Raw genomic sequence first — 113,130 nt, 5'->3', positions numbered from 1 at the left:
GTGCGGCCGTGGCCGAAGGCGGGACGGGCTGGATCGACATGGCGGCATTGGCGGGGTCGCCCTGGCCGCTTGTGTGGCGATTGCTTTTCCGGTTGCGTCCAATCCGCAGAGTTCTGGTATCCTGGCTTTTCCAGCTACGGCACTGGAAACGACTGGAAACACTTCCGGGCACGACCTCGCCGCAAGCCGACGCTAGAGCCGGGCGATGAACCGAACGCCGCATATTCTGATCGTCGAGGACGACCGCGACATCGCAACCCTGGTATCGCGCTTCCTGCGCAACCATGATTTTCGCGTCAAAGCGGTCGCCAATGGCCGGGAGATGGACGTCGCCCTTCGCGACGGCCGCTTCGACCTGCTCGTGCTCGACCTGATGCTGCCGGGCGAGGACGGGCTGAGCCTGTGCCGGCGCGTACGCGCCGACGGCGCCATGCCGATCATCATGCTCACCGCCAAAGCCGAGGAGATCGACCGCATCCTCGGACTGGAGATGGGCGCCGACGACTATCTGGTGAAGCCGTTCAATCCGCGTGAATTGCTCGCGCGGATCCGGGCCGTGCTGCGCCGGAGCTCGGCGCGGGCGGGTCCCGAGATCGGCGAGAGCGCGGTTCTCAGATTCGCGGGCTGGACCCTCGACAAGGCGGTGCGGCGACTGTTCAACCCGGCCGGAGAGCGCGTCGCGCTGACCGGAGCCGAACTCGATCTGTTGCTGGCCTTCTGCGAGCGTTCGCGACGCGTGCTGTCGCGGGACCAGCTGCTCGACCTGACCCAGGGGCGGGCGGCGGCGCCGTTCGAGCGATCGATCGACGTTCTCGTCAGCCGCCTGCGCCAGAAGATGGAGCCCAATCCGCGCGAGCCGGAACTCATCCAGACCATCCGCTCGGGCGGCTACATGTTCTCGCCGGAGATCGAGGCGGAATGAAACGCCTGCTTCTGCGCCTGCTGCCGGCCCGAGCCGCGGCGCAGATCGCCGTCGTCGTCGCCGGCTCGCTGCTGCTGGCCAATCTCGTCACCATCGCCGTGCTGCTGGCGGTGCTGCCGCCCGAGCTCAGGCGGGTGCCGGTGTTTCCGTATGTCGCCGAGCTGATCGCATTGGCGCGGCAAGTCAACGTCGCTCCGACACCAGAGGTGCGCAGGGTACTCATCGAGACCGCCCTGGCGGCCAATCCGCGGCTGTCGCGCCTTACTGCCGGGATAGACACCCCGGATCGGGCACTGCAGTCTCGGGATCGCGAGATGATGACCATGCTGGCAGGCGAACTCGGGGAGATCGCGAAGGCGTTTCTGCTGCCGCCTGTCGAAGGCCGGCCCGGCCCGGCTTCCATCGGCGTCCGTTTCCCGGACGGAACCAGCCTCGCGATGGAACCGCCGCCGATGACGCCGCCGCCACGCGGCATGGCCTTCGTCATCTACCTTGTCGTGATGCTCGCTTCGCTGGCCACTCTGGTCGGGCTGCTTTCGCTCTGGGCAGCGCGCGCCGTCGTCTCGCCCCTGTCGCAACTCGCCGCCGCCGCCGATCGCTTCGATCCCGATCGCGACGACGAGGTCGCGGTCGATCAGGGGCCGCTCGAAGTCAAGCGGCTGGCGGCGGCCTTCAGCGCCATGGCCGCGCGCATCCGGCGCCTCGTCGAGGAACGGACCCGGATGCTGGCGGCGGTCAGCCATGATCTGCGTACCCCGATCACGCGGTTGCGCCTGCGCGCCGAAGATATCGACGACGCGGACAGACGCCGCGCCATTATCGGCGACCTCGCCCTGATGGAACGCATGGTCGGGGGGGCGCTCTCCTATCTGCGGGAGGGCCGTGCCTCGGGCAGCATGATGGCGACCGACCTCCCGGCGCTTTTGCAGACGATCTGCGATGATTTTGCGGATCTCGGCCATATCGTCGTCTATGAGGGGCCGATCCGGGCCTCGGCCGTCTGCGATGCCGACCAGATCACGCGAGCGGTGACGAACCTCGTCGACAATGCCATCAAGTTCGGCGGAAAGCCGATGGTCAGGCTGGACGACAGTGCCTCCGGACGCATCGCGATCGTCGTGGAGGATGACGGTCCCGGCATCGCCGATAGCGAGCGCGAGAAGGTGCTTGAGCCGTTCTATCGCAGCGATCCCGCCCGCACGCTGCGCGACGGCAGCGGGTTTGGCCTTGGGCTTGCGATCGTCAGGGCGATCGCCGAAGCCCATCGCGGCGAACTGGTTCTTGGAGAACGCGCGGGCGGCGGGCTGCAGGCCCGCATCGTGTGGCCGCGTGCCCTGGCGGCAGGGCCGGCCTCATGACGAATTGCGCTGGCCGCGCCCCGCCCCCGCCATTGCGGGCATGGTGGCGGCGGGCTCGGTAGGCCATCCTTCGCCGGATTGCTTCATGGCGCAGCAGGCGGCATGAGTGAGCCGAGTGAATGACATCATCCGGGCGAGGCGCCGAAAGAGTGCTGTCCCCGGACAAGGAGGACGCCGCATTGGTCTACGAAGAACGCGACTACCGCATCCATGCCGGCAAGCTTGGCCAGTTCGTCCAGATCTATGGCGAGCACGGCCTGCCGCTGCAAAAGGAGCATCTGGGCACGTTCATCGCCTATTTCACCACCGAGATCGGCGAGCTCAACCACGTCGTGGCGCTGTGGGCCTATGAGTCGCTGGAGGACCGGACGGTGCGCCGCAAGGCCATGCTCGCCGATCCACGTTGGCAGGACTACCTGAAGCGCGTCGACGGGCTGATCGACATCCAGACGACGCGGATCCTGAATCCCGTCGCCTACTCCCCGCTGCAATGACGCGCGCCGCGAGCCAGGGCGCCATGGGGCGTTTCGATGTCGCGCTGCCGGACGGCGCCGTGTTGCGGGCGACCGTCGAGGGGCAAGGTCCGGCGCTGCTGCTGGTCAGCGGACTGGGCGGTGGTGCAGCCTTCTGGGACGGCAATGCGACGACGCTGTCGCGCTCCTTCCGCGTCATCCGCTTCGACCAGCGCGGGATCGGCGCCAGCACGCGCGGGCAGGCGCCGTGCACGATCGACCAGCTGGCGCAGGACTGCCTCGCGGTTCTCGATGCCGCGGGCGCCGAGCGGGCCGTATTGCTGGGACATTCGACCGGCGGCTGCATCGGCCAGTCGCTGGCGCGACAGGCGGCGGGGCGTCTCGACGGACTGATCCTGAGCGCGACATGGCTGAAGCCCAGCCGCTACATGACCGGCCTGTTCGGCACGCGCCGCGCTATCCTGGCCGAGAACCCCCAGGCCTATGCGGCCACGGCGGCGCTGATGGCCTATCCGCCGGCCTGGATCGAGGCGAACTGGGAAGCGTACGAGCGGGCGCTGGCACAGGCGCCGGTAACACCGGAAGCGCAGCAGGTGGTGCGCGAGCGCATCGACGCTCTGCTTGCCTTCGACGGTTCGGCAGATGTTGCAGCGCTGGCCATGCCGGTGCTGATCCTGGGCGCGCGCGACGACATGATCGTGCCCGCCTTCCTGCAGGAGGAGCTTGCCGCCGCCCTGCCGGGCTCGCGCAAGACGATGCTGGATTCCGGCGGGCATTTCTTCCCCGTGTCGAGGCCCGATGCGTTCACCGCGACAGTGGCCGAATGGATCGGCGAACTGGCATGAGGGCTCGGCGCGTCGCGCTGATCGGGTTCGGGGCGATCGCGGGGGATCTCGCGGCGGCGTTGCTGGCAGCCGAGTCTCCGGTGTATGGGCTCGGTGTCCTGCTCAGGCCCGGCTCGGCGGCGCGCGAGCGTGTGCCGGAGCCGGTAGCGCTGCTGTCGGATGCGGCGGAGCTTGCCGCCTTCAGGCCGGACCTCGTCGTCGAGGCCGCGGGCCATGAGGCGGTGCGCAGCGTCGTGCCGGCCTGTCTCGAACAGGGGCTGCCGGTGCTGGTCTCGTCGATCGGCGCGCTTCACGACGCGGCTCTGCTGGCGAGGCTGACGGATGCGGCGCGGGCCTCGGGCGGACGGCTGATCCTGCCATCTGGAGCGCTGGGCGCTCTCGACTATGTGCGGGCGCTGCGGGCTGCCAAGGCCCTGTCGCTGAGCTACGAATCACGCAAGCCGCCCTCGGCCTGGCGGGAGGAACTGCTGCGGCTGGGGCATGATCCGGACCGGCTCGACGGCCCGGTGACGCTGTTCTCGGGGACGGCGCGCGACGCAGCGGCGGCCTATCCGCAGAACCTCAATGTCGCGGCGGCGCTGGCGCTGGCGGGCCCCGGCTTCGAGGCCGTGGAGGTGGCGGTGATCTGCGATCCGCAGGCGACCGGCAACGGCCATGCGGTGGCGGCCGAGAGCGAGTTCGGGAGGATGCGGATCGAGATCGTCAACACGCCCTCGCCGACCAATCCGAAGACGTCCTGGATCGTCGGGCAGTCCCTGCTGGCGGCGATCGTGCAGCATTTCTCGCCGGTCATCATGCTCTGACCTCCGCCGCCGTTCTGGTCGCGAGCGGGGAACGACGGCATGACACGAGCGTTCCCTCTGCGAAGGACCGGCTTGCCCGGCTACCGCGGAGGAGAACGACCATGCAGGCAAAGACAAACCCGGCTCGCGAAAGCCTTCGTCAGGAGCAGCAATCCCAGAAGGAGGCGGAGCGCGGCAAGGGCAAGGATGCCGAACTCGACAAGGCGTTGGAAGATACGTTTCCCGCCAGCGACCCCGTCGCAACGCAAAGCGCGACAAAGGCCGGCACCAAGAAGCGTGCGTAATTCGGGATTGCTGGATCGTACGGCCGAATTGCAGGGCGGCGGGACGGTGGATTGACCCGCCGAGGACTGCGGGGATAGTCCACTGCCATCGCGCACCGGGCGCGATGCAGGGGCTTTTCGCATGGATGACGATATCCTCTACGAGGTCGGCGGCGGGATCGGCACGATCACGCTCAACCGGCCGCAGGCCCGCAATGCCCTGACATTTGCGATGTATGAGCGGGTGGCCGCGATCTGCGGCGACCTGCCGGCCCATGGCGATCCGAAGGTGCTGATCCTGACCGGTGCGGGCGAGAAGGCCTTTGCCGCCGGCACAGACATCTCGCAATTCCGCGCGCTCTCCACACCTGAAGACGCGCTGGCGTACGAGGATCGTATCGAGCGCATCATCACGGCGATCGAGACCTGCCCGATCCCGACCGTCGCGGCGATTTTCGGGTGCCGTCACGGGCGGCGGCGCCAGCATCGCCTGCGCCTGCGACATCCGGATCGCGTCGGCCTCGGCGCGCTTCGGATTTCCCATCGCGCGCCCTCGGCAACTGCCTGTCGGTGAGCAATTATGCGCGGCTGGCAACCCTGCTCGGCCCCGCCCGCGTCAAGGACATCATCTTTACCGCCCGGCTGCTCGATGCCGAGGAGGGGCTGCGTGCCGGACTCTACAGCGAGATTCTGGCGGACCATGAGACGCTGATGCTGCGGGCTCGCGAACTGGCCACGACGATTTCCGGCCATGCACCGCTGACCATGCGCGCGACCAAGGAGGCGCTGCACAGGCTGGCGAAGTCGGGCGCGCAGGCGACGGGCGATGACCTCGTGGTCATGTGCTACACCAGCGCCGATTTCCGGGAGGGCATGGAAGCCTTCCTGGGCAAGCGCGCGCCGAACTGGCAGGGGCGGTAGCAGCTCGTCCGGACCGCCTAGCCGGCGTCGTAGATCGAGGCCAGGATCGCGCGTCCCTCCCTTATCGTGAGCGAGCAGCCTTCTTCGGTCTCGATGCGAAGCGCATGTCCGGGTTCCACCGTCAGCGTCGTGCCATCATGCGCAGCGGCAACGGCCGCGTCGGGCGCATAGAGCAGATGCGTGCCGGTGGTCAGCGCGATTGCGTCTCCCATGGCCGCGAGGCGGAGGTCGATCCTGCACAGAGCCCTGTCCGCGATCAGGTTGACGACCTCGACCGGGCCGCTTTCGAGTCGGCTCACAATCGGTGTGCCGCCATCGTAGCGGACAGTCGTGAAGGGCTGCCTCAGGTCGATCTCGCCATCCGGCGTTTCGAGGGCGAGGCCCCGGCCGACGACGACCATCTGGAGGCGCTCGAAGCCGGTCAGGTCGGAAAACGGGCCCGGCGTCGTGATCGCCGTGCGGCCGAGCCGCCAGATCATGCCATTCCAGCTTCCCTGTACGGCTCCCGCCTTGTAGGCATCGGCGATGTCGATGGTGACGCCGCCGCCGTTCTTCCAGGGCGTGTGCCGGAAACCGTCGGCCGACAGGGGGATGATGCGCGTGGCGGCCATATGATTGCCCTATCGTTCTCGAAACGCCGCCCGGCGGCTGTGATGGTCATCGTCGGATGTCGCCGGTGGCCTTGTCGAGCCCGATCTGCCGGGTGGGCCTGCGTCGACGAGAGAGCCGTTCAGGTTTCACCAGGTTCCAGCTATTGCTGCCTGAAGGGGAAGCGCACATGAGGAAGCGGGTAGCCGTTCTGTCGGCCGTTGCGGCGCTGGCGCTGATGGCGGGCGCGGCGCGGGCCGAGGTGATCAAGATCGGCGTCATCGGCACGATGTCGGGGCCGTTCGCGCTCTACGGCAAGAATTTCAAGACCGGCATCGAGGCCTTCGTCGCGCAGAACGGCAAAAAGATCGGCAATGACGAGGTCGAGTTCATCTATCGCGACCTCGACGCGCCCAATCCCGCCAAGGCCAAGGCCGTGGCGCAGGAGCTCATCATCAAGGACAAGGTGCAGTATCTGGCCGGGGTCTACTTCACGCCCAACGCCATGGCGATCGCGCCGCTGCTGGAGGACTCGAAGACGCCGCTCGTGGTGATGAACGCGGCGACCTCGGCGATCGTCGAGAAGAGCCCCTTCATCGTGCGCACCTCCTTCACGATGTGGCAGAACACGGTACCGATCGCCAAGGTCGCGATCAGGAACGGCTCGAAGACGGTGGCCATCGCGGTGAGCGACTACGGCCCCGGCCTCGATGCGGAGGCTGCGTTCAGGAAGACCTTCGAGGCCGAGGGCGGCGCCATCACAGAGGCGGTCCGGATGCCGCTGAGCACCACCGATTTCAGTCCGATCATGCAGCGACTGAAGGATTCGGGCGCGGATACGATCTTCACCTTCCTGCCCTCGGGGCCGCCGACGCTGGGCTTCCTCAAGGCCTATATCGACAACGGGCTGAAAGGTGCCGGCATCAAGCTGATGTCGACCGGCGACGTGGTGCCCGAGCCGGACCTGCCCGCGCTCGGCGATGCGGGCATCGGCATCCTGTCGGGCTATCATTACGCCGTCTCGCACGACTCGCCGGAGAACCGGGCGTTCCTGGCTCAGATCGTCAAGAATGGCGGCAAGCTCGACGAGGTCGTGATGACGGCGGTCGCGGCCTATGACGGCGCGCGCCTGATCTACAAGATGATCGAGGCGACGGGCGGCAAGCGCGACCCCGTCAAGGCGATGGAGGCGGTGAAGGGCCTGTCCTGGGTCAGCCCGCGCGGCCCGGTCAGCATCGATCCCGATACGCGGAACATCCGCCAGAACGTCTATCTGCGCGAGGTCGCCAAGGTCGACGGCAAGTTGATCAACAGGGAGATCGAGAACTTCGAATCGCAGCCGGACTGGGCGCTGAGCAAGCAGTAAGCGGGCGCCCGCGCCTGATGAGGAGACGTCATCCCGGACGAAGCGAAGCGAGATCCGGGATCCATCGAAATGCGCAGTCATGCCCTATGATGGATCCCGGATCGGCGCGGCTGACGCCGCTTGTCCGGGATGATGGCGGTGTCTTCTGGATAGAACGTAGATTGTCCACACACCGACCCCACGGAGCCCCATGCGCACGGTCTTGAGCATCGCCATGGACGCGCTGGCCTATGGCATGGTGCTGTTCATCATCTCGATCGGGCTCTCGATCATGATGGGCCTGATGCGGGTGGTGAACCTGGCGCATGGCGCCTTCGCCATGATCGGGGGCTATTTCGCCTCCTATGCGATCGCCGATCTCGGTGCCAGCTATGGCGTCGCGATCCTGCTTTCGGTCGCAGCGACGATCCTCGTGGCAATCCCGTTCGAGCGGCTGCTGTATCGGCGCATCTACCGCAACACCGATCCGCTGATCCAGGTGCTGATGACGATCGGCGTCACCTTCGTCATCGTCGGGCTGGCGAATTTCGTTTTCGGCCCGACGATGAAGCCGATCGCGCTGCCGCAGGTGCTGAGCGGGCCGATCGATATCGGCTTCCGGTCGATGCCGACGCACCGGCTCTTCGTCATCGCCTGCGGAGCGGCGACGGCGCTGGTGCTCTGGCTGCTGGTCGAGAAGACCGAGTTCGGCATCAAGCTGCGCGCCTCGGTCGACAATAGCGGCATGGCCGAGGCGCTGGGCATCCGCACGGAGATCATCTACGCCGTCACCTTCGCGCTGGCTGTCGGCCTGGGCGCATTCGGGGGCGTGATCGGGGCCGAGATCCTGCCGATCGAACCCTATTACGCGCTGCGCTACATGGTGACCTTTCTCGTCGTCGTGTCAGTCGGAGGCGCGGGCTCGATCCCGGGCGCGCTGGCGGCCTCGCTGCTGCTGGGGCTTGCCGACACGACCGGCAAGTATCTCGCGCCTGAGTATGGCGAGTTCTTCTTCTATCTGGCCGTGATCGTCATCGTCAGCGCCTTTCCGTGCGGCCTGTTCGGGCGGGCGCATTGAGATGAGCGCGCCCATCGCCCATCCAGCCGTCCGCAACCGAATCGTGCCGCTCGGCATCGAACTCGCCCATGGCCTGGCGATCCTCGTCGCCGGGGCGCTCGGCTACTGGCTGTTCCCGGACGATCTCGCCTTCCTGACCCGGATCGTCAGTCTCGCCTTCCTCGTCGTCTCGCTGGATCTCGTCATCGGCTATTGCGGCGTCGCGACGCTCGGCCATGCCGCGCTGTTCGGGGTGGCGGCCTATGCGGCGGGCATCGCCTGCGTCAGGGGCGTGACGGAGCCTGTCCTGCTGATCGGCGTCGGCATCGTCGCCGGCGCGGTCACCGGGCTGCTGGCGGGGGCGCTGATCACGCGGTTTCGCGGCCTGCCGCAGCTCGTCATCTCGATCGCCTTCGGGCAGCTCGTGGTGGCGCTCGCCAACAAGCTGTCCTGGCTGACCGGCGGCAGCGACGGGCTGTCGGGCATCGCGCCCGGCCCGGTGTTCGGCCTGTTCGCCTTCGATTTCCACAGCCGCACCGGTTTCATCCTGTCGATCTGCGTGCTGGCATTCGTGATCATGCTGCTCGCGCGTTTCGTGCGCTCGCCCTTCGGGCTGATGTGCCGGGGCATCAAGGACGACGATCTGCGCGCTAGGATGATCGGCGCGTCGGTCTATCCCCGGCTCGTCATCATGTATGGCGTATCGGGCGCGGTGGCGGGGATCGGCGGGGCGCTGAACGCGATCACGGCCGGCGTCGTCGGGCTGGACAGCGTCGGCTTCGAGCGCTCGGCCGAGGCTCTGGTCATGCTGGTTCTGGGCGGAGCCGGCCATCTCTGGGGCGCGGTGCTCGGGACCATGCTGTTCCAGGGCTTCGAGCACATCGTCTCGGCGGCCAATCCGTTCCACTGGATGACGCTGGTCGGCCTGCTTTTGATCGGCATCGTCCTGTTCGCGCCGCAAGGCCTGGTACAGCTTGTGCGTGCAGCATGGTCGCGTGCGAGTGCAAGGCGAGTTGGCTGATGAGTGATCTTCTCGAACTGAGGGGGCTGTCCAAGGCGTATGGCGGCCTCAGGACCAACCAGGATATTTCCTTTCGCCTCGGCGCCGGGGACCGCGTCGCGCTGATCGGCCCCAACGGGGCGGGCAAGACGACGCTGGTCAACCTGATCACCGGCAATGCCGAGCCGACGTCGGGGCAGGTCTTCCTGGCCGGCGAGGACATCACCGATCTCGATATCGCCGCGCGCGTCCGGCGCGGCCTGGTCCGGACCTTCCAGACGACGCGGCTGTTCAGCCGGCTGACGGTCGCCGAAAACCTCGGGCTGGCGGTGATGCAGCGGCTGGGGATCAGCGGCCGGTTCTTTTCGCGCGCAACGGAACTGCCCGACGTGAAGGCGATTTGGATGGAGCAGCTCGAAATCCTGCACATCGCGCATCTGGCGCGGAAAACCGTGATGGAGCTGGCCTATGGCCAGCAACGGCTCGTCGAAATGGCGATCGGCATGGCGCTCGCGCCCAAAGTCCTGCTGCTCGACGAGCCGGCAGCCGGCGTGCCGCATGACGAGGCGCTCAAGATTCTGGAGGCGATCGACCGCCTGCCCGCCGACATCGCCATCCTGATGATCGAACACGACATGGACCTGGTCTTCCGCTTCGCCAAGCGCGTGCTGGTCCTCGACGGCGGGCGCCTGATCTTCGAGGGCACGCCGGCCGAGGTTTCTGCCGATCAGGAGGTGCGCCGCGCCTATCTCGGGAGCTATGCCGATGCCCGCCACCCGGCTTGAGGTCGAGGGGCTGAGCGCCGGCTACGGCCGGGTCCGAGTCATTGAGGACATCGGCTTCAGCGTGCGTGCGGGCGAGCGCTTGGCCGTGCTCGGGCGCAACGGCATGGGCAAGACGACGCTGCTGGCGACGCTGATGGGGCTGTCGCGCCTGCATGGCGGCGCGATCCGGCTCGGCGACGACGACATCACCGCGCGGCGCAGTTCGATGCGGGCCATGCTCGGTCTCGGCTATGTGCCGCAGACGCGCGACGTCTTCGCCTCGCTGACCGTGGAGGAAAACCTCCGGACCGGACTCAAGGGGCGTCCGCGCGAGGCGATCGAGGAGGCCTATGGGCAGTTCCCGCGCCTGAAGGAGCGCCGCCGCAATCTCGGGCAGCAATTGTCGGGCGGCGAGCAGCAGATGCTGTCGATCGCCCGCACGCTGCTGGGCCAGCCGAGCGTGCTGCTGCTGGACGAACCGCTGGAGGGTCTGGCCCCGATGATCTGCGACGAGATCATGGAGCGGCTGGTCGGGCTCGCCGCCTCGGGCGGGCTCACCATCATCATGGTCGAGCAGCAGGTCGAGCGCGCGCTCGATTTCGCCGATCGCGTCATCGTGCTGGAGCGCGGGAGGATAAGCTGGGCGGGCGCGCCCGCTGCGCTGAAGTCCGATCGCGGGCTGGTCGACCGGCTGATCGGCGTCGGGCTGACAGCGCCCGTGCCCGCATAAGCTCCACGTCCGGCCGCCCCGCAGGTCCAGATCCCGACCTGCGGCGTATGGATCGGCAGGAGGCTGGCATCATGCCCATGATACTCGAACGGAAGACGTCCGCCTGATGGCTGCGCACGAAGCGGAGGACTGGCCGGCCGGCGGGATCGCAGTCGTCTTCGGGGCCGGAGGCGGCATCGGCAGCGCGGTCCTGCGGCGGCTTGAGGCCAATGCAGACTTTGCCGGGATCGTCGCCTTCAGCCGCAGCACGGAGCCCGCGATCGACCTTCTGTCCGAGGACAGTCTCGCGGCGGCAGCCCGGTTCACCGCGACGAAGGGCGAGATCAGGCTCGTCTTCGATGCCACAGGGTTCCTGCATGACGAGGGCCAGCGACCGGAGAAATCCTGGCGCGAGCTCGATCCTGCCGCGATGGCGCGCGCCTTCGCGCTGAATGCGATCGGGCCGGCCCTGATCATGAAGCACATGCTGCCGCTGCTGCCGCGCACGGGGAAGGCGGTGTTCGCCACGCTCTCGGCCAGGGTCGGCAGCATCGGGGACAATCAACTCGGCGGCTGGTACGGCTACCGGGCCTCGAAGGCGGCGCTGAACCAGCTCCTGCGGACCGCTGCGATCGAGTGCCGCCGGACCCGGCCCGAGGCGATCTGCGTCGCGCTGCATCCCGGCACGGTCGAGACGGGACTGTCGGCGCCCTTCGCGCGGAGCGGGCTCGCCGTGCAGAGTCCCGACGACTGCGCGGCGCGGCTGGTCTCGCTTTTTGGACAGCTGGGACCGCAGGATAACGGCGCTTTTCTCGACTATGCGGGCGCGGCCATCCCTTGGTGAGGCGGCAGCGCCAGTCTGGATCGCACAGAACGATGGCGTTCCACGGTGGTCGCTGCGTCGGCGCTTTGCTAGCGTGGATAGGTCCGTGACCTGCCAGCCCATTGCGAAAGAATGCCGTGCCCAACCATGACCTGATCGTCGCGCTCGGCGAGACGCGCTACCGTGTCGAACGGCCTTTCGGCTCCTGGCCGCCAAACAGCGGCTTTGTCACCGATGTGACGGTCGATCCGCGCGGCCATGTCTTCGTGATGCTGCGGCACGATCCGCTGGTCCAGCCCGATGATCCGCGGGTGATCGAGCTTTCGCCGGATGGCGATTATCTCGGTGGCTGGGGCGGGGGGCTGATCGCCGATTCGCACATGCTCACGGCCGATGCTCAGGGCCGCATCCTCTGCGTCGATCGCGACATGCATGAGATCGTGATCTGCTCGGCCGCCGGTGAACGCCTGGGCGGCCTCGGCGCGCGGGCCGAGCCGCTCGCGCCGTTCAACCATCCGACCGATGTGCATGTCTCGGCCTGGGGCGACATCTACGTTGCAGACGGCTATGCGGCGAGCCGCATCCACCGCTTCTCGGCCTATGGCGTCCATGTCCAGAGCTGGGGCGAGCATGGCCGCGGCGACGGGCAATTCGGTTGGCCGCACGCGATCTGGACGCATGCGGACGGCCGCGTCGTCGTCGTCGATCGCACCAACGATCGCGTCCAGGTCTTCGACCATCAGGGCGGCCATCTCGCGAGCTGGACGCATTTTTATCAGCCGGTGGCGATCTGGGGCGATGCGGACGGCAACAGCTACGTCACCGACATGGTGCCGAGCCTGCAGAAAATCGGACCGAAAGGCGAAAGGCTCGGCCGCTGCCGGCCGATGCTCAACGGCGCCCATGGCATCTTCGGAACGCCCGACGGCGACATCCTGCTGGCCGAGAGCAGTCCGAGCCGGATCACGCGGCTGGTACGGCTCGACTAGAGCACCCGTCCGTCGCGCCGCGAGCGCCCGCACCGAAAACCCCGTCCGGCCGTTTGGCCTCGGGGTTTTCGGGCGTAATCCCGGAGGGGATGCGCGGGACGAGGTGGCGTCGCAGTCGATGGCTGCGTGCCGATGTCGATGTCGATTGTCGTGTCGAAGCAGCGCCAAAAGCCGCCACCCCGTCCCGCACGCGGTTGTCTGGGGGTCCGTCATCGCCAATTGAGGTCGGGCAGGACCGGGATTGCTGAAGGCCCAGGCGACGAACGGCACCTCCATGGTCATCGACCCGTGACGGCCGCGACCATGAACACCGCAACTCCGCCCGGCCGCACGACACCTCGCGACAGCCCCCTTGGTCGGGCGGAGGGAGGGCAGGATAGGGGTGGGTTTGGGGTGCGGGGATAAGTTTTCGATGGGAAGCGCCGCCGTTCGCTTCCCTTCTCCCGGATGGGAGAAGGTGGCCCGGAGGGCCGGATGAGGGCCTGCCGGCCTCGAAAATGACGCAACGGTGCCGTCGCGCTTAAGCAATCAGCGGCGGTCCCTCACCCCTGCCCCTCTCCCATCCGGGAGAGGGGTTCTTCCAGCGTCTCTCGCGGAGAAAAAAGGATCTTGACCTCCCCGCGGATTGTGTCTTAGCGTATCAAATAATAAAACGATGTTTCATTATTTGAAATGAGACACAGGGAAACGCTCTTGTCGACGGAACCGGATACAGTTTCGGCCAAAGCCTTGCCGGCGGGCACCAGCACGCTCGATCTCGCCTTGCGCGCGGTCGAATATCTGGTGTCGCAGAGCCGTCCGGCAGCGCTCGCGCAGATCGCGGCCGAACTCGGTGCGTCCAAGGCGACGATCTACCGGCATCTGGTGACGCTGCAGCGCCATGGCTTCGTGCGGCAGGATTCGGAGACCGGCCGCTACGATGCCGGGATCAAGCTGGTGATGCTGGGCGAGGCCCTGCGCCAACGTTTCGACATCGTCGCCGCGGCGCGCGAGGAGCTGATGACCCTGCGCGACCGGACCGGGCAGGCGGTGACGCTGTGCGCGGCGATCGACGAGGAGGTCATCGTCCTCGAACTGATCCAGGGCCGGACGCTGGTCGAGTTCGCGACGCGGCGCGGTACGCCGATGGCGTTCCACGCCAGCGCCCATGGCAAGATCTGGCTGGCCTTCGGAGCGCCGGAGCGCCTGCATCGGATCGCCGCTGGCCCGCTCAAGGCCTGGACGCCCGCCAGCATCGTGTCGGGCGAGGCGCTGCGGGCGGAGATCGCGACCGTGCAGGAGCGCGGCTGGGCGACCGCGCCCGACGAAATCATCACCGGCGTCAACGCCCTCGCCGCGCCCGTCTTCGACCATCGCAAGGTCCTTGTCGGCTCGATCGCGCTCGTCGGCTCGACACAGTTCATCACCGCCATTCCCGATGCCGAGCAAATCCGGGAGGTCGTCGGCAGCGCCGCACGGATTTCGCGCGGATTGACCTGGCAAGACTAGAAGACCTGACAAAACTAGAAGACCTGGCAAGACTGAAAGACTGAAAGCCATGACCTATTCGCTGGCCGTCGATATCGGCGGCACCTTCACCGACATCGTCCTGCGCGATTCCCGCGGCGGCTTGAGCGTCGACAAGACGCTGACGACGCATCACGACCTGCTGGAAGGTTTTTTCCGAGGGGTCGATTCCGTTCTCGCCAAGGCCGGAATCGCGGCCGACGCGGTGGACGGCGTTGTGGTCCACGCGACCACGGTCGTGACCAATGCGCTGATCGAGCGGAAGGGCCTGCCGACTGCGCTCGTGGTCACGGACGGCTTCTGCGACGTGCTGACGATCCGCAACGAACACCGCTACGACATGTACGATCCGCAGATCGAGTTTCCCGAGCCGCTGGTCACACGGGAACTCACCTTTGGGCTGAAGGAGCGCGTGCTGGCCGACGGCACGATCGCGCTGGCGCCCGATCCCGCCGATATTACGACGCTCGCCGCAGACATTCGGGCCAGCGGGGCGCGGGCTCTGGCGATCTGCTTCCTCAACAGCTTCGCCAATCCTGCCAATGAGGCGCAGGTTGCCGCCGCTTTGGCGCGGGAACTTAACGACGTCTTCATCTGCACCTCCTCGGAGGTCGCGCCGCAGATCCGCGAATACCAGCGCGCCTCGACCGCGACGGTGAACGCCTATGCGATGCCGATCTCGCAGCCCTATCTGAAGCGGCTGAGCGAGCGCCTGCGCGTCGAGGGTTTTTCCAACACGCCGCTGATCATGCTGTCCTCGGGGGGCGTCGTCGGGGCCGAGACGGCCGGGCGCAATCCCGTCCGGATGATCGAGAGCGGCCCGGCCGCCGGGGCGCTGGCGGCCTGCCACTATGCCGAACTGCTCGGCATCGACCGGCTGATGTCCTTCGACATGGGCGGCACGACTGCGAAAGCCTGCCTGATCGAGGATCGCACCCCGCTGATCACCGGGCTGTTCGAGGTCGACCGGCGCTACCGCTTCCGCGAAGGCAGCGGGCTGCCGGTCACGGTGCCCTCGATCGACCTGATCGAAATCGGCGCCGGCGGCGGCAGCATCGCCCATGTCGACGATCTCGGCCTGCTCAAGGTCGGTCCCGAAAGCGCCGGCTCGAATCCCGGTCCGGCCTGCTACGGCAAGGGCAGCCAGAACGCGACCGTGACCGACGCCGACCTCGTGCTCGGGCTGATCGATGCCGAGAACTTTTTGGGCGGCGACATGTCGCTCGACAAGGCGGCCTGCGACGCCGCGCTGACGCGGCTGGGCGATGCGCTCGGTCTCAACCCGGTGCAGGCGGCGCGCGGCATCTACCGGATCGTGACCGAGGCGATGGCGTCGGCGGCGCGCACGCACGCCACCGATCGCGGCGTCGATTATCGCGGCTTGCCGCTGTTTGCCTTCGGCGGGGCGGGACCGTTGCATGCCTGCGGCGTCGCCGAGCTGCTGCAGAGCACGAGCGTGATCGTGCCGCCGCAGTCGAGCGTGCTGTCGGCCTTCGGCACACTGGTGACACCGGTGCGGCTCGATCTGGTGCGCAGCGACCTGACGCGGATCGACCATCTCGACTGGGCGCGCGTCGATCGCGTGCTCGGCGACCTCGAAAGCGAGGGGCTGGCGGCGCTGGGCGAATCCGGCTGCGCGCCCGCCGACGTCACCATCCTGGTCGGCGCCGACATGCGCTATGTCGGCCAGCAGCATGAGGTCACGATCATCTTCGAGACCGATCCGCGCAAGAGCCGCGACATCGCGGCGTTGACGGCGCAGTTCGAGGGCGTCTACCGCACGCTCTACGGCGTCAATCCCTCGCATGTCCCGATCGAACTCGTGACCTGGCGCGTCGTCGCGCGCGGCCCGCTGCCGCATTTCGACGGGCAGGCACGGCCGCAAATCGAAGCCGGGGCGCCCAAGCACCATCGCCCTGTCCATGCCTGGGAAGACGGCCAGTCCGTGCCCGTCTACGAGCGCGCCGCGCTCGCCACCGGCCAGACCATCGCCGGGCCCGCCATCATCGAGGAGCGCGAGACAACGACCGCGCTGCCCCCCGGCTGGAGCGCGACGATCGACGCGCTCGGCTGCATCGTCGCCACGAAAGGCTGAACCCGATGGCAAAGTCACAGCCCATGGACGGCGTCGAACTCGAAATCCTCTGGTCGAACCTGATCGGCATCGTCAACGAGCGGGCCAAGGCGCTGCAGCGCATCGCCTTCAGCCCGATCGTGCGCGAGGCCGGCGACCTCGCCTGCGCGCTGTTCGACAAGCGTGGGCGCATGGTGGCGCAGGCCAATACCGGCACGCCCGGCCACATCAACTCGCTCGCCATCGCCGGGGCACATCTGGTGCGGCTGTTCGAGGGGCGCTGCGAGCCGGGCGACGTGCTGATCACCAACGACCCCTGGCTCTCGGCCGGGCACTTCTTCGACATCACCATCCTGACGCCGATCTTCGACGGCCAGAAGCTGCTCGCCTATATCGGCTCCACCATCCACCACACCGATATCGGCGGCTACGGCATCGGGGCCGGGGCTCGCGACGTGCATGAGGAAGGCCTCTGGATCCCGCCGCTCAAGCTCTACGAGCGCGGCAAGCCGAGCGAGATGCTGCACGACATCATCCGCAGCAATGTGCGCACGCCCGACGCCGTGTTCGGCGACCTCTCGGCTCAGGTGTCCTCGGGCGAGGCTGCCGCCGAGCATCTGATCACGCTATGCGAGCGCTACGGCATCGACGATATCGAGGCGCTGTCCGACGAGATCATCGACCGCTCGGAGGAGGCGACGCGCAACGCCATCCGCAAGCTCAAGCCCGGCACCTATCATGGCGAGAGCAGCTTCGACGTGCCCGGCGGCGAGGTCATCACGCTGAAGACCGCCGTCACCGTCGATGTCGAGGCCGGCGCGATCATCATCGATTTCGCGGGCTCCTCGCCGCAGACCACGACGGGCATCAACGTCGTGCTGAACTACACCCACGCCTATTCGACCTTCGCCGTGCGCTCCTGCCTCAACCCGGACCTGCCCAACAACACCGGCTCGCTGGCGCCGATCGAGGTGCGTGCGCCGAAGGGCTCGATCATCAACTGCGCCTATCCCGCCCCGGTGAATGCCCGCCATGTCGTGGGGATGTATGTGCCGATGCCGATCCTGAAGGCGCTGCATCAGGTCATGCCCGAGCGGGTGCTGGCGGAGGGCTCGGGCGCCGTCTGGACCATCCAGATCCAGGGCAGGAAACCCGATGGCGAGCCCTTCACCTCGTCGATGTTCAACTATTCCGGCGGGATGGGCGCGCGCGCCGGCAAGCCCGGCCCGAGCGCGACCTGCTATCCGACAGGGGTCGCGGCCGTGCCGATCGAGATCCTGGAAGCGGCGATGCCGATCGTGTTCGACCGCAAGGAGCTGCGGCGCGGCTCGGGTGGCAAGGGCCGGATGCAGGGCGGCGACGGCCAGAGCATCCAGTTCCACATGCGCACCGAGCATGCCTGGCTGTTGAACGCGGTGCCGAGCCGGCTCAATCATGGTCCAGACGGGATCGATGGCGGGCTGCCCGGCGCGGCGGGGCACTTCCGCGTCAACGGCAAGGATGTCAGCGAAGCCAGGAAACTGACCATGCGGGCCGGCGACGTCGTGCTGCTGGAGACACCGGGCGGCGGAGGCTACGGCAAGCCGACGGCCTGATACGGGGGGCGAGAGCCCCCGGCGAACACCAAAAAGGGCGCGCCGCATGTCGCGGCGAACGACCCGAAACCAGAGGAAACGGGAGGACATCATGACGACATCCAGAATCGGGGCGGCCGCGCTTGCCGCCTGCCTCACTGCTGCGCTGCCGCAGGGGGCCGGCGCGCAGGAGGTCTACAAGGTCGGCGTCTCGGCCGGGCTGACCGGCTATGCCGCGACCGTCGATCGTGCCTGGCGCGATGGCGTCGAACTGGCGGCGGCCGCCGTCAACGCCAAGGGCGGCGTGATGGGCCGCAAGATCCAGGTCATCGTCGAGGACAACCGCTCCGAGCCGCAGGAGGCCGTGACCGTCTATCGCAAGATGATGAGCTCCGACCAGGTCAACGTCTTCATCAGCGGCTGCGTCTCGGCCGGCAACTTCGCCGCGGCAGGGCTCGTCGTGCGTGCCAAGCTGCCGATGATGCTGTGCTCGATCCTGCCGCAGCAGGCCGAGCATGTGCAGTGGGCCTTCTCGACGCTGCCGCCGGCCGGCTTCGAGGTCGAGAAGCGCATGCAGTACCTCAAGGAGAAGACGCAAATCCGCAAGATCGCGGTGCTGCACGATCCGACGCCCTACGCCAACCTGCAGAAGTCCGTCGCCGAGAAGGTCGCCTCGACCTATGGGCTCGAGGTGGTCGCGGTCGAGCAGTACAAGCAGGACGACGCGGATCTCAGCGTCCAGATCAGCAAGGCCCGCTCGGCCGGCGCCGGAGCGATCCTGAAGATCGGGCTCGGCGGCACGACATTGACGGCGGCCAAGAACATCAAGCAGCTCGGCGCCGACATGCTGCTGCTGACGAGCCTCGAGGATCTGGCCGTGTTCGGTCCGGTCTCCGAGGTTCTGGGCGACAAGTTCTTCTTCGTCGCCTCGCCCTCGCAGGTCTACGAAGCCCTGCCCGAGGGCGCGCTCAAGGCCGGCATCAAGGCATTCCTCGACCCCTGGCGCGAGAAGTTCAAGGACCGCGATCCGAACTGGGCCTCGCGCGGCTGGGATGGCGTGATGCTGACGGTGGCGGCGATCGAGAAGGCGAAGTCCTTCGAGGGCGACAAGGTCCGCGACGCCTACGAGACGCTGAGCGGCTTCCAGGGCACGACGGGCGTCTATAATTTCCGCCCCGATCTGCACCAGGGCATCACCGTAAACCCGTTCGTGCTCGCGACGATCGAGAACGGCAAGGTCAAGGTGGTGCAATGAGCGTCGACATGGCCGCGGCGCCTGTCGCCGCGGCTCCTCCGCCCATTCTCGCGGCGAAGGGGCTTTCGGCGCGCTACAGCCATGTCCAGGCGCTGCATCCGGTCGATATCCGGATCGGCGAGGGCGAGCTCGTGGCGGTGCTCGGCCCCAACGGCGCGGGCAAGTCGACCCTGCTGCGGGCGCTGCTGGGGCTGGTCTCGAATGCCGGCGAGGTCCGTTTCCGGGGTGCGGTGCTGCCGCGTCAGGACGTGGTGGCGGTGGCCTCGCAGGGCATCGTGCTGGTGCCGGAGGGGCGCGGCATCTTCGGGCCGATGAGCGTGGCCGACAATCTCGAACTCGGGGCTTATCGCCTGCGCGACGGCGCCGAGTTCGCCAGGCGGCGCGAGCGGGTGCTGACCCTGTTTCCGCGTCTCAAGGAGCGCCTGGGCCAGGTCGCGGGCTCGATGTCGGGTGGCGAGCAGCAGATGCTTGCTATCGGCCGGGCGCTGATGGCCGGCCCCAGGGTGCTGCTGCTGGACGAGCCCTCGCTTGGGCTGGCGCCGCGCGTCACGGGCGAAATCCTGGAGACGCTCGGACTTCTCAATCGCGAAGGGCTGGCGATCGTGCTGGTGGAGCAGAAGGCGCCGCTGGCGCTGAAGCTCGCGGCGCGCGTCTACCTGCTCTCCCTCGGGCGCATCGTCGCCGAACTCGATCCGCGTGACATCACATCCCATGACGATCTCGCCCAGCACTACTTCGCCTGACCGACGCCGGATCCGGCTGGTCGGCCTGCTGCCCTGGCTCTTCGCCGGCGGCGTGGTTGGCTACGCCATGCTGGTCGGCGGCTATGCCGCGACCGTGGTGTCGTTCGCACTGATCTACGCCGTCTTCGTCACGGGGCTGAACCTGTTCATGGGATTTGCCGCGCAGGTCTCCTTCGGCCAGAACGCGTTTGCGGCGATCGGCGGCTATGTCTCGGCCGTGCTGACCGCGACCCATGGCTGGAGCCCGCTGCCGGCGATGGCGCTGGGCATGGCGGCAGCCGTACTGGCGGCCGGGCTTATCGGCTTCCCGGCATTGCGGCTGAAGGGCCATTACCTGGCCATGGGGACGCTCGCCATCGGGCTGATCGCCTATGAGATCACGGTCGAGTGGCAGTCGGTCACGCAAGGCTATATGGGCCTTTCCGGCATCCCGCCGATGGGGTTTGCTGGCTACGAGATTACCTCCGACCGGGGACAGCTGGTGATGCTGGCGCTGGTCGTCGCGGCATCAGCCTTCGCGGCCTCGCGCATCCGCCGCTCGCGCTTCGGCCGGGCCCTGTCGGCGGTCGCCGGCAGCGAGGAGGCGGCGCAGGCGCTCGGCATCGACGTGGCGCGCTACAAGCTGATGGCCTTCCTGCTCTCGGCCGGCTTTGCGGCGCTGGCGGGTTCGCTGTTCGTGCATGTCGTGGGTTTCGTCAGCCCGGAGGTGTTCGGCCTGCACATGGTCATCGTCACCTTCACCATGCTCTATGTCGGCGGCATCGGCACGGTGGCGGGCCCGCTGATCGGCGCGCTGATCGTCAGCCTGCTGCCCGAGACCTTCCGCGCCTTCAAGGACTACCAGGACCTCGCTTATGGCGCGGCGCTGATCCTGCTGCTGATCTACGCCCCGCGCGGGCTCGCCAGCCTGTTCTCGCCGAGGGGGCGCTCATGACCCGGCTAAGGTTAGAGGGCGTCACGCGCCGGTTCGGCGGGCTGGTGGCCGTCGACGATGTCAGCTTCGACGTGCCGGCCGACGGCGTGACGGCGGTGATCGGCCCCAACGGTGCCGGCAAGACCACCCTGTTCAACCTGATCTCGGGGTTCATGCCCCCGAGCTCGGGCAGGATCGTCTTCGAGGGGCAGGACATCACCGGCCTGCCATCGGTGGCGATCGCGGCGCGCGGGCTGGTGCGGACCTTCCAGCTCGTGCGGCTGTTCGAGGATCTGAGCGTGCTCGACAACGTCAAGGTCGGCTGCCACCTGCATGGCAAGGCGGGGCTGTTCCAGGCCCTGCTGCGCCCGGCCTCGGCGCGCCGCGAAGAGGAACAGGTCGAGGCCCGCGCCCGCGAGCTCCTCGATTTCACCGGGCTTGCGGCGCTCGCCGACGAACCGGCCTCCAGCCTGCCCTATGGCCGCCAGCGCATGCTGGAACTCGCGCGGGCCATGGCGGCGGGTCCGCGGCTGATCCTGCTCGACGAGCCGGCGGCGGGATTGAACGCCGAGGAATCGGCGGCGCTTTCGGCGATCATCCGGCGCATCGCCGATACAGGCACGACGGTGCTGCTGGTCGAGCACGACATGACGTTGGTGATGAACACGGCGGACCGCATCGTCGTCGTCGATTTCGGCCGCAAGATCGCGCAGGGCACGCCGGCGGAGGTTCGCGCCGACCCGGCCGTGATCGCGGCCTATCTCGGTGCGGCGGAGCCTGCCGACACGATTGTGCCGTCCAGCAAGGAGGCGGCCGATGGCTGACTGGTCCTATATCCCCCAGGTTCTGGTCAGCGGACTCGGCATCGGCTGCGTCTACGGGCTGATCGGCATCGGCTTCTGCGTGATCTACAATGCAAGCGGCATCGTGAACTTCGCGCAAGGGGCGTTCGTGATGCTCGGCGGCATGATCACCCACACATTGTTCAGCCGGCATGGCGTGCCGCTGCCCGTGGCGGCGGTCGTCGCGATCGCCGCGGTCGCTGTGCTCGGCGTGGCGATCGAGCGGATCGTGGTCAGGCCGTTGTGGAACCGCAAGGCGACGATGTTCGTGATGATCCTGGCGACGCTCGCCGCGCAGATCGTGATCGAGCGGCTGACGCTGCTCGCCGTCGGCGACCAGCCGCGGACGCTGCCGGTGTTCACCGACCTGCCGCCGCTGATGTTCGGCAGCGTGGCTGTCGGCACGCAGTTCCTCTGGATCGTGGGCGGCTCGCTGACGATCGTGGCGCTGCTGGCCGCCTTCTTCGGCCTGACGCGGACCGGAAAGGCGATGCGCGCCTGTTCGATCAACCGCGAGGCGGCCGCGCTGCAGGGCATTCCGGTGTCCCGGATGCTGGCGCTGGCCTTTGCGCTGAGCGCGGCTTTGGGCGCCATCGCCGGCATCCTGATCACGCCGACGCAATACACCGCTTTCAATGTCGGCGTGCCCTTCGCGATCAGCGGCTTCATCGCCGCGATCGTCGGCGGCTTCGGGCGGCCCTTCGGCGCCTTTCTCGGCGGGCTGCTGCTGGGCCTGATGCAGGCGCTGGCGATCGTCACCTTCGGAGCGGGGCTGAAGAACGTCGCGGCGCTGTCGGTGCTGCTGCTGTTCCTGTTCATCCGCCCGTCGGGCATCCTCGGCGCGGCCAAATAGGCCGGCCGCCTTTCAAGGACAGGAGAGACACGTCATGGACATCCACAAGATCGACTGGAGCGGCATTCCGTGGACGCCGGTGCGCCCGGGGGTCGACCGCAAGGCGTTTTCCGGGAGCGCGGCGACGCTGGCGCTGCACAGGCTGATGCCGGGCCACGAGCCCAAGCCGCACAGCCATCCACACGAGCAGATCGCCTATATCGTCAGCGGCACGATCCGTTTCGTGGTCGGCGGCGAAGAGCATCTGCTCGGCCCGGGCAGCCTGCTGGTGGTGCCGGCCAATGTCGAGCACTGGGGCGAGGTCGTGGGCGACGAGCCGGTGATCAATCTCGACGTCTTCACGCCCCGCCGGCCGGAATACGCTTGATTCCGAGGGATCCGGTCGCTTTCGTCATTGCGAGCGCAGCGAATCAATCCAGAGGTTTTGCGCACACCTCTGGATTGCTTCGCAGCGCTCGCAATGACGGTGAGTGCATTTCGCGTGATCGACTCAGAGGCCGTTTGGCAAGAGACATCACGTGCCGGCAGGGTCTATAAGTCGTTGCGTCACTTGCCCCGCCGTCTCTACGCGGGTCGCCGGGACGACATGGCGAACCCGCGATTAAGCATGCCGTGCGATTGCGCAGAGCTTTTTGCACTGCGACAAAGCTTGCGTAGACACGCCTTTTCCTTGTAGTTGCCGCATTTCCGCTCCGATTGCGGATGGGAAGACCGTCGGCCGCGCTTGCCCGTGCAGGGGCGATATGGAATAAATTCGGCGACGGCGAGTAATTCTTCGCCGATCTTGCGGAAACGGCGCAAACATCCGCAAGGCCGTGAAAGCTCGTCGAACAACAGATCACAAGCGGATTCTCGAGGCAAAGGGGTTGGACGTTATGCAGTCTACGAAAATGAAGCTCGGTGTCGTGGCCGTGGCGGGTGCTCTGCTGGTCGGCGGTTGCACGGGTTCGCAGGAGCGGGTCGCTTCGGGTGGCCTGCTGGGCGCTGGCGCGGGTGCGCTGATCGGTGGCGCCGTCGGCGGCGGTCGTGGTGCGCTGATCGGCGCGGCGCTCGGCGGCATCACCGGCCTTGTCATCGCCGATGCGATCGAGCGCGAGCGGGCTCGCGAATCGGCGTTCATCGCCGCACGGCTCGGCTCGAACTCCCAGAGCTTCCGCAACTCGAGCGGGCAGCGGGTGCGGGTCAGCAGCCGGACGGTGCGGACCTACAACAACAGCTCGGGCGCCCGCGTGAAGGTGGTCGAGCGCTCGATGACCCGCGACGGCCAGTCTGCCGGCAAGGAGACGGTCGAACTGACCGAGGTCAAGCTCGCTTCGGGCAAGACCGAATACACCGGCATCTGAGCCAAACTGCAACAGGCCGTCGGCATTGCGCCCCGCCATCCCGGCGGGGCGCGGAAGGTGACGGGGACAAACCATGAAACCCAGTGACTCGACCAGGTTCCTGATCTCCACCTTCGCAGCCGCGGCCATGCTCGCAGCCGTGCCGGCGGCTGCCCAGACGACCGTCGTCTTCCCGGGCTTCGTGCCGCAGGATCCGATCAACTCGGCTTCCCGTGAATTGTGGCGGCTGGTGCGGGAGAAATGCGTGCCTGGCGACCGCAAGGTCGTCGTCGGCACGGCCTCTCTGCCGACGACCGTCCAAGCCTTCACGCAGGACCAGGGCAACCATCTGATGGGTGCGGTGCATGCCGCGTTCTCGCGGCTGCCCGATCTCGAAATGGCGCCGTTCAGCGATATCGGCGCGGTGCTCGAGGTCCAGAGCGTCGGGCTTCTGTCCTCGCCCAATGCGGGTGCGGCCGAGGCGATGCTGAACCGGGTCGAGATCCTGATCCAGGGCTCCGGGCAGAAGGTCGGAGCCAATACCAACTTCTCCCTGAAGGCGATCGGCCGTCTGGGAACCGAATGCTACCTGAATGTCGGCCCCTTCGTGGTGCCCTCGCATCTGGCCGGCGAAATCTACATTCCCGCCGAAAACATCTTCGGCAAGGTCGCCAGCGACGTCTGGACGAAATCGCGCGGTCCCAACGAACTCGTGGTGAAGGCGCGGACTCCGACGGGCATCGAGCTCGACCGGCACCTGCCCGACCATTTCACCCGGATGATGAGCAAGGCGGTCAGCCGCGCCTCGGCGACGGCGAGCGAGATATCGATCGGCAACCCGACGAAGCTCTCCGTGGTCAGCCCGGATCGGGCCTCGTTCGAGAGCGACAAGCGCTGGGACGCCGATGTCGTGGTCGAGCAGCGCCGCAACGGCTACCACATCTCGATCGAGGTCAGCCGCAAGGACGACACGCCGATCTTCAGCGACGGACTGGTGCTCGCCGACGAGATGCCGGCCCTGCAATGGGCGGCGCTCGGCCCCTCGACGGCAGGGCGTACCGGGGCGATCGCGTCCATTCCGCGACTCGGGGCGGTGCCGCTGCGGATCGAGGACCAGATCGACGGCCGGCGCCTCAACCATCAATATGCCTTCTCGGTCGCGCGCGAATCCTATGTCGAGGTCGATCTTCCGATGGACAAGATCCGGGGGCCGGGTCGCGTCCTGCCGATCGACGTTTTGGGGCCGGGCAACAGGCCGCTGCAGACGATCCATATCGCCAATCCGGCCCGGCCCAATCTGCGCCGCTACAAGCTCGCGCCCGGCCAGTACACGATCAAGGTCGCAAGCCCCGGTCCGGCGCGCCACGACTACCTGCTGCGCGCGCGCGCCGTCGACACCTCGACGCTGCTCGAGCCGGAGGCGCCGGGCCGCCTGCTCAGCCGGTTCCAGGACTGGTATGCCGGCTATATCCAGGACGCTTCGGGCCAGCGCACCTGCTACGCCTATACGCCGGCTGTGGAGATCACGCCGCGCGGCTGGCGCGAGCAGCTGCCGGTGATCTGGCTGTCGGCGCGTGAAGACCATCGCGGCGAGATCAACCATCTGCTCGACGACAAGCGCAACTACGCCGAGGACAGCCCGATCTATGCGACGGTGGATGACGCCGGCCAGATGCGGCAGATCAACGTCAGTTCGCCTGAAGACGGCAACTTCATCCAGCCGATGGTGCTCAACGCCAAGGGCGAGCCAGTTCTGAACCGGGAGGCGATCCGCGGCTACAACAACGGCTCGACGCTGGAGTTGCGGGGCACGACGCAGGACGGCCGCCCCTCGCGCGTGGTCTACTCGCTGCAGGGCTATCGCAGCGCCGTGAACGCGCTGTCGCTGGCCTGCGGCCGCCGCGATCTCGCCAACGATCTGGTCTGGCGTTAGTCAGGCCAAGGCCAGAGCGATCCTGTCGGGGGCTCCGGCCTCGCCCATCTCCACCCTGATCAATCCCTTGCGGACGGCCGGAGCGCCGTCGATCGAAGGCAGATCGCGCATGATCGTGGCGAGCGAGCGGGCCGACCGCTCGAATACCGTCAGAAGCCCCGGCACGATGCGCGGATCGCTCCAGACCTCGGAGGCGCGCCGGCCGAATGGCGCCAGGAACGGCTCGATGCCGGCCCAAGCCAGGATCGTCTCGCGCCGCATGGCGCCGGCGCCCGCCAGCAGCCTTTCGATGATCGGGGCCCAGACGCCGTCGTCGAAGCGACCCATCGGCAGGAGAATGATCAGGCTTTCCGCTCCGGCATATGCGGTCTGGGCCGATGAAGCCGGACCGGATTGGCGCGCGAGCCGCGGCAGCACGCGCGGCGCCAGGAAGGCAGCGTCCAACTCTGCGCTCTCGGGTTGTGCATCTAGGCCCCGCAGCCGGATTTTCCGCGTCACGCTATCGTCGGACGGAGCCGAAACGGCGTCCTGGCGGGAGGTCGCCGGCCAGATCGAAGGTAGGGCACCCGGCAGGGCGGCAAAACAGATCTTCTCGCCCGCCATGTCCGATCTTCATCCCGTTGCCGCGCATCAGCATCGACGCTCTGCCGGCGTCTTGCAAGACGCCGGCCCATCGCGCAAGGTCAACCGTCATCCGGTCTCGCCGCGCGCCTATTCGGAGCCAGTTCCCGTGCATCCTTCCGAGGCGCCGGTCGCCATCATCTGGGACGGCTTTCGTCATCTCGTTGCGCTCTGGCCCGAAGGCGGGAATGCACCGATGCGTTTCCTCGCCGCAGAGACGCCGGGCGGCGAGGTCGCGCTGATCGCGGCGGCCGATGCCGGCGATGATGGCCGCAATACCCTGATCGGCGTGCTGCCGGCAGGTTGCCGCGCCGTGCATCTGGTAACAGTCACCGCGGCCGGCGGGCTCGATACGACCCCGGTTCAACTCGACGAGCGGCTGACGCTCGACCGGGCCGAGGCCGCCCAGGACGGGCTGGCGCTGCTGCACCTCCATGCTTTGCCGGGCGAGGGCGCCGGGTTGCCGGGCTTCAAGGCGGAGCGCGTTTCGGCTGGATTCGCCCCGTCGGACACCGTCGTGGCGCTCGGGCTGAACCGGGTGAATCCCGGGAGCGATGGCTCCTATCGAATCCTGGCCGGACCGTTCCTGCATCCCGACGACGACCGCTCGGGGCGAATCCGCGTAACGGGAGCGATCGGACCGGGCGGCGACGGGCTCGTGCTCGATTTCGGGGGCGAGGATGCGTCGGTGTCCGATCTCGCGAGCGGCGTCCTCGTGGCGCATCTCGCGGTCGCGATGCGGCAGGCGCGGGCAGATCTGGCTGCGCTCGATCCCGAGCTGCGGCTGGCGGTTGAGGCTGAGATCGACGGGCTGACGGTCGCGCCCGAGTTGGACGCTCTCGATGCATCCGGCGTTTCGCAAGTGGCCGCGTTCCGGCGCGGCTTCCGCCTTTTGCGCGCGAAGTCGGGCGAGACGCGGATTGCGATCCCGGATTGGCGCGAGGGCGACGAGGTGCTGCTGCTGGCGCAACCGCGCCTGAATCTTCTCTGGAGCGACGACGGTGAGTCGATTTCGGGGGCGCCCATCATGGTGCGTGCCGAAGCCGGGCGGCTCCATGCGATGTCGCTGCGCGAGGCCTATGCGCCTTCGGCCTCGACCGGGCTGACGACGGGCGCGCGCAGTTCCGGCGCTTTGGTGGCGGGCGGCGCGAGCCGCTTGGCCGCGCCGCTGGACGACGCTGCGCTGGCCGCGAGCCGGCTCGCGACCCGCTTGCTGGAGACGGCGGTCCCGGCGAGCGAGGCGACGAGGCTGACCGAGATGGTCGCGGGTTGGTCCGGTGCCATCGCCGCTGAGCCGCGTGGCGGGAAGCTGGCCGGTCTCGATGCCTCGCTGCGACGGCAGGCGCGCGCGGGCGGCCTGCTCGCCGGGCTTGTCGAGACGTCCGGCATCGATCCCTCGCGGATCGAGGAACTGGTCGAGCGAAACCTCGCCGAGCAGATCGCAACGCTGCTTTGGGCGCTATCCGCGCCGCGCCTTGCGGCGCGGGCGTGCAAGGCGCGCCTGCTGCTGCCTTTGCCGGCGGAAGGCCGGGCGGCCGAACTGGAATCCCTGCTCGCCTGGTACGACGACCCAGCGCTGCCGCAGCTTCTCAGCCGGGGGGCGATGGCGCTGGCCGGGCAGGATCGCAAGGCTGCGCGGCTGCTGCACGAGATGGCGGCCTGCGTGCATCAAGGCTGGGTCGATGCCGGCGAGGCGGCCGAGACAGGGCTGGCCCTGGAGGCGGTGCGCGGCCGGATGGTGGCGCGGCCGGTCTCGAAGCTCGAGGCGCTTCTGGCCGATCTGCGTCGGGAGGCGCGCCAGACGCCGCAGGCTCCGGCGCTGGATGTGCTGGGCCGGATGCGCAGCGAATTGCAAAGCGAGGCAAGAGAGGCCGGCGCTCCCGAGAAACTCGTCGAGGAGTTGGGCGCGCGGCTGGCGGATCTGAGCCCTGTCGAAATTCTGCTGCTGCACGCGCATTTTGCCGGTTTGCGGCGGGACGCCGCCCGCGCGGCTGCCGCGATCGTACTTCTGGAGCGCTGGGAGGCGCAGGCCGGCTGCGTCGGGCTGGCAATGCGTGCCAGCCGCAGCGGAGACGCCCTTGCGGGTGCGGCGCGGTTCGCGGCCAGCACTGCGGGCCTTGCCGCCACGCTGCTCCGGATCGAGACGCTTGCGCCCGCGTTGGCCCGGCTCGATGCGGAGATCGAGGCTCTGTCGGGCGCCGAAGACAGGGCTTCACCGCAGGCCGTCTTGCTGCGGGCCGCTCTCGCGGGTTACGGCCGGCTCGTCCTGCTGCATCGTGCGATGGGCGAGGCCGACGATGTTTTCGCTTCCGTCCCGTTCGCCCAGGCGGCATTGGCCGACCATGCCGATGCGGGGTTCGGCGCGGCCTATCGGCGGCTTCGCGCCGGTACCGGCGAGACGCTGGGGCGCTACCTCGCCGCCGCCGGGCTTGTCTCCGGCCGCGATCACGACTGGGGAACGGCAGACGCCGTGGCCCGGCCGGCCTCGTCCGCTTGAGCGAAAGACGGACGATGAGCCCGGTCGCCTGCTATAATCTCGATACGCGCCTGCCGCGCTTCGTCGCGACGGTCGCGCTCGACAGGGCCGACGCCCTGATCGATATCCTGGCCTTCGATGTGCCCGACGACATGGCGCGCTCGGCCACGGTCTCCTTCGTCGCCCATGCGGCGGGCCTCGCTGCCGGAACCGATATCGGGTGGCGGCAGGACAAGGCGCTCGTCGAGGCCCTGCCGGCCAAGGCCGGCGACCGGCTGGTGCTGGCCATCGCGCAGGACGCGGTGATGCGGGCCGTGGCGGCGTTCCGGGCGCAGGGCCCGAGCGATGGCGACGCCGCCGTCGAGATCGCCTTCACGACGATCGTGCAGACGCCGCAGGGCGCGCGGGCGTCGCCCAAACGCATCATCCGGGTCACGGTTATCGCCGCCGCCTCGGCCCCGGAATGGCGGATCGAGGCGGGCGAGATCGATCTCGATTCGGTTTCGAGCGGAAAGCTCATGAGCCTCGGCCAGCTCGCCGTGACCATCCCGTCCGATATCGTGCTGGAGGCGCGGCGCGGGCTGACGATCGAACTCGGCTGCGCCCGTCTCGATGCCAGGGCGCTGTCGCTCGGCATCGCGGCGCCGGCCGATCCGTCGGTGTCGCTGCGGCGCTATCCGGATACGGGGTCGGGCGGCTGCCGGCATCTGCTCTGGCTCGCGGATGCGGCGGCGCTGGCGGGCGAGACGGTTCGGCTCGACGTGATGGTCAATCGCGACGCCGTGCTGGATTTCGTCGACGAGACGGCGCAGGCCGACCGCAACGCCGCGCTCCAGCTGCGGCTGAGCGCAAGGCTGAGCGGATGGTTCGCGCAGGACGGCGCCGAGCCCAATCCGGCTGGTGCAGCTAAGCCCTGGCGCAGCCCACTGGAGGCGCGCTCGGTCCCGATCCGCAGCCATAACGAGGGCGATGTCGCGCTCGGGATCGCCGGGCAGGATCTGACCTGTCCGCTCGGCGGCGAGACGGCACGGTTCGATCTGGCCTCGGGGCTTTCGGCGGAGGTCGATCCTGACGACGAAAGCGGCATCGTGCGCTGCGGCGCCATCGCGATTTCGGTGCGGCGCTGGCCTTTGACGCGGACGGCGCCGCTGACCGTCGAGATCGTCAGCCGGGCGGGGGACCTGACGATCGCCGAGCCGCCCGTGCCGCTGGCGCTGGAGATCGTCAGGGCGGGCGATTTCGGCCGGCATGGCAGTGCTACCGTGCCGATGACGGCGCTGAGCCGGGCCCTGTCGGATCTTGTCCGGGGCGGTGGCGTCGACCGGCTCGGCCTGCCTGTCCGGGTCGAGGTGTCATTCAAGGCAGGCGACGATGCCGGGCGCGCCTTCGCCGTGGCGGAGCTGGCGTTGTCCTATGCGCGGCGCGTGCATCGCCTGCCAATCTGCATCGATCTCGGATCGTCGGCGACCTCGATCTGGTCAGGGCCGCCGCGCCCGGCGAGCCGCCCGATCGAGATCAGGCAGCTTGCGCTGGGCGCCTGGCTGGCGAGCCATGTCGATCCCGAGCATGACGAGGCGGGTACGCTCGAATCGGGCGCCTCGGCGCTGATCCCCAGTCCGGTCGGACTCGATTCGGCCAATCATCTGCGGGCCGATCATGCCCCCGATACGCTGCCCGATCTCGGGCTGATCGGTTCCGATCGCGCCGCCGCCGCTCGCCGGATGCAGGCCTTCGGCCGGCGCTACGACGTGTCGGTTCCGGCGCCGCCGTCGCAGGCCTTCGCCAGCGGCTCGCGCCGGGTGGACGGCTTGAAGCGCGCGCTGGTCTCGGGCGAGACCTCGCTGGCGCTCACGGATGCCGTGCATCGGTTAGACGCCGGGAGCGGGCGCGTCGTCGCCACGAATACGGTCGAGGTCGCGCCGCTCTTCGCCGACGTGCTGGACGAACTGGTCGATCTCTATGTCCTGCGTCTTGGTGAGGATCGCCTGCGCCTCGACGATCCTGCGCCCGCGCCGGTGGTGCCGCGCATCCTGATCGGCCGGCCGAGCGGCATCGGCGAGGAGGTCGCGGTGAGATATGGCGCGGCGCTGGCGCTGTTCTCGCAGAAGCTGGAACGGCTGTTTCCCGGCGCGAGCGGTTTCGACGATGTCGTCGTCACGGTGCCGGAGGCGGTGGCTGCGACGCGCTATGTCGCCAGCCTGCCGGAGACGCGGCAGGCCGTGCCCGACCATGGCGAGGCCCTCTTGGTGACGCTCGACATCGGCGGCGGCAGCGACGTGGCGCTGGCCCGGTTGCGGCGCGAGGGCGAGCGCGTCACGGCGACGACGCTGGCGACCTTCGGCCTGCCAGCCGGCGGCGACCAGATCGATGCGGCGCTGAGCGAGGTCGCGGCGACCCTGATCGACAAGGCGATGACCGGGCAGGAGGCGCATTGGCAGCCGAGCTTTCTGGAGACCTCGCTGATTCGCGCCCGCAGCCTGCAGGACGGCGCGGCGGTGGGCGCGCAGATCTTCCTGCGCCGCTCGGTGCAGGCGGCCAAGGCCTCGCTCTCCGCCCGCATGCTCGCGAAGGCCGAGGCGGCGGGCGAGCCCTATCGCTGGGGCGATGGCGAGAGCTTCGATCTGGTGCTCGCGGAACTGCGCGAGGATGGCGAGGCGAGGGGTTTGTTCGTCGCGCAGGGACAGCCGATTCTCGCAATCTCGCCCTACGCGGCCGAGCTCGAGAGTGCGGGCGTGAGGCTGGCGCTGGACGGCCCGGATGCGGCGGGCACGCGCCGGCTGGTGCTGCGGCTGACGCGGCAGGCGATCGAGACCGGGGCCGGCGAGGCCTCGACAAGGCTCTGCGAGATCGCGGCCGTTCTGGGTGGGCTGCTGCCGCGCATGGCGCGTGCCGCGGCGCCCAATCCGGTGAAGCGTCCGCAACTCATCGTCGTGCCGAGCGGGCGCGCGGCGCTGTGGCCGCCTCTGTTCGAGGCGATCGCGAGCGAGGCGACGGCGAGCCACAGCGCCTTCCCGTTCGCGCGGCCCTTCGGCCCGGCGGCGATGAAGAAGGCGGTGATCGCCGGCGCGGCGATGATCGGCATGGAGGGCGAAAGACCCGGCGCCGTGACATATCGCAATCCGCTCGGCATCGCCGCGATGGCGGTCAGGATGCGCGATCTCGGCGCGGCCGGGCTGCGCACTGAATTCGCCGCCGAGCGTATTCACTATCTCGGCTACGACATCGGCTCGGGCGACAGGGTTCATGCAGAGCATGACGAGACGGCGCCCAGCCTCGGCGCACGCACCGATCTCGGCCGGCGCTTCCAGTTCGTCCGGACGGTGCCGGGGCTCGATCCGCAGGGCAGGGCGCTGGCGCGGCTACGCCCGCTGCTCGGCGGCGAGGACCCGCTGATCGTGCTGGAGGGGGAGGCGGTGGTGGACGCGACGCGCGAAGGGCTCGGCAGCTTCGGCATCTGCGCGATCGCCAGCGAAAGCCTCGGACCTTCGCAATGGAAGATCACCGTCACGGCGGCGGATGAAGACTGGGAAGGTAGCTGGAGGATCGAGCATGACCGCGTCTCGCGCCTGTACTGACCCCTTGAACTCGGCGCGCCGCTCCGGTTCGAATCCGGTTCCGGCGCGTGCAAACGCGGCCGGTCGCCCGGTTTCGAGCGAACGCGCCTCCTCCCGTCGCCTTTCAACAGCGGACTGACTGCGCCATGGCCTTGCCCGATCTCATGGACCTCGTCATGCACGATCCGCGTCGCCTTGTGGCGCTGCGGGCGGTGGCGGGCGAAGCCGGCGGCGAGATGCCCAATGTCGAGCAGCTCTGGCGCAAGCCGAGCTTTTCCGTCGTCCAGGCGGGGCAGGCCGGCAAATCGGGGCTCGTCTCGCTGGAGGATCTGATCGACCGCAATCGCGGGCTCGCCCTGGTCGATGGCGGCAGCGGCCCGCAGCCGATCGACGTGCCGATCACCTCTCTGGTCGTGCTCACGGCCGAGGCGCTGCCGGGCGCCCAAGAGCTCGGGCGCTTCCTCGCCGACCGGATCGAGCAGCGCTTTCGCGACGTGATCGATCCCGATCTCGGCGTCAGCGTTCATGTCGAGCAGAGCCTGAACGCAGAGGCGCCGGTCACGGTCTATCTCGGCCATGGCGTGCATGCGCCGTCGGGCGACCGGCTCGCCCATGGCGAGGTCGTGATCCGCGACCCCTCGGGCGAGGCAGTCGGCCAGCCGACCATCGGCACTGGGACGCCGGGCGGGATCTATCCCGGACAGACCGGGTTCGCGTTCTCGCGCAGCGAGCTTCTGACGCCTTGCGTCCATCCCGACCTTCCGGCGGGCACGATCTTCTTCCTCGGGCGCTTCCCGACCGATGCCGGGACGCGGGACGGCGGTAGCGCGATCTCGCTCACGGCCCTGCCGCAGACGGCCGAGGCGCGGGCGCTGGCGATCCAGATCGAGCCGCTGCCGATCCCCGAACAGGGCGTCGATGCGCGCTTCGAGATCACCGGCATCCGGGCGCAGGCCGGGCGGGTCTCGCTGGGGCTGATCGACGTCGTCCTCGACCGACGCGCCTCGCGCCTGCACCATCAGATTCCCAAGGGGCCGCATCTGGCCGTCGTCGGCCTCGCCATCCCCGAGAGTTTCGGCGGCCGGCGCATGGCGCGCTACTGGGTCGACCGGAGCCAGCATGGCCGGCTGCGCTCCTCGGCGATCCTGCAGGCGCGCGACAGCATCGTGGTGCAGGGCCGCGACGCGCGGCGCTACGACCGGCGCGAATTGCGCTACACCCGCCTGCCGTCCGGCGAGATACGGGCGGGGACGCTGAGCTTCGACAACCGGCGGCGATCGCTGCTGATGCTGGAGGAGAGCGAGTTCGGCTACATCGCCCTGCCGAAGGACCTGACCGCGATCGGCTTCGGCCCGGATCGCTCGTCGCGCGGTTTCGGCGGGCTGGACTGGATCGGCGAATCCGTGCGCGTGCAGTTCGGCTCAGGCGAGGTGGAGCGGCTCGACGCGCTCTACGACCAGATGCCGATCGGCTTCATCGCCGGCGCGCCAGACGGTGTTTCGGTGCAGTCGGCCGGAGACATCTGGCTGCTCGGCAACAAGACGGCGCAGAATGCGGCGACGAGCACGATCCCCGCGGGCGCGCCCTTCGTGCTCGGACCCCTGGTGGTCGAGATGCGGGGGGGCGGGCGATGAATCATCCCTTGTTGCGCGGCCTTCGCAGCAGCCTGCTGGCGCTCGTAGTCGGCGGCGCCACCATCATCGGCTTCTTCTGGCTGTCGGCCGCGCTGATCGGCGAGCTGGCGGCGAGCCGGCTCTGGATCAAGCAGCCGGATTTCACCGAGACCAGCCGCTCGAACGAGGATCTGTTCGCGCAGGCGCTCGAGTCCGGCGTGATCTGGCTCGATCCGGCCGGGCCCGTCATCCGCTCGCAGCCCTGCGAGGCGCTCTATGATGCGAGCCTCGTGGTCAAGACCGCGCAGGATACCAAGCCGTTCTCGCGCACTTTGCTCGACCGGATGTGCAACCTGCCGGCGGGGCAGCAGATCCGTTCCGAGATGCTGGCCTGGAACAACTCGTTCCTGATCGCGGCGGCGCGCGACGACCGCGCGCTCGACCGGCGCTGCGCCGACGGCACGCCGCTCGACCTGCCGGTCGTTCCCGCCGGCTGCCGGCCGTCGAGCTGGACGGCGCGGGTCGCGCAGACGACCGATCTCGCCGCGCCGCTGAACACCATGCCCGGCGCGGTGCCGCCGCCGCGCGACTTCGCGGATTTCGCGACGCGGCGCGGCAACCAGCTCTCGGACTGGGCCGTGTTCGGACCCTTGCGGCAGCGCGACGACAGGCTGGCGCTGACGACGCGGCTTCCGGTCGGGACACGCAAGATCACGGTCGACGTGGTTCTGGACGCGGCGCGCATCGTCGCAGGCTCCGAGCGGGTGGCGCTCGATCCCAGGCGCGACGAGCAGACGATCCGGATCGCGGGGCTGAGCATCGCCGCCGAGCGCATTTGCTCCGACAGCGACGAGATCGCCTCCTGCGCCGAGGCCGCCTCGCAGGGCCTGCCGCATGGCTGGCGCTTCGCGATTTCGGGCCAGCGCCGCCGCGAGGTCGAGCTCGTCGTCGAGGGTTCGCCGGTGCAGGCGGTGCCGCCGAGCGCGCGCGACATTCTCGGCGGCAGCGGCGTCGAGACCTCCGACGGCAAGGTCCGGCTGTGGCGGAGTTCGCATATCGAGGCCAATTGCGAGCGCGCCAAGGCCAAGCTCGACTGCGAACTGAGCTGGCGCGGGGCGGTGACGCAAAGGCGCGGCGGCGGCGGGCGGCCGCTCAGCTTCGCCGACGGTTCGCCGGCGCTCGACCCTTCCGGCGTGCCGACACCGCTCGTGGACGAACTCGGGCTGACGGCGATGATCGGCTATGGCAGCGGCGATGTCGGGTCGCTGGCCTCTGCCGTCGGCCGGGCGCGGACGCGCGAGGACTTGGTCCTGACCATCGAGCCGCGTTTGCAGCGGCTTGTGCAGGAGGCGGTCTATGCGCAGATGGGCGAGCGCGTCGCGCGCGGCAAGCGGCCGCGCCGGCCCGGCCCGCTGCCGGTCAATCTCGCGCCCGAACAGGAGCCGCCCGACCAGGGCGACGGCCGCGCCGTCGTGCTGCTGATGGATGCGGCCGACGAGCCGGGCTCGATCCTTGGGCTGGCGAGCTGGCCCGATTTCGTGCCGGGCATGCATAGCTGGGACATCCAGGCGCTCTCGACCGGGCGCGACAGCGACAGCCCGCTCGCCGGCCATGGCTGGCGCGCCGGCGACGTCCACACCATGCCGGGCTCGACCTTCAAGCTCGTCACGGGGCTGGCCGGCGTGATGGCGACCAAGGAGCAGCCGCGCCTCGTCGATATCATCACGGGGCGGCTGCCGCCGGCGAACCAGGCGCAGATTTTCGGCATGGGCGGTGGTGGGCTCTCGGTCGATGGCGTCGCAATCGCGAACTATGGCGGAGCGGGCTTCAATGTCGGCATTCTCGCGCCCTCCGCCACGGGTTGCCCCGATATGGGGCGCGGCGCGCAGATCGGCTTTTGCGAGGCGCTGATCAAGTCGTCGAACCTGTGGTTCGCAGGCCTCGCCCTGACCATGGACGGCAGCAAGGTCGGCGGGCGGCCGACGACGCAGGCTGCGCGCACCGGCACGCTGCTGGCGAGCCTGACCGAGCATCTCTACCCGATCAGCCAGCCCGGCCAGCTGGCGCAGCCCGGCGTCGACATGACGCGCGGGATCGTGCCCGGCGCCCAGCGGCTGATGGCCGAGCCGATCGATCTCGCGGTCGAGGACAAGCGCAATGCGCGGCGCATCGACCTCGCGACCAACTCCTACGGCCAGGGCGTGCGGGCGACGCCCGTCGCGATGGCGGCGATCTACGGGTCGCTGGGCGCGCGCAAGGTGATCCGGCCGCGCCTGCTGAAACCGGTTTCCGACGTCAAGGAGACGCCCGAGCCGCATGAGGGCCAGCCGGTCATTCCGGGCATGGACCCCAAGCTCGCCGAGCCCTTCCTCGACGGGGCGCAGCGCGGATTGTTCGGCGTGGTGAACTCGCCGAGCGGCACGGCGGCCGGGGTGATGGCGAGCCTGCCGCCCGAGATCAGGCGGCGCATCTTCGGCAAGACCGGCACCGCCGACACGGTCGAAGGCATGAACTCGGCCTGGTTCGCCGGCTGGATGAACGACGTCGCGGGCCGCAGGCGGGTCGCCTTCGCCTGCCTTGTCTCGCATACGCGCGAGACCGGCGGGCGCGCCTGCGGCCGGCTGATGGCGGGCGTGCTCGCCAAGGTCGCGGCGCTCGGAGACAAGAAGTGACCGACGCCGTCGCACTGCGCCACTGGCTCGGCCGCTCGATGCGCCTGCGGCTGCCACGCCTGCCGTCGCTGCGCATGGGCTCCGCCGGCGGCACCGTGACCGGGCTCGTCCTGCTGGCTCTCGTGGCCGTGCTGCTCGCCTTCTGGTGGCACAACACTGGCAATCTCATTGCCACGGCGCGGCCGGTGGTCAGCCTGGAGCGGCTCGATCTCGCTCTGGCGCGCGGCGAAACGGTCGCGATCGGTCGGCGCGAGCTGTTGCAGCCGCAGCGCTTCGACGCGGCCGAGGTCCGCCACGTTGCCTTCACCCGGCTGGCCGACGGCTCGGTGACGATCCGCAATGTCGCGGCGACGCGCCGGCTCTGGCTCGACTATGCCAATGGCTCGGGCAGCTTTTCGGCGCGCTGGCGCTTCCAGACCGGAGACCGGATCGCGGCCGGCGCCTTCGCCATCGCCGTCGACGAGGCGAGGCCCGGCCGCCTGCAACTGACGCTGTCGGAGGCCGGGCGGCCCGGCCCGGCGCGGGTGATGACGATCGAGGCCGGCGGAACGGGGGCCGACCTCCGGCTCAATGGCGAGCCGCTCCCGGTCTGCCAGCCGCGCAGCGCGGCCGACCGGATCCGCCAGGTCGTGACGGGGATGATCGCGACGGGCGAGCGCGGCGAGGATCGCATCGTCCAGATCGGCGGGCGGCTGACCTGCTCGGTCAAGGAAGAGGCACATGTCGCCGCCTCAACGCTGCCGTTCAAGGCTTTGACCATCGTCACGCGCGGCGGCGGCTTCTTCCTCGCGCCGGGCGATGCGGTGGATGCGCCGCGCCCACCCGTCGTGTTCGCGCGCGGCAACAGCCGCGTCACCGATTTCGGCGATATCGGCTGGGAATTCGATCCCGACGGCCCCGCCGTGCTGAGCCATCTCATCATCGGGCGCACCCGCTATGCGATCGCGCGCGGCAACGAGGTGGGCGGGCGCCTGCCGATCACGTTGACGCCGATCTCGAAGACGCATCGCTTCGATCCCGCAGAGGCCGACGCCTTGCGCCAGGCCTCGACGACCGAGGCGGTGAAGCCGGTCGCGACGCCGCAGCGCCAGCCGGTGTCACGCGAGGAGATCGGCAATCCGCTCGGCTCGCTCAACGGGGTCGAGCGGGTGGTGCGGCTGGCGCTGACGCTGGGGCTCGCCTGTTTCGCGCTGCTCTCGCTCCTGCATCAGGCGACGGCCTATCGTTCCAGCGGGCTGCTGGTCCGGCTCGTCGGGACGCTGTCCTCGGCCGGGCTGATCGCCACCACGACGATCCTGGTGCTGGCGCCGGAGCTCAGCCGGCTCGGCGGGCTTTCGCTATCCTATCAGGAGGCCCTGCGCGCGACGATCCTGGCCTATGCCGTCGCTTCGCTGCCGATCATGCTGGGCGCCCGCTTCACCACGCCGACGCGGCTGGTCTGGCTCGGGCTGGTCGGGCTTTTATGCCTGGGCAGCCTGACGCTGCTGGCGCTCGGCATCGATGCCGAGAAGACCGATTTCTCGATCCATGCCGAGAAGAACAAGCTGCTCTTCTTCGACCTCGTGCCGGTGATCGCGGTGGTGGTCGCGCTGCAATCGGACCGGGCGGTCGTGGCGCTGCCGCGCTCCTTCTTCATGGGGGCGCGCTTCCGCGACCAGATGCTGCGGGCGGTGCCGGCGCTGCTGATCCTGCTCTCCTTCGTCGCCTGGGGCGTGCTCGGCACGGAGACCGGCGTCGCCGGTTTCCAGCCCGTCGAGCTCGGCAAGATCGCGCTCGTGCTGGTGCTGGCGCATATCTTTCTTGGCTTCTCGCGGATCGAATTCTTCTACAACCAGCGCCACTACATCTCCTGGCTCAGCGTCAGCCTTGCGACCGTGCTGGTCTTCATCGTCTTCCTGACGGCGATCCCGTTCCTGAAGAGCGACTACTCGCCGGCGCTGATCATCATCGTGACCTCGGTGGTGCTCGCCTTCGCCTTCCTGCTGCCGAGCACGCTGCGCCGGCTGATGGCGATGATGCGGATCTATCTGCGCCGCTCCGACGCGCCGCAGCGCCTGACGCGCAAGCTCGGCTGGCCGCGCGGCGGCGTGCTGGCGCTGGTTCTGGTCATCCTGCTCGGGATCAATGCCGCGCTGATCTACGCCTTCCCCGGCCTCGTCACCTATTCGATCTCGGGCCAATGGAGCCTGCCCAAGGAGCGCGTCGCGGCGATCGACCTGCTGGAGAAGGCGCGCGGCGGCCCGTTCCGGGTGCCGGCCGAGCGGCTGCTGACCTGGTACGATCTCGACCACAAGAGCCTGCGCCCCGTGGATCTGGAGGCCAAACGCGATCCCGACGTGATCCATCGCGATCTCGGCTTCCAGCTGCTGCAGTCGAAGGTGGCTCTGGCCGAGATGCCCTGCACGCTGGCGAGGCTCGATCTCGGCCTCGACCGGGCGCCGGGCGAGTTGCGCGAGACGATCGACCGGCTCGGGCCGTCGCCGCTCTCGCTCTGCGCCATGCTGCCGGGCTCACGCGAAGGGCCGATCGCCGAGCGCAAGGGCGAGGACGCCGATCCCGAGGCGCGGGCGCGCTTCACGGTCAGCGACCTCGTGCGGGTGCCGGTCGTGCAGAACGACTTCATCGCCACCTTCCTGCTGGTGCGCTTCGGCCTGCCGGCGGGCCTTGCCCTGCTGCTGGCTCAGGTGGTGACGACGCTCGGGCTGCTGGCGCTCGCCGCCTCGCTGATGCGCGAGCGGGCGCAAGGCTCGGCGCAGGAGGGCGCCCGCCGGGGCATGGCGATCGTGCTCGTCGGCATCGCGACGATCTTCGCGCTGCACTGGGGCATTTCCTGGGGCAATGCGCTCGGCCTGCTGCCGGTGATGGGCCAGCCGATGACCTTCATCGCGGCGGCCACCTCGCATCACATGCTGATGGCGCTGCCGAGCATCGCGATCGCGCTGATCGCGGGGCGGCTGGCGGCGGTCAGGCAGGTCTCGCCGACGAGCGACCCGCCCCCCTGGGGGCTATGGCGCGGCTTGACGCGGCAGGGGCTTTGAAGCGGCGCCTCAGCGTCGCTTGATCTCGATTCGAAGTGCCTTGGGCTCGTCGATCTGGATCGTTGGCAGGGCCGCCCGCGAACCGCGTGTGCCGGCTGGGTTGAAGATGATCCGTGTGGGGCTCGACTGCGAGGGCACGCCGGCGCTGCCGGTGCCGGTCTGGAAGCGCACCTTGCTTGCGCCCAGCGGCGTGATCGCCACGCCGCAGATCTCCTGCGCGTCGATCGTGACGGCGTCGGGCGCGTCGGGCACGTCGATCGCCGTCTCGACGAAGCGCGGCCGCATTTCATAGACTTGCGCATCGCAGCTGCTGCCGGTCGGCGGCGACAGCGTCACGAGCCGCGCCAATGCCGGTCCGGCGGCAGCCGGTGGCGGAGATGTCGGGACGGGCTGGGCCGTCGTCGTCGTTACGGGCTGTTGTGAGGCCGTCGGAGGTTGTGTAACGGCGGCTGCGACCGGAGCCGGAGCCGCTGGCGGCGTCGGATCGCGCATCAGTGTCACGGCGGCGGTGGCAGCGCCCATCAGCACGACCGCCACCGTCAGCACGAGCGGGACGGACAGGCTGGATTTGCTCTGCTCGCCAAGAACCGATCGGCGCGCGCTGGTCTGGGCCGAGGAATCTGCTGCGGCTGCTGCCGGCACCGGCTCGGGCGCGGCTTTCGAAGCGTCCGTTCCTGGAGCCTCCGCCTTGGGCGGGGGCACGAAGGGTTCGAGCGCCCTGGACGGCTCGGGCGGGGTCACGACGACCGGCACGAAGACGCCGCTGCGCAGATAGAGCTCGATCGGTGCGGTAATGTCGGCAAGGGAGGAGACGATCGCGACATGGTGCGGCTGGCTGCCGAGCACTTTTGCCATGATGCCGGCGGCGCGCTCCGCCTCCTCGCCCTGCGGGATCAGGGCCAGCACCGGCGTACCGGCATGGGCGGCCTCGGCGAAGAAATGGCGCGAGCGGTCGATCTTGGTGGTGAGGTGGTATTCCTGCGCGACGATGCGGGCTTCCGAGGCGGTGTCCGCGACGGAGATGTCGATCGCGCCCGTGCCCCAGATCAGCAGCCGTGCCTCGGCCGCCTTGTGGGTGATCGCCTCGCCCTGCGCCAGTGCGCAATGGGCGGCCGTGATCGGGACCATCCAGCTCTTGCCCTGGTCGATAGCGGCCGAAGCCGCGAGGCGGTAGCTGCCCCCGTCGGGCAGTCCCAAGATCGTGCGCAGCGGCTCGCCGGGACGCAGCATGTTGCCGTATTGCGTGCTCCAGGGTTCGCAGACCTCGGAGCTTTCAGTCACGAGCACGACGCGCGAGATCGGCACGCGCGCCGACCAGGCCAGTTTCTTGAGGACGATGGGCTGGTCGGTCGTCGGCACGACGACGAAGATACCGGCACGCCGGACGCTCTGATCGGTTGACGCCATCTTCTCTCTCGACCGGCTCCGCCGTTTCATCCGCCGTCGGCGACGGGCTGACGCAGTACCGCCCCCTACAGCGCTACAGCAGATAAACGCCCGCGAGCGGGTTGGCGAGCATCAATCGCAGCAGGTCACGCTCGGCGTCCTGACGGGGCAGGTCCATGACGATATGTCCATCGACAGGGGCCGGCAGCGGCAGCCGAACGACGCCCTCGATCGAGACCACCTCGATCAGCGTCGGGGCTGCGGCGGCACCGGGAAGCATCTGGATGATCAGGGCCGGAGGCGCGTCGTCCTCCTCGACGACGTCGAGCTCGAAGCTGCCGATGCGGCGATGGGTGGCGCTGCTGTCATAGGCGGCCGCCGCCATCTCGCTCAGCGCCACCGCCTGCAGCGACAGCAGGCGGCGATAGAGCCTGCCGGCGTCCGGGTTCGTGCGGATGACGCGCTCGGCGGCGAAATTCACCGGAGCGCCGGGCTCGCGCCGCGCATGGGCCCAGAGGTCGGCCCGCGATACGGCCGGAGCCGCCGCCTCGGGTTCGAGCGTCGCCATCTCGGCCAGAACGAGCCTTGCGATGGCGCGGCCGATGCGCGGATCGTCCTCGGCCGGACCTTTCTGAGCGAAATCTGTCATTGGCGTTTCATCCGTCCGAGATAGCGCACTGCGAAGACAGCCCCGAAACGCGACGCATCGCGTTCGGCCTGTGCGGCGAGGTCCGTCGTTTCACGCAAACGCCTCTGCTGACGGACGATCCGGTGCAATGCACCCGCGACCGTCCTCAACCCGCTCTCATGCCTTGCGAAGATCAGGGCGAGTTTCGCATCCTCCATCCGAAAGCTGGCGCGGTCGTGGCGCCAGCGCTTGAGCAGTTTGGGTCCCTCGGCCGCGACCGCGTCGTTGGCCGTGCCCTTGATCGCGCCGAGCGCCCAGCCGATCAGCAGCAATTCGTCGAAGCGCCGGCACAGGGCCGCGAGACCCTCGCCGATGCCGGGATAGTCGAACGGCTCCATGCTCTGGTCGACATCGCCGCGCAGCGAGCCGACGGCGCGCCTTGTCGCCTCGACGAGACGGTTCTCCCAGGGCGCGACCGCACGCGACCGCACCAATGTCAGCGGCTGCTCATGGGCGATCGGCAGCAGCGCCAGCGCCCGCCCGACCGCCTCGCGTTCCTCCTTGTTGAGGAATTTCGGCTCGGCCGGCAAGCGCGACAATGCCAGCGAGACGCGCTCGCGCAGGCCGTCCTCATCCTGCTCATCTTCGTCTTCCGGCGGCTCGTCGTCCTCGCCGATGTCGATCTCGTCGTCATCGCCGAGCGCGGCCTGATGATCGAGCCAGGCGATCAGCGCCTCCTCGGGATTCTCCGAGGGCTGGTTACCCATCAGGGTCTCGATCGCGACCGGCGCGAGCATGTCGCGGCGGCCGACGCCGGCGCGCTCCTCGCGCAGCAAGGCACAGAAGCGCTCGGCAAAGCGCGCGAAACTCCAGGTCTCGCCGTTCTGCAAAGCGAAGCTCCAGAACGACATCAGATCGTCGGGATCGAATTCGCGGCCGCGATCGCGCCGGCCCTGCTCGTGAAGATAGGCCTCGCGCTGCCGGATCATGTCGGCGAAGGCGAGCAGCGGCAGATGCTGCCGGCGCCAGGCGCGCATGAAGCGGGCCGGCTCCTGCACCGCGCGCTTCAGGCAGTCGTCGCCGAAATCCGAATCGGAAAAGACGATGTCGAGCGCGCCGCGCAAGGCGACGAGGCCGCTTTCCGTTTTGCCCGGCGCCTCGGCGGCGAACAGGAAATCGGCAAGGCCGAGGCCGCGCCGGATTCGATTCCAGGAGAAGGTGCGAGTCTTGCCCGGTCCCATCGCCAGGGTGAGTTCGGTCGCGGAGGACTCGACCGCGACGCCGGCGAGCGTTACCGCGACGGGGCGCTCCTGCCGCAGCGGCCGAAGCAGCATCCCGGTCTCGTCGAGCATACAGGCGATCGCGGCATCGCGCGGACCCATGCCGCGGCCCGCCGTCAACGCTCCGAGCGCGAACAGCACCTGCAACATGTCCCAGAGCGGCATGTCCGCATTCTCGGAGCCGCCGCCCGTGATCGCCAGAATGAATTTCTCGGTGTCCCGCGCGGAAAATCGGCGCGACGATGCGACCTGGCTGATCTCCGCGACCCGTGCCGGGTCAATACCCCAATCCATATTCGCGTGCCCGCAACCGCCCCCCCGAGACCGCAGCGATCCCCGTGCGCCGTCTGGCGCCCGTGTCGTCGCGGCGATCTCCCTGTCAAAACAGCGTAACAACCCGGTCCGCCTCTGTCGACGGGTGGGATTGCGCGACCTCTCCCGTCAGCGCGGCCGGAAACCGCCGCGACAGTTGATGATCGGGCCGCCGCGCCAGTAGTCGTCGATGACGATGCTGGGACGCCGGCAGGCACCGTCGTCTCCGCGGTTCCATGAGCCAACCGGACCGGCAGGCGCATAGGCCAGGTTTGCCGTGCGGCGGGCGGGCTGCGCTTCAGCAGCCAGGCGGTTCGAGCGCTTGGCGCGCGGGGCCGGCACCTCGTCGTCTTCCGCCTCCGTCCGGGCGGGACGGGGGGGCGGCAAGGGCGCGCTGACGATGTCCGAGATGGAGGAAGGCGCGCCCGCTTTCGCGGTGGCGATCTCGTCGGTCGTGGCACGCACCAGCCTGGCCGCGCCGCTGTCGAGCGCGATGGCGCGCAATGTGGTCTCGCCGCAATCGCCGCAGCGGGCGGGATCGAGCGTCACGATCTCGACACGGACGCGTCCGTCATCGCCGGCAGTCCCATTCGAAACGAGGGCGGCTGCGACCAACCGCTCCGACGTGAACACGCCGCGCGCGATCCAGTCGGCGCGCAGGGCCTTTGCCCGGCGGTGGGCCAAGGCTTCGTTGCTTCCCGAAACCAGAATGGCGAAGGCTTTCGCGTTTGGAACGTCGCGCCGTAGCAGTACGCGCAGGGCGTCGAGGCCGCTGCGCGTCTCGGCCGTCAATTCGGACGAGCCGGCGGCGAAGCCGACCGTCGCCGCGATGGTCGGCGTGAGAGCCGCGTCCGGGATGTTCAGCGAAACGGTGCGCGCCGGAAATTCGAGACGCAGCCGGCGCTGGCTTTCGACAGCCCTGGCCTCGGGCTTGGCCGGCTGGGTGTCGAGGAAATCGGACGGCGGCGGGAACGAGGGCGCGGTCTGCGCCTGCGCGAAGGCAGCCGACAGGGCCAGGCCGAAGACGACGGCGGCGGCGGCCAAAGCCGGGATGGTCGCCCGCCGATTGGCAGCGACGCGATCCGAGACGGTGTGGAGAAGTTCGACGCGAACGCTCATGGGCTCATGCCTTTGCACGAAGAAGGTACGCATGATTTGGGCTGGTCTGACGGGTTTTCGCAGGCATCACGGAGCTCTCTTTATATCCGCACTACTCTGCCCCGGCGGCGGTGAATCCAGCCCGAATCATCGTCCGTGCGAAAACGTCGCTGAGCACGACAAGGCCGACCCGGAAGCAATGCTTCGACAAGGGTTTTTTGACTCATCCCGTTATTGTCGAAGTAATCATCTCATGAGATACGGGCATAAGCGGGGGAGCTGACATGATCATCGACGTGAAAGACAAGAAGATCGACTTATCCGAACGCGGAATGACTCGGCGGACGCTGGGCGGCCTTTTCGTCACGCTGCCTCTGATGGCGGCAACGCAGTCGCAGGCGCAGACCGATCAGGCGGCGACAAGCATCCTGCGCTCACTCGCGCCCCATGATCGCCGGCAGGGCGGCGGGCGCTCGGTCGCCGTCACCCGCAGGGTCAGAACTCGCGGTCGCGAGATCGAGATCGATCTCAGCCGCCGCGTCGAGATCACGGTGTTCTTCGCCAACGATTCGACCGCCCTGCGCGCCGGCGCCCAGCAGTCGCTGATGCGGCTGGCCGACGCTCTGCGCGATCCGATCCTTGCAAACGAGACCTTTCTGATCGCGGGCCATACCAACTCGGTCGGCGGTTACGACTACAATGTCGAATTGTCGGCAGCACGCGCCGATGCCGTCCGGAATTGGCTTGTCTCAGAAGGCGACATCGCCTCCAGCCGCCTCCAGGCCCACGGCTTCGGCCCCGACATGCTGCGCAACCCGCGCGATCCGGCTTCTCCGGTCAATCGTCGCGTCGAAGTCATCGCGGTCACGGGCTGATGTCCGCCCATTCGTCTGTCCTCACATTTCAACCATCGGCTCCAGGGGGCCTCGTCATGTCCATCGTCAAACATCTCTTTCTGGCTCTCGCGCTGCTGCTGTCGGCCGCGCAGGGAGCCTTCGCCCAGTCGGCCAATTCGCGCATCAACCTGCTCGTCATGTCCGACGATGCCGATCCCGACACCGTCCCGCGCAACAACCGAATCTTCAACCGGGTCCAGCTGCAGCTCTCGGAATATCTCAATACGCGCGGCTTCCAGGTCTATGACGAGACGAGCCTGGCTCTCGGCATCACCAGGACCGACCGCGTCCGCCGCCGCGACGCCGAACTGATCGAGATCGCGCGTGCCGTCTCGACGCCGGTCGACGCGATGGTCGTCTATCAGATCTATGCCTCGGCGCGCCGGGCCAATACGGTCGACATCCGTTTCCCCGAGATACGCATCGCCGGCCGCGTGCTCAATGTCCGCACCGGCCAGTTCATCGCGGCCTTCGAAGTCGGCGGGTTCCAGCTGCCGGCTCTGCCCAACCCCTGCGGCGCCGAATGCCTGCTCGAGACAGTCGGTGCGCATTCCCGCGTCATGGCGACCGATCTGGGTGCGGCGATCGCCCAGAAGCTCGAGGGCTTCTCGCGCCAGTCATCGGTGGCGGGTGCGGGCGGCGGCAAGGATGATGGCGGCAGCGCGCCGCTTGCAGTGGCCAATGCCGATGGCTGCGCCAACCTGCCGACCGATTTCGAGATCCGGCTGCGCGACTTCACGCCCTCCGAGATCAGCCGCATCGAGAGCGAGTTCGTGCGCTGGGGCTGCTACCGCACTCACCGGACGGTGACGATGAGCGACAGTTCGGCCGACTTCTTCTACAGCACCTCGTCCGATTCGGCCCGCCTGACCCGCAATTTCCGCCTGATGATGGAGCTGGTCGGCCTGAACGGCCAGGTGACCTTCACCGGCAACCGGGTCATCGTCAACAAGGTTTCGACGCGCTGAGACGGCTTTCGGAAGGCGCCGCCCTCGCAGGAGGGCGGCGCCTTTTGTGCGTTTCCGGACCGGTTGAGGGCCGTTTGAACGTTGCCGGCTTCGTTTGCCGCCGGATTTCCTAGTGACCGCGAGCGGTATCGTGCCGGGGTGTGCGCGAGGAGGCGGGATCAGCGAGTCGGGATCATCAGGGCAACCATGATCACCGTCAGGAAAGTACTTGCGATATAGGGGCTGACAAGGTTAGTCATGTCATCATGAATGCGAGGTACAGGTTGCGTTTTTGCACTGATACCCCCGATGAATGTCCAAACACTAGGAACGCAAATGTCCGGCAATAACGAAGAACTGCTCGATCTCTCGGCGATGATTGTTTCTGCCTATGTCGCGAATAATAATGTCGCGCGCGGAGACCTCGCCGGGTTGATCGCAAGCACATATGCTACCTTGGGTGGGCTCGGCGAGGCGCCTGCGCCAGCGCCTGCCGCACCGCTCGTTCCCGCCGTGTCGATCCGGAAGTCGGTGACCGCCGACGCCATCATCTGCCTCGAAGACGGTAAGTCGTTCAAATCGCTGAAGCGTCATTTGAGCAGCAAGTTCAACATGACGCCGGAGCAGTACCGCACCAAATGGGGCCTGCCGGCCGATTACCCGATGGTTGCGCCCGCCTACGCCGAAGCACGTTCGGCCCTGGCCAAGTCGATGGGCCTCGGCCGCAAGGCTGCCGCAGTTCCGGTTCCGGCCAAGCCCAAGCGTGGCGCGAAGGCGAAAGAGACGGCCTGAGCCTTTGCGCCCGACAGGTCCGGGTCATAGCTGCGACTCGATCGGCAGGAGGCGGATGGCGAAGGCCGCCAGCCGCCGTCCCGGACTCGCGTCCGGTTCGGCATGGTTCGGCTGGCTCGCTTCCGGGTCGCCGCTCCAGACGATGCGATCGTCCGCCACGCTAAGCTGCCAGGCGTTCGCGGCAGCCGTCTGTCGCAGGATGACGGCCCGGACCTGATCGACGAGGCCCGGGTCCGAAAAGAACACGCCCATTTCCGTGTTGAGCGAGGCCGATCTCGGGTCGAAGTTGAACGACCCGATGAAGCCTGTGCGGCGATCGATCGTGAAGGCCTTCGCGTGCAGGCTTGCGCCGCGCGAGCCGAACAGGGACGCGCCCTCGCGCAGGGCGATCGGGCGTAGCTCGAACAAACTTATGCCGCTTCGCAGCAGGCTCTTGCGGTACGAGGCATAGGCGCCGTGCACGGCGATGACATCGGTGGCGGCCAGGGAATTCGTCAGGACCTGGACCTTTGCGCCGCGGGCCGTAAGCCGCCGCAGCGCCGCCACGCCTCTCTCGCCGGGAATGAAGTAGGGCGAGACGATGCTGAGTTCGCTGCGGGCGGCCGCGATCGTCCGGTAGATCGTGGTGGCGAGACGACTGGCTCCGGCTATCGCCATCGCCTTCTCAGGGTGATCCGAGACGACCTCGACGTCGGAGACCCAATCGAGGCGTCCGACCAGGGCGGCGAGTTCAGCAGGGGCCTTCATCGCGACAAGGCGCTGCCGATAGAGATCGGCAACCTCGGGCCGTGGAGGCACCGACGGCCCGACAGGCTTGTGCCGCAGCCGGCGCGCGATCGGCCGGCTCAGCGCGTTGATCGGGATCGCAGCGGCGCTGTTCCAGAAATCGTCGAAGATGGTCTGCGTCGCCGGCAGGGCGGCGCCGACGAAGAGCAGGTCCATGTCGTGGAAATTCATCGCGTGGGATGCATCGAAATAGGCATCGCCGATGTTCCGGCCGCCGACGATGGCAAGCCGCCCGTCGGCGATCCAGGCCTTGTTGTGCATCCGCCGCGTCGTGCGGAAGGCGCGCAGCGCGAGCTCGAGTCCGCGCCGCAGGCCGCTGGAGCGGTTGCGACTGGGGTTGAACAGCCGGACCTCGATGTTGCGATGGCTGTCCAGCCTGAGATAGGCCGAATCATTGCCGCGCGTGTTGATGTCGTCGATCAGCAGCCGAACCCGCACGCCGCGATCGGCAGCTGCGACGACCTCCCTTGCGAGGAGATCCCCGGTCAGGTCCTCGAGCCAGTAATAATATTGCAGGTCGAGACTGCGGCCCGCCGTGCGGGCGGCCAGCACGCGCATCTCGAAGGCCTGCAGGTTTTCGGCGAGCAGCAATAGGCCCGACCGACCGTCCTTCTCATGCAGAAGAGGGGCGATGGCGCGATCCAGCGGCGTCGCATCGTCACAGACCGGCAAGGCATGGGACGGCCTTGCCTCTGCGCGCCGGGCGAAGCGTCCGTAGGAGGAAAACGCCGCCAGCGCAGCGAGGGCCGTGACAACCAGGCCGACGACCAGAATTTCGATGACAGGCATTCCAATAACCGCCGCAACCTATCCCCGGCACAACTCATGCAGGGCACATTCGTTCGACCTTACACGAACCGTTACATCGTTCGGGCATTGATCAAGGCGGACCCCGCCTGCCGCCGCCTGAAGCCTCTGGGACTGTGTTGATGCACGATGCCGACCCTCGCGACCTGCGCCGCTCCCGGCGGCTGCGTCCACCGCAGATTTCGAGCTGGAGCAGGGACCATTCGGTCGATACGCGGTCGGGGCGGCCGCCGGCTGCCGGTGATCTGCTGATCGCCTCCTACAACATCCACAAGGCGGTCGGGCGCGACCGGCGCTTCGATCCGGAACGTATCGTCGGGGTGATCGAGCAGATCGGGGCCGACGTCATCGCCCTGCAGGAGGCCGACCAGCGCTTCGGCGACAAAGCGGGACTGCTGGATCTGGCGCTGCTGCAGCGCCGGACGGGCTTGCAGCCCGTGCCGGTGCAGAGCCCATGGCAGGGCCATGGCTGGCACGGCAATGTCGTGCTGTTCCGCAACGGCATCGTCACGGCCAGCCGGCAGCTCGTCCTGCCCGGCGTCGAGCCGCGCGGCGCGCTGATCGTCGACCTGACGATCGGCAATACCAGTATCCGCATCGTCGCCGCGCATCTGGGGTTGCTGCGGCGCTCGCGCTCGCGGCAGGTGGAGGTGCTGATCAATGCATCGAAGCCGACCGATGGCCGGCCGATCTTCCTGATGGGAGATCTCAACGAATGGCGCCTGGGCAAGAAATCGTCGCTGCATGGGCTCGCGCCGAAGTTCGGGCCGCTGCAGGCTGCGATTCCCAGCTTCCCGGCCCGTTTCCCGCTCTGGGCGCTCGACCGGATCGTGGCCTATCCGGCCGACAGCATTGCGCGGGTGGAACTGCACGACACGCCATTGTCGCGCATCGCCTCCGACCATCTCCCTATCAAGGCGGTGATCAACCTGCCGGGCGGAGCGCGCCACGCGCATTGAGAGTGGGAGTTTTGTCAAAAGAAAACGGCGGCCCCGTCGGGCCGCCGTCGATGTTTCGCCGATCAAGCCGCCTTCGGCTGCGGGTGGGCAACCGGTTCCTCGGCCGCGATCGTCCGGAGCGGCCGGTTGCCGGTCAGCGCCCGCATCAGGACGTAGAAGACCGGCGTCAGGAAGATGCCGAAGGCGGTGACGCCGATCATGCCGGCAAAGACCGCGACGCCCATGGCGTGGCGCATTTCCGCACCTGCGCCTGTGGACACGACCAGCGGGACCACGCCCATGATGAAGGCGAGCGAGGTCATCAGGATCGGACGCAGACGCAGGCGGCTGGCCTCGATCGCGGCCTGGACCGGCGTCTTGCCCTCGAATTCGAGTTCGCGGGCGAATTCGACGATCAAGATCGCGTTCTTGGCCGACAATCCCACCAGCACCACCAGACCGATCTGGGTGAAGACGTTGTTGTCGCCGGCCGTCAGCCAGACGCCCGTCATGGCGGCGAGCAGGCCCATCGGGATGATCATGATGATTGCGATCGGCAGGGTCAGGCTTTCATACTGCGCCGCGAGCACGAGGAAGACGAGCAGGATGGCGATCGGGAAGACCAGCATGGCTGAGTTGCCGGCGAGGATCTCCTGATAGGTCAGCTCGGTCCACTCGAAGGCGAAGCCCTTGGGCAGGGTTTCGGCCGCGATACGCTCGACCGCCGCCTGGGCTTGTCCCGACGAGTAGCCCGGGGCGGGGCCGGCGTTGATGTCGGACGCCAGGAAGCCGTTATAACGCATCGCCCGTTCCGGGCCGGCATCGGCACGCACGTTCAGCACGGCGCTGAGCGGCACCATCTCGCCCGAGGACGAGCGTACGCGCAGCTTGCCGATCTGCTCCGGATAGGCGCGGAAGGCAGCGTCGGCCTGGGCGCGGACGGTGTAGGTCCGGCCGAACTTGTTGAAGTCGTTGACATAGGACGAGCCCAGATAGATCTGCAGCGTGTCGAAGACGTCCGTCACTGCGACGCCGAGCTGGCGCGCCTTGGTGCGGTCGATATCGGCATAGAGCTGCGGAACATTGACCTGGAAGCTCGAGAACATGCCGGCGATCTCGGGCGCGGTCGCGGCCTTGGCCATGAAGGCCTTGGTCGCTTCGTCGAGCGCCTTGTAGCCGAGGCCGGCGCGGTCCTCGATCTGCAGCTTGAAGCCGCCGATGGTGCCGAGACCCTGGACGGGCGGCGGCGGGAACATCGCGATGAAGGCCTCCTTGATCGAGGCGAACTGGCCGTTGAGCTGCATCGCGATCGCGGCTCCGCCCAAGGACGGGTCCTTGCGCTCCTCGAATGGCTTCAGCGTCACGAAGACGATGCCGGCATTCGAGGAGTTGGTGAAGCCGTTGATCGAGAGGCCGGGGAAGGCGACCGCGCTCTGGACGCCGGGATGCTTCAGGGCGATCTCGCCCATCTTGCGGATGACGTCCTCTGTGCGGTCGAGCGTGGCGGCGTCGGGCAGCTGCGCGAAGCCGACGAGGTACTGCTTGTCCTGTCCGGGCACGAAGCCGCCCGGCACCGTGCGGAAGAGCACGGCGGTGAGGCCGACCAGCACCAGATAGACCGCCATCATCACCGCCTTGCGCGAGAGGATGCGGCGCACGCCGTTGCCATAAGCCTGCGACGAGCGGTTGAAGAAGCGGTTGAAGCCGCGGAAGAACCAGCCGAGCGTTGCGTCCATGAACCGCGTCAGCGCGTCCTTGGGCGCGTGGTGCGAGCGCAGCAGCAGGGCTGCCAGCGCCGGCGAGAGCGTCAGCGAGTTCACCGCCGAGATCACGGTTGAGATCGCGATGGTGAGCGCGAACTGGCGGTAGAACTGGCCGGTCAGGCCGCTGATGAAGGCGAGCGGCACGAACACCGCCACCAGCACGAGTGCGATCGCGATGATCGGGCCGGAGACCTCGCGCATCGCCTTGTAGGTCGCCTCGCGCGGCTCCAGACCCTGCTCGATGTTGCGCTCGACGTTCTCGACCACGACGATGGCGTCGTCGACGACGATGCCGATGGCGAGCACGAGGCCGAAGAGGCTGAGCGCATTGATCGAGAAGCCGAAGAGATGCATCACCGCGAAGGTGCCGACGACCGAGACCGGGACGGCAACGAGCGGGATGATCGAGGCGCGCCAGGTCTGCAGGAAGACGATGACGACGAGCACGACGAGCGCGATCGCCTCCAGCAGTGTGGTGATGACGGCCTTGATCGAGGCGCGCACGAACTGCGTGGTGTCGTAGACGATCGAGTAGTCCACGCCCTCGGGCATGTTCTGCTTGATCTCCTCCATCGTGGTGCGGACCTGGTCGGCGATGGTGATGGCGTTCGAGCCCGGCGCCTGGAAGACGGGCACGGCGACGGCGGGCTTATTGTCCAGCAGCGAACGCAAGGCATAATCGGCCGCGCCGAGTTCGATGCGGGCGATGTCGCGCAGCCGCGTCACGGCGCCAGACGGGCTTGTCTTGACGATGATCTCGCCGAACTCCTCCTCGTTCTGGAGGCGTCCTTGCGCGTTGACGGAGAGCTGCAGGTCAAGGCCCGCCGCGCTGGGCGAAGCGCCGACGACGCCGGCCGCAGCCTGGACGTTCTGGGCGCGGATCTCGCGCACGACATCCGCAGGCGACAGGCCGTGCTCGGCGACCTTCTGCGGGTCGAGCCAGACGCGCAGCGAATAATCGCCCGAGCCGAAGAGCTGGACCTGGCCGACGCCGTCGATGCGCGCCAGCCGGTCCTTGACGTTCAGGACGGCGTAATTGCGCAGATAGGTCATGTCGTAGCGGTTGCTGGGCGAGGTGATGTGCACGACGAGCATCAGATCGGGCGATGACTTGATCGTGGTCACGCCGAGACGGCGGACCTCCTCGGGCAGGCGCGGCTCGGCCTGGCTGACGCGGTTCTGGACGAGCTGCTGCGCCTTGTCGGCGTCGGTGCCGAGCTTGAAGGTGACGGTCAGCGTCATGACGCCGTCGGTCGTCGCCTGGCTCGACATGTAGAGCATGTTCTCGACGCCGTTGATCTGCTCCTCGATCGGCGTCGCCACAGTCTCGGCGATGACCCGGGGATTGGCGCCGGGATATTGCGCCCGCACGACGACGGAGGGCGGCACGACCTCGGGATATTCCGAGATCGGCAGGATGCGCAGCGAGATCAGGCCCGCGAGCAGGATCAGGACGGAGAGGACGCCGGCGAAGATCGGCCGGTCGATGAAGAATTTGGACAGGTTCATGGCACGCCCCCCTTTGGAGCGGATGTTTTTGTGACGAAACGTGCCGTCATCCCGGGCGACCGAAGGGAGACCCGGGATCCATGCCGGAACGGTTCAGACATGGATCCCGGCTCTGCGCTGCTGCGCAGCTTCGGCCGGGATGACGGCGTTTCCTGTGGTGATCGTCCTAGCGCTGGGCGATCTCGGTCTTGGCGTTGCGCCCGCGCAGCTCGGACTTCTCCGCCATCGGCACGGATTCGGGCGCGACGGTCGCGCCGGGACGGATGCGCTGCAGGCCGTTGACGACGATGCGCTCGCCCTGGGTCAGACCGCCGGTGACGATCCGGAGGCCGTCATTCGAGGCGCCGAGCGTGACCTGGCGATAGGTCGCCTTGTTGTCGGCGCCAACGACGAAGACGAATTTCTTGTCCTGGTCGGTGCCGACGGCGCGTTCGTTGATCACGAGTGCCGGCTCGGCGCGAGCCTGGCCCATCTGGACCCTGACGAACTGGCCGGGCATCAGCCTGCCGCCGGGATTGTCCACGATGGCGCGGACCCGCACCGTGCCGCTGGCGGCATCGATGCCGTTGTCGACGAAGCGCAGCCTGCCGGTGAAGGTCGCACCCTCGCTGGTCGCTGTCGCGATCTTGACCGGAATCTGTTCGAGCGAGCGGTCGTTCTGCGGCAGGGAGGCCAGCGCGTCGAGTACGGTGCGCTCGTCGGCATTGAAGGCGGCGTAGATCGGATCGACCGAAAGCAGCGTCGTCATCACCGGTGCGCCGGCGCCGGCCGCGACGAGATTGCCGATGGTGACGTCGAGCCGGCCGATTCGGCCGCCGATCGGCGCGCGGATCTGGGTGTAGTCGAGGTTGAGCCTCGCCGTCCGCTGCGCAGCCTCGGCGGCGCGCAGATTGGCCTGCGCCTCGCGCAGCGCGTTGTAGCGCGTGTCGAGGTCGCGCTGCGAGACGTTGCGGCTCGCCATCAGCTGCTGGCCGCGCTCGTTTTCGCCCGCTGCCAAGGCGACGCGTGCTTCGGCGGCGACGACCTGCGCCTGCGTCCGCTCAAATTCGGCGAGATAGGGTGCCTGGTCGATGCTGATCAGCAGGTCGCCCTGCTTGACCAGGCTGCCCTCGCGAAAGTGCACGGCCTCGACCACGCCGGAGACGCGCGAGCGCAGTTCGACGCGCTCGATCGCCTCCAGGCGGCCGGAGAATTCGGCCCAGGCGACGAGATCGCGCTGCTCGACAGTGGCGACCGAGACAGGCGTCGCTGGCGGTGCGGCAGGGGTCGCTTCGCCCTGGGCGCGGTTGCCGGCGACAGTGAAGGTGATGATGGCCGCGAGCGAGACGCTGGCGGCAAGCCCGCCCAAAAGGCCACGACGGTTCGTTCCCTGAATCATGGGTTCATTCCTTGCTGGAGATAGAGGTTCGGTGTGGGTCGGCGCCGGTCAGGGCGGTGCGGTCAGGGCATAGAACTCGATGACATGGTTGCAGGCCTTGCAGAGGCAGGAGCCCTCGACAGGCGCTCCCGCATAGGCATCGGGCCATTGCGTCGGGCCAGTCTGCACATGGTGGCGGACGGTCACACCCGCTTCCTGCAGGCGCCGAGCATAATCGGCCGCCTCGTCGCGCAGAGGATCGTCCTGCGACGAGATCAGAAGGGCCGGCGCGAGGCCGGCCAGCCGGGACGCATTCAGTGGGGCGGCGTAAGGATGGGCGGCCTTGTCGGGCGTGCCGAGATAGTCGGCCCAGCCATCGGCCCAGCGGCAGCCCACAGGGCCGGCCTCTGCCGCCCGCAGCGAATAGGTGCCGAGGCAGGCATCGAGCATGGGTGAGAACAGGATCTGGCCGGCGAGCGCGGGACCGCGCCGGTCGCGCGCCATCATGGCGAGCGCGGCGGCGAGGTTGCCGCCGGCCTCCTCGCCCGCCACATAAAGCGGCGCGTGCTTCGACACGAAGCGGGCGCGGCTCTTGTCGAGGGTGCGCAGTGCGGCATAGGCGGCTTCCAGCGCTTCGGGAAAGCGGTGATCAGGCGCCAGCGGATAATCGAGCGAGACGACGACGGCGCCGGCCTCGGCCAGCGCGGTCGCCACCGCCTCGCCCTCACCGAGCGAGCCGCTGCTGAAGGCGCCGCCATGGAGATGCAGGACGAGCCCGGCATCGGGATGAATCTCGGCCGGGGCATAGAGTCTGGTGGCGAGTTGGTCCGATCCTGCGGCAATCGTCTCCTGACGCCAGAAGACGGCGCGCCGGATACGAGGTTGCGGATGGACGGCGGGAGACATTTGGAGCGACCATTTGTGTTGCGTTGCAGCGTGATTTAAGTGATCATGTCTCGGCAATAAATGACTTGTTTGCTCATTCATTATTTCTGCAGGGAAACAATGACGGGTCTGTGAGGAGGCGGAGATGGATCAGCTCAGCGCGATGCGGGCCTTCGTCAGGGTGGTCGAGGCGGGAACATTCACCCGCGCCGCGGACCTGCTCGACGTGCCCAAGCCGACGGTGACGAAGCAGATCCAGCAGCTCGAGGCGCATCTGCGCGCCAAGCTTTTGAACCGCACGACGCGGCGCGTGACGGTGACGATGGACGGCGCGGCCTATTACGAGCGGGCGCTGCGCGTCCTGAATGATGTCGACGAGCTCGATTCAAGCATGGCGCTGTCGCAGGCGCGGCCGGGCGGCAGGCTTCGCGTCGATTGCAGCACATCGCTGGCCATGGCGGTCATCATTCCGGCCCTGCCGGCGTTCCATGCGCGCTATCCCGAAATCCAGATCGATCTCGGCCTGAGCGACCGGCCGGCCGATCTGTTGGCCGAGAATCTCGACTGCGCCATCCGGGCCGGCGAGATTCAGGACCAGAGCCTGATCGCGCGGCGCATCGGGGAAATGTACCTGCTCACCTGCGCGACGCCCGACTATCTCGCGCATCATGGTATCCCGCAGCACCCCAAAGACCTCGAGACCGGCCATACCGTCGTCGGGTATCGGCTCGCCGGCACCAGCCGCGCGATGCCCTATACCTATGTCAACGACAAGGAGACGGTCGAGGTCCAGGGCGAGTATATCGTCTCGCTGAACGAGGGGATGGGCTATGTCGCCGCCGCGCTGGCGGGCCTCGGCGTCATCCAGGTGCCGACCTTCATGGCGCAGGAGCATATCGCAGCCGGCAGGCTCGTGCCGCTGCTGACGGGCTGGTGCTCGGCGCCCAAGCCCCTGCACATCGTCTATCCGCCCAATCGCCATCTCAGCAACAAGGTCCGCGTCTTCGTCGACTGGCTTGCCGAACTCTTCGCCAGGGACGACCTGATCCAGCGTCGCTCCAGCCTGCCCCATGCCGAGGCCTGCGCGGCCGGCTGATCCCCGGTTCGGTCCTGTCAGGCCGTCTTGAGACGGGGCATCGCTGTGCCGCGCAAGGTCACGACCGCGGCCGAGGCGAACAGACAGAGCGCGCCGGCGATGAAGAAGGCCGGCAGGTAGCTTTCATAGACGGTCCGGCTGAAGCCGGCGCCATAGGCGGCGAAGGCGGCGCCGAGCTGGTGCCCGGCGAAGATCCAGCCGAAGACGAGGTTGGCCTTGTCGCCGAAACGATCGGCCGCGATCTTGATCGTCGGCGGCACGGTCGCGACCCAGTCCAGCCCGTAGAAGACGGCAAAGAGCGACAGGCCATAGAAGGTGAAATCGGTGAAAGGCAGATAAAGCAGCGAAAGGCCGCGCAGCCCGTAATACCAGAACAGCAGCCAGCGGCTGTCGTAGCGGTCGGAAAGCCAACCGGAGCCGACCGTTCCGGCGAAGTCGAAGATGCCGATGATCGCCAAAACGCCTGCCGCGGTCGTCGCCGCCATGCCGTAATCGCCGCAGAGCGAGATGAAATGCGTTTGGACGAGGCCATTGGTGCTGGCGCCGCAGACGAAGAAGGTCCCGAACAGAACCCAGAAGGTGTGGGTGCGCGAGGCTTCCCTGAGCGCGACCAGCGGCGACATCAGCATCGCGCCGAAGCCGGCGACCTGGGCCGGAGCCGGCACGATCGTGTCGGTGCCGTAGGGGGCGAGCCCGATATCGGACGGACGGTCGCGCATCAGCGCCAGAACGGCGACGAAGGCGACGACCAGCATGACGAGGACGAGGATCAAGGCCTGCCGCCAGCCGACGCTCTCGGTCAGGCTCGCCAGCAGAGGCAGGAAGACGAGCTGCCCCGTCGCGGTGCTCGCGGTCAGCAGCCCCAGCACGAGGCCACGGCGCTGCGCAAACCAGCGCGTCGCGACGGTGGCGCCGAGCACCATCGCGGTCAGGCCCGTGCCCAGGCCGACGACGATGCCCCATAGCAGGACGAGGTGCCAGAGCTTGGTCATGAAAAAGGAGCCGAGGATGCCGGCGGCGATCAGGGCAAGCGCAACGCTCGCGACCCTGCGGACGCCGAAACGGTTCATGAAGGCGGCCGCGAACGGCCCCATCAATCCAAACAGCATCAGCCGGACGGCCAGGGCCGAGGAGATGTCGGCTGTCGCCCAGCCGAATTCGCGCTGCAGCGGCGCGATCAGCACGCCGGGTGCCCCGACCGCGCCGGCCGTCACCAGCATGGTCAGGAAGGTGACGGCGGCGATGACCCAGCCGTAATGGACGCCGCGACGCGCCAGCAGCCTGACCGCGGATGACGAGGGGGAGGGGGTATCGGTCGATGCTGTCATGACGGCGTCCTGTTGCGGGTAGATGCCCGCATCACGTTAAAGAGATTAGATCCGGCTTAGGGTTTCGCGCAGGGCTTGGGCGGTGTCCGTTCCAAGGCGGGTCTCGAAGGCAGCCTGTTCGGTCTGCCAGAGCGGCACCGCCTCGGCGAGTACCGTATGGCCGGCCTCGGTCAGTGTAACGTTGGCCTCGCGCTGGTCTTCGCCCCGGCCGAGCTTCACCAGCCCGAGCCGTTCGACCACGCGGACATTGCGCCCGACGGTCGAGCGATCGAGTTCCAGGCGCCGGCCGATCTCGGTCAGCGTCACCGGCTCATTCCGCGAGATCGTTCGCAGCAGGCTGTATTGCGCGGTGTTGATCCCGAGCGGCGCCAGCATTTCGTCATAGCCCGCCGTCAGCCGCCGGGCGGCAGAACGGAGCATGGCGGAGTAGCAGGCGATTTTCATAATTGCGGGTATATGCCCTCATCTGCCGTTTGCCAAGGGGTCTATGCGCCGGCCTTGCCGTCGCCAGGGATTGCGCGAGTGGACGGCGTCCGAACCGCATGGCAATGCCAGACGGCAGGTAAGGCCAGCACGTCCATGACCGGGGATGCGTCAGCGTCCGGTGATGGGCAGGACGTGGCCGCCGATCGAAGGAGGATGCGCCATGGCCCTGATGACCTATCTGACCACCGTGAAGTTCGGCTTCGGCGAGATCGCCGGCATCGAGGCCGATCTCGCCGGACTCGGCATCAAAAGGCCGCTGATCATCGCCGACAAGGGCGTCGTCGCGGTCGGGCTGATCGCGGGGGTGCAGGCGCAGTCCGCGACCCTGCAGGCGGCGCCCGTCTTCGACGCGACGCCGACCAATCCGACCGAGGAGGCTGTCGAGGCCGCGCTCATTCTGTATCGCCAACACGCTTGCGACGGCCTCGTCGCGATCGGCGGGGGCTCGCCGATCGATCTCGCCAAGGGCGTCGCTTTGCTCGCGACCCATGCCGGGCCGCTCGAAACCTATGCCGCGATCCTGGGCGGCATCCCCAGGGTGACGGCGGCCGTCGCGCCGGTCATCGCCGTGCCCACGACCTCGGGCACCGGCAGCGAGGTCGGCCGCGCCGCGCTGATCACACTCAGGGACGGCCGCAAGCTCGGCTTCATCTCGCCGCATCTGATCCCGCGCCTGGCGATCTGCGACCCCGAGCTGACGCTGGGCCTGCCAGCCTGGCTCACCGCCGCGACGGGGATGGATGCGGTCACCCACTGCATCGAGACCTATCTCAGCCCGCGCGAGAACCCGCCCGCCGAGGCGATCGCGCTCGACGGGCTCAAGCGCGCCGCAGCCTTCATCGAACGTGCGGTGAAGGACGGCGGCGATCGCGAAGCCCGCAAGGAGATGATGATGGCGGCCCTGCAGGGAGGGCTGACCTTCCAGAAGGGGCTCGGCGCCGTGCATGCGCTGTCGCACCCACTCGGCGGGCTGAAGCAGGTCTCGCTGCATCACGGCACCTTGAACGCGGTGCTGCTGCCGGCCGTGCTGCGCTTCAATGCGCCCGGAGCCGAAGTCAAATACGCCGAGATTCGCCGCACGCTCGGATTGGCGGCCGATACCGACCTCGCCGACTGGATCGCCGGCCTGGTCGCACGCCTGGACATGCCCAACAGCCTCTCCGCGATGGGAGTGCCGCGCGACGTCATCCCCGCCATCGCCGAAGCCGCCGTGCAGGATCATTCCAGCGCGACCAACCCGCGCGCGGCCAGCGCCGCCGATTATGCCGCGATGCTGGAAGCTTCGTTCGGCTGAGCCCGCTCGCTACGACGATCCTGGTCGGGGATGCCGTTTGCATCCGGCCGGCCGGCACGGAACAATGGCCTTTCGATCATCGCGGATAAAGCAGCAGTTTGGATATGAGCCTCATCGACAGCCGTCGCCACCAGATATTTCCCGTGCTCGATGCGGGTCAGGTCGCCACGGCCCGGCGCTTCGCCAGCGGTCCCGAGCGTCGCTTCGCAAGCGGGGAGCTCGTCTACGATGTCGGCGAGCGCAATGCGTCGGCCTGGCTCGTGCTGGACGGCTCGATCGCGGTCGTGCGGCGGGACGGGCTCGGCCATGAGGAGCCGATCACCGTCCATTCCGCGGGCCAGTTCAGCGGCGAGGTCAGCCAGCTTGCCGGACGGGGTTCGCTCGCGGCCGGCCGTGCCGGCCCCGAGGGTTGTCTCGCTGTTCCGCTCGACGCGGCGCATCTGCGCGCGCTGATCATCGGCTCCGCCGATCTCGGCGAGATCATCATGCGGGCGCTGATCCTGCGCCGTGTCGGGCTGATCGAGGGCGGTGCCGCCGGCTCCGTTCTGGTCGGGCGTCCAGGCGAAAGCGGGCTCGTGCGGCTGCAGGGCTTTTTGGGGCGCAACGGCTATCCCTATACGACGCTGGATGCGAGCAAGGACGAGGAAGGTCGCGCCCTCGTCGAGCGGCTCGGCATCCAGCCCGACGACCTGCCGCTCATGGTCTGCCCGACGGGAACGGTGTTGAAGCACCCGACCAATGCGGAGGCCGGTCTCTGTCTGGGCCTCATGCCGGACCTCGACCCGGGCAAGGTCTATGACGTCGCGGTGGTCGGAGCCGGCCCGGCTGGTCTTGCCACGGCAGTCTATGCCGCGTCCGAGGGCCTGAGCGTTCTGGTGCTGGACCAGCGGGCGACCGGAGGGCAGGCGGGGGCGTCGGCACGGATCGAGAACTATCTCGGCTTCCCGACCGGTATCTCGGGCCAGGCGCTGGCCGGCCGTGCCTCGACGCAGGCCCTGAAGTTCGGTGCGGAGCTGGCTATACCGCTGGAGGTGACGCGGCTCGACTGCGAAGCCGACGCTGCGTCCGGTGGCGATCCCCTGCGGCTTGCCCTGTCCGACGGACAGACCATGCAGGCGACCACCGTCGTGATCGCTTCGGGCGCCCGCTATCGCCGTCCCGACATCGCCAATCTCGCGACCTTCGAAGGCTCGGGCGTGTCCTACTGGGCCTCGCCCGTCGAGGCCAGGCTTTGCCAGGGCGAGGAGGTCGCACTGGTGGGCGGCGGCAATTCGGCCGGGCAGGCGGTCGTGTTCCTGGCCCCCAAGGTGAAGCGGCTGCACCTGATCATCCGTGGCAAGGGGCTGGAGGCCTCGATGTCGCGTTATCTGATCGATCGCATCGCCGCGCTGCCCAATGTCGAGATTCACACCGGGACGGAAATCACGGCTCTGGAGGGCGACAAGACAACGGGGCTCAGCGGAGCGGTCTTGCTGAACCGCGCGACGGGCGAGACCTGCCGGCGCGCGCTGCATCACGTCTTTCTGTTCGTCGGCGCGGACCCGAATGCTGAATGGCTTGCCGGCTGCGTCGCCGTGGACAAGGGTGGCTTCGTCGTCACCGGGGCTGCTCCGGCAGGATCAGGGTCGCGGGTTGTCCAGCCCCTCGAAACCGACCGCGCAGGCGTCTTCGCGATCGGGGACGTCAGGGCCGGCTCGACCAAGCGCGTCGCTGCCGCCGTCGGAGAGGGAGCGGCCGTCGTCGCGCAGATCCATGCCTATCTCGCCGCCCGGCATCACGGCGTTCCGCGTTCGTGAGGGTGCTCGACACCCCGGCGGCATGGGGACGGACCTGCGTTGCCGGATGCTCGAAAACGCGCTGGCCGATCTCTACCTCTCACCTTGGAAAGAAGGACATGCCGCCATGCCGAAGGGCTCTGATCTCCTTGTAGCGGCGCTCGAGAACGAGGGCGTCGATCGCATTTTCGGCGTGCCGGGCGAGGAGAACCTCGACGTTCTCGAGTCCCTGCGGACGTCCAAGATCAAGCTGATCCTGACGCGGCACGAGCAGGCCGCCGCCTTCATGGCGGCGACCCATGGCCGGCTGACCGGCAAGCCCGGCGTCTGCATCGCGACGCTGGGTCCGGGTGCGCTCAACTTCTCGACCGGGGCGGCCTACGCACATCTGGGCGCCATGCCGATGATCATGATCACCGGGCAGAAGGCGATCATGACCGCCAAGCAGGCGCGCTTCCAGATCGTGGATGTCGTCGCCTCGATGAAGCCGCTGACCAAAATGACGCGCCAGATCGTCAGCGCCGCCAGTATCGCCTCGGTGGTGCGCGACGCCTTTCGGGTGGCGATGGAGGAGCGCCCGGGACCGGTCCATCTGGAACTGCCCGAGGATGTGGCGGCCGAGGAATTCGACGATGCGTCGTTGATCCCGATTCACCCGCTGGAGCGGCCGATCGCGCAGGGCTCGGCACTGGACAGAGCGGCGGAGATGATCCTGGCGGCGAAGCGCCCGCTCGTCATGATCGGTGCCGCCGGGAACCGGCCGCGCCTCGTGGAAGAGCTCTCGTCCTTCGTGCGGCGAACCCGGCTGCCGTTCTTCAACACGCAGATGGGCAAGGGCGCCGTTACCGGCGGCTCGAACCTCTATATGGGCACGGCTGCGCTCTCGGAGCGCGATTACGTCCACCAGGCCGTCGACCATGCCGACCTGATCGTCGCGATCGGTCATGACACGATCGAGAAGCCGCCCTTCCTGATGAAGAGCGCCGGCGGCTCGAAGGTGATCCATATCGGCTATCAATCGGCCAATGTCGAACAGGTCTACCACCCCGATGCCGAGGTGATCGGCGATATCGGCGCGACCGTGACGGGTTTGGCCGACCGGCTCGAGGGCAAGCTCGAAGCCGATCCGTCGATGCTGGAGATGCGCCAGACAATCCTGGCCAAGATCAACGACCGTGCGGAGGAAGAACGCTTCCCGATCACGCCGCAGCGCATCGTCCATGATGTCCGCCAGGTCATGCCGGAGGACGGCATCGTCTGCCTCGACAACGGCATGTACAAGATCTGGTTCGCCCGGAACTACCGCACCCATGTCGCCAACACGCTGCTGCTCGACAATGCGCTGGCGACGATGGGCGCAGGGCTGCCCTCGGCGATGATGGCGGCGATGCTCTACCCCGAGCGCCGCGTCATGGCGGTCTGTGGCGATGGCGGCTTCATGATGAACTCGCAGGAGATGGAAACCGCCGTCCGGCTGAGATTGAACCTCGTCGTCGTCATCCTCAACGACAACGCCTATGGCATGATCCGCTGGAAGCAGTCGGTCGACAACTTCCCCGATTTCGGGATGACCTTCGGCAACCCGGATTTCGTCCGCTATGCCCAGGCCTATGGCGCCAAGGGATCGCGGGTCACCGCCGTCGAGGAGCTGGTGCCGACGCTGGACGCCGCCTTCGCGGGCGGCGGGGTGCATCTCGTCGAGATTCCGATCGATTATTCCGAGAATACGCGCGTGCTGGTCGAGGAACTGCGCAACCGCAGCCCCGATATCCAGCTCGCCTGATCAGGAGACGCGTCATGCTACAGGTCGTCCAGGCCTTCGACCGCGTCGCGATCACCGAGATCGCGACCGATGATGCAGCCGCGCTGGAGGCCAAGTTTCAGGCGGCGCAGCGCGTCTTCCGCGACCGCGACGGCTGGCTCAAGCCGCACCAGCGCATGGCGATCCTGCGACGTCTGGCCGCTTTGGTCGAGGGCAAGCGCGACCATCTTGCGCTGCAGATCGCGCGTGAAGGCGGCAAGCCTTTGCCTGATGCGATCGTCGAGGTGACGCGCGCGATCGACGGCGTCCACAACGCCGCCGACGAGCTACGCAACTTTGCCGGGCGGGAGATTCCGATGGGATTGTCGCCCGCCGCCATCGACCGCTGGGCCTTCACGACGAAAGAGCCGATCGGCATCGTTGCGGCGATCTCCGCCTTCAACCACCCGCTGAACCTGATCGTGCATCAGGTCGTGCCGGCGATCGCGGTCGGCTGCCCGGTCATCATCAAGCCGGCTGGGACGACGCCGCTCTCCTGTCTCGACTTCGTCGCGCTTGTCCATGAGGCCGGGCTGCCGGAAGCGTGGTGCCAGAGCTTCATCCCCGAGACGACAGAACTCGCCGAAAAGCTCGCCACCGATCCGCGCGTCGCCTTCCTTAGCTTCATCGGCTCTGCCAAGGTGGGCTGGTATCTGCATTCCAAGCTGGCGCATGGCGCGCGCTCGGCCTTGGAGCATGGCGGCGCAGCGCCCGCTATCGTCGACCGCAGCGCCGATCTCGGCAAGATCATCGAGCCGATCGTCAAGGGCGGCTACTATCATGCCGGTCAGGTCTGCGTGTCCACCCAGCGCATCTTCGTGCATCAGGACATTGCAGGCAACTTCACCGAGCGGCTCGTTGCGCGTGTGAAGGCGCTGAAGACCGGCGACCCCGCCCTGAAGGACACCGAGGTCGGCCCGCTGATCCTGCCCAAGGAGGCCGACAGGATCGCATCCTGGATCGACGAAGCCGTCACGGGTGGCGCGCGGCTCGCCCTCGGCGGCGGGCGGCTCTCGGAGACGACGCTGGAACCGACGGTGCTGGTTGCGCCGCCGACAGATGCCAAGGTTTCTCAGCTCGAAATCTTCGGGCCGGTGGTGTGCATCTACCCTTATGTGAAGCTCGATGACGCCATCGCGCAGGCGAACGCCCTGCCGGTCGCCTTCCAGGCCAGCATCTTCGCTCAGGACATCGATATCGCCATGCGCGCGGCCAACCAGCTCGATGCCTCGGCCGTGATGATCAACGATCCGACCACCTTCCGCACCGACTGGATGCCCTTCGCCGGGCGCCGCGAATCCGGCTACGGCACCGGCGGCATCCCCTTCACCATGCGCGACATGACGCAGGAAAAGATGATCATGATGCGCCGGAGCTGAGCAGCGCACATTGCGCAAAGGCGCAGCGACGGTCGATTTCAAAGGCGTCGAGTTCAGAACTGTTCGGAGTTGCGTTTTTCCAGGCGCTTTATCGCATCGGATCCGGGCACGAACCTCGCCTTGTCCCCGTCCCACGCGTAGATGGCGCTGATGGCGCGAACGAACGGCGGTCGCGGCTTTTCGCCGGCGCACTGCTTTGCCGCGACGGCCCTCTTATGCGTCACGCGGACCGCGACATCCTTGTACCGCTTCCTGTCGGAAGCCAGTCCCTTGAACGACAGGGTCTGGGTCTCTTCGACGCCGCAGAACCTTACCCCATAGGTCGAGAAGGTATCGACGAGCACAATTCGGGCGCCGCGCATGAAAACCAATGCGGTTCTCGCGTAACTTTCGTTCGAGTTGAAGTGCTGGCTTCTCGTCACGATGGCCTGATCGCCCTTGCCGATCTGCACGAGCGCTGGAATGACGAAGCCCGTCAGTCTGTCCATGCCGACATCGACGGCATCCAGAAGCTTCGGGAGGTCGCCATCGTCGAAGACCGCCAGCAATGCAGGGCGCTCCGCGTCGTCGGTCCCGGTATCCAGCGGCGCGAGAAGCGCGATGCGCTTCTTGCCACCTTCGACGAAATTCACTGTCTGAAACGATCGGATGTGAACCGGGGTTGCGATCGTGCCGCCAGCGTCGGCTCCGGCGATATGCCGGATCGCGATGACGCTCTTTGCCGTCGCACCGTTTTCGCCGAGGGAAATATCCGGCATGATCTGTTTGAACAGATCAAGATAAGTCACGCTGCGGCGGCCCTGTACCGCCTTTGCGAGCTTCACCGACCAGGATGGATGATAGCTCGCCTCGCCCGCCAGCGATGTCGTGCAGGTTGAAAAGAAGCATAGCAGCACGATAATTCTGGAAATAGACTTCATTCTTGCCTGCAAACGCATGCACCCGTGTGCTGTATCAAGGCTTTCACGGGCGCTGCAGCGAATGCCGTTCGTCGGGATCTCACGCCAAGGGCGCGTCGATCCGGCCGTCACTGCCTGCATTCGGACAATGTGAACACGTCGAAGGCGGCCGTGCCCGGGTTGGCGCTCGCAAGAACCCTTGTCGTGGCCAGCGAGCGTCCGAAATCGACGAGCAGGATGGCCTTCGGCGCGCTCATATCCGCGTCGTCCAGCAGGCCTGCTCCTGCGTCTCCCAGACCATAGGCGCTGCCGGCCCAGAGGCGGCAGGCGCTCGCGTCCGCGCTTTCGTCACGAAGACATGCGTGGCCCATTTCCCCTGCGGGCCGCGCATGGCTGCCTGCATTCCAGGCGATATCGCCCTCGAAGGTCTCGGAGATGTTCGGCAGCCGCATCTGAAACGGCCCCACCGACATCCCGGCATCCCTGGCCGAGTCCTTGGGCTGAAAGGCCAGTACGGCACCGGATACGCTCTCCCGATACGTGGCGTGGTCCAGGCGGCAGTCCAGTGCCACCGCCTGGTGGACCGGCAGGATCAGAATGGAGAGAAGTGCGGCGCGACGGAGCATGATGAAAGACCTCATTTGGAAGGGACATGTCGCAGCAGGCGGGTTGCCTTGCGGCAACGGAGCGAGCTGAGCAGGTGAACGATGATCTTCTTGCCGGCGGCTGCCCCGTCAGGGCAGGGAGAGCCGGCCGATCTGATCAGGAGGCGATCGAAAGCGGCTCGGCGTCCTGCTGCTCATGGACGGCATCGATCATGATCGTGCTGACGATGCCATAGGCCTCGCTCCAGACGCGCCGCAACTCAGGCGTGAAGCGCTCGCCGAAGAACAGCGACAAGGTCTCGATGAGAGCGGTGCCGACGGTGGCGTAGTGCTCGTCGCGCACGCCGTAGCCTGCGTGCTTGACGGCGAGAAACCGCAGAGCGGGTTTCACGGTGTCGATCTTTCGGATGGTGACCACGACGAGCTGCAAGGCCGACATCAGCTTCTTGCCCTGCTCGCGCATGTCGGTCTGAGCGAACATGCGCTTCAGCGATGGGTCGTTGGCGAAGAGCCGCTCGTAGAACAGGGCGGCAGCGTCGTCGCGGACGCTGAACACGGCTGAAAAGCTTTCTTCCAGCATGACGATTTCTGTTTCGTGCATCACCGATCTCCCCCGGATGACTTTGATCATTCGCAAGGGATGACAGGCCGATGTTTCAGTCAGAGTTCTCGCAGTCGGCGAGAATGTTTCAGTTGTTTCAGTGAGCGTTTTTTTCGAACCCGCTCCGCTTCAGGTGAGCCCCGCCGTCAGGGACGTGAGTATCCGCGCGATGTCGTCGGGCGTGAACGGCTTCTCGATCATCGGGCAGCCGGAGCGCGCCAGAAAGCGACCGGCCGCCGGTCCCAGCGTATCGCCGGTGACGAAGCCTATCCGGGTCGCCAGCTCAGGACGGGTCTCCCTGAGCCAGTCATAGAAGGCAGGTCCATCGCCGTTCGGCATCCGGATATCGCACAGGATCGCACTCAGGGGGAGGTCGCCTTGCTCCAGCAGCGCTTTAGCCGCCTGCCCGCTGCCGGCGACAGAGACATCGAAGCCCAGCGATCCGGCCATGTCCGAGAGAAGTTCGGCGATGTCCGTCTCATCGTCGATGACCAGCACATGCCGCCTCGCAGCCGCTGGCACGGCTTCGACCCTTGATGACACACCGTCGCCGGTGCCAGGCGTACTTTCTCCGACCGGCAACCGGATCACGAATCGCGCGCCGCCGGTCGATGCCTCGTCGATATCCAGCGTGCCGCCATGGGCTTCGATCAGGCCGCGAGAGACGGCGAGGCCGATGCCCGTACCGGTGCCTTGCGGTTTCGTCGTGAAATAGGGGTCGAAGATGCGTGACCGGATGCTGGCCGGAATACCGGGACCATTGTCGGAGATACCGAGCAGAACCATTCCGGCGCCGATAAGAGGCTCCGCGGCGATTCGAATGCGGCGGTCTCCGTCGCCCTTCTCCTCGAGCGCCTGACAGGCGTTGATCACCAGATTGACGACGACCTGATGGATCTGGTCGCCGTCGACCCAGATCGGCGGCAGGCCGCCGGGAAAGTCGGTTTCGACGATCACGCCGGAGCTCTGCAGATTGTAGCTCAGCAGATCCAGGGCTTTCCCGACGAGGTCCGGCAGCAGGATAGCCTGCCGTTCGGTCTTCCGCTGCCTGGCCATATCGAGAAAGCTGCGTACGATGCGGGCGCAGCGGTTGGCCGCCTCCTCGATCTTGACGCTCCGCTTGGCCAAGTCCTCGCTCTGCGTCAGGCTCGACGGCCCGTTTGCAAGTTTTTCGCGCAGCATCATGGCGTGGCCCATGACGATGGACAGCGGGTTGTTGAGCTCGTGGGCAACGCCGGCCAGAAGCGACCCCAGCGCTGCGAGCTTCTCCTTCTGATGCAGCGCGTCGCGTTGGCTCGCGATCTCCGCCTGCGCCTTCCGCGCGGCGGTGAGATCGCGAAGATGCGCAGCGAACAGGCGTTTGGGCCCGCGCGTGACATCGGTGATGGTCAGTTCAATCGGGATCAGTCCGCCATCTGCTCGGAGGGCTTCCAGTTCCAGACGCTGGCCGAGAACCCGGCTGACACCGCTCTCCAGGTAGGATTTCATGCCGCAATCATGGGCGGAGCGCAGGGCCGGAGGAATGATCAGGTCGGCGATCTGGGAGCCCATGGCCTGGTCCCGGCTATAGCCGAAAACCGAGACGGCAGCGGGGTTGAAATCGACGACGATGCCGGCTTCGTCGATCACGACGATGGCGTCGAGTGCCGTGTTGACCACCACCGCATGATAGGCCTCTACGGCGTTCTGCGCCTCGACACGCTCGAGCAGGTCCTGCTCGCGGTTTTTGAGTTCGGTGAGATCGCGCGAGAACACGATGACCCCTGACGGGGGATCGCCGTCCGGCGGATAGGCCGTGATCAGTTCCTCGACGTAACGCCTGCCGAAAGAGCCGTAATCCGTCCAACCCTCGCGCCTGACGCTTTCGCCCGGAGGCAGGCGCTCCAGCATCTGCGCGTAAGTCGCGTGGAGCGCATCGCCGAGGACGGCCGACACCTCGCGGCCGATGACGTCCCCATCGGATTTGCCGATGAAATCGAGAAATTCACGGTTGGCAAAACGATAACGGCAGGATCTGTCGAGGAACACTGCATGGCCGAGGCTGCCGCCGAGACATGTCTGCATGATCCGGAGATCATTTGCCGGCATAGGGTTTCCTGTCGGAGCGCTTGAACGGCTATCGCGAACAGGTGGAGACACCGGTGTCATAGCGGCCGTTTCCCGGGCGTGTAGATGTAGCCGGCGCCGCGCACCGTCTTGATCGTCTGCGGCTTGGCGGGGTCGATTTCGATCTTCTTGCGAATGCGCGTCACGCGAACGTCGATGCTGCGATCGAACGGGCTGTTGTCGCGATTATGCGCGAGATCGAGGAGGCGGTCGCGCGTCAGGACGCGGTCGGGATTCTGGACGAAGACCTGGATCAGGTCGAACTCCATCGCGGTCAACGTCTCGCTTGCGCCGTCGTCGCGCAGAAGACAGCGGGCTTCGACGTCGAGAAACACCTTTCCGAATGGAAGCTTCTTCAAGCGCTGGGATTCGGCGACGTCGTCTTTCGAGACTGCCGGAACCGCCAGGTGTCGGCGACGCAAAAGCGCACGGACGCGGGCCCTGAGCTCACGGAGATCGAAGGGCTTCGTCATGTAGTCGTCCGCACCGATCTCCAGGCCGACGATCTTGTCGACGATGTCGCTGGCCGCGGTCAGCAGAATGATCGGCACGGTGCTGCCCGCGCGGATACGCCGTGCGATCGACAGCCCGTCCTCGCCGGGCATGTGAACGTCAAGAAGAAGCAGATCCGCGTCGTCCTGCCCCAAGAGCAGATCGAGCGGGCCGCCTCCGGAGGCGGTGCGCACCGAATATCCGCTCTGTTCGAGATACTCGGCGACCATGTCGCGCAGATGCTCTTCGTCATCGACGACAATGAGGCGCGGCGGTCGAGCGTTCGGACTTCCACTCATCCCTGCCCCCAAGGAAATACGAGACAATATCCGGCAAACCGCAGTCTCCGGTGGCCGCTCTCAAGGGTTGCAAATGCAAAAACCACGCCCACCGTAAGGGAAGGGTGATGGACGTTGCCGGTTCTGATTTCAAGGGTGCGCGGGCCGGCGGAGATCATTTGTCGTCGTCCGTGCGCATCACAAACCGCGATTGCCGGCGACGATGGTCACCCGGTGCGTCCGGTCGAAAGGCGTCATGAAACACGACTGAAACATGGACGAAATCCGGCCGCAACGTCGGCGGAATAGTCATGTCGCCATGATGATCCCCCTCGATCTCCCGCCAAGGGCACTCGTTCCGCTCCCTGCAACAGATGGTGCCTCAGGGCGTCCCTTGCCGTTCATCGCGGCGGGGATGCGGAAAGTCATCGCGGCAGTCTGCAATCTGGCCCGTGCTTACTATTCGTCGCGCTTTCGCGCCTCGTCGATGCCCCCTCGAATACGGTTGACGATCGTCCACAGGAGAAGCAATGCCGCCAATGCCCACAGCCAGTACGTCCACGCGCCAAACGTGCCGCCGCCGCCGATCCACGCACCTAGCGCGCCGAAAAGCAGCGCCCGGTCGCTCTTTCCGAGCGGTCCGTCGTAACGTCTGCTCGCGCCGACCGTCTGGCCCAGAACGCCGGTGAATTCCGTCAGCGCCGCCAGCAGGACGACAATGACGACCCACCAGATACCTGCGGGATCGATAAAGGCGAACGGCAAATAGAGAGCAATATCGGACACCACATCGCCGATCTCGTTGAGATAGGCGCCAAGCACGCTTTTCTGCCCATGCTCGCGGGCCAGCATTCCATCGATCGCATTGAGGCCCATGCGCAGGAGGAACCAGACCGGGACCAGCAGGAACCACCGCGGATGCTGGGCAGAGATCAGAACAAGGCCGAGGGCCACCGAGATGGTGGCGGAGGCGAGCGTAACCTGATTGGCTGTGATCCCGCCGGCGGCAAGGCGGCCCACGAGCGGACGAAGCAGATTTTGGAAGCGAGATTTCAGTTGGTAGATCGACATGATGTCTCTATAGGTGACGCATGGAAAGTAAAATTTATATCAGTATAAAATATATGTACATCGTATAGATTCAGCAGCATTTAAATAGATATGCAAATTGTATAAACCTTACTCTCCGCAACTGACGAGGAATCGCGCTTCCTGTCAATGGTTGAAACCCCCTCGTCCGTAGGAGAAAACATGCAACAGACTGCAGATGACGAGCGCGTGCCGCCAGCCATGAGAACAGCGAATGAATCCGAATTCGTCTCCCATGACGGGGCGCGTCTGTTCTATCGCACATGGCCCTGCCTGAGCGGCGCTCCGAAAGGCGCCATCGTCCTTCTCCATCGCGGTCATGAGCATGGCGGGCGGGTCGCACATCTCGTCGCCGAACTGGGGCTCGACGACTATGCCTTCTATGCCTGGGACGCTCGCGGGCATGGCCGGTCGCCTGGCCAGCGTGGGTATTCGCCCTCCTTCGCGGCGTCCGTCCGTGACCTCGACTGCTTCGTCAGGCATATCGGCGAGACGGACGGTCACCCTGTCGAGGGTATCGCGGTCATCGCCCAGAGCGTCGGTGCCGTGCTGGCTGCGACCTGGGTCCACGATTATGCGCCGCCGATCCGGGCGCTGGTGCTCGCCTCGCCGGCTTTCAGCGTCAAGCTCTATGTCCCCTTCGCGGTGCAGGGCATCGCGCTCTGGCAGAAGCTGAAGGGAACGTTCTTCGTCAATTCCTATGTGAAGGCGAAATTCCTGACGCATGACCCCGAGCGCATCGCCTCCTTCGAGGCCGACCCGCTCATCACCAGGCCGATCGCCTCGAACATTCTGCTGCAGCTCTACGAGGCCGGCGACCGCGTCGTCGCCGACGCCAGGGCGATCACCGTGCCGACGCAACTGCTGATCTCCGGCAGCGACTGGGTCGTGCGTCATGGGCCACAGCATCGTTTCCATGAAAATCTGGGCAGCAGGACCAAGGAGCGGCATGTTCTCGACGGCTTCTACCACGACACGCTCGGCGAGAAGGACCGGGCGATCGCGCTGAAGAAAGTTCGGACGTTCATCGAGGATCGCTTTGCCGAACCGGTCGACACGGCCGATCTGCGTCATGCGGATCGGCAAGGCTATACGCGGGACGAGGCGGACCGCCTGGCGAGCCCGCTCGGCGCCGCATCGCCGCGCGGCCTCTACTGGGCGATCAACCGGGCGTCGATCCGCCTGGGGGCGCTGCTCTCGAAAGGCATCGAGACGGGGACGAAGACGGGGTTCGATTCCGGCTCGACGCTGGACTATGTCTACGAGAACGATCCGCGTGGCGCGGGCCCGGTCGGGCGGATGATCGACGGGATCTTCCTGGAGGCAATCGGCTGGCGCGGCATCCGGCAGCGTAAGGTTCATCTCGAAGAGCTGTTCGGCCTTGCCATCCAGCGCCTCAAGGCAGCCGGCCATGGCAGCCATGTCCTCGATATCGCGGCCGGGCATGGTCGTTATGTGCTCGACGCCATCGCGAAGGCCGGCGTCCGCCCCGACAGCGTGCGGCTGCAGGACTATTCGCCCGTCAACGTCGAGGCCGGGCGAGAGAGCATCGCCAAACGCGGACTGGCGGACTATGCGAGCTTTCACCAGCAGGATGCCTTCGACGGCGACGGGCTGGCGCGGATATCGCCGGCGCCCGATCTCACCATCGTTTCGGGCCTCTACGAGCTGTTTTCCGACAACGCCATGATCGGGGCCTCGCTCGGCGGGCTGGCGCGCGCGATGCGGCCCGGGAGCCTGCTGATCTACACCAACCAGCCCTGGCATCCGCAGCTGGAAATGATCGCCCGCGCGCTGACATCGCATCGCGGTGGTCAGGCCTGGGTGATGCGGCGGCGGACGCAAGGCGAAATGGACCAACTCGTCGCCGCCGCGGGCTTCCGCAAGATCGAGCAGCGCATCGATCAATGGGGTATTTTCACCGTTTCCCTCGCCGAGCGGGTCTGAGGCGCAGGATGGCGGACGTATCCGTGGACGAAGCAGGCGGGGCCAGAAACGCCGTCTTGAGACGCGCGGCGCTCTGGCTCGCCTGTCTGGCTCCGTTTTTCTACCTCAGCTATGGCGGCGCCAACTGGCTGGCCTCGCTGCGGGCCGGCGTTCCCAATCTCGCCTTCGCATGGGAACACTTAATCCCGTTCATCGCCTGGACGATCGTGCCCTACTGGTCGATCAACCTGTTCTACGCGCTGTGCCTCTTCATCAACACGACGCCGGACGATGTGGACACGCTCGGGAGGCGGTATCTGACGATCCAGCTCGTGGCGGTGTCCTGCTTCGTCGCTTTCCCGCTGCAGGCGATCTTCGTCAGGCCGGAAACAAGCGGGTTGCCCGGCTTCATGTTCGAGGTGCTGGGTGGGTTCGACAAGCCGTTTAACCAGGCGCCATCCCTGCACATCGCATTGCTCGTAGTGATCTGGGACCACCTTAGCGGCAAGCTTTCCGGCACAGCCCGGCTCGCCTGGCATGTCTGGTGCGCCCTGATCGGTTTGTCCGTCCTGACCACCTGGCAGCACCATGTCATCGACATTCCGACGGGTGTCCTGCTGGGGCTTTTCGCGGCCTGGCTGTTTCCTCGGGGGGCGCCTTCGCCGCTTGCCGGCTTCGCCATGACGGCCGATCCGAAATCCCGACGGCTCGGCCTGTATTATGCCGGCGGCGCGTTACTGCTGGTGATCATCAGTGCGGTTAGCGTCCGCGTGTCTCCGGCGGCGCTGTTCCTGCTCTGGCCGGCCTTGGCGCTGGCGATCGTCGCAATGGGCTATTTCGGCGCCGGACCGCAGGTCTTCCAGAAGCAGGCCGATGGGTCCGCCACGCTCGCCAGTCGCTGGCTGCTGGCGCCCTATCGGTTCGGGGCTGCCGTCAATATCCGGTTCTGGACACGGGCCATGCCCGCCTCGATCGAAATTGCCGATGGGGTTCATCTCGGCCGCTTCCCGAAGCCGCGCGAGCTCGACGCCTTCGCCACGGTGATCGACATGACCGGGGAACTGCTGGCCCCCCGGAAAGTCCGTCCGAACTGGAGCAGTTTTCCCGCGCTCGATCTTTTGCCGCTCAAGGCGTCCGACATGCAGGCCGCGGCCAGCGCCGTGGAGACGGCCCGACCGCAAGGCCCGCTTCTGGTCTGCTGCGCGCTGGGCTTCCAGCGCAGTGCGGCGGTCATCGCCAGGTGGCTCATCGTCAGCGGGCGGGCGCAGAATGCGGAGGAGGCGATCAGCATGATCGAACGGGCCGGCCGGTTCGTGCGGCTGCGCCCGGACATGATCGCGATCGAGGAGCCGGTCGAGCGATGATGGTTTGGCCCACTACCGCCGAGATCGCCGCACGCAATCTGCGTCAGAACGCTGTCCTGTGCGGCATCGCAGCGCTGTTGCTGATCACCTGCGGACCGCTGGCGATCGGGAATGGGGGCCTTGCCATCCGCCTGAGCTGGCTTGTCCTGTCCGTACTCTGCCTGAGTGCCATCGGGCTTTCCGTCCACCTGCTTTTGGATGCGGCGCTTTTCCGGCTCGCGGGATCGTATCCGGACGAGGCGGAAGGGCTGACCGCCATCGACGACGTCCTGACCCGCATGGGGTTCGGCAAACCCGCGCGCGGCCGCTCCCTCGGAAGCCGGATCGCGGGGTCGCGGCGCATCGTCCTGAAGCAGCGCATCGTCCTGGCCGGCGGCCTGGTCGCCGCTGTCTGCCTCGTTCTCGGTAACGCCAACGGGCTGATTCAACGATGAGATTCGATTATCGCCCCGTGCTGAAATCCCTCGCGGGTTCGCTTTTCGCCGGAGTGGCGCGGGCGATAACCGGGGTCGTTCCGATCTGGCAGGGGACGACACCGTCGCGCAATCAGCGCATCTACTTCGCCAATCACGCCAGCCATGGCGACTTCATCCTGCTCTCGTCCTGTCTGGAACGGGAGGAACGCGGCCGAACCAGCGCGGTGGCCGGGGCCGACTACTGGAAGGCGAACAGCATCCGGCGCTTCATCGCCCGGGACCTGCTTCATACGGTGCTGGTCGAACGCAGCGGGGTCGCGCGCAGCGAGGATCCGATGGCCGTGATGCTGGACGTGCTGGCCGATGGGCGATCGCTGATCTTCTTTCCCGAGGGCACGCGCAACATGGGCGACGAGCCGCTCCTGCCTTTCCGTTCGGGCCTGTACAATCTCGCGGCGGCCCGACCGGATGTCGAACTGGTGCCATGCTGGATCGAGAACATGTCGCGGGTGCTGCCCAAGGGCATGTTTTTGCCTGTGCCGATCCTTTGCCGCGTCATTTTCGGCGAGCCGATCGGCGTCCTGGCCGATGAAGACCGCAAGGTCTTCCTTCAGCGTGCCCGGCAGGCGCTTCTCGATCTGAAGACGCAGTCGAGCGGAGAGCGGCCATGATGCCGGAAATCCACAGGCTCTTCATCTGGCTGCTTGCTGTTCTCGGCACGGCGAGCCTCGTGGCCGGAATCCTGACCTGGCGCAGCGCCGGGCCGCTCTCATCGACCCTGAGCAACCTCAATGCCCGCATCCGTGCCTGGTGGATCATGGCGGCAGCCATGTCGGTCGCCTTCGTCTTCGGGAGCGGCGGCGTTATCGTCCTGTTCGGATTCGTCTCGTTTGCCGCGCTTCGCGAATATGTGACGCTGACCCAGACCCGGCGCAGCGATCACTGGGTGCTGATCGGCATGTTCCTGATCGTACTGCCGCTGCAGTACTACCTCGTCTGGACGAGCTGGTACGGGCTCTTCGCCATCTTCATTCCGGTCTACTGTTTTCTGGCGATGCCGGCGCTGACGGCGCTCTGGGGCGACACGTCGCGGTTTCTCGAGCGCATCTCCGAACAGCAATGGGGCCTGATGCTGTCGGTCTATTGCATCAGTCACGTTCCGGCTCTCGTGACGCTCGAGATTCCCGGCAATGAGGGGCGCGGATTGCTGCTGATCGCCTTCCTGATCGCCACGGTCCAGGGCAGCGACGTGCTGCAATACATCTTCGGCAAGCTGTTCGGCCGGCATCGCATCTCGCCCAATGTCTCGCCCTCCAAGACCTGGGAGGGGTTGATCGGCGGGATCGCCAGCGCCTCGCTGCTGGGAGCCTCGCTGTTCTGGCTGACGCCTTTCTCGCCGACCGAAGCCGGCGTGCTGGCCGGGATCGCCTGTATCATGGGGTTTCTCGGGGGGCTCGTCGCCTCGGCGATCAAGCGTGATCGCGGGGTCAAGGATTGGGGCCACATGATCGCCGGGCATGGCGGGATGCTGGATCGTACCGACAGCCTGGTCTTCGCGGCGCCGATCTTCTTCCATATCGTCCGCTACGCCTGGACCTGACCCGGGAATTCGGCCGCTGCGAGGCGATTGAAACCTGAGTGAAACCCGGCTGACATCGCCGGAAAACACGGCCGCGCTATCGGATCGCCATCGCCACGGACCCACAGAACAAGGATGCCACGCCATGACCCAATCCCGTTTCTCATCGGCTGCCCCGCTGCTTTGCGCCGGCATCATCGGATTGGCGATGGCCTTCGCCAGCGCGACACCCGCCAAGGAGCCGGTTTCCCTGTTCAAGATCGTCACGGTCAAGGACGAGATCGTCGTCGGCCTGGCGCCTTCGGATGTCGGTGAGTTAAAGGGCAACGACGCCAGCGCGATCGGCAAGGCGCTGGTCACCCGAGGCGAGCTGTCATTGTGGCAATTCGCCGTCCGCAAGGGCAAGGACGGCGAACTCGAACAGGCGCCGTTGCGGCGCGTCAGCATCCTGCGCCACGATTCGATCCGCGTGGAACCCTATACGACGCCGCTGAAGGTGGTCCCGGCGGAATAGCGGACGCGCCGCTCAGTCTCAGCTCTCGGCAAATTGCAGCCGGTGCAGCCGCGCATAGGTTCCGTCGCGCGTCAGCAGGGCGTCGTGGCTGCCGGTCTCGATGACCTTGCCTTCCTCCAGAACGACGATCAGGTCGGCCTCGCGCACCGTGGAGAGGCGGTGGGCGATCACCAAAGTGGTGCGGTTCTTCATCAGCCGCGCCAGCGCCTGCTGGACGAGGCGCTCGGACTGGGTGTCGAGCGCGCTCGTCGCCTCGTCGAGCAGCAGGATCGGGGCGTCCTTCAGGATGGCGCGGGCGATGGCGATGCGCTGGCGCTCGCCGCCCGACAGTTTCGAGCCGCGCTCGCCGACCTGGGCATCGTAGCCGCCGGGCATAGCCATGATGAAGTCGTGGGCGGCGGCGTCCTTTGCGGCTGCGACGATCTCGTCTCGCGTCGCACTCGGGCGGCCGAAGCTGATATTGGCGCGCACGGTGTCGTCGAACAGTACGACATCCTGGCTGACGACGCCGACCTGGGCGCGCAAGCTGTCCAGCGTGACGTCGCGGATGTCCTGCCCGTCGATCTCGACGCGGCCCTCATTGGGATCGTAGAGGCGCGGCACCAGCGCCAGCAGGGTCGACTTGCCCGAACCTGAGCGACCGACGAGCGCGGTCATCGCGCCGCCCTGCGCGACGAGGTCGATGCCTTCGAGCGCTCGCGAATCGTCGCGATAGCGGAAGCGCAAGGACCGGAAAGCGATCTCGCCCGCGCCGACGGCAAGTGGCCTGGCGTCGGGCCGTTCCGCGATCAGCGGTTTTTCGTCGACGAGGGCATAGTAGCGCTTCAGCGAGGCGCCGGCCTCCTGGACGATGGCGTTGAGATTGCCGAGCGAGCGCAGCGGCTGCGCCGCCAGCAGCAGGGCCGAGACGTAGCCGGTGAAATCGCCAACGGTCGAGCCGCCCGAGGTGATGCGCACGCCGATCGCCGCCAGCACGCCGGCGACCGCCATGCCGCCGCCGACCTCCAATAGCGGGTCGAGCCGGCCGCGCGCATTGGCTGCCTTCATCTTGAGCGCCCGGATCGATTCGAAGGCGGCTGCCGCGCGCGCCTTGAGATAGGGCTCGAGCGAATCGGTCTTGGCGGCGCGGGCGCCCTGCAGGCTCTCGGTGACGAGGCTCGCCATCACGCCGGTTTGCTCCTGCTGCGAACTGGCCATGCGGCGCAGCTTCTTGCCGATCCGGCCGATCGGCTGGGCGACGACAGGCGCGATCAGGAGCACGACCAGCGTCATCTGCCAGTCGATCCAGAGCATGGCGCCGATCAGAGCGAGCGCGGTCAGCACGTCGCGCACGGCGATGTTGACCAGCCGGGTCAGCGCCTCCTTGACGAAGGTGAAATCGGTGGTGAAGCGCTGGGTCAGCGAGGCCGGGTTCTCGCGCTGGAGCTGGGCGAGGTCGGCATCGATCAGGTGGCCGTAGAGCGTCGTCTGCATGTTCGCCTCGACGCGGCTGACGACGCTGTTGGTCAGCACCGTCTGGGCGAGCAGCGAGAAACCCTTGATCGCGGTGACGATGACCACGACGATCGCGACCGCGTTGACGACGCCGATCTCGATGCCGATCGATTTCGAAACGAGCCGCTCGGCGCGGCGCACGAATCCGGTGGATTCCGCCGTGAGCGGGTCGGCGAAGGCGTCGAAGGCCGCCTTGATCAGCAGCGGATAGAAGCTCGTCGTCGCGGCGATCACCACGACGAGGGCCATGATCATCGCCATTTGCGTGAGATAGGTCTTGCCCTGCTCGCGCCAGACGCGGGCGAAAAGTGCGAAGGTGTCGTCAGTGACGCGGCCGATCTTCATGGGGCGCGGGGTATCATGGCGGATGCGACAACGCTACTAGGACTGCCCATTGCCGACCGCCGCATCTCGGGTCTTGCTCGCGACACGAAGCTGGCGTCCCATGGCCGCTATTGATTTGAGGAGCGCGCGACAGTCCATGCCATTGCCACCGTCGGCCCAAGCCGGCCAGAGTTTCGCCGAGATCGATACGCCGGCCCTCGTGCTCGATCTCGACGCCTTCGAACGCAATCTCGTGACGATGGCGGCCTATACGCAGGCCCATGGCGTGCGCCTGCGGCCCCACGCCAAGACGCATAAGAGCCCCGAGATCGCGCTGCGCCAGATCGCCCATGGAGCGGTCGGGCAATGCTGCCAGAAGGTCTCCGAGGCGGAAATCCTGGTGGCCGGCGGCGTCCAGGACGTGCTGGTCTCCAACGAGGTCGCGGGCGCAGCCAAGCTCGACCGGCTCGCGGTGCTTGCGCGCAACGCCCGGATCAGCCTGTGCGTCGATCATCTCGACGGTGTACGCGAGGCGGCGGAAGCAGCGGCGCGCCATGACGTGGTGTTCGACATCCTGGTCGAGATCGATATCGGCGGGCGGCGCTGCGGCGTCGCGCCGGGCGAGGCGGCGGTCAGGATCGCCGAGGCCGTGGCGCGGACCAACACGCTGCGATTCGGAGGCCTGCAGGCCTATCATGGCTCGGCGCAGCACATGCGCTCGATCGACGAGCGGCGCGAGGCGATCGAGCGGGCGGGGCTGCTGACGCGCAACACGATCGAACGGCTCGGAAATGTCGGCCTGGCCTGCGCCACGGTCGGCGGGGCCGGGACGGGCACCTACGAGATCGAGAGCCAGTCGGGCATCTGGAACGAGATCCAGGCCGGCTCCTACATCTTCATGGATGCCGATTATGCCCGCAACCGGCAGGCCGACGGCACGCCGTTCCGCAGCTTCGAACACGCGCTCTTTATCCTGGCGGGGGTGATGAGCAAGCCGGTGCCCGACCGCGCCATCGTCGATGCCGGGCACAAGGCGGCCGCGATCGATTCCGGCCTGCCCGTGCCGTTCCAGCGCGAGGGCGTGGTCTATACGAAACCCTCCGACGAGCATGGCGTGCTGACGGGCGATCCTGCGATCCTGCCGCATCGCGGCGACCGGCTACTGCTGGTGCCGGGCCATTGCGACCCGACGGTCAATCTGCACGACTGGTATGTCTGCGTGCGGGGGATGCACACGCCGGATGCCCATGTCGAGGCACTCTGGCCCGTCGCCGGCCGCGGCGCGCTGACCTGATCAGGCGGTGCTGGCCGAATTCGCGCTCAGGCTGCTGATGCCGGCGGGAAGGATGACGCGCCGGCTTGGGCTGGTGCAGGAGGCCGTCGCGCTGTGGTCGCGTGGGCGACGGCAGCGCAATCCATCATGCTACAAGGGGTTGCCTCAGCAGACCTCTTCCGGCATCGGCGCGATGATCGGGTCGATGCAGAGCAGGCGTGACGGCACTTCGGAATGGATCGAGCGGCTGATGAAGGATTTGTAGCCCAGCCAGGTGCCGATGACGCCTTGGCAGCCGGAACACAGCACCGGGGCATCGTCGGTCAAGGTCGCGGGAATGATGATCGAGGGCGAATCGCAGCTGCTGCAGGCGAACCGGGCCGTCCCATCCATTCCCGTCATCGGCGATGTCCTGACATGCGTTGGCCAATGCTACACGCAAGATCGGGGCCAGTCAGAATTTGTCGAAATGACTTCATACGCATTCACAATCCCATCGGCGCAATCGTCGAAAACAGGCGCCATACTGCGCGGGATGTAGCGGTCTAAACCATGAATGGGACCAGAACGATTTTAAGCGAAACCGTTTTTGCCCTGCACCGAAACGACCGGTTTCCCGAGACGGGACAGTTACGCGAGTTTCCGGGACACCATGGAAGGCCTCACATGCGTTGCGGATCGTTTTCCAGCAGGATCGGCTTGCCATGCGGGGTCGCTTCGGCCGCGCGCGCCCAGGAGGCTGCCAGAGCATCGATGCCCTGATGAGAGGCGTGGCCCTTGGCGATCAGGAGATGCTCCAGCGCCTCGCACCAGCGCTCGTAATAATCCGAACCGTCGCGGCAGCCGCCGGCCTCAACGGCCTCCCGGATTTCTGCGCCGAGCGCATCCGCCCACTCATCGGCCGTGAACACGCCCTTGTTCTGCAGGGCGACGACGAGCGCGAAAGCCTGCGCCTGCCAGGGCTGCGCGAAGACCGGGCCGTCGGCATCGCGCGGGATCGGTGTGCCGGCGGCGAGCGTTTCCGCCAGATCGGTGTCAAGCCGGCTCAAGATAGCTCTCCCAGGCTTCGATGCTGACCCGGCTGGTCGGGTCGGCGTCGCCGCCCCAGAGTTCTCGCCCGGTGAAGACGACGGTGTAGAGCCACTGCGCCGTCTCGGCGTACCCTTGCGAGCCGGTGTCCGGGAAGACGTGGCAGCCGGTGACGCGCTCGATGATGCCGTGCTTGCCGCGGGCATAGCGTGGCAGGCGCGTGTGGTGGGCCGGGTGCATCACGATGGTGCGGACGGCGTCGCCGACGGCGAATTGCGCCGGGGCGGAGGCTTTGCGCTCGAAGGGAAAGCCGCGGCGCAAGACGGCCGGCACCTCGTTACCCTTCAACACGCGCTTTGGCGTCCTGGCGGGAGCGAGCGGCCGGCCCTGCTCCAGTTCCTCCTGTGTCAGGAAGCCATGCTCGGCCAGGACCTTATGCAGACCTGCGAGCCATATTTCGTAATAAGAGAACGACAGATAGTCGGCCGGGGGCAGGCTCTCGCGGGCTGCGCGGATGCCATCGATCGTCCAGGCGCCCATGGCGCCGGCGGCGACATTGATCGCGAGCACGCGCTTTTCCCAGTCCGCGTGGAAGATCGGCTCGTTCGGTTCGGGCATGACAGGGCCGAAGCCCATCTGGCCGCCGAGGTCCTGTCCGCCGTTCATGACGCTTGCTCCGCTGGCGCATCCTCCACCCGGGGCAAGCCGGTGCCGATCATCGCATCGCGGTTGACGATCGAAGCCAGTTTCTCCTCCGACCAGCCTTCGGTGCCGGCCGGACGCATCGGAATGACGATGAAGCGGGTTTCCGCGGTCGAATCCCAGACGCGGATGCGCTGGCCCTCGGGCAGCGTCACGCCGAAATCGGCGAGTGTGCCGCGTGGGTCGATCACGGCCTTGGAGCGATAGGGCGGCGATTTGTACCAGACCGGCGGCAGGCCCAGCACCGGCCACGGATAGCAGGAGCAGAGCGTGCAAACGATCAGGTTGTGCTCGTCTGGCGTATTGAAGCAGGCGACGATGTGCTCGCCGCCGCGCCCGCCGTAATCGAGTTCGGCGATGGCGGCGGTGCCGTCCGCCTTGAGCCTTTCGGCAAAGGCGGGGTCGGTCCAGGCCCGCGCGACGATGCGGGCGCCGTTGCGCGGGCCGATCTTGGTCTCGTAAGTCTCGACGATGGCGTCGAGGGCGGCGGGATCGACATAGCCCTTGGCCACCATCAGCGATTCGAGCGCCTTCACACGGGCTTCGATCGGGGTGAAGTGGTTGTCGTGGCCGTGGTGGTGATGACCGCTCATGTCAGCTCCTCATAACGCGTCACGCGATCCGTACTCTCGCCGCCCGCTCGAACCTGACCGCGAAGGCGACCAGCGACTTGTCCGAGCCTTTCGGGCCGATCAGCGACAGGCCGAGCGGCGCGCCTTCCCGCTGCGCCACCGGGATCGTGACCTGAGGGAAGCCCGAAAGACCGGAGAGGCAGAGCAGGCGCAGTGCCCGGTTGCGGAAATCGTCGAGCTCGGTCTCGTCGGCGCTAACCAGCGGCGCGATGTCGGGCACGGTCGGCAGGAGGAGCACGCCGTCGCTGCCGAGCAGGCGGGCGAGCTTGGCGCGAAAGCCCTTGCGGACGGTCTCGCCCTTGGCGACCTCGGCGTCGCTGACCGATTTCGAGAAGGCGAAGCGCTCCGCCACGCCCGGTCCCAGCGGCGGCGCGAAGCGCTCGATCATGGCGCCGTCCGAAATCCACGCTTCGCGGCCCTGCAGCCAGCGGAAGGCCCAGTAAAGCGCGTCGAGGTCGCGCGCGACCTTGACCATCTCCGGCGGGCCGAGCGCCATGACGGCGCGTTGCACGACATTGCGCAGGATGGTCTCGGCGTCGGGCACCGCCTGACCGAACATGTCGTCGGCCAGCAGCAGGCGTGGCGTCTCGGGCAGGGCGATCCTGTCCTTGCCGAAAACGACGTCGGCGACCTTGGCGAAGGTCTCGCCGTCGCGGGCAAACCAGCCGGGCGTGTCCAGGCTCTCGGCCAGCGGCCAGGTGCGCTTGAGCGAGAGGCGGCCATGGCTCGGCCTGATGCCGAAGAGCCCGCCATAGCTCGCCGGCGCGCGCACTGAGCCCCCAGTGTCGGAGCCGAGCGCGATGTCGGCGAGACGGCCCGCGACCGCCGCCATCGAGCCCGAGGAGGAGCCGCCGGTGATGCGGTCGGGCGCGGATGGATTGATCGGCGAGCCGAAATGCGCGTTCTTGCCGTTGAGCGAGAAGGCGAGTTCGTCGGTGTGGGTCTTGCCGACGAAGCGGGCGCCGGCATCGAGCAGCGTCTTCACGATCGGGGCGGTCTTGGTCTTGATGCCCGATTGCGCCAGCACGAAGGGCGAGCCGGCGCCGGTCGGGTACCCCTTGATGTCGAAGAGGTCCTTCACCGCGAGGGTGAGCCCGGCAAGCGGGCCCGACGGCGCGTTCTTCACAGCCACCTCGGGATAGGGCACGAAACAGCGGAAGGGATCGTCGATCGGCGTGGGCATAGGCTTCAATGTCCCTTGGCGTCGCCGTCGGAGCGCGGATCATGCGTTGCCTCGACGTGACCCTTGGCGTGTTTCACCAGCATCCCGGCATGGCCGAACTGGTCCGAATAGGCTTCCGAGTACTCCTCGACCGGGTGGCCGGCGGCGGTGAGTCTGGCCAGCAGCATCGGATCGAAACGGTTCTCCAGCTTCAGCGAGATCGAGCCCTCGCCCCAGGTCTTGCCGAGAAGCCAGCGCGGCGCGTCGACGGCAGCGGCGGGACCCTGGCCGAAGCGGTAGCGCGTCAGGATCTGGGCCTGGAACTGCGGCTGGCCGTCTCCACCCATCGCACCATAAGACATCACGCGGCCATCGGCGAAGCGGGCCAGCGCCGGGTTCAGCGTGTGGAAGGGTTTTCGGCCCGGCATCAGCGGGTTCAGTGCGCGCTTGTCGAGCGAGAAGGAGACGCCGCGATTTTGCCAGTTCACACCGGCGCGCGGGAGGATGCAGCCCGAGCCGTATTCCCAGTAGAGCGACTGGATGTAGGAGACGGCCATGCCGCTGCCGTCGATCGCGCCCATCCAGACCGTGTCACCGTCGCCGGGCTTGGGCGGCCAGGGGGCGGCGCGCTTGCGGTCGATCGCGGCGGCCTCGCGGGCGAAGACCGCGTCGGTCAGGAAGCTCGCCGGGTCGAGCTTGAGAAAAGCCGGGTCGGTGATGTGGCGGTCGCGGATGAGGAAGGCGCGTTTCACCGCCTCGACCAGCCCGTGATGGTGGTCGAATCCCTCGGCACGGGCGACGCCGAGCTTCTCGAAGATGCCGAGGATCAGCAGCGAGGCCAGCCCCTGCGTCGGCGGCGGGAAATTGTAGGCGGTGAGGCCGGGCAGCTGGACCGCCAGCGGCTGGACGAGGCTTGCCCTGAAGGCGGCCATGTCCTGCCGCGTCACCGGCGCGCCGATCGCATCCATATCGGCGCCGATCTCGCGGCCGATGTCGCCGCGATAGAAATCGTCGAGCCCGGCATCGGCCAGATGCTTCAGGGTAGCGCCGAGCGCTTCGGGCTTTCGGCGCGCGCCGGCTTTCGGCTGCTCGCCGCCCGGCCAGAAGAATTCGCTGAAGCCGGGCGCCAGCTTAGCCGCCTCGATCTGCTGCGGCCAGGTCCGCAACTCAGAATCGGAAATCGCATAGCCTGTATCGCAATGTGCGATGGCGTCGCCGAGCAGGTCCTTCAGCGGCATCCGGCCGCCAAGGTTTTTCGACAGTTCGAGCGCGACCTGCCAGCCGCCGACCGCGCCGGCGACCGTGACGGCGGCATCGGGACCGCGTGCCGGAATCGTGTCGTGGCCCCTGTCGCGGTAGCGCTCGATCGTGGCGAGCGCGCCGGCCGGGCCGCAGCCCTCGATTGCGTGGACGCGGCCCTTTCCGCCGGCCTCGTGCACCAGCCAGAAGCCGTCGCCGCCAATCGCGTTCATATGCGGGTAGACCACCGCGATCGTGGCTGCCATGGCGACCATCGCCTCGATCGCATTGCCGCCCTCGGCCAGCACGGCGCGCCCGGCTTCCGACGCGAGGTGGTGTGGCGCGGCGACTGCGCCGGAGCCGAAGACAGGCGTTTCGATCATCAGGGTCTTTCAATCTCGCCTGAATCAACCATTTGTTGAAGGGGCGCGATTTTGTTACACGCCTCGGCAGCGTCCGCTAGGCGGTCGTGTGCATAAGGCTTTGAGGAAGACGAGATGGCCGCAAGGCGCAACAACGGGCGGCCCCTGATCATGGTGGTTTCGCTGGGCATCCTGATCGCGGTCGAGCTTTTCGGCGTGGCGCTGGCTTCGGGCTGGGCGCTGGCCGGGCTGTTCGAACTCGGACACATCGTCGGCTATGTGCTGATGGCGCTTTTCTCCGGTCTTGCGGCCTACGCCATGTTCAACCTGATGCGCCGGGTGCTCAAGGTCGAGCATATGACCGATCATTGAGCTCAAGTCGGCTTCGGGCGGTGCAGTTCGCCCGATCCTTTCGACATCGCCCGGCCAGGAGCCACGCCAGACATGAATGCCCGCAACACGCCGCCTCTGCTCGACCGCCGCACGCTGCTTGCCAGTGCCGGCGCGACCGCGACGCTGGCGGCGCTGGGCTTTTCGCCCGAGGCGCTGGCCCAACAAGGGCTGAAGCTCGGCGAGGCCGAGGCATTCGGTTTCGAGGCGCTGAAGACCCGGGCGCGCGCCCTCGCCGCCCAGCCCTATCAGGCGCCGCCTTCGCCGCGCGCCGACGTGCTGGAGCGCATCGACTACGACGCCCATGGCAAGATCAAATTCAAGCCGGAGATGGCGCTGTGGGCGAACGGGCCCTCGCCCTGGCCGGTGACCTTCTTCCATCTCGGCCGCTATTTCCAGAAGCCGGTCAGGATGCACGTCGTCGATGGGGGGCAGGCCCGCGAGATCGTCTATGACGAGAGCTATTTCGAGATGCCGGCGGATTCGCCGGCCAAGGAGCTGCCGGCCGGCGCTGGTTTCGCCGGCTTCCGCTTTCAGGAAAGCCGCACCGGCCATCCCGGCCGCAAGGGCGAGAAGCTCGACTGGAAGAAGAACGACTGGGTCGCCTTTCTCGGCGCCTCCTATTTCCGCGCCATCGGCGAACTCTACCAGTACGGCCTGTCGGCGCGCGGCCTCGCGATCGATCCGGCTGTCGCCGGCAAGCCGGAGGAGTTTCCCGACTTCACCCATATCTGGCTGGAGACGCCGCAGGCGGCGTCCGAATATGTCGTGGTCTACGCGCTGCTCTCAGGGCCGAGCGTGGCCGGCGCCTATCGCTTCCGGATGCATCGCGCCAAGGGCGTGACCATGGAGATCGAGAAGGCGCTGTTCCTGCGAAACGACGTCGCCCGGCTCGGGATCGCGCCGTTGACCTCGATGTACTGGTATTCGGAGACGGCCAAGTCCACCGCCGTCGACTGGCGGCCCGAGGTGCATGATTCCGACGGTCTGGCGCTGTGGACCGGCGCGGGCGAGCGCGCCTTCCGGCCGCTCAACAATCCGGTGCGTACCACGGCGTCAGCCTTCATGGACGAGAACCCGCGCGGCTTCGGGCTGCTGCAGCGCGACCGCGAGGTCGGGCATTATCTCGACGGCGTGTTCTACGAGCGCCGGCCGAGCTTGTGGGTCGAGACGCAAGGATCCTGGGGGAAGGGTGCGGTCCAGCTGATCGAGATCCCGACCGACGACGAGATCCACGATAACATCGTCGCGATGTGGGTGCCCGATGGACCGGCGCGGGCCGGCGCATCCTACGCCTATCGCTACACGTTGCACTGGCTCGCCGACGAGCCCTTCGTGCCGGCTCTGGGGCGCGTGGTGGCGACGCGACTCGGCAATGGCGGCCAGCCCGGCACGGTGCGCCCGAGGGGCGTGCGGAAATTCATGGTCGAATTTCTTGGTCCGGCACTGGAAAAGATTCCCTTCGGCGTGAAGCCCGAGGTGGTGCTCTCGGCCTCGCGTGGGAGCTTCTCCTATGTCTTCGCCGAGGCCGTGCCCGACGACGTGCCCGGCCATTGGCGGGCCCAGTTCGACCTGACGGTCGAGGGCAACGACCCCGTCGAGATGCGCTGCTTCATGCGCGGCGGCGACGCGGTGCTGACCGAGACCTGGCTGTATCAGTATCTGCCGTTCTGAAGGCTTTAGACCGCCTTGCGCAGAGCGTCGTTCATTCTTGCCTGCCAGCCCGGCCCCGTCGCGCGGAAGCGATCGATGACATCGGCGTCGAGCCGCAGGGTGATTTGTCGCTTCGGCGTTTCGACCTTCGGCCGGCCGCGACCACGCCGTACGAGTACGCCGTCCTTGTGAACGTCGGCAGTATCGAACCATGCATCCGTCAGTTCGGGCGCATCGTCCGGGTCAACCCAATCGGCTTTGGTAGCGGGCTTGTTCTCGGTCATTGGCTTTTCTCATGCTGATGATGCGACGTTTATCGCCGCGCGGAGTCCAGACGATCACGACCATGCGACCTTGGAGCAGGCCGGCCGTGATGAACCGGGCCTCGCCGTAATCCGTCCGCACATCCTCCGGCGTGAAGTCAGGCCGCCGAACACCTCGCCAGCACGCGCAAAATCGAGACCCCGATGGGCAAGGCATTCGGCGCGCTTGATCTCGTCGTAGTTGAGTTTAACGATTTAATGTAACTCCAAATAATCGCAAAGCCAAGAGTGGACGATAGACGATTGCGCTTGCGGATCACGCTTGCCTCCGCTTCTGCGTAACATTATATCATTCCATATGAGCCATCCGCACGCCCCCGCCCATCGCGCCGCTTCGGAGGATCCCGGCTGGTCGCTGTTGCGGCTGTCGGCGGGCCAGCGGCTCGGGCTGGCGCTCGTCGTCATCGCCGCGGTCTGGGCCGCGACGCTCGCTGTCATCGTTTGAAGAGAGTTCGCGTTCGTGCCCGCTATCCGCCTCGACGATCTGACGCTCGGCTACGACCGCCACCCTGCGGTGCATCATCTGTCGGGAGAGATCGCCTCGGGCAGCCTGACCGCGATCGTCGGCCCCAATGGTGCGGGCAAGTCGACCTTGCTCAAGGGTATCGCCGGAGCGCTGTCGCCGCTTGACGGCGGGCTGACGCTGGCCCGGGGCAAGCGCCTCGCCTACCTGCCGCAATCGGCCGATCTCGACCGCTCCTTCCCGATCCATGTCTATGATCTCGTCGCCATGGGTCTGTGGGGCTCGGCCGGCATCTTCGGGCGCATCGGGCTGGGCGCGAAGGCAAAGGTCGAGCAGGCGATCGCGGCTGTCGGCCTGACCGGTTTCGAGCGCCGTCCGATCGGCAATCTCTCGGGTGGGCAGATGCAGCGGGCGCTGTTCGCGCGGCTCCTGCTGCAGGATGCGGACATCATCCTGCTCGACGAGCCCTTCACCGCGATCGACGCTCGCACCACGGCCGATCTGCTGGCGCTGGTGCAGCGCTGGCATGGCGAGGCGCGCACGGTCGTCGCCGTGCTGCACGACATCGAGACGGTGCGCCGCGCCTTCCCGCAGACGCTGCTGCTGGCGCGCGAGACCGTTGCCTGGGGTGCGACCGCCGATGTGCTGACGCCGGACAATCTGCTGAAGGCGCGCCGCATGGTTGAGGCCTTCGACAGCCACGCCGCGCCGTGCGAGCGCGACGCGGCGTAGCTCTTTCTCTGCGTCCACCCTGTCTTCAAGACAAGGACGCCGTCATTCCGGGCGGAGCGCAGCGGAGACCCGGAATCCATTCTAGAGCACCGATGGTGCCTTATGATGGATTCCGGATCGGCGCCGCTTCGCGGCTTGTCCGGAATGACGGCGTCAGGAAACCACACCGTTGATCGCGCTGCTCTACGACCTCTTCATCGGTCCCTTCGTCGAATTCGACTTCATGCGCCGGGCGCTGGTTGGGATCATTGCGCTTTCGGTGTCGGGGGCGCCGATCGGCGTGTTCCTGATGCTGCGGCGGATGAGCCTGACCGGTGACGCCATGGCGCATGCCATCCTGCCGGGTGCCGCGATCGGCTATCTCGTCGCCGGCTTCTCGCTGCCGGCGATGACGATCGGCGGGCTTGCGGCGGGCTTTGCTGTCGCACTGGCGGCAGGCGCCGTGGCGCGGCTGACGGTGATGAAGGAGGATGCGTCGCTCGCCGCCTTCTACCTGATCTCGCTGGCGCTCGGCGTCACCATCATCTCGCTGCGCGGCTCGGCGGTCGATCTCTTCCATGTGCTGTTCGGCAATGTGCTGGCGCTCGACGACGACGTGCTGGTGCTGCTGGCAGGCGTTGCGACAGTGAGCCTGCTGACGCTGGCTGCGCTCTATCGCCCGCTGGTGATGGAATGCGTCGATCCCGGCTTCCTGCGCTCGGTCAGCCGCTCGGGCGGCATCGTGCATCTGACCTTTCTCGGCCTCGTCGTGCTCAATCTCGTGGCGGGCTTCCATGCGCTGGGCACCCTGCTCGCGGTCGGGCTGATGATGCTGCCGGCGGCTGCGGCGCGCTTCTGGACGGCAGACATCACGCGGCTGATCCTTCTTGCCTCGGGCTTTGGCATGGTCTCCGGCTATGCCGGGCTCGTCGTCTCCTATTCGGCTGGGAGCAATCTCCCGGCCGGGCCGGCGATCATCCTGGCGGCCGGTGCGCTCTATCTCGGCTCGCTTCTGATCGGCTCGCAGGGCGGATTGCTGAGACGCCTCTTGCCTGCCCGCCATCTCCAGCGCTAGTAATGTTATAGTGTTTCATTATTCGCTGGAGAATCGCTATGTTCAATCGCCTTGACCTGATCGCGAGCCTTGCCGCCGGGCTGCTGCTGGCCGGTGCGCCGGCGAGGGCGCAGGAGAAGCTGCCGGTGGTGGCGAGCTTCTCGGTGCTGGGCGATTTCGTGAAGGAGGTTGGCGGCGACCGCGTCTCGGTTTCGACGCTGGTCGGGCCCAATGGCGACGCGCATGTCTATTCGCCGACGCCGGCCGACGCCAAGAGCATGGCGGCGGCGAAGCTCATCGTCGTCAACGGACTGAAGTTCGAAGGTTGGATGACCCGCCTGATCAAATCCTCGGGCGCCAAGGCGACCATCGCCACCGCGACCACCGGCATCACGCCGCTGAAGGCCGATGACGATCACGACAACGCGGGGCATGGCCATGATCACGACGTCGATCCCCATGCCTGGCAGAGCGTCGCCAATGCCAAGATCTACGTCGCCAATATCCGCGGTGCGCTGAGCGCCGCCGATCCGGCCGGCAAGCCGGTGTTCGAGGCGAATGCGGGCGCCTATCTGGCGAAGCTCGATGCGGTCGAAGGTGAGATCAAAGCCGCGGTCGCACGCATTCCGGCCGACCGGCGCAAGGCGATCACCTCGCACGATGCCTTCGGCTATTTCATCAAGGCCTATGGCATCGCGTTCATCGCGCCGCAGGGCGTCTCGACCGAGGCCGAGGCCTCGGCCAAGGATGTCGCGCGCATCATTCGGCAGATGAAGGCGGAGAGGATCCCGGCCGTCTTCCTCGAAAACGTCACCAATCCGCGCCTGATCGAGCAGATCGCCCGCGAGACCGGGGCCAGGGTCGGCGGTCGACTCTTCTCCGATGCGCTGTCGGACGCATCGGGGCCGGCGGGGACTTACATCGCGATGATGAAACACAATATAAGCCAGATCGAAAAGGCGCTCGGCGCCGGCCCGGTTTAAAGGATAGCCCGGAACCACACCGTCATCCCGGACAAGCCGCGAAGCGGCGCCGATCCGGGATCCATTCCTGACCCGTTCCGGAATGGATCCCGGCTCTCCGCTTCGCTTCGGCCGGGATGACGGGCGGAGGGTGTATGCAGGTTGCGGGACCCACGGGCCGCTTAGGTAAAGCAGGATCGACCATGTCCGAGAAAATCCCCGTTACGGTGCTCACAGGCTATCTGGGCGCCGGCAAGACCACTCTGCTCAACCGCATCCTCACCGAGGATCATGGCAAGAAATTTGCCGTTATCGTCAACGAGTTCGGCGAGGCCGGCATCGACGGCGACCTCGTCGTCGGCGCCGACGAAGAGATCTTCGAGATGAACAATGGCTGCATCTGCTGCACCGTGCGCGGCGACCTGATCCGCATCCTCGACGGGCTGATGAAGCGCAAGGGCAAGTTCGACGCGATCATCGTCGAAACCACGGGGCTCGCCGATCCGGCGCCGGTCGCGCAGACCTTCTTCGTCGACCAGGACGTCGGCGACGCGACGCGGCTGGACGCCGTCGTCACCGTGACCGACGCCAAATGGCTGAAGGACCGGCTGAAGGATGCGCCCGAGGCGAAGAACCAGATCGCCTTCGCCGACGTCATCGTCCTCAACAAGGTCGATCTTGTCAGTGCCGAGGAACTGGCCTCGGTCGAGGCCGCGATCCGCGCCATCAACCCCTATGCCAAGCTGCACAAGACGACGCGCTGCGAATTGCCGATCGACCAGCTGCTCGACCGCAACGCCTTCGACCTCGACCGGATTCTCGACATCGAGCCGGATTTCCTCGAATCCGGGCACCATCACCATCATTCCGACGAGGTGCGCTCGATGTCGTTCACGCTGCAGGGCGATGTCGATCCGGAAAAGTTCATGCCGTGGATCAACGACATCAGCCAGGTGCAGGGCCCCAACATCCTGCGCTCCAAGGGCATCCTGGCCTTCAAGGACGAGCCGCGCCGCTTCGTCTTCCAGGGCGTGCACATGATCCTGGACGGCGACCTGCAGCGCGACTGGAAGGCGAACGAGGCGCGCTCCTCGCGGCTGGTCTTCATCGGTCGCGACCTCGACGAAAGCGAACTGCGCAAGGGGTTTCTGGCCTGCGCGGCGTGAGGTCCTGCCTCTTCAGTTTATCCACGCGCCGTCATCCCGGACAAGCGGCTGAAGGCCGCGCCGATCCGGGATCCATGCCTGAACGGTTCCGGCATGGATTCCGGGTCGGCGCTTCGCTCCGCCCGGAATGACGACGTGGTTTCCTCGCCGAACAAGCTGCGCTAGACCCGCCACATGGACACCACCCCCAAACCCGTCTCGCTGCGCGAGCATGTCGTTGCCGTCGAGGCCGGGGCGCATGTCGTCGCGGCGCTCTGGATCAAGAATACGCTGATGCTGGCGCTTGCCGATGGCGCCGTGATGCGCTGGCGCGATGGCGAAGCTGAGACCGTCGAGGCCCATTCCGGCGGCATCCTCTCGGCCTGCGGCGATGGCGAACGGCTGATCACGGGCGGCGATGACGGGCGCGTCGTGTCGCTCGGCGTCGAGGGCGTTCCCAGCGAGATCGCGAAAGACCCCAAGCGGCGCTGGATCGACGCGGTGACGCTGTCGGCTTCGGGGAGTCTCGCCTGGAACACGGGTCGCACCGTCCATGCCCGCGACGACAAGGGCCGGGTTCGCTCGCTCGACGTCGCCTCGACGCCGCAGGGGCTGGTCTTTGCGCCCAAGGGCTACCGGCTGGGCATCGCGCAGATGAACGGGGTCGCGCTGTGGTATCCCAACACCGAGGCCAAGCCCGAATTCCTCGAATGGAAGGGCTCGCATCTCGACCTGACCTGGTCGTCTGACGGCCGCTTCGTCGTGTCCTCGATGCAGGAGAATGCGCTGCATGGCTGGAAGCTCGGCGACAAGCCGACGCATATGCGCATGACCGGCTACCCGTCCAAGCCGCGCTCGCTGTCCTGGTCGCATGACAGGCTGTGGCTGGCTTCAAGCGGCGCGGACGCCGCGATCGTCTGGCCGTTCCAGGGCGAGGGGCCGACCGGCAAGGCGCCGCGCGAATGCGGGGCGCGCCACGCCAAGGTCTCCCAGGTCGCGTTCCATCCGAAGGCGCTGGTGCTGGCGGTCGGATATGACGATGGCTGCATCCTGATGATCCGCCTGACCGACGCCTCGGAACTGCTGGTACGGCCGGCGCTGAAGGCCAGCGGCATCACCGCCTTCGCCTGGGACAAGCTCGGCAAGCGCCTCGCCTTCGGGGCGGAGGACGGCCTGGCCGGGGTGTTCACTCTGCCAGCGGCCTGAGCGGCGATGCGCTTTGGTCTGTTCGGCAAGAGCGCGGCGGAGAAGGCGAAAGCCTCGGCGGAGGCGGCGCGGATCAAGGCCGATGTGCGCGACATTCTCGGCCTGCCGGAAGCCGCCGCCATTGCCGTCAACGAAATCCTCTGCGCCGATCCTGCCTGTCCGGGCAACGAGACCGTCATCCTGGTGATGAACCCCGGCGAGAAGACGAAGGCCTTCAAGCTGCAGATGGGGCTGGCGGAGGTAACGCGAGAGGCGCTGATGGCGGCTCTGGACGGCGCCGCCAGGTGACGGCGGAGCCGACTGCACCCCCAAAGCCCTTCACCACCGCCATGGCCTGTCAGGAGGTCGCGCGATAGCTTGCCTCATGTCGCCCCGCTCCAGATCCCCGCTCACCCTCTCGACCCCGCAGGCGCGCCGCATCTGGCTCCAGGCGCAGCGGCTCGACAGCCGCGAGCCGTTCGGCTCCGGCCCGCAGGCGACAGCGGCGGCGGTCGCGCATCTGGGCTATGTTCAGATCGACACGATCAACGTGATCGAGCGCTGCCACCACCACATCCTCTACAGCCGTATCCCGGACTACCGGCGTATTGACCTGCAGCAGGCGCAGTCCATCGACAAGACGGTGCTGGAATACTGGACGCACGCGCTGTCCTATGTGCCAGCCGCAGATATCCGTTATTTCCTGCCGGCGATGAAGGCGCATCGCGAGGAGCCCACACGCTGGTCGGCCGTCGGCGGGCGCGAGGACGCGCGCAAGCTGCTGCGCCGCATCCGCCGCGACGGGGCGCTCACGATCCGCGACATCGACACCGACGTGCTGATCGAAAAGGCCCATCTCTGGGCCAGTAAGAAGCCCTCGAAGGGCTTGCTGGAACGGGCCTTCTACGATGGCGAACTGGCGATCTCGGCGCGCGCCGGGATGCTCAAGACCTATGAGCTGATGGACCGGCATTTCGGCTGGGAGAAGCGCCCGGCGCCGGCGTCCGAGCGGCAGGTCATCGCCTACAAGCTCGACCGGGCTTTACGCGCGCAAGGGATCGTAAGCCTCGATTCGATCTGCCATCTGGATGCGCCGAGCAAGAAGGCCGTCGCCGAGGCGATCGCGTCGCGCGTCAGGCGCAAGGAGCTTGTGCCGGTCCATGTCGAGGGGGCGGAGAGGGTGCCGCACTGGGCGCGGCCGGAGGTTCTGGAGCCGGCCGAACCCGTAGCGGGCGATCTCGTCCATGTCCTGTCGCCCTTCGACCCGCTGATCATCCAGCGCAAGCGGCTGAAGGCGATCTTCGGCTACCAGCATCTGTTCGAGGCCTATCTGCCGAAGGAGAGGCGGGCTTACGGCTATTTCGCGCTGCCGGCGCTGGTCGGCGACGCGATCGTGGCGGTGCTCGACCTCAAGACCGACCGTGCCGCAGGCAAGTTGCTGATCCAGCAATGGACATGGCTCGATGGCGGCGAGACGCCGGACCGGAAGGCGCGGATCGAGGAGGAATTGGCACGGTTCGAGCGGTTTCAGCTGGCGCGTGACGAGTTTACAACCCCCGGTATATTGGGCATGACGCAGGGAGAAAACCTAGCGACCCAAGGCGATTTAACATGCCAGAACCTCTGATCCGCGACATCAATGAAGGCGATCACGACGAGGTCATAGCCCTGTGGCGCGCGGCGGGCGTCGCCCGCTCATGGAACGACCCAGCAACCGATATTGCCTTTGCGTGTCGTGATCCGCATTCGACTATTCTTGTCGCTTTGCAGGATGGACGTGTTGCCGCGACGGTGATGGTGGGCGAAGATGGCCATCGTGGCTGGGTCTACTACGTCGCAGCCGCACCTGAGCATCAGGGGGCTGGCCTTGGACGGAGTGTTATGGCTGCGGCCGAGGCATGGCTCGTAAAGCGGGGCGTATGGAAATTAAATCTGCTCGTCCGCGGGGACAATGAGCGCGTCAAGCGGTTTTACGAGCATCTCGGTTACACCGACACGTGCTCAAGCTGTTTTCAGAAGGTGATTGGACCGCAGGCAGCCTGAGCTGAGCGGCGGATCACACCCCCAGCAGATCGACCAGATGCGCGATCAGCGGCTCGTCTGCGGGCGGCATCGCTAGGTCCCTGAGCTTGCCCGGGCGGACCCATTTCAGCGCCTGGCCTTCGCGCGAGGCGACCAGGCCCTGCCAGCGCCGGCAGATGTAGAGCGGCATCAGCAAATGGAAGTTGGGATAGGCATGGCTGGCGAAGGTCAGCGGCGCCAGGCAGTCCTCTTTGACGGAGATTCCGAGCTCTTCCGACAGTTCGCGGATCAGCGCCGGCTCCGGGCGCTCGCCGGGCTCCAGCTTGCCGCCGGGGAATTCCCACAGGCCCGCCAGCGACTTGCCTTCCGGCCGCTGCGCCACGAGCACGCGGTTGTCGGCATCGATCAGGGCGCAGGCGACGACGAGGAGGAGGAGCTTCACGAGGATTTCAGTTTCCGGAGAGGACGACGCTGACGGGCTCCTTCTCCTTACCGGTCAGGGTGACGGTGTCATAGACCATGCCGCCGAGGCGGAACAACTCCTCCTCGTCGCCCCAGATCACCTGCGTCGAGACGATGTAGTCGCCGGGCGGGACGTTCTCGAAGGCGAAGCGTCCGTTGGCCTCGGCCTTGGTGTTGCGTGCGTATTCGGCATAGCCCGGGTCGGGATTGTCGTCTCGCGGATAGCCCGCATGGGGCAGGAACTTGCTCTTGCCGAAGAGCAGCGTGAAGCGCTCGCGCGAAAAGGCGGTGCTCGGGATCAGGCGCACGATTTCGCCGGCTGCATTGACCACGACGCCGCTGGGTTTGGTGCGGAAGGCATGGCCGACGATCACGCCCGTGCCGGGCTTCTTGATGAAGGCGGCTTCCTCGGCCGAGAAGCTCTCCTTGCCCGGTTTGCGATCGACGCAGGCTGCGAGAACGAGCAGCACGCCAAGCCCCAGCAACAGCCTCATGTCGCGCCCCCACGCCATGCGCCCGATGCCAAAAGGACGCCGGTCGTCATGATGCAACCTCCGATACGCGGCCGCAACTGGGGCTTTGCGCTCAGGCGACGCCGAGCGTCAGCAGATCGTGGACATGGACGAGGCCGACGGGGCGGTCCTCTTCGTCGGCGACGATCAGGGCAGTGATGCGCAGGCGGTTGACCATCTCCAGTGCTTCGACGGCCAGCGCGTCGGGTGCGATCCGGCGTGGGTTGGGCGTCATCACATCGCGGGCGCGCTGGGCCGTGACGACGGCCGACGTCAACTTGCGGCGCAGGTCGCCATCGGTGACGACGCCGGCCAGGCGTCCGTCGAGATCCACCACGATGGCGCAACCGAAGCCCTTGGCCGAGATCATCGCGACGACATCGGCGACAAGGGCATCGAGCCCGATGCGGGGCAGGGCCTCGTCGCGGTGCATGATGCTCGCGACGGTCTTGAGCTGGGCGCCGAGCTTTCCGCCGGGGTGGTAGACGAAGAAATCCTGCGGGGAGAAGCCGCGCGCCTCCAGCAGCGCCACGGCCAGCGCGTCGCCCAGCGCCATCTGCATCGTCGTCGAGGTGGTCGGCGCGAGCCCGTTCGGGCAGGCTTCCGGCGCTTTGGGCAGCACCAGTGCAACATCGGCCTCGCGGCCGAGCGCGCTGTCGGCATTGGCGGTCATGCCGATCAGCCCGACGCGGAAGCGGCGGGTATGGGCGACGAGGGCTGCGAGTTCTGCCGTCTCGCCCGACCAGGACAGCGCGACCACGACATCGTCGGGCTGGACCATGCCCAGATCGCCATGGCTGGCCTCGGCCGGGTGAACGAAATGGGCGGGCGTGCCGGTCGAGGCCAAGGTCGCTGCGATCTTGCGGCCGACATGGCCGGATTTGCCCATGCCGCTGACGATGACGCGGCCGGTGGCAGCCCGGATCATCTCGACGGCGGCCGCGAAGGGCTCGCCCAGACCGTCGGCGAGGGCGGCGTGGAGGATGTCCAGGCCGGTCCGTTCGGTCGCGATGGTGTGCAGCGCCGAGGCGCGGATATCGGCTGTCATGGGCAGGCGCTCTAGCATGTCCGGGGGCGCGGACGCCACCACCGGCGCACGACCAGGCGGGCCGCATTGACGGGCCATTAACCCTCTTCGTTCTAACTCCGTTAACCATGCGCGCCGTGACGGCGCGCGGGCCCTGTCGCCTGGAGCATCGAGTCCCCGCGTGTCCTGCCGCGTCACAAACCTGCTGCTGTCGGGCGTCGCCATGGCGAGCCTCGGACTCGCCGTGGCCGACGCGCAGGCGCAGCAGTCGCGGTCGAGCGGTTTGCGCGCGGGCACGCCGGCCTATGTCGCGCAGCCACCGGTCGCGACGCCGGCACCTGTCACGGGGCTGGCGATCACACCGACCGGCACGCAGGAGCCGGCCGCCCTGATCCAGGGGCAGAATTCGGTCGTCTCGCGCAAGGCGCCGTCGCGGGCAAGCCGGCCGGTCCAGGCCCGCAATACGCGCGGCGTGACGCAGCGCCAGTTCCGGGCGCCGCAGGCTGTCGTCACGGGCCTGCCGCCCGTGCCCGAGCCATTGCCGCAGCGCAAGCGCAGTCCCGTCGCGGACGACCCTTACGCGCCGCTCGGCCTTCGGTTGGGCAATGTGATCCTGCGTCCCGCGATCACCAACTCGACCGGCTACGACAGCAATCCGCAGCGTCTTTCAGGGCCGGCTGCGAAGGGTTCGGCCTTCGGCCGCTATGAGGGCGAACTCGACGTCCAGTCCGACTGGAACGTGCATGAGCTCAAGGGCAAGCTGCGCGGCGGCTACAGCGACTATTTCCGGGACCGCGACGCCTCGCGGCCCGATGCCGAGGGCGGGCTCGATCTCAGGCTCGATGCCTCGCGCGACACGCGCATTCTGCTGGAATCCCGGGTGAAACTTGACACGCAGCGCCCTGGCTCACCGGATCTGACCGCCTCGGTGACCGGGCGGCCGCTGATCTACCAGTACGGCGCGTCGGCGGGCGTGACGCATGACATCAACCGGCTGCAGCTCACCCTGCGCGGCTCGGTCGACCGCAGCGATTACGAGGATGCGCAGCTCACCAGTGGCGCCATCCTCAGTCAGCGCGACCGCAACCAGACGCAATACGGCCTGCGGCTGCGGGCCGGCTACGAGGTGACGCCGGGCTTCAAGCCGTTCGTGCAAGGTGAGATCGACACGCGCGAATTCGACGAAACCTTCGATTCGAACGGGTTCCAACGCTCGTCGCAGGGCTATGGCGCCCGGGTCGGTTCGACCTTCGAGATCAGCCGGATGCTCACCGGCGAGGTCTCGATCGGCTATCAGGACCGGGCCTATGACGATGCGCGGCTGAAGAACCTGCGCGGGCTCATTGGCGATGCGGCCGTGCTGTGGACGCCGACGCCGCTGACTACGGTGACGTTGCGCGGCAGCGCCGAACTCGGCGACACGACCATTCCCGGCAGCAGCGGCACGACGGCGCGGCGCGTCAGCCTTGAGGTCGCCCATGCGCTGCGCCGCAATCTGACCGTGACCGGCTTCACCACCTTCGGCCGCACCGAATATGACGGCCAGGGCCTGCGCGAGGATTTTTCGACCGTCGGCGCACGGCTCGAATACAAGCTAACCCGCACGGTTGCGGTCAGGGCGAGCTTCACCCATGAGCGGCTGAACTCGACCGCGCAGGGCTCGGACTATACGGCGAATGTTTCGATGGTGGGGCTAAAGCTGCAATTCTAGAGCCGTCATTCTCGGGTCGAGCCCGACCATGACGTGGAGGCCGCGCCCCTAATCCATCCCCTCCAGCTCCACGATCATCCCCTCGATCATCCTGAGCCCGATCTGCCAGAAGGCGGGGTCGCGGGCGTCGAGGCCGAAGGGGGCCAGCAGCTCGGAATGGTGCTTCGTGCCGCCAGCCGAGAGCAGGGCGAAATAGCGCTCCTGGAAGCCGTCCGGCGCGTTCTGGTAGACGCCGTAGAGCGAGTTCACCAGGCAATCACCGAAGGCATAGGCGTAGACGTAGAAGGGCGAATGGATGAAGTGCGGGATGTAGCACCAGAACGGCTCGTAGCCTGCGCCCAGCCGGATCGCCGGCCCCAGGCTTTCCGCCTGCACGCTCATCCAGAGTTCGCAGAGCGCCTCGGCCGTCAGTTCACCGCCTTTGCGCGCCTCGTGAACCTTGCGCTCGAAGGAGTAGAAGGCGATCTGGCGCACGACCGTGTTGATCATGTCCTCGACCTTGGCGGCGAGCATGGCCTTGCGCTGCTTCTGATTTTTCGTGCCGTCGAGCAGGCGGCGGAAGGTCAGCATCTCGCCGAAGACGCTCGCGGTTTCGGCCAGCGTCAGCGGCGTCGGGGCCATCAGCGCGCCGTTGGGGGCGGCCAGGACCTGATGCACGCCATGGCCGAGCTCATGGGCGAGCGTCATCACGTCGCGCGGCTTGCCCTGATAATTGATCAGCACATAGGGATGCACTGACGGCACCGTCGGGTGGGCGAAGGCGCCCGGCGCCTTGCCGGGGCGCACCGGTGCGTCGATCCAGCCCTCGTCGAAGAAGCGCCGGGCTATGCCGGCCATTTCAGGCGAAAACGCGCCATAGGCGTCGAGCACGGTGTCGCGTGCCTCGGTCCAGGGGATCGTGCGCTGCTCGACCTGCGGCAGCGGGGCGTTGCGGTCCCAGAAATCGAGCTGCTCGCGGCCGAACCACTTGGCCTTCAGCTTGTAGTAGCGATGCGACAGCCGCGGATAGGCGTCGCGCACGGCTAAGACCAGCGCATCGACGACCTCGCGCTCGACGCGGTTGGCGAGGTGGCGGGAATCCGCGACATCCTCGAATTTGCGCCAGCGATCGGAGATCTCCTTGTCCTTGGCCAGCGTGTTGGTGATCAGTGCGAAGGTGCGCAGATGTGCGCGAAACACCTCGCTCAGCGCCTCGGCCGCGGCCTTGCGGACAGTGCCGTCGGAATCCTGCAGCTTGTTCAGCGTCAGTTCGAGCGTCAGTTCCTCGTCGCCGAGCTTGAAGCGCAGCGAGGCGATGGTCTCGTCGAAAAGCCGGTTCCACGCGGCGTGGCCGGTCATCGACTTCTCGTGGAAGAGCGCCTCGACACGATCCTCGAGCTGGTGCGGCTTGTCCCTGGCAAGATCATCGAGCCAGGGCTTCCAGTGCGAGAGCGGCGCCTGAGCCGAGACCTGTGCCATCACCTCGGGCGCGATGCGGTTGAGCTCGAGTTCGAAGAACAGCAGTTCGGTCACGGCCGCATTCACGCGATCCTGCGTGTCGCCGTAGAACTTGGCGCGGTCCGGGTCCGTCGTGTCGCCGGAATAGACCAGGCCGGCATAGGCGCCGATCCGGCCGATCAGGTCGCTGAGCGACTCATAGGCCGCGACCGCTTCCGCCAGCACGGTGGCCGCATCCTCGCTCTGTGCCAGCGCTGCAAGCTTGCCGCGATAGAGTTCGGCGAAGCGCTGGGCCTCTGCAAGCGCCCGGTCGAGATCGGCGTGGAAGAGGGGGGATTCCATCCCCGGATAGAGATGGCTCAGATCCCATTCCGGCAGAGCCCCCAATGCGTTCGCCATTCGGGCGGTGCTTGTCCCGGCGTGCGCCGCCGCGCTTTGGACGAGCGGTCGGTCGAAAGCAGTCGTCATGGTTCAAGCACCTTGCTGGCGAAACGGGCCGTCCGCCTCATATGCGCGGTCGAGGCCGTGCGATCAACGTCGGGCGTTTCGGGCAAATAGGTCGAAGCGCCGCAGGCCTGCCAAGAAATGGCCCAACCCGGCGAACCGAACGAGCGCGCTTAAGAGCCGCTTAACCGATTCTGGCCGAGTATGCCCCAGAACGGAACAGCCGATTCCGTTCTGTACTGCATCGCCTTCGGCTTGCCTGGCCTTCGAGGTTCCATGACCGCCACCGTTCTCGTTGTCGATGACGATCCCGTCCAGCGGCGGCTGCTCGACGCCATGCTCAAGCGTTTCGGCTATGATGTCGTGACCGCCGCGAGCGGCGACGAGGCGGTCCAGATCCTCGCGCATGGCGAAGGCGTGCGGTTCGATGCCGTCGTGCTGGACCTCGTCATGCCCGATCTCGACGGCATGGGCGTGCTGGCGATGCTGCGTGAAAAGGCGATCGAGACGCCGGTGATCGTGCAGACCGCGCATGGCTCGATCGAGACCGTGGTCTCTGCGATGCGCGCCGGAGCGGTCGATTTCGTGGTGAAGCCGGTCGGGGCCGAGCGGCTGCAGATCTCGATCAAGAACGCGATGAAGCTGGGGGCGCTCGAGCACGAGCTACGCCACATCAAGCGCAGGGCCTCCGGGACGCTGGGCTTCCGCGACCTCGCGACCAAGAGCGCCGACATGGCGCGCGTGGTGCGGCTGGCCGAACGGGCGGCGAAATCCAACATCCCGATCCTGGTCGAGGGTGAATCCGGCGTCGGCAAGGAGGTCCTGGCGCGCGCGATCCAGGGCTCCAGCGACCGCAAGGGCAAGCCCTTCGTCACGGTGAATTGCGGCGCAATCCCGCACAACCTGGTCGAATCTATCCTCTTCGGGCATGAAAAGGGCGCCTTCACCGGTGCGACCGAGCGCCATATCGGCAAGTTCGTCGTGGCCAATGGCGGCACGCTGTTCCTCGACGAGGTCGGCGAACTGCCGCTCGACGCGCAGGTCAAGCTGCTGCGGGCGATCCAGGAAAGCGAGGTCGATCCCGTCGGCGGCAAGAAATCGATCCGCGTCGATATTCGGATCATATCAGCCACCAACAAGAGCCTGCTCGACCAAGTCAAGCAGGGCGAGTTCCGCGAGGATCTGTATTACCGGCTCAACGTCTTTCCGATCACGCTGCCGCCGCTGCGCCAGCGCCGCGAGGACATCGCCGACCTGGCGCGCGGCTTCCTGGCCCGTTTCGCGGCGGAAGAAGGCAAGAAGCTGCGCGGCATCGCGGCCGAGGCGCTGGCGCTGATCAGCGGCTACGACTGGCCGGGCAATGTGCGTCAGCTCGAGAACGCGATGTTCCGTGCCGTGGTGCTGGCCGATGGCGACGAATTGACCGTCGCCGAGTTTCCGCAGATCGCCGCGCAGGTGGAGGGGTTCGACGTGCGCATCCCACCTGCGCCGGCCGCGATCGCGCGCAGCGAGGGTCAGGGCGACACACCGCGCATCATCCAGGTGCCGGTGCGCGACCCCAATGCGATCGATCTCGTCTCCGGCTCCGACATGCGCAAGCTCGACGACCTCGAGCGCGAAATCATCACCTTCGCGCTGGCGCATTATCGCGGACACATGTCCGAGATCTCGCGCAAGCTCGGCATCGGCCGTTCGACGCTCTACCGCAAGCTCAAGGATTATGGGCTGATCGACGGCGAAGACGCCTCAGAAGACTCCAATGCCGCCTGAGAGTTCGTCTGGCGATCTCTTGGGCCTGACCATTCGACATACCGCTTTCATGGTGGTCGAGGTCCCGGCGGGAATCTCCAGGCAAGCTCCAGGCACGTTCCATGGGTTTTGAATGATGTCGGCTGTTGCTTTGCCGCATCTTGTCGGGGTCGCGCGAGTCACGCAGAGATGGCGTGGATTCGGCATCATATCGGGGATTTCGGGCATGCGTCGTCTGCTCTGGACGCGTTCGGTCTCGGCTTTGGCCGTCGGGCTCGCGCTGGGTACCACTCTGGCCTTCGCGCAATCCGCCGCCGAGGCCGATCCGACGCTTGGCATACCGCTGCCGCAGCCCCAGGAATTGATCATCCTGAAGACGGACAGGCCGGTCGACCTGCATCTGCCGCCGCTGCCCGAAGTCGTCGTCGATGTTTCTCCGACGCCGGAGCAGCGTGCCTCCGAGCGCGGCATGGTGACCGGCACCGTAGCGCCCTCCGCGCAGCCGCAGCAGGGCAGCCTTGCCGCTCCAGAGGTGCCCGCGACGCCGGTGTCGGTGCCCGCGATCGAGGAGCACCCGACGGCCCTCGACATCCCCACGATCGAACTGCCGCCGACCGACCCGGGGCTGGTGCCCGTGGTGACGCCGCCGGCGGCTGCCCCGTCCGCGCCGGAGCCCCTGCGTTCGGCGGAACCGATCATCCCGCCGCCGGACCTGCCCAAGGTCGTGGTCGAACTGCCGGCAAGCCCCGATTTCGCCGCCGACATCGCCGGGCGTCTCGGCGAGGGACTGGCGCTGCCGCGCCTGGCCGAACGCGAGCGCAGCGAGATCGTCGCGGCCTACCAGGCGAATCAGAACCGGCCGCTCTGGATCGACGGCAAGGGCTGGAGCGCCGCCGGCCAGAAGCTGGTCGCGCAGCTCGGTCGCGCCGGCGAGGACGGTCTGCGGCCGACGGATTATGCGCTGCCTGTGTTCGAGGCGAGCGACAAGGGCGGTCTGGCCGAGGCCGATATCCGGCTTTCGGCGCTGGCCGTGCTCTATGCCCGTGACGCGCGTGGCGGACGCATCGATCCGCGCCGACTGTCGAAGCTGATCACGCCAACGCTCTATCTGCCCTCTGCGACCGAGGTCCTGTCCGAGCTGACGGCGGCGTCCGATGCCGGCGCGGCGCTGGCGGCCTTCAACCCGCCCCATGAGGGCTATCGCCGGCTCAAGGCCAAGCTGGTCGAATTGCGCGGTCATCTCGACGATACGCCGCTGGTTCGCATTCCCGCCGGCCCGGCGCTCAAACTCGGTATGCGCGACGAGCGCGTTCCGCTGGTCAGGGCGCGTCTGGGCCTTGGTTCGTCGAGCGAGCCGGTGTTCGATCGTTCGACCTCGCTTGCGCTCGCCGATTTCCAGAAGAAGGCAGGGCTGCCGGCCAATGGCGTCCTCAGTTCGCAGACGCTGGCCGCGCTCGGCACGCCCGCCACGGCGCGCGGCGAGCAGGACATCATCGCGCAGATGGAGCGCTGGCGCTGGCTGCCGCCCGATCTCGGGGCAAACCACATCATCGTCAACGTGCCGGAATTCCAGGTGCGCGTGTTCCGCGACGGCAAGCTGGTTCACCAGGCCCGCACGATCGTGGGCAAGCCCGAGAGCGCGACGCCGATCTTCTCGCACAGGATGGACCACGTCATCGTCAATCCGTCCTGGTTCGTGCCGCCCTCGATCATGAAGAAGGAGTTCCTGCCGGGCCTCGCGGCCGATCCCGAATACGCTGCCAAGCGCGGCTATGTGGTGACACGACGGGGCTCCAGCATCTCGGTGCGCCAGCCGCCCGGCGAGCGCAATGCGCTGGGCTGGATCAAGTTCATGTTCCCCAACGACCATGCCGTCTATCTGCACGACACGCCCAACCGCAGGCTTTTCGTCAACGAGCGGCGCGCCTTCAGCCATGGCTGCGTCCGGGTCGACAACCCGTTCCTGCTAGCCGATCAGGTGTTGGGACCGGAATGGACGCATGAGCGGCTGAAGAAGCTGATCGGCTCGGGCGAGCGTCGGATCAACCTGCCTGCGCCTCTGGCGATCCATCTGGTCTACAACACCCATGAGGTGGCAGCCGATGGCAGCCTGATCATCCGCGAGGATATCTACGGCTTCCACCGGCTGGTGCGGCAGGCGCTGGAACAGCGCGGCTGAAGTGGCGCCGAACGGCCGCGGCACGGTTTTGCCATGATCGATCGTTAGCCAGACTTGGTCGGAGATTGATGACAAGCCGCTTGCCGACTTGGTAACGTGTCGTTAACGCTTCTCGGCAACTGTTCGTTCACGTTCATCGCGCCGCGTCGCAGCGGGCACCGAGACGGGTCAAGCAGATTGGGCAGGTCGATCTCCACGCGTCCGTCATGGCGTTTGCCGCGAGTCAAACCCGTTTTGCGCCGTTGTCTTGCGCTGGGCGTCGCCGCAGTGACTCTTCTGCTGGGTGTGCGCGGGACGCAGGATGCCGTCGCCAATGGCGACACCCGCACGATCACGATCAAGCACATGCACACCAAGGAGGAGACGACCGTCACCTTCAAGCGTGACGGCCGCTATGTCGCCGAGGCACTGGAAAAGCTGAACTGGGCCCTGCGCGACTGGCGCATCGACGAGCCGATCCGGATGGATCCGCGCCTGTTCGACCTGGCCTGGGAGGTGCAGCGCACGGTCGGCTCCGAGCAGCCCTTCCATGTGGTCTCCGCCTATCGCTCGCCCGGCACCAATTCGATGCTGCGGCGGCGCTCGCGCGCCGTTGCCAAGCACAGCCAGCACACGCTCGGCAAGGCGATGGATTTTTACCTGCCCGATACGCCGACGGCCCGGCTGCGGGAGGCCGGGATGCGGCTCCAGCGCGGCGGCGTCGGGTTCTACCCGGGAGCGCATACGCCTTTCGTGCATCTCGACGCCGGCTCGGTTCGGTCCTGGCCGCGTATGACCCGCGACCAGCTGGTGCGGCTCTTCCCCGACGAGAAGACGGTGCATCTGCCCGCAGACGGCCAGCCGCTCGCGGGCTACGAGCTGGCAAAGGCCGACGTGCTGGCGCGCGGCGGCGCCGTGGCCGGCTACGAGGCCGCCGATCTCGACGAGGGCGCGATCATCTCGTCGGGCCGCAAGAGCCTGTGGGCTTCGCTGTTCGGCGGCGACGAGGAGGAGGCCGACGCCAGGCCGACGCGCGGACGCGCCAGTTCGCCGAAGCCGGCACCGGCGGTCATGGCCTATGCGCGGCAGGACGACAGCAATTCGAACGACGGCGGCCGCTTCGCCGTCTCCATGGAACAACAGATCCAGCAACCCGACCCGGCGGCGGCACGCAGTGTCCTGCGCGCCCGCTCCGAGCGGCTGGCTCCCAAGATCGTCGAGCCAGAGCCGACGCAGGTCGCGGCGCTGGCGCCTGCGCCGGCCGCTCCGCCTGTCGAGGACAAGCGGCCCCGGCTGATCGATGCGCCGATCCCGCTGGCGCGGCCTCGTGGGCTGACCTTGCCGGTCCAGCCGGGTGATCCGGCAGCGTCGACCGAGGTCGCTGGCCTTGCCGGCGCAGGCGGCGCGCTCGCCTTTGCCTCGCCGAACGCTCCAACGCCGGACCAGCGGCTGATCCTGGCCTCGCTACCGCCGCGCCGGCCCGGCGAGATGACGGCGCTGGTCGAGTCCGTCGTCGCGGGCAAGCCGATGAACGCGCCCGTTCCGCCTGCCCGGCCGGTCGCCTTCGCCAATCTCGCTCTGGCCGATCTGCGCGGCACCGAGACGACGCAGCCGGAAGGCAAGCTCGTCGCCGTCAGCCACCCGCTGCCCCCGGGGCGTCCGCGGCTCGAGGGCGTGACGCAGGCTGCCATGCCGACGTCGATCCGCCCGACGGCGCCCGTCCCAACGCCGATCGTGGCGCAGTACGACGCCGATCGGACAGGGCTCGATTCGCTGTTTGCCGCGGTTGCCCGCACCAGCGTGGCTCCCGAAGGAAAGTCCGTCAGCATCGCCACGGCCCGCACCCGGTCCGCGCCATCGACGCCCGGCTCGGCACCGATCCAGGGGCCGAGCCCGGCCGCCGCGCTCGGCTTCAGCCACGCCGACCCCAGCGACGCCAAGACGGGCTCCTTCAGCGGCCCGGCAGTGCGCGCCCTGCCGACAAACTTCATCCAGAACTAAGCCCGATTGGCTTCGGTGAGTCGTCTGACGCGACGGCCTGCGCTTCCGGTGCTCACGGACCGATGTCCGCTCCGCTCCGGTTCTCGGCCGCCACGCCAGCCGACTCACCGGCGCCAATCGGGCGCGACCTCTGACTATTCGCGGTCGATTGGCCAGGATTTGAAGACGTCCAGCGCCTCGCAGGCCTTTGCCTGTGCTGCAAGGGCCGGCCAGCGCCCCTCCGGTGCGTAGTCCGGGATCACGAAGCGGCAGAAGCCCCAGGCTATGGCTGCCGTGATGTCGGCCGGGCGCAGTTCCGGTCCGGCTGCGAGTTCGCCGCGCGAGGCGGCGGCTTCCAGCAGGTCGAGCGCCGTGTGAAGCTGCGTCACGATGCGCTCCTGCCACGGGGCGTAGCGCTGGGCCTCGGGCCGCTTGCGCTCGTATTCCACCGAGACGGCCTTGTCGGCGGCGACGATGGCGATGCCGGTCAGGCCGAGGTCGCGGCTGCGGGCGGTCTTGTCAGCGGGACGCAGCGAGCGGCCGGCGACGTCCTCGAAATGCTGGATGATCAGGCTGGAATCGGTGATCACCGTGCCGTCGCCGGCGACCAAAGTCGGTGCCTTGATCAGCGGGTTGACCGTGCGGAATTCGTCCATGTGCCGAAATACCGAGACCGAACGGTGCTCGAATTCGAGCCCGAGCAACGTCCCGGTTATGGCGGCGCGGCGGACATAGGGGCTGTCCAGCATTCCTACGAGAAGCATGACGGTCTCCGTTTCGGGATGACGGCAGACTGCCGGTGTTCAGGCGGTTTGCCACGCGAATTCGCGTGATTTCATGCATCACGCGCCGTGATGACGCGCCTCATCACGCATCAGCAGAGCGACGGTGATTGTGGTTTGCCCCTCCGCGCAAACGCGCTAGCCTGCCAGCCGAACTCCGATGGCCGACGAGGTGCACCCATGTCCGTCGCCGAAATCCGTTTTCCGCCACGGCTCGATAACGACGACGCCGTGCCCGGTCCTTCCGCCGCGCAAGGCCACCGCCACGAGGCCGGCGTCGTCGCCTCCAGCGTCTATGCTCATGGCGTGCGCATCGCCGACATCCCGGTCGAGGAGGCGGGGGAATGGGCGCGCAAGGAGGGGCATGTGGTCTGGATCGGGCTGCTCGAACCCGACGCCGCCCTGCTGACATGCGTGCAAGGACAGTTCAATCTCCATCCCCTTGCGGTCGAGGACGCCGCCAACGCGCATCAGCGCCCCAAGCTCGAGCAATATGGCGATGCGCTCTTCGTCGTCGCCCGCACCGCGCAGATGGTCGAAAAGCGCATCGCCTTCGGCGAGACGCATATCTTCGTCGGTCATGGCTACATCGTCAGCGTCCGGCACGGCGCCTCGACTTCCTACAAGACGGTGCGCCAGCACTGGGAGACCTGCCCAACCTCGCTCGCCAAGGGCGAGGACTTCATCCTCTACGCGATCCTCGATTTCATCGTCGACAACTACATGCCGGTGCTGGAGGCGATCCACGACGAGGTGGAGGCGTTCGAGGACAAGGTGCTTGCGACGCCGATCGGACGCGACGACATCGAGCGGCTCTATATGCTCAGGCGCGATTTGCTGCGACTCCGCAACGCGATCGCGCCGCTGGTCGATGTCTGCCAGCGCCTGTCCAATGCCAATGTGCCGCAGGTGCGCCCGACGCTCGCGCCGATGTTCCGCGACGTGACCGACCATGTCCGCACCGTACAGGAGAAGATCGACAGCCTGCGCGAGGTGCTGGCCTTCGCCTTCGAGGCAAGCCTGCTCGTCGGACAGAGCCAGGAGAATGCGATCACCAAGAAGCTCGCTTCATGGGCGGCCATCCTCGCCGTGCCGACGGCGCTAGCCGGAATCTACGGCATGAACTTCAAGAACATGCCGGAGCTCGAGCTGCAGTTCGGCTATCATACCGTGCTCGCGGTGATCGTGACGACCTGCTCGGTCTTGTACTGGCGCTTCCGGAAGAACAGCTGGCTTTGAGCCGGCGGTCGTTCGTCGGACCCGTCGTCATCCCGGATAGGCGCGGCTGCGCCGCTTGTCCGGGGTGACGTAGAGGGTGTCGCGAGGGCTCAGGCGCTTTCGCCGACCGCCTGGAGGTAGAGGTCGAGGATCGCCTCCTCCTCGGCGCGCTCATTGGCGTCGCGCTTGCGGATGGCGATGACCTTGCGCAGGACCTTGACGTCATAGCCGTTGCCCTTGGCCTCGCCATAGACCTCCTTGATGTCGTCGGAGATGGTCTTCTTCTCTTCCTCGAGGCGCTCGATGCGCTCGACGATGCTCTTGAGCTGGTCGCCAGCAACCGGATCGTCCATCTGATGTCCTTCTCGATGACGGGGAGGTTTGGCGAGAGGGGTTCGCATCGCGCGGCCCCTCGCGTCAAGCCGCAAGCGGTGGTCTCTCAACAGCCGCGTCGTTCAGCCGGCGCGCAGTGCCGCGATGCAGGGCGGCACGACGCGGGCAAGTCTTCTGCCCCATTCCCACGCCGTCTCGTCGGTCGCGATCAGGTCCTGCCGGACCTCGATCAGCGCGTCGGGCAGGCCCCGGCGGGTGGCGTGACGGTCGATCGTGTCGCCCGGCAAACCGCCATGATAGGGCTCGTTGTCGCCCACGATCAGGTCGGTTTCAGCCTGCAGCGCGGCGATCAGCCGCTTCGCCAGCGCGCCCTCATAGTCCCAGAGTACGCCGATATGCCAGGGCCGGGCCGCGCCCTTCCAGAACGGGGTGAAGGAGTGCAGCGAAACGATTGCAGGTGGTTGGCCCCGCTGCAGGGCCGCCTCGACGGCCGCGTCGATCGCGACGTCGTAGGGCTTGTAGTAGCGGGCGACGCGCTCTGCGATGCCTGCTGCGTCGAGATGGCGATTGCCCGGCACGATCGCGCCGTCCGAGAGCCGCATCACCAGAGTGGGGTCGTCGAGACCGCGATTGGGGTCGATCAGAAGGCGCGAGAAGTTCGAGAGCACGGCGGGTGCGCCGAGCGTGCGAGCCATGGCCCGCGTCATCGCTGCAGCGCCGATGTCGTAGGCGATGTGGCGTTCGAGTTGCGCCGGTGGCAGCCCGAGGGAATCGAGTTTGGCGGGGATCGCGTTCGTGGCATGGTCGCAGAGCAGCAGCATCCCCGCGGCGGGATCGCCGGGGATGACCTCGACCTCGCCAGGCGAAAGTGCCGGGGCAGTCTCGGCCGGAGCGATTTCGGACCGCATTCGACGCCTTTTAAAGTATGACTATATCGGCAAAAGCCTGATGACGTCCGCCGAGGCACGACCTAAAAGAATCGACAACGAATGTCGATCAAGTCGATGCGAAACGTGGGTGGGGGGCTCCGGGTGGTGCAGCAAGCGGGGGACGACAGAGCCGACCCGCGTGCGGTCGCACGGGCGATTTTCGACGCGGCGGTGGCGCGGGCTCATCCGTCGGGCTGTTTGCCGCAGCATCTGCCCGCTGCACCCGAGCGAGGTCGGCTGATCCTGCTCGCGGCGGGCAAGGCGGCCGGCAGCATGACGGCGCTGGCCGAAGCGCATTATCTCGATCGCGGCTTTCCCCCAGAGCGGCTCGTCGGCCATGCCGTGGCGCGCCATGGCTACGAGACGACGACGCGCCACATCCCGATGGTCGCTGCCGGCCACCCGGTGCCCGACCAGGGCAGCATCGACAGCGCCGAGCGCGCGCTGGCGCTCGCGGCCTCGGCTACGGCAGAGGATTTCGTGCTTGTGCTGCTCTCGGGCGGCGGGTCGGCCAACTGGGTCGCACCCGCCGGCACATTGACGCTCGCTGAGAAACAGGCGGTCAACAAGGCGTTGCTGCGCTCGGGCGCGCCGATCGGCGAGATGAACATCGTGCGCAAGCGCCTTTCCCGGATCAAGGGCGGGCGGCTGGCGCTCGCCGCGGCCCCGGCGAGGCTGCTGACGCTCGCGGTCTCGGACGTCCCCGGCGACGAGCCGACCGCGATCGCCTCGGGGCCGACCGTGCCCGATCCGACGACGATGGAGCAGGCGCGGGCCATCGTCGCGCGCTATGGTCTCGATCTTCCGGTTGCCGCGAAGGCACTGCTCAAAGACGATGCCAGCGAGACGCCCAAGCCTGGTCATGATGCCTTCGCCAGGACCGAATTCCGTATCATCGCGCGTCCAGCCGATGCCATAGCGGCAGCGCGTGCCGCGGCCGAGGCGGCGGGCTATGCCGTGCATGACCTTGGCGCCGATCTCGAAGGCGAGGCGCGCGATGTCGCCGCTGCCCATGCCGTATTGGCTAAAAAAATCAATGCCGAGGGCCGGCGCGCCTGCATCCTCTCGGGCGGGGAACTGACCGTGACCCTGCGCGGCCGGGGCCGGGGCGGGCCAAACCAGGAATACGCGCTGGCGCTGGCGATTGCGCTCGACGGGGAGGCCGGCATCGTCGCCTTGTCGGGCGACACCGACGGAACGGATGGCGGCGGCGGCGAGGCGAGCGACCCGGCCGGCGCGATCGTCGACCCGACGACGCTGGCGCGAGCCGGTGCACTCGGCCTCGTTCCTGCCCAATGCCTGTCGGAGAACGATTCGACCGGTTTCTTCGAGCCGCTGGGCGATCTGCTGCGCACCGGCCCGACCTTGACCAATGTGAACGATTGCCGCGTGATCCTGATAGACCCCTGAATATGGCCCGAATCGAACGAATCATCCTGCGCCTGTGCCTGCTGGCGGCGCTGCTCCTGAGCGGTGCGGCACCGGCGCTCGCGGATCTGCGCATGTGCAATACGACCGGCAGCCGGATCGGCGTCTCGATCGGTTATCGCGATGCGCAGGGCTGGATCACGGAAGGCTGGTGGAATCTCAGCCCGCGCGGCTGCGAGACGCTGCTGCGCGGCACCCTGGCGGCGCGCTTCTACTATGTTCACGCCGTCGATTACGACAAGGGCGGCGAGTGGACGGGAAAATCCGTCATGTGCACGCGCAACAAGGAATTCACGATTCGCGGCATCGAGGATTGCCTGGCGCGCGGCCTGGACCGCGCCGGCTTCTTCGAGGTCGATACCGGCGAGCAGAAGAGCTGGACAATCCAGCTGACCGACACCACCGGCGCCATGCCGGCAAGGCCCTGAAGGACGACATCATGAAGCGCGAGCGCCGGATCAAGATCATCGCCACGCTGGGGCCGGCGTCGGCGACCGAGGAGATGTGCGCGAAACTGTTCGAGGCGGGCGTCGACGTCTTCCGCATCAATATGAGCCATACCAACAAGGATACCCTGCCCGAAAAGGTCGCGATGCTGCGGTCGCTGGAGACGAAGTTCCGTCGGCCGGTCGGCATCCTGGCCGATCTGCAGGGGCCGAAGCTGCGCGTCGGCGCCTTTGGCGGCGATGGCGGGGTAACGCTGGAGAACGGTGCCCGCTTCACGCTCGATTCCGATCCTGCGCCGGGCACGCTTAAGCGCGTCCATCTGCCCCATCCCGAGATTCTGAGCGCGCTGGAGCCGGGCCACACCCTGATCCTCGACGACGGAAAGTTGCGGCTCGTTGTCGAAAAGGCGAGCGAGAAGCAGGCTGTGACGCGCGTCGTGGTCGGTGGCCGGCTCTCTTCCCGCAAGGGCGTCAGCCTGCCTGATACCACCATCGCCGTCTCGGCCATGACCGACAAAGATCGGTCCGATGCCGAGGCCGCGGCAGAGGCCGGCGTCGACTGGATCGCACTGTCCTTCGTACAGCGGCCCGAGGACATGGCCGATCTGCGCAAGATCGTACGCGGCCGGGCGCTGGCGCTCGCCAAGATCGAGAAGCCCCAGGCGCTGCTGCGGCTGGAAGAAATCATCGACGCCTCCGACGCAATCATGGTCGCGCGCGGCGATCTCGGCGTCGAGATGCCGCTGGAGAAGGTGCCGGGAACACAGAAGCGCATCACCCGGATGTGCCGGCGCATGGGCAAGCCCGTCGTCGTCGCGACCCAGATGCTGGAGAGCATGATCACCAGCCCCGTGCCGACGCGCGCCGAAGTCTCGGACGTTGCGACCGCCGTGTTCGAGGGTGCCGACGCGGTGATGCTTTCGGCCGAAAGCGCGGCCGGCCAGTTTCCGATCGAGGCGGTGACGATGATGAACCGTATCGCCGAGGAGGTGGAAAGCGAATCGGTCTATCGCTCCATCCTGGAGGCGCAGCGGGCCGAGCCGGAAGCGACCGGCGCCGACGCCATCGCCAAGGCGGCCCACGAGATCGCCGATACGCTGAACCTGAAGGCGATCGCCGCCTGGACCTCGTCAGGCTCCACCGCCTTCCGCATCGCCCGCGAGCGGCCGAATTCGACCGTGATCGCGCTGACGCCCAACCGCGCCACGGCGCGGCGGCTGACGCTGGTCTGGGGCGTGCACGCCGTCGTCACCAAGGACGCCAGCGACGTCGACGACATGGCGTCCCGCGCCTGCAAATTCGCGGTGCGCGAGAACTTCGCCAGGCTCGGCGACCGCATCATCGTCGTGGCCGGCGTGCCGTTCGGATCGCCGGGCGCGACCAACATGGTCCGTATCGCCTTCGTGGCGAAGGAGCATGTCGAGAAGGCGTGATGCCGGAGCGACCGAACTGCTGGCTCAGGCCCGCTTCTTTTCCGGCATCGCCAGAGCCTGCTCGAGCGAATGCCGGATGTAGCGCTGATAGGGCATTCCCTCGCGTTCTGCCCGCGCCTTGACCGCCTCTAGAAGTTCCGCGGGAACCCGCATGCCGATGGTCGCCGTTTTCGGCTTGAACTCGAAGCGCACCGGCTTGAAGCCCGACAGATCGTATTCCGTCAGATCGGCGTGATCGACAAAATCTTCGGCTTCCTGATCCGTGGCGAACACGGGAAAGGGCTTAAGCGTCTTTGAGACTTTCATAATACTCCACCTCTTCGGCATGCATGTAACGAGCCGAGATCGGCCTGATCAGTTTATCTAAAGTCGATCCGCGGACAGTAAACACGATGAAATCGTAGCTGCCGGATCGCACCCTTCCTATCGCAGCGTAGCGCCACTCGGACGTCGCGGTTCTGGCAGGAAAGACACCGGGGTCGTTCCGGAACACAAACTGGATATCGTCCTGCGATAATCCGTGCTTGGCGCATTTCGGCCAGTTGCCGGCATCCCACTCCAACTCCAGAGATTGCAAGTCTTTCAGCATTGGAGCTATATGTCATGACGGATGTCATGACGGATGTCATGACATATAGCTCCGTCTTGAGTTGGAAGCAAGATGCGTGGCGCTAGCGCGACGCCAGCCCCGACCT

General features: G+C 67.1%; 101 protein-coding genes and 1 pseudogene (1 of these 102 running past the window's edge). 65 read left to right on the top strand and 37 right to left on the bottom strand.

All coding sequences use genetic code 11. The annotated features are described in order from the left end of the window. The first annotated feature begins 205 nt into the window (after nt 1-205). The 7 genes and pseudogenes from AXW83_RS17255 (at nt 206) to AXW83_RS17225 (ending at nt 5,585) form a co-directional block, all read left to right on the top strand. Nucleotides 206-922, top strand: a complete 717-nt coding sequence (locus AXW83_RS17255) for a response regulator (RefSeq protein ID WP_066615420.1) — start codon at nt 206-208, stop codon at nt 920-922. Beyond that, on the top strand, nt 919-2,280 hold the full coding sequence (locus tag AXW83_RS17250) for a sensor histidine kinase (RefSeq protein WP_066615418.1): 1,362 nt from the start codon (nt 919-921) through the stop codon (nt 2,278-2,280). The genes AXW83_RS17255 and AXW83_RS17250 overlap by 4 nt, the downstream gene beginning before the upstream one ends. Nucleotides 2,281-2,429: 149 nt before the next feature. Further along, entirely contained in the window at nt 2,430-2,774 is a 345-nt protein-coding gene (locus AXW83_RS17245) for an NIPSNAP family protein (RefSeq protein WP_236841703.1), read from the top strand. Between the two features lie 23 nt (nt 2,775-2,797). Then, nucleotides 2,798-3,598 carry an alpha/beta fold hydrolase gene (locus AXW83_RS17240; protein ID WP_066620667.1) on the top strand — a complete coding sequence of 267 codons (801 nt, stop codon included), beginning with the start codon at nt 2,798-2,800 and terminating at the stop codon, nt 3,596-3,598. Beyond that, a complete protein-coding gene (locus tag AXW83_RS17235; protein WP_066615417.1) occupies nt 3,595-4,401 on the top strand; it encodes an aspartate dehydrogenase in 807 nt (268 codons plus the stop codon). The genes AXW83_RS17240 and AXW83_RS17235 overlap by 4 nt, the downstream gene beginning before the upstream one ends. 101 nt (nt 4,402-4,502) lie before the next feature. Continuing rightward, the gene (locus AXW83_RS17230) at nt 4,503-4,685 is read left to right on the top strand and encodes a hypothetical protein (RefSeq protein ID WP_066615414.1); all 183 of its coding nucleotides are present in this window, start codon (nt 4,503-4,505) and stop codon (nt 4,683-4,685) included. A gap of 121 nt (nt 4,686-4,806) precedes the next feature. Next, nucleotides 4,807-5,585, top strand: a pseudogene (locus tag AXW83_RS17225) (enoyl-CoA hydratase/isomerase family protein). Between the two features lie 17 nt (nt 5,586-5,602). Here the strand turns inward: AXW83_RS17225 and AXW83_RS17220 are convergent. After that, on the bottom strand, nt 5,603-6,196 hold the full coding sequence (locus AXW83_RS17220) for a HutD/Ves family protein (protein WP_066615413.1): 594 nt from the start codon (nt 6,194-6,196) through the stop codon (nt 5,603-5,605). 167 nt (nt 6,197-6,363) lie between these two features. On the opposite strand from AXW83_RS17220, the gene AXW83_RS17215 reads away from it, so the two are divergent. From AXW83_RS17215 to AXW83_RS17130, 18 genes are all read left to right on the top strand, one after another. Continuing rightward, nucleotides 6,364-7,539, top strand: a complete 1,176-nt coding sequence (locus tag AXW83_RS17215; RefSeq protein ID WP_066615411.1) for an ABC transporter substrate-binding protein — start codon at nt 6,364-6,366, stop codon at nt 7,537-7,539. Nucleotides 7,540-7,729: 190 nt separating this feature from the next. Continuing rightward, entirely contained in the window at nt 7,730-8,596 is an 867-nt protein-coding gene (locus tag AXW83_RS17210) for a branched-chain amino acid ABC transporter permease (protein ID WP_066615410.1), read from the top strand. A gap of 1 nt (nt 8,597) precedes the next feature. After that, entirely contained in the window at nt 8,598-9,596 is a 999-nt protein-coding gene (locus AXW83_RS17205; RefSeq protein ID WP_066615409.1) for a branched-chain amino acid ABC transporter permease, read from the top strand. Then, nucleotides 9,596-10,360 carry an ABC transporter ATP-binding protein gene (locus AXW83_RS17200; protein ID WP_066615408.1) on the top strand — a complete coding sequence of 255 codons (765 nt, stop codon included), beginning with the start codon at nt 9,596-9,598 and terminating at the stop codon, nt 10,358-10,360. Before AXW83_RS17205 ends, AXW83_RS17200 begins: the two co-directional genes overlap by 1 nt. Beyond that, nucleotides 10,341-11,069, top strand: a complete 729-nt coding sequence (locus tag AXW83_RS17195; protein WP_066620664.1) for an ABC transporter ATP-binding protein — start codon at nt 10,341-10,343, stop codon at nt 11,067-11,069. The genes AXW83_RS17200 and AXW83_RS17195 overlap by 20 nt, the downstream gene beginning before the upstream one ends. Nucleotides 11,070-11,175: 106 nt before the next feature. Next, a complete protein-coding gene (locus AXW83_RS17190) occupies nt 11,176-11,892 on the top strand; it encodes an SDR family NAD(P)-dependent oxidoreductase (protein ID WP_066615407.1) in 717 nt (238 codons plus the stop codon). 116 nt (nt 11,893-12,008) lie between these two features. Beyond that, complete coding sequence (locus AXW83_RS17185; RefSeq protein ID WP_066620660.1) at nt 12,009-12,860, top strand: NHL repeat-containing protein; 852 nt, start codon at nt 12,009-12,011, stop codon at nt 12,858-12,860. 693 nt (nt 12,861-13,553) lie between these two features. Then, nucleotides 13,554-14,348, top strand: coding sequence for an IclR family transcriptional regulator (locus AXW83_RS17180; protein WP_066615405.1), 795 nt, complete (start codon nt 13,554-13,556; stop codon nt 14,346-14,348). A 49-nt stretch (nt 14,349-14,397) separates the two neighbouring features. Beyond that, nucleotides 14,398-16,461, top strand: a complete 2,064-nt coding sequence (locus tag AXW83_RS17175) for a hydantoinase/oxoprolinase family protein (RefSeq protein WP_066615400.1) — start codon at nt 14,398-14,400, stop codon at nt 16,459-16,461. Nucleotides 16,462-16,466: 5 nt separating this feature from the next. Next, the gene (locus AXW83_RS17170) at nt 16,467-18,035 is read left to right on the top strand and encodes a hydantoinase B/oxoprolinase family protein (protein WP_236841702.1); all 1,569 of its coding nucleotides are present in this window, start codon (nt 16,467-16,469) and stop codon (nt 18,033-18,035) included. Nucleotides 18,036-18,126: 91 nt separating this feature from the next. After that, complete coding sequence (locus AXW83_RS17165; RefSeq protein WP_066615393.1) at nt 18,127-19,269, top strand: ABC transporter substrate-binding protein; 1,143 nt, start codon at nt 18,127-18,129, stop codon at nt 19,267-19,269. Further along, nucleotides 19,266-20,012 carry an ABC transporter ATP-binding protein gene (locus AXW83_RS17160; protein WP_236841701.1) on the top strand — a complete coding sequence of 249 codons (747 nt, stop codon included), beginning with the start codon at nt 19,266-19,268 and terminating at the stop codon, nt 20,010-20,012. The genes AXW83_RS17165 and AXW83_RS17160 overlap by 4 nt, the downstream gene beginning before the upstream one ends. Further along, nucleotides 19,981-20,946, top strand: coding sequence for a branched-chain amino acid ABC transporter permease (locus AXW83_RS17155; RefSeq protein WP_066615392.1), 966 nt, complete (start codon nt 19,981-19,983; stop codon nt 20,944-20,946). The genes AXW83_RS17160 and AXW83_RS17155 overlap by 32 nt, the downstream gene beginning before the upstream one ends. Beyond that, complete coding sequence (locus AXW83_RS17150) at nt 20,943-21,749, top strand: ABC transporter ATP-binding protein (protein ID WP_066615391.1); 807 nt, start codon at nt 20,943-20,945, stop codon at nt 21,747-21,749. The genes AXW83_RS17155 and AXW83_RS17150 overlap by 4 nt, the downstream gene beginning before the upstream one ends. Then, complete coding sequence (locus AXW83_RS17145) at nt 21,742-22,620, top strand: branched-chain amino acid ABC transporter permease (RefSeq protein ID WP_066615390.1); 879 nt, start codon at nt 21,742-21,744, stop codon at nt 22,618-22,620. Before AXW83_RS17150 ends, AXW83_RS17145 begins: the two co-directional genes overlap by 8 nt. Before the next feature lie 34 nt (nt 22,621-22,654). Continuing rightward, nucleotides 22,655-22,987: a cupin domain-containing protein gene (locus AXW83_RS17140; RefSeq protein ID WP_066615388.1), complete on the top strand. Its 333-nt coding sequence runs from the start codon at nt 22,655-22,657 to the stop codon at nt 22,985-22,987. A gap of 508 nt (nt 22,988-23,495) precedes the next feature. Then, nucleotides 23,496-23,963: a glycine zipper domain-containing protein gene (locus AXW83_RS17135; protein ID WP_210179608.1), complete on the top strand. Its 468-nt coding sequence runs from the start codon at nt 23,496-23,498 to the stop codon at nt 23,961-23,963. A 73-nt stretch (nt 23,964-24,036) separates the two neighbouring features. Then, a complete protein-coding gene (locus tag AXW83_RS17130; protein ID WP_066615385.1) occupies nt 24,037-25,875 on the top strand; it encodes a hypothetical protein in 1,839 nt (612 codons plus the stop codon). On the opposite strand, the gene AXW83_RS17125 is transcribed toward AXW83_RS17130, so the two are convergent. After that, the gene (locus AXW83_RS17125; protein ID WP_066615383.1) at nt 25,876-26,478 is read right to left on the bottom strand and encodes a hypothetical protein; all 603 of its coding nucleotides are present in this window, start codon (nt 26,476-26,478) and stop codon (nt 25,876-25,878) included. Between the two features lie 127 nt (nt 26,479-26,605). Between AXW83_RS17125 and AXW83_RS17120 the strand changes: the two genes are divergently transcribed. The 5 genes from AXW83_RS17120 (at nt 26,606) to AXW83_RS17100 (ending at nt 39,849) form a co-directional block, all read left to right on the top strand. Next, a complete protein-coding gene (locus AXW83_RS17120; protein ID WP_156640153.1) occupies nt 26,606-28,993 on the top strand; it encodes a hypothetical protein in 2,388 nt (795 codons plus the stop codon). A gap of 14 nt (nt 28,994-29,007) precedes the next feature. Next, nucleotides 29,008-32,547 (top strand): acetate and sugar kinases/Hsc70/actin family protein, encoded by a 3,540-nt coding sequence (locus tag AXW83_RS17115; protein WP_066615379.1) that lies wholly within the window; start codon nt 29,008-29,010, stop codon nt 32,545-32,547. A gap of 125 nt (nt 32,548-32,672) precedes the next feature. Then, entirely contained in the window at nt 32,673-34,160 is a 1,488-nt protein-coding gene (locus tag AXW83_RS17110; RefSeq protein WP_066615377.1) for a hypothetical protein, read from the top strand. After that, the gene (locus AXW83_RS17105) at nt 34,157-36,811 is read left to right on the top strand and encodes a penicillin-binding transpeptidase domain-containing protein (protein ID WP_066615375.1); all 2,655 of its coding nucleotides are present in this window, start codon (nt 34,157-34,159) and stop codon (nt 36,809-36,811) included. The genes AXW83_RS17110 and AXW83_RS17105 overlap by 4 nt, the downstream gene beginning before the upstream one ends. Continuing rightward, nucleotides 36,808-39,849: an MATE family efflux transporter gene (locus AXW83_RS17100; protein ID WP_066615371.1), complete on the top strand. Its 3,042-nt coding sequence runs from the start codon at nt 36,808-36,810 to the stop codon at nt 39,847-39,849. Before AXW83_RS17105 ends, AXW83_RS17100 begins: the two co-directional genes overlap by 4 nt. A gap of 9 nt (nt 39,850-39,858) precedes the next feature. Here AXW83_RS17100 and AXW83_RS17095 read toward each other — a convergent pair whose 3' ends face one another. From AXW83_RS17095 to AXW83_RS17080, 4 genes are all read right to left on the bottom strand, one after another. Beyond that, the gene (locus tag AXW83_RS17095) at nt 39,859-41,256 is read right to left on the bottom strand and encodes a hypothetical protein (protein ID WP_066615368.1); all 1,398 of its coding nucleotides are present in this window, start codon (nt 41,254-41,256) and stop codon (nt 39,859-39,861) included. Between the two features lie 73 nt (nt 41,257-41,329). Continuing rightward, nucleotides 41,330-41,884 (bottom strand): hypothetical protein, encoded by a 555-nt coding sequence (locus AXW83_RS17090; protein ID WP_066615367.1) that lies wholly within the window; start codon nt 41,882-41,884, stop codon nt 41,330-41,332. Further along, nucleotides 41,881-43,437 carry a hypothetical protein gene (locus AXW83_RS17085; RefSeq protein ID WP_066615366.1) on the bottom strand — a complete coding sequence of 519 codons (1,557 nt, stop codon included), beginning with the start codon at nt 43,435-43,437 and terminating at the stop codon, nt 41,881-41,883. Before AXW83_RS17085 ends, AXW83_RS17090 begins: the two co-directional genes overlap by 4 nt. Nucleotides 43,438-43,584: 147 nt before the next feature. Next, nucleotides 43,585-44,574 carry an OmpA family protein gene (locus AXW83_RS17080; protein WP_156640152.1) on the bottom strand — a complete coding sequence of 330 codons (990 nt, stop codon included), beginning with the start codon at nt 44,572-44,574 and terminating at the stop codon, nt 43,585-43,587. 263 nt (nt 44,575-44,837) lie between these two features. Between AXW83_RS17080 and AXW83_RS17075 the strand changes: the two genes are divergently transcribed. From AXW83_RS17075 to AXW83_RS17065, 3 genes are all read left to right on the top strand, one after another. Next, complete coding sequence (locus AXW83_RS17075) at nt 44,838-45,428, top strand: OmpA family protein (RefSeq protein WP_066615360.1); 591 nt, start codon at nt 44,838-44,840, stop codon at nt 45,426-45,428. Nucleotides 45,429-45,484: 56 nt separating this feature from the next. Next, a complete protein-coding gene (locus tag AXW83_RS17070; protein WP_066615356.1) occupies nt 45,485-46,417 on the top strand; it encodes a hypothetical protein in 933 nt (310 codons plus the stop codon). A 315-nt stretch (nt 46,418-46,732) separates the two neighbouring features. Continuing rightward, nucleotides 46,733-47,188, top strand: a complete 456-nt coding sequence (locus AXW83_RS17065) for a Ros/MucR family transcriptional regulator (protein WP_066615353.1) — start codon at nt 46,733-46,735, stop codon at nt 47,186-47,188. A gap of 24 nt (nt 47,189-47,212) precedes the next feature. Here AXW83_RS17065 and AXW83_RS17060 read toward each other — a convergent pair whose 3' ends face one another. Further along, on the bottom strand, nt 47,213-48,763 hold the full coding sequence (locus tag AXW83_RS17060) for a phospholipase D family protein (protein WP_066615350.1): 1,551 nt from the start codon (nt 48,761-48,763) through the stop codon (nt 47,213-47,215). Between the two features lie 140 nt (nt 48,764-48,903). Here AXW83_RS17060 and AXW83_RS17055 point away from each other — a divergent pair, with 140 nt between their 5' ends. Then, on the top strand, nt 48,904-49,740 hold the full coding sequence (locus AXW83_RS17055) for an endonuclease/exonuclease/phosphatase family protein (protein ID WP_066615349.1): 837 nt from the start codon (nt 48,904-48,906) through the stop codon (nt 49,738-49,740). 62 nt (nt 49,741-49,802) lie between these two features. On the opposite strand, the gene AXW83_RS17050 is transcribed toward AXW83_RS17055, so the two are convergent. From AXW83_RS17050 to AXW83_RS17040, 3 genes are all read right to left on the bottom strand, one after another. Beyond that, nucleotides 49,803-52,991 (bottom strand): efflux RND transporter permease subunit, encoded by a 3,189-nt coding sequence (locus tag AXW83_RS17050; RefSeq protein WP_066615347.1) that lies wholly within the window; start codon nt 52,989-52,991, stop codon nt 49,803-49,805. 166 nt (nt 52,992-53,157) lie between these two features. Further along, nucleotides 53,158-54,369 carry an efflux RND transporter periplasmic adaptor subunit gene (locus tag AXW83_RS17045; protein ID WP_066615344.1) on the bottom strand — a complete coding sequence of 404 codons (1,212 nt, stop codon included), beginning with the start codon at nt 54,367-54,369 and terminating at the stop codon, nt 53,158-53,160. 48 nt (nt 54,370-54,417) lie between these two features. Beyond that, nucleotides 54,418-55,254: an alpha/beta hydrolase fold domain-containing protein gene (locus AXW83_RS17040; protein ID WP_066615341.1), complete on the bottom strand. Its 837-nt coding sequence runs from the start codon at nt 55,252-55,254 to the stop codon at nt 54,418-54,420. Nucleotides 55,255-55,378: 124 nt separating this feature from the next. On the opposite strand from AXW83_RS17040, the gene AXW83_RS17035 reads away from it, so the two are divergent. Beyond that, complete coding sequence (locus AXW83_RS17035) at nt 55,379-56,329, top strand: LysR family transcriptional regulator (RefSeq protein WP_066615337.1); 951 nt, start codon at nt 55,379-55,381, stop codon at nt 56,327-56,329. A 17-nt stretch (nt 56,330-56,346) separates the two neighbouring features. Here AXW83_RS17035 and AXW83_RS17030 read toward each other — a convergent pair whose 3' ends face one another. After that, nucleotides 56,347-57,657, bottom strand: coding sequence for an MFS transporter (locus AXW83_RS17030; RefSeq protein WP_066615332.1), 1,311 nt, complete (start codon nt 57,655-57,657; stop codon nt 56,347-56,349). A gap of 45 nt (nt 57,658-57,702) precedes the next feature. Then, nucleotides 57,703-58,077 (bottom strand): MarR family winged helix-turn-helix transcriptional regulator, encoded by a 375-nt coding sequence (locus AXW83_RS17025; protein WP_236841700.1) that lies wholly within the window; start codon nt 58,075-58,077, stop codon nt 57,703-57,705. Nucleotides 58,078-58,303: 226 nt separating this feature from the next. On the opposite strand from AXW83_RS17025, the gene AXW83_RS17020 reads away from it, so the two are divergent. The 4 genes from AXW83_RS17020 (at nt 58,304) to AXW83_RS17005 (ending at nt 64,392) form a co-directional block, all read left to right on the top strand. Next, a complete protein-coding gene (locus AXW83_RS17020) occupies nt 58,304-59,437 on the top strand; it encodes an iron-containing alcohol dehydrogenase (RefSeq protein ID WP_066615327.1) in 1,134 nt (377 codons plus the stop codon). Nucleotides 59,438-59,541: 104 nt separating this feature from the next. Then, nucleotides 59,542-61,233 carry an FAD-dependent oxidoreductase gene (locus tag AXW83_RS17015; RefSeq protein ID WP_066615324.1) on the top strand — a complete coding sequence of 564 codons (1,692 nt, stop codon included), beginning with the start codon at nt 59,542-59,544 and terminating at the stop codon, nt 61,231-61,233. A 106-nt stretch (nt 61,234-61,339) separates the two neighbouring features. Continuing rightward, complete coding sequence (locus tag AXW83_RS17010; protein ID WP_066620654.1) at nt 61,340-62,995, top strand: acetolactate synthase large subunit; 1,656 nt, start codon at nt 61,340-61,342, stop codon at nt 62,993-62,995. Between the two features lie 14 nt (nt 62,996-63,009). Next, nucleotides 63,010-64,392 carry an aldehyde dehydrogenase family protein gene (locus AXW83_RS17005; protein WP_066615322.1) on the top strand — a complete coding sequence of 461 codons (1,383 nt, stop codon included), beginning with the start codon at nt 63,010-63,012 and terminating at the stop codon, nt 64,390-64,392. 53 nt (nt 64,393-64,445) lie between these two features. Here AXW83_RS17005 and AXW83_RS17000 read toward each other — a convergent pair whose 3' ends face one another. From AXW83_RS17000 to AXW83_RS16975, 6 genes are all read right to left on the bottom strand, one after another. Beyond that, a complete protein-coding gene (locus AXW83_RS17000; RefSeq protein ID WP_168166113.1) occupies nt 64,446-65,312 on the bottom strand; it encodes a hypothetical protein in 867 nt (288 codons plus the stop codon). Nucleotides 65,313-65,419: 107 nt separating this feature from the next. Continuing rightward, complete coding sequence (locus AXW83_RS16995) at nt 65,420-65,917, bottom strand: hypothetical protein (RefSeq protein WP_156640150.1); 498 nt, start codon at nt 65,915-65,917, stop codon at nt 65,420-65,422. A 136-nt stretch (nt 65,918-66,053) separates the two neighbouring features. Then, entirely contained in the window at nt 66,054-66,497 is a 444-nt protein-coding gene (locus AXW83_RS16990) for a globin family protein (protein ID WP_066615313.1), read from the bottom strand. 129 nt (nt 66,498-66,626) lie between these two features. Beyond that, complete coding sequence (locus AXW83_RS16985; protein WP_168166112.1) at nt 66,627-68,561, bottom strand: hybrid sensor histidine kinase/response regulator; 1,935 nt, start codon at nt 68,559-68,561, stop codon at nt 66,627-66,629. Nucleotides 68,562-68,641: 80 nt separating this feature from the next. Beyond that, nucleotides 68,642-69,394 (bottom strand): response regulator, encoded by a 753-nt coding sequence (locus AXW83_RS16980; protein WP_066615309.1) that lies wholly within the window; start codon nt 69,392-69,394, stop codon nt 68,642-68,644. Between the two features lie 438 nt (nt 69,395-69,832). Further along, nucleotides 69,833-70,444, bottom strand: coding sequence for a CDP-alcohol phosphatidyltransferase family protein (locus AXW83_RS16975; protein WP_066615307.1), 612 nt, complete (start codon nt 70,442-70,444; stop codon nt 69,833-69,835). A 180-nt stretch (nt 70,445-70,624) separates the two neighbouring features. On the opposite strand from AXW83_RS16975, the gene AXW83_RS16970 reads away from it, so the two are divergent. The 6 genes from AXW83_RS16970 to AXW83_RS16945 all read left to right on the top strand — a co-directional run bounded on the left by AXW83_RS16970 (nt 70,625) and on the right by AXW83_RS16945 (nt 76,261). Continuing rightward, nucleotides 70,625-72,409, top strand: coding sequence for a bifunctional alpha/beta hydrolase/class I SAM-dependent methyltransferase (locus AXW83_RS16970; RefSeq protein WP_066615305.1), 1,785 nt, complete (start codon nt 70,625-70,627; stop codon nt 72,407-72,409). Between the two features lie 8 nt (nt 72,410-72,417). After that, nucleotides 72,418-73,752: a phosphatase PAP2/dual specificity phosphatase family protein gene (locus tag AXW83_RS16965; protein ID WP_066615304.1), complete on the top strand. Its 1,335-nt coding sequence runs from the start codon at nt 72,418-72,420 to the stop codon at nt 73,750-73,752. 77 nt (nt 73,753-73,829) lie between these two features. Next, a complete protein-coding gene (locus tag AXW83_RS16960; RefSeq protein ID WP_335339321.1) occupies nt 73,830-74,186 on the top strand; it encodes a hypothetical protein in 357 nt (118 codons plus the stop codon). Then, complete coding sequence (locus AXW83_RS16955; protein ID WP_066615302.1) at nt 74,183-74,839, top strand: lysophospholipid acyltransferase family protein; 657 nt, start codon at nt 74,183-74,185, stop codon at nt 74,837-74,839. Before AXW83_RS16960 ends, AXW83_RS16955 begins: the two co-directional genes overlap by 4 nt. Further along, nucleotides 74,839-75,768 carry a phosphatidate cytidylyltransferase gene (locus tag AXW83_RS16950; protein WP_156640554.1) on the top strand — a complete coding sequence of 310 codons (930 nt, stop codon included), beginning with the start codon at nt 74,839-74,841 and terminating at the stop codon, nt 75,766-75,768. Before AXW83_RS16955 ends, AXW83_RS16950 begins: the two co-directional genes overlap by 1 nt. A 124-nt stretch (nt 75,769-75,892) precedes the next feature. Further along, entirely contained in the window at nt 75,893-76,261 is a 369-nt protein-coding gene (locus AXW83_RS16945) for a hypothetical protein (protein ID WP_236841698.1), read from the top strand. A gap of 18 nt (nt 76,262-76,279) precedes the next feature. Here AXW83_RS16945 and AXW83_RS16940 read toward each other — a convergent pair whose 3' ends face one another. After that, nucleotides 76,280-78,100: an ABC transporter ATP-binding protein gene (locus tag AXW83_RS16940; protein ID WP_066615299.1), complete on the bottom strand. Its 1,821-nt coding sequence runs from the start codon at nt 78,098-78,100 to the stop codon at nt 76,280-76,282. A 136-nt stretch (nt 78,101-78,236) separates the two neighbouring features. Between AXW83_RS16940 and AXW83_RS16935 the strand changes: the two genes are divergently transcribed. Next, entirely contained in the window at nt 78,237-79,373 is a 1,137-nt protein-coding gene (locus AXW83_RS16935) for a DSD1 family PLP-dependent enzyme (RefSeq protein WP_066615297.1), read from the top strand. A 144-nt stretch (nt 79,374-79,517) separates the two neighbouring features. Here AXW83_RS16935 and AXW83_RS16930 read toward each other — a convergent pair whose 3' ends face one another. From AXW83_RS16930 to AXW83_RS16905, 6 genes are all read right to left on the bottom strand, one after another. Further along, nucleotides 79,518-79,754 (bottom strand): hypothetical protein, encoded by a 237-nt coding sequence (locus AXW83_RS16930; RefSeq protein ID WP_156640148.1) that lies wholly within the window; start codon nt 79,752-79,754, stop codon nt 79,518-79,520. 260 nt (nt 79,755-80,014) lie between these two features. Continuing rightward, entirely contained in the window at nt 80,015-80,401 is a 387-nt protein-coding gene (locus AXW83_RS16925) for a nitrile hydratase accessory protein (protein ID WP_442855194.1), read from the bottom strand. Continuing rightward, on the bottom strand, nt 80,388-81,047 hold the full coding sequence (nthB, locus tag AXW83_RS16920; protein ID WP_066615290.1) for a nitrile hydratase subunit beta: 660 nt from the start codon (nt 81,045-81,047) through the stop codon (nt 80,388-80,390). The genes AXW83_RS16925 and nthB overlap by 14 nt, the downstream gene beginning before the upstream one ends. After that, complete coding sequence (gene nthA, locus AXW83_RS16915; RefSeq protein ID WP_066615289.1) at nt 81,044-81,676, bottom strand: nitrile hydratase subunit alpha; 633 nt, start codon at nt 81,674-81,676, stop codon at nt 81,044-81,046. Before nthA ends, nthB begins: the two co-directional genes overlap by 4 nt. 19 nt (nt 81,677-81,695) lie before the next feature. Beyond that, nucleotides 81,696-82,898: an amidase gene (locus tag AXW83_RS16910; protein WP_066615288.1), complete on the bottom strand. Its 1,203-nt coding sequence runs from the start codon at nt 82,896-82,898 to the stop codon at nt 81,696-81,698. 5 nt (nt 82,899-82,903) lie between these two features. Further along, on the bottom strand, nt 82,904-84,499 hold the full coding sequence (locus tag AXW83_RS16905; RefSeq protein ID WP_066615287.1) for a gamma-glutamyltransferase family protein: 1,596 nt from the start codon (nt 84,497-84,499) through the stop codon (nt 82,904-82,906). A gap of 114 nt (nt 84,500-84,613) precedes the next feature. Between AXW83_RS16905 and AXW83_RS16900 the strand changes: the two genes are divergently transcribed. Beyond that, nucleotides 84,614-84,850 carry a hypothetical protein gene (locus AXW83_RS16900; RefSeq protein ID WP_066615285.1) on the top strand — a complete coding sequence of 79 codons (237 nt, stop codon included), beginning with the start codon at nt 84,614-84,616 and terminating at the stop codon, nt 84,848-84,850. A 72-nt stretch (nt 84,851-84,922) separates the two neighbouring features. Next, entirely contained in the window at nt 84,923-86,542 is a 1,620-nt protein-coding gene (locus AXW83_RS16895; RefSeq protein ID WP_210179607.1) for an OpgD/OpgG family glucan biosynthesis protein, read from the top strand. Nucleotides 86,543-86,547: 5 nt separating this feature from the next. Here the strand turns inward: AXW83_RS16895 and AXW83_RS16890 are convergent, their stop codons facing one another. Together AXW83_RS16890 and AXW83_RS26655 are read right to left on the bottom strand one after the other, a co-directional pair. Further along, a complete protein-coding gene (locus tag AXW83_RS16890; protein ID WP_066615283.1) occupies nt 86,548-86,805 on the bottom strand; it encodes a BrnA antitoxin family protein in 258 nt (85 codons plus the stop codon). Next, nucleotides 86,765-87,001, bottom strand: a complete 237-nt coding sequence (locus AXW83_RS26655; RefSeq protein ID WP_236841697.1) for a BrnT family toxin — start codon at nt 86,999-87,001, stop codon at nt 86,765-86,767. Before AXW83_RS26655 ends, AXW83_RS16890 begins: the two co-directional genes overlap by 41 nt. A 141-nt stretch (nt 87,002-87,142) precedes the next feature. On the opposite strand from AXW83_RS26655, the gene AXW83_RS27190 reads away from it, so the two are divergent. From AXW83_RS27190 to AXW83_RS16850, 9 genes are all read left to right on the top strand, one after another. After that, complete coding sequence (locus tag AXW83_RS27190) at nt 87,143-87,289, top strand: hypothetical protein (RefSeq protein ID WP_156640146.1); 147 nt, start codon at nt 87,143-87,145, stop codon at nt 87,287-87,289. Between the two features lie 15 nt (nt 87,290-87,304). Further along, on the top strand, nt 87,305-88,039 hold the full coding sequence (gene aztA / locus AXW83_RS16885) for a zinc ABC transporter ATP-binding protein AztA (RefSeq protein WP_066615281.1): 735 nt from the start codon (nt 87,305-87,307) through the stop codon (nt 88,037-88,039). 223 nt (nt 88,040-88,262) lie between these two features. Next, the gene (locus tag AXW83_RS16880; protein ID WP_066620643.1) at nt 88,263-89,093 is read left to right on the top strand and encodes a metal ABC transporter permease; all 831 of its coding nucleotides are present in this window, start codon (nt 88,263-88,265) and stop codon (nt 89,091-89,093) included. Nucleotides 89,094-89,131: 38 nt separating this feature from the next. Further along, nucleotides 89,132-90,055, top strand: a complete 924-nt coding sequence (locus AXW83_RS16875) for a metal ABC transporter substrate-binding protein (RefSeq protein ID WP_066615279.1) — start codon at nt 89,132-89,134, stop codon at nt 90,053-90,055. A gap of 182 nt (nt 90,056-90,237) precedes the next feature. Next, complete coding sequence (locus AXW83_RS16870) at nt 90,238-91,200, top strand: CobW family GTP-binding protein (RefSeq protein WP_066615271.1); 963 nt, start codon at nt 90,238-90,240, stop codon at nt 91,198-91,200. Between the two features lie 174 nt (nt 91,201-91,374). Continuing rightward, nucleotides 91,375-92,385 carry a WD40 repeat domain-containing protein gene (locus AXW83_RS16865; RefSeq protein WP_066615269.1) on the top strand — a complete coding sequence of 337 codons (1,011 nt, stop codon included), beginning with the start codon at nt 91,375-91,377 and terminating at the stop codon, nt 92,383-92,385. Nucleotides 92,386-92,391: 6 nt separating this feature from the next. Next, nucleotides 92,392-92,673 (top strand): hypothetical protein, encoded by a 282-nt coding sequence (locus AXW83_RS16860; RefSeq protein WP_156640144.1) that lies wholly within the window; start codon nt 92,392-92,394, stop codon nt 92,671-92,673. Nucleotides 92,674-92,749: 76 nt separating this feature from the next. Beyond that, the gene (locus AXW83_RS16855; RefSeq protein WP_082767196.1) at nt 92,750-93,991 is read left to right on the top strand and encodes a winged helix-turn-helix domain-containing protein; all 1,242 of its coding nucleotides are present in this window, start codon (nt 92,750-92,752) and stop codon (nt 93,989-93,991) included. After that, nucleotides 93,976-94,407 (top strand): GNAT family acetyltransferase, encoded by a 432-nt coding sequence (locus tag AXW83_RS16850; protein ID WP_066615268.1) that lies wholly within the window; start codon nt 93,976-93,978, stop codon nt 94,405-94,407. Before AXW83_RS16855 ends, AXW83_RS16850 begins: the two co-directional genes overlap by 16 nt. Nucleotides 94,408-94,420: 13 nt before the next feature. Here AXW83_RS16850 and AXW83_RS16845 read toward each other — a convergent pair whose 3' ends face one another. From AXW83_RS16845 to AXW83_RS16835, 3 genes are all read right to left on the bottom strand, one after another. After that, entirely contained in the window at nt 94,421-94,828 is a 408-nt protein-coding gene (locus AXW83_RS16845) for a (deoxy)nucleoside triphosphate pyrophosphohydrolase (RefSeq protein WP_210179606.1), read from the bottom strand. 7 nt (nt 94,829-94,835) lie between these two features. After that, complete coding sequence (locus AXW83_RS16840) at nt 94,836-95,342, bottom strand: carboxypeptidase regulatory-like domain-containing protein (RefSeq protein ID WP_156640142.1); 507 nt, start codon at nt 95,340-95,342, stop codon at nt 94,836-94,838. Nucleotides 95,343-95,433: 91 nt separating this feature from the next. Continuing rightward, the gene (locus AXW83_RS16835; RefSeq protein ID WP_236841696.1) at nt 95,434-96,408 is read right to left on the bottom strand and encodes a KpsF/GutQ family sugar-phosphate isomerase; all 975 of its coding nucleotides are present in this window, start codon (nt 96,406-96,408) and stop codon (nt 95,434-95,436) included. 160 nt (nt 96,409-96,568) lie between these two features. Here AXW83_RS16835 and AXW83_RS16830 point away from each other — a divergent pair, with 160 nt between their 5' ends. Next, nucleotides 96,569-98,098 carry an outer membrane beta-barrel protein gene (locus tag AXW83_RS16830; RefSeq protein ID WP_066615263.1) on the top strand — a complete coding sequence of 510 codons (1,530 nt, stop codon included), beginning with the start codon at nt 96,569-96,571 and terminating at the stop codon, nt 98,096-98,098. Nucleotides 98,099-98,146: 48 nt separating this feature from the next. On the opposite strand, the gene AXW83_RS16825 is transcribed toward AXW83_RS16830, so the two are convergent. Further along, a complete protein-coding gene (locus tag AXW83_RS16825; RefSeq protein ID WP_066615262.1) occupies nt 98,147-99,934 on the bottom strand; it encodes a M3 family oligoendopeptidase in 1,788 nt (595 codons plus the stop codon). Nucleotides 99,935-100,255: 321 nt separating this feature from the next. Between AXW83_RS16825 and AXW83_RS16820 the strand changes: the two genes are divergently transcribed. The 3 genes from AXW83_RS16820 (at nt 100,256) to AXW83_RS27185 (ending at nt 105,887) form a co-directional block, all read left to right on the top strand. Next, complete coding sequence (locus tag AXW83_RS16820) at nt 100,256-101,749, top strand: sigma-54-dependent transcriptional regulator (RefSeq protein ID WP_066615260.1); 1,494 nt, start codon at nt 100,256-100,258, stop codon at nt 101,747-101,749. Nucleotides 101,750-101,954: 205 nt separating this feature from the next. Next, the gene (locus AXW83_RS16815; RefSeq protein ID WP_066615258.1) at nt 101,955-103,907 is read left to right on the top strand and encodes a L,D-transpeptidase family protein; all 1,953 of its coding nucleotides are present in this window, start codon (nt 101,955-101,957) and stop codon (nt 103,905-103,907) included. A 267-nt stretch (nt 103,908-104,174) separates the two neighbouring features. Then, entirely contained in the window at nt 104,175-105,887 is a 1,713-nt protein-coding gene (locus AXW83_RS27185) for a peptidoglycan L,D-endopeptidase MepK (RefSeq protein WP_236841695.1), read from the top strand. 134 nt (nt 105,888-106,021) lie between these two features. On the opposite strand, the gene AXW83_RS16805 is transcribed toward AXW83_RS27185, so the two are convergent. After that, complete coding sequence (locus tag AXW83_RS16805) at nt 106,022-106,630, bottom strand: glutathione S-transferase family protein (protein WP_066615254.1); 609 nt, start codon at nt 106,628-106,630, stop codon at nt 106,022-106,024. 198 nt (nt 106,631-106,828) lie between these two features. Here AXW83_RS16805 and AXW83_RS16800 point away from each other — a divergent pair, with 198 nt between their 5' ends. Beyond that, nucleotides 106,829-107,887, top strand: coding sequence for a magnesium and cobalt transport protein CorA (locus AXW83_RS16800; protein ID WP_082767194.1), 1,059 nt, complete (start codon nt 106,829-106,831; stop codon nt 107,885-107,887). A gap of 89 nt (nt 107,888-107,976) precedes the next feature. On the opposite strand, the gene AXW83_RS16795 is transcribed toward AXW83_RS16800, so the two are convergent. After that, nucleotides 107,977-108,219, bottom strand: coding sequence for a DUF2312 domain-containing protein (locus AXW83_RS16795; RefSeq protein WP_066615252.1), 243 nt, complete (start codon nt 108,217-108,219; stop codon nt 107,977-107,979). A gap of 102 nt (nt 108,220-108,321) precedes the next feature. Next, nucleotides 108,322-109,107, bottom strand: coding sequence for an N-formylglutamate amidohydrolase (locus AXW83_RS16790; protein WP_066615250.1), 786 nt, complete (start codon nt 109,105-109,107; stop codon nt 108,322-108,324). 96 nt (nt 109,108-109,203) lie between these two features. Here AXW83_RS16790 and AXW83_RS16785 point away from each other — a divergent pair, with 96 nt between their 5' ends. The 3 genes from AXW83_RS16785 to pyk are packed head-to-tail and all read left to right on the top strand — an operon-like array spanning nt 109,204 to nt 112,435. Next, entirely contained in the window at nt 109,204-110,538 is a 1,335-nt protein-coding gene (locus AXW83_RS16785) for a glycerate kinase type-2 family protein (protein ID WP_066620631.1), read from the top strand. A 2-nt stretch (nt 110,539-110,540) separates the two neighbouring features. Next, on the top strand, nt 110,541-110,984 hold the full coding sequence (locus AXW83_RS16780) for a DUF1036 domain-containing protein (protein WP_066615248.1): 444 nt from the start codon (nt 110,541-110,543) through the stop codon (nt 110,982-110,984). Nucleotides 110,985-110,995: 11 nt separating this feature from the next. Further along, nucleotides 110,996-112,435 carry a pyruvate kinase gene (gene pyk / locus AXW83_RS16775; protein WP_066615245.1) on the top strand — a complete coding sequence of 480 codons (1,440 nt, stop codon included), beginning with the start codon at nt 110,996-110,998 and terminating at the stop codon, nt 112,433-112,435. Nucleotides 112,436-112,459: 24 nt separating this feature from the next. Here the strand turns inward: pyk and AXW83_RS16770 are convergent, their stop codons facing one another. The 3 genes from AXW83_RS16770 to AXW83_RS16760 all read right to left on the bottom strand — a co-directional run. Next, nucleotides 112,460-112,741: a CopG family antitoxin gene (locus tag AXW83_RS16770; RefSeq protein ID WP_066615243.1), complete on the bottom strand. Its 282-nt coding sequence runs from the start codon at nt 112,739-112,741 to the stop codon at nt 112,460-112,462. Further along, nucleotides 112,719-113,024, bottom strand: a complete 306-nt coding sequence (locus AXW83_RS16765; RefSeq protein WP_066615241.1) for a BrnT family toxin — start codon at nt 113,022-113,024, stop codon at nt 112,719-112,721. Before AXW83_RS16765 ends, AXW83_RS16770 begins: the two co-directional genes overlap by 23 nt. A gap of 82 nt (nt 113,025-113,106) precedes the next feature. Next, on the bottom strand, nt 113,107-113,130 hold the 3' portion of the coding sequence (locus AXW83_RS16760) for an alpha/beta fold hydrolase (RefSeq protein ID WP_066615239.1). It continues 942 nt past the right edge of the window; 24 of the gene's 966 nt are visible here — the last part of the coding sequence; its start codon lies beyond the right edge, outside the window; it ends in the stop codon at nt 113,107-113,109.

Source organism: Bosea sp. PAMC 26642 (genome assembly GCF_001562255.1).
Classification (GTDB): Bacteria; Pseudomonadota; Alphaproteobacteria; order Rhizobiales; family Beijerinckiaceae; genus Allobosea.
This window is presented reverse-complemented; position numbering and strand designations above follow the sequence as displayed.

What these genes read in the sequence shown, in the direction of transcription:
- AXW83_RS17255 (WP_066615420.1), top strand. Translation starts at nt 206, where the DNA reads ATGAACCGAACGCCGCATATTCTGATCGTCGAGGACGACCGCGACATC.
- AXW83_RS17250 (WP_066615418.1), top strand. Translation starts at nt 919, where the DNA reads ATGAAACGCCTGCTTCTGCGCCTGCTGCCGGCCCGAGCCGCGGCGCAG.
- AXW83_RS17240 (WP_066620667.1), top strand. Translation starts at nt 2,798, where the DNA reads ATGGGGCGTTTCGATGTCGCGCTGCCGGACGGCGCCGTGTTGCGGGCG.
- AXW83_RS17235 (WP_066615417.1), top strand. Translation starts at nt 3,595, where the DNA reads ATGAGGGCTCGGCGCGTCGCGCTGATCGGGTTCGGGGCGATCGCGGGG.
- AXW83_RS17230 (WP_066615414.1), top strand. Translation starts at nt 4,503, where the DNA reads ATGCAGGCAAAGACAAACCCGGCTCGCGAAAGCCTTCGTCAGGAGCAG.
- AXW83_RS17220 (WP_066615413.1), bottom strand. Translation starts at nt 6,196, where the DNA reads ATGGCCGCCACGCGCATCATCCCCCTGTCGGCCGACGGTTTCCGGCAC.
- AXW83_RS17215 (WP_066615411.1), top strand. Translation starts at nt 6,364, where the DNA reads ATGAGGAAGCGGGTAGCCGTTCTGTCGGCCGTTGCGGCGCTGGCGCTG.
- AXW83_RS17210 (WP_066615410.1), top strand. Translation starts at nt 7,730, where the DNA reads ATGCGCACGGTCTTGAGCATCGCCATGGACGCGCTGGCCTATGGCATG.
- AXW83_RS17205 (WP_066615409.1), top strand. Translation starts at nt 8,598, where the DNA reads ATGAGCGCGCCCATCGCCCATCCAGCCGTCCGCAACCGAATCGTGCCG.
- AXW83_RS17200 (WP_066615408.1), top strand. Translation starts at nt 9,596, where the DNA reads ATGAGTGATCTTCTCGAACTGAGGGGGCTGTCCAAGGCGTATGGCGGC.
- AXW83_RS17195 (WP_066620664.1), top strand. Translation starts at nt 10,341, where the DNA reads ATGCCCGCCACCCGGCTTGAGGTCGAGGGGCTGAGCGCCGGCTACGGC.
- AXW83_RS17190 (WP_066615407.1), top strand. Translation starts at nt 11,176, where the DNA reads ATGGCTGCGCACGAAGCGGAGGACTGGCCGGCCGGCGGGATCGCAGTC.
- AXW83_RS17175 (WP_066615400.1), top strand. Translation starts at nt 14,398, where the DNA reads ATGACCTATTCGCTGGCCGTCGATATCGGCGGCACCTTCACCGACATC.
- AXW83_RS17170 (WP_236841702.1), top strand. Translation starts at nt 16,467, where the DNA reads ATGGCAAAGTCACAGCCCATGGACGGCGTCGAACTCGAAATCCTCTGG.
- AXW83_RS17165 (WP_066615393.1), top strand. Translation starts at nt 18,127, where the DNA reads ATGACGACATCCAGAATCGGGGCGGCCGCGCTTGCCGCCTGCCTCACT.
- AXW83_RS17160 (WP_236841701.1), top strand. Translation starts at nt 19,266, where the DNA reads ATGAGCGTCGACATGGCCGCGGCGCCTGTCGCCGCGGCTCCTCCGCCC.
- AXW83_RS17155 (WP_066615392.1), top strand. Translation starts at nt 19,981, where the DNA reads ATGACGATCTCGCCCAGCACTACTTCGCCTGACCGACGCCGGATCCGG.
- AXW83_RS17150 (WP_066615391.1), top strand. Translation starts at nt 20,943, where the DNA reads ATGACCCGGCTAAGGTTAGAGGGCGTCACGCGCCGGTTCGGCGGGCTG.
- AXW83_RS17145 (WP_066615390.1), top strand. Translation starts at nt 21,742, where the DNA reads ATGGCTGACTGGTCCTATATCCCCCAGGTTCTGGTCAGCGGACTCGGC.
- AXW83_RS17140 (WP_066615388.1), top strand. Translation starts at nt 22,655, where the DNA reads ATGGACATCCACAAGATCGACTGGAGCGGCATTCCGTGGACGCCGGTG.
- AXW83_RS17135 (WP_210179608.1), top strand. Translation starts at nt 23,496, where the DNA reads ATGCAGTCTACGAAAATGAAGCTCGGTGTCGTGGCCGTGGCGGGTGCT.
- AXW83_RS17130 (WP_066615385.1), top strand. Translation starts at nt 24,037, where the DNA reads ATGAAACCCAGTGACTCGACCAGGTTCCTGATCTCCACCTTCGCAGCC.
- AXW83_RS17125 (WP_066615383.1), bottom strand. Translation starts at nt 26,478, where the DNA reads ATGGCGGGCGAGAAGATCTGTTTTGCCGCCCTGCCGGGTGCCCTACCT.
- AXW83_RS17115 (WP_066615379.1), top strand. Translation starts at nt 29,008, where the DNA reads ATGAGCCCGGTCGCCTGCTATAATCTCGATACGCGCCTGCCGCGCTTC.
- AXW83_RS17110 (WP_066615377.1), top strand. Translation starts at nt 32,673, where the DNA reads ATGGCCTTGCCCGATCTCATGGACCTCGTCATGCACGATCCGCGTCGC.
- AXW83_RS17105 (WP_066615375.1), top strand. Translation starts at nt 34,157, where the DNA reads ATGAATCATCCCTTGTTGCGCGGCCTTCGCAGCAGCCTGCTGGCGCTC.
- AXW83_RS17095 (WP_066615368.1), bottom strand. Translation starts at nt 41,256, where the DNA reads ATGGCGTCAACCGATCAGAGCGTCCGGCGTGCCGGTATCTTCGTCGTC.
- AXW83_RS17090 (WP_066615367.1), bottom strand. Translation starts at nt 41,884, where the DNA reads ATGACAGATTTCGCTCAGAAAGGTCCGGCCGAGGACGATCCGCGCATC.
- AXW83_RS17085 (WP_066615366.1), bottom strand. Translation starts at nt 43,437, where the DNA reads ATGGATTGGGGTATTGACCCGGCACGGGTCGCGGAGATCAGCCAGGTC.
- AXW83_RS17080 (WP_156640152.1), bottom strand. Translation starts at nt 44,574, where the DNA reads ATGAGCGTTCGCGTCGAACTTCTCCACACCGTCTCGGATCGCGTCGCT.
- AXW83_RS17075 (WP_066615360.1), top strand. Translation starts at nt 44,838, where the DNA reads ATGATCATCGACGTGAAAGACAAGAAGATCGACTTATCCGAACGCGGA.
- AXW83_RS17070 (WP_066615356.1), top strand. Translation starts at nt 45,485, where the DNA reads ATGTCCATCGTCAAACATCTCTTTCTGGCTCTCGCGCTGCTGCTGTCG.
- AXW83_RS17065 (WP_066615353.1), top strand. Translation starts at nt 46,733, where the DNA reads ATGTCCGGCAATAACGAAGAACTGCTCGATCTCTCGGCGATGATTGTT.
- AXW83_RS17060 (WP_066615350.1), bottom strand. Translation starts at nt 48,763, where the DNA reads ATGCCTGTCATCGAAATTCTGGTCGTCGGCCTGGTTGTCACGGCCCTC.
- AXW83_RS17055 (WP_066615349.1), top strand. Translation starts at nt 48,904, where the DNA reads ATGCACGATGCCGACCCTCGCGACCTGCGCCGCTCCCGGCGGCTGCGT.
- AXW83_RS17050 (WP_066615347.1), bottom strand. Translation starts at nt 52,991, where the DNA reads ATGAACCTGTCCAAATTCTTCATCGACCGGCCGATCTTCGCCGGCGTC.
- AXW83_RS17045 (WP_066615344.1), bottom strand. Translation starts at nt 54,369, where the DNA reads ATGATTCAGGGAACGAACCGTCGTGGCCTTTTGGGCGGGCTTGCCGCC.
- AXW83_RS17040 (WP_066615341.1), bottom strand. Translation starts at nt 55,254, where the DNA reads ATGTCTCCCGCCGTCCATCCGCAACCTCGTATCCGGCGCGCCGTCTTC.
- AXW83_RS17035 (WP_066615337.1), top strand. Translation starts at nt 55,379, where the DNA reads ATGGATCAGCTCAGCGCGATGCGGGCCTTCGTCAGGGTGGTCGAGGCG.
- AXW83_RS17030 (WP_066615332.1), bottom strand. Translation starts at nt 57,657, where the DNA reads ATGACAGCATCGACCGATACCCCCTCCCCCTCGTCATCCGCGGTCAGG.
- AXW83_RS17025 (WP_236841700.1), bottom strand. Translation starts at nt 58,077, where the DNA reads ATGCTCCGTTCTGCCGCCCGGCGGCTGACGGCGGGCTATGACGAAATG.
- AXW83_RS17020 (WP_066615327.1), top strand. Translation starts at nt 58,304, where the DNA reads ATGGCCCTGATGACCTATCTGACCACCGTGAAGTTCGGCTTCGGCGAG.
- AXW83_RS17015 (WP_066615324.1), top strand. Translation starts at nt 59,542, where the DNA reads ATGAGCCTCATCGACAGCCGTCGCCACCAGATATTTCCCGTGCTCGAT.
- AXW83_RS17010 (WP_066620654.1), top strand. Translation starts at nt 61,340, where the DNA reads ATGCCGAAGGGCTCTGATCTCCTTGTAGCGGCGCTCGAGAACGAGGGC.
- AXW83_RS17005 (WP_066615322.1), top strand. Translation starts at nt 63,010, where the DNA reads ATGCTACAGGTCGTCCAGGCCTTCGACCGCGTCGCGATCACCGAGATC.
- AXW83_RS17000 (WP_168166113.1), bottom strand. Translation starts at nt 65,312, where the DNA reads ATGAAGTCTATTTCCAGAATTATCGTGCTGCTATGCTTCTTTTCAACC.
- AXW83_RS16995 (WP_156640150.1), bottom strand. Translation starts at nt 65,917, where the DNA reads ATGCTCCGTCGCGCCGCACTTCTCTCCATTCTGATCCTGCCGGTCCAC.
- AXW83_RS16990 (WP_066615313.1), bottom strand. Translation starts at nt 66,497, where the DNA reads ATGCACGAAACAGAAATCGTCATGCTGGAAGAAAGCTTTTCAGCCGTG.
- AXW83_RS16985 (WP_168166112.1), bottom strand. Translation starts at nt 68,561, where the DNA reads ATGCAGACATGTCTCGGCGGCAGCCTCGGCCATGCAGTGTTCCTCGAC.
- AXW83_RS16980 (WP_066615309.1), bottom strand. Translation starts at nt 69,394, where the DNA reads ATGAGTGGAAGTCCGAACGCTCGACCGCCGCGCCTCATTGTCGTCGAT.
- AXW83_RS16975 (WP_066615307.1), bottom strand. Translation starts at nt 70,444, where the DNA reads ATGTCGATCTACCAACTGAAATCTCGCTTCCAAAATCTGCTTCGTCCG.
- AXW83_RS16970 (WP_066615305.1), top strand. Translation starts at nt 70,625, where the DNA reads ATGCAACAGACTGCAGATGACGAGCGCGTGCCGCCAGCCATGAGAACA.
- AXW83_RS16965 (WP_066615304.1), top strand. Translation starts at nt 72,418, where the DNA reads ATGGCGGACGTATCCGTGGACGAAGCAGGCGGGGCCAGAAACGCCGTC.
- AXW83_RS16955 (WP_066615302.1), top strand. Translation starts at nt 74,183, where the DNA reads ATGAGATTCGATTATCGCCCCGTGCTGAAATCCCTCGCGGGTTCGCTT.
- AXW83_RS16950 (WP_156640554.1), top strand. Translation starts at nt 74,839, where the DNA reads ATGCCGGAAATCCACAGGCTCTTCATCTGGCTGCTTGCTGTTCTCGGC.
- AXW83_RS16945 (WP_236841698.1), top strand. Translation starts at nt 75,893, where the DNA reads ATGACCCAATCCCGTTTCTCATCGGCTGCCCCGCTGCTTTGCGCCGGC.
- AXW83_RS16940 (WP_066615299.1), bottom strand. Translation starts at nt 78,100, where the DNA reads ATGAAGATCGGCCGCGTCACTGACGACACCTTCGCACTTTTCGCCCGC.
- AXW83_RS16935 (WP_066615297.1), top strand. Translation starts at nt 78,237, where the DNA reads ATGCCATTGCCACCGTCGGCCCAAGCCGGCCAGAGTTTCGCCGAGATC.
- AXW83_RS16930 (WP_156640148.1), bottom strand. Translation starts at nt 79,754, where the DNA reads ATGACGGGAATGGATGGGACGGCCCGGTTCGCCTGCAGCAGCTGCGAT.
- nthB (WP_066615290.1), bottom strand. Translation starts at nt 81,047, where the DNA reads ATGAACGGCGGACAGGACCTCGGCGGCCAGATGGGCTTCGGCCCTGTC.
- nthA (WP_066615289.1), bottom strand. Translation starts at nt 81,676, where the DNA reads ATGAGCGGTCATCACCACCACGGCCACGACAACCACTTCACCCCGATC.
- AXW83_RS16910 (WP_066615288.1), bottom strand. Translation starts at nt 82,898, where the DNA reads ATGCCCACGCCGATCGACGATCCCTTCCGCTGTTTCGTGCCCTATCCC.
- AXW83_RS16905 (WP_066615287.1), bottom strand. Translation starts at nt 84,499, where the DNA reads ATGATCGAAACGCCTGTCTTCGGCTCCGGCGCAGTCGCCGCGCCACAC.
- AXW83_RS16900 (WP_066615285.1), top strand. Translation starts at nt 84,614, where the DNA reads ATGGCCGCAAGGCGCAACAACGGGCGGCCCCTGATCATGGTGGTTTCG.
- AXW83_RS16895 (WP_210179607.1), top strand. Translation starts at nt 84,923, where the DNA reads ATGAATGCCCGCAACACGCCGCCTCTGCTCGACCGCCGCACGCTGCTT.
- AXW83_RS16890 (WP_066615283.1), bottom strand. Translation starts at nt 86,805, where the DNA reads ATGACCGAGAACAAGCCCGCTACCAAAGCCGATTGGGTTGACCCGGAC.
- AXW83_RS26655 (WP_236841697.1), bottom strand. Translation starts at nt 87,001, where the DNA reads ATGCCTTGCCCATCGGGGTCTCGATTTTGCGCGTGCTGGCGAGGTGTT.
- AXW83_RS27190 (WP_156640146.1), top strand. Translation starts at nt 87,143, where the DNA reads ATGAGCCATCCGCACGCCCCCGCCCATCGCGCCGCTTCGGAGGATCCC.
- AXW83_RS16880 (WP_066620643.1), top strand. Translation starts at nt 88,263, where the DNA reads ATGCGCCGGGCGCTGGTTGGGATCATTGCGCTTTCGGTGTCGGGGGCG.
- AXW83_RS16875 (WP_066615279.1), top strand. Translation starts at nt 89,132, where the DNA reads ATGTTCAATCGCCTTGACCTGATCGCGAGCCTTGCCGCCGGGCTGCTG.
- AXW83_RS16870 (WP_066615271.1), top strand. Translation starts at nt 90,238, where the DNA reads ATGTCCGAGAAAATCCCCGTTACGGTGCTCACAGGCTATCTGGGCGCC.
- AXW83_RS16865 (WP_066615269.1), top strand. Translation starts at nt 91,375, where the DNA reads ATGGACACCACCCCCAAACCCGTCTCGCTGCGCGAGCATGTCGTTGCC.
- AXW83_RS16860 (WP_156640144.1), top strand. Translation starts at nt 92,392, where the DNA reads ATGCGCTTTGGTCTGTTCGGCAAGAGCGCGGCGGAGAAGGCGAAAGCC.
- AXW83_RS16855 (WP_082767196.1), top strand. Translation starts at nt 92,750, where the DNA reads ATGTCGCCCCGCTCCAGATCCCCGCTCACCCTCTCGACCCCGCAGGCG.
- AXW83_RS16850 (WP_066615268.1), top strand. Translation starts at nt 93,976, where the DNA reads ATGCCAGAACCTCTGATCCGCGACATCAATGAAGGCGATCACGACGAG.
- AXW83_RS16840 (WP_156640142.1), bottom strand. Translation starts at nt 95,342, where the DNA reads ATGAGGCTGTTGCTGGGGCTTGGCGTGCTGCTCGTTCTCGCAGCCTGC.
- AXW83_RS16835 (WP_236841696.1), bottom strand. Translation starts at nt 96,408, where the DNA reads ATGACAGCCGATATCCGCGCCTCGGCGCTGCACACCATCGCGACCGAA.
- AXW83_RS16825 (WP_066615262.1), bottom strand. Translation starts at nt 99,934, where the DNA reads ATGGCGAACGCATTGGGGGCTCTGCCGGAATGGGATCTGAGCCATCTC.
- AXW83_RS16820 (WP_066615260.1), top strand. Translation starts at nt 100,256, where the DNA reads ATGACCGCCACCGTTCTCGTTGTCGATGACGATCCCGTCCAGCGGCGG.
- AXW83_RS16815 (WP_066615258.1), top strand. Translation starts at nt 101,955, where the DNA reads ATGCGTCGTCTGCTCTGGACGCGTTCGGTCTCGGCTTTGGCCGTCGGG.
- AXW83_RS16805 (WP_066615254.1), bottom strand. Translation starts at nt 106,630, where the DNA reads ATGCTTCTCGTAGGAATGCTGGACAGCCCCTATGTCCGCCGCGCCGCC.
- AXW83_RS16800 (WP_082767194.1), top strand. Translation starts at nt 106,829, where the DNA reads ATGTCCGTCGCCGAAATCCGTTTTCCGCCACGGCTCGATAACGACGAC.
- AXW83_RS16795 (WP_066615252.1), bottom strand. Translation starts at nt 108,219, where the DNA reads ATGGACGATCCGGTTGCTGGCGACCAGCTCAAGAGCATCGTCGAGCGC.
- AXW83_RS16790 (WP_066615250.1), bottom strand. Translation starts at nt 109,107, where the DNA reads ATGCGGTCCGAAATCGCTCCGGCCGAGACTGCCCCGGCACTTTCGCCT.
- AXW83_RS16785 (WP_066620631.1), top strand. Translation starts at nt 109,204, where the DNA reads ATGCGAAACGTGGGTGGGGGGCTCCGGGTGGTGCAGCAAGCGGGGGAC.
- AXW83_RS16780 (WP_066615248.1), top strand. Translation starts at nt 110,541, where the DNA reads ATGGCCCGAATCGAACGAATCATCCTGCGCCTGTGCCTGCTGGCGGCG.
- pyk (WP_066615245.1), top strand. Translation starts at nt 110,996, where the DNA reads ATGAAGCGCGAGCGCCGGATCAAGATCATCGCCACGCTGGGGCCGGCG.
- AXW83_RS16770 (WP_066615243.1), bottom strand. Translation starts at nt 112,741, where the DNA reads ATGAAAGTCTCAAAGACGCTTAAGCCCTTTCCCGTGTTCGCCACGGAT.
- AXW83_RS16765 (WP_066615241.1), bottom strand. Translation starts at nt 113,024, where the DNA reads ATGCTGAAAGACTTGCAATCTCTGGAGTTGGAGTGGGATGCCGGCAAC.